Below are 114220 nucleotides of genomic sequence, written 5' to 3' on the forward strand. Positions count from 1 at the left end.
GGGCGGCGGCCGTACGCTGCGACGCCCACGAGCGGGCGGACATCGCGGCGTCGGGGGGGGCGCCGGCCCCGCCCCCCGGGGGGGGGGCGGCCCGGCGGGGCGCGCCCCCCCCCCCCCGCCGGCGGGGCCCCCCCCCGGGGGGCCCGCCGCCCCCGCCGATCCGTCGCATCCTCTGATCAGGGCGACCGGTCCGAGGCCGGCGGACGGAAGGGGCGCGTCGTGGCCGTGAAGGACAAGAAGGCCGGGAAGCGGCCGGAACCGGCGCCCCGCCTCCGTGAGCTGCTGCGCGTCCCCGAGGGCGGCGCCGTCGACCTCGCCGCGTACGACACACGGTCGACCCCCGGCGGTCCGCGGGACAAGGCCGCGGGACAGGCGGCCGTGAGCGCCCTCGCCGGACGCCTGGCCGGGCTCCAGGAGCGCCTGTACGCGTCCTCCACCGCGGGCGACCGGCGCCGTCTGCTGCTGGTCCTCCAGGGCATGGACACCAGCGGCAAGGGCGGCACCGTCAAGCATGTGATCGGACTGTTCAACCCGTCGGGCTGCCGGATCAGAGCGTTCAAGGAGCCGACACGGGAGGAGCGGAGCCACCCGTTCCTCTGGCGGATCCGGCGGGCGCTCCCCCAGCCGGGCGAGATCGGCATCTTCGACCGTTCGCACTACGAGGACGTCCTGATCGCCCGCGTCCGCGGGCTGGCCTCCGGGCGGACCCTCGGCGCCCGCTACGGGCAGATCAACCGCTTCGAGCGGGGGCTGGCCGACGACGGGGTGACGCTCGTGAAGGTCTTCCTCCACATCGGGTACGAGGAGCAGCGCGACCGGCTGCTGGCCCGGCTCGACAACCCGGACAAGCACTGGAAGTTCCAGCCGTCCGACATCGCGGACCGCGCGCTGTGGCCCGCGTACCAGGAAGCGTACGAACTGGCGCTGCGGCGCTGCTCCACGGAGGCCGCGCCCTGGTTCCTCGTCCCGTCGGACCGCAAGTGGTACCGCAACTGGGCGATCAGTACGCTGCTGCTCGAACACCTGGACGCGCTGGACCCGGCGTATCCGCCGGGCGGCTTCGACGTCGAGGAGAGCCGCAGGCTGCTGCTGGCCACGGACCCGCCGGGCTGAGCCCGGGCCGGGTTACCTGGTCGGGCCGGGTACCTGGTTGGGGCGGGGTCCTGGCCGGGCCGGGGTTGCGCGCCGCGCACCGATTCCAGGTAGATCATCATATATTTTCCGCGTGTGACCAGATATGCACACATGCGAACCACTGTCGGTGCGCTCGGGGCGCTCGGCCTGCTCGCCGTCGCCCTGTCCGGGTGCGCGGGCGCCGGCCGGGCACCCGCCGGGACCACCCCCGCCACCGCCTCCTCCCCCCACACCACGACGCCCGGCCCCGCCGTGGCGAAAGGGCCGCCGACCACGGCCCCGGGGCGCGACGGGCTGACGCCGGTCTTCCAGCGCGGCACCCCCGCCGCCGGCAGGACCGTGGCCCTCACCTTCGACGCCGACATGACGGCGGACCAGGGACCGCGGGCCGCGGGCGGCGAGCGCTTCGACAACCCGTCGCTGATCGCCCTGCTGCGCCGGCTCGAAGTGCCGTCGACCGTGTTCATGACGGGGCGCTGGGCCGAGGAGTACCCGACCCAGGCGAAGTCGATCGGCACGGATCCGCTCTTCGAGATCGCCAACCACTCGTACAGCCACTACGCCTTCACGGCCGACTGCTACGGGCTGCCGGTCATCGGCAAGGAGCGGATGGCCGACGACGTACGGCGGGCGTTCGCGGCGTTCCGTACGGCGGGGGCGCGCAATGTGGTGCCGTACTTCCGCTTCCCCGGCGGCTGTTACGACAAGGAGTCGCTGCGCGCGCTCGCCCCGGAGAAGGTGACGGCCGTCCAGTGGGACGTCGTCAGCGGTGACGCCTTCGCCACGGACCCGGACGCCGTCGCGGACCAGGTGCTGGCGGAGGTGAAGCCGGGCTCCCTGGTGGTGATGCACTGCACGCGCAGCGCGGCGCCGGTGACGGAGGAGGCGGTGCGGCGGATCGTGCCGGAGCTGCGGGAGCGCGGCTACCGCTTCGTCCGGGTGTCCGAGCTGATGGCGCACTGAGCACGGCCCGACAACGGCCCGGGGGAAGGCCCCGCGGAGGGCACCGCTCGCGCCCGTCAGCCCGAGCACGCCGTCCGCTGGGCCTCCTGCCACTCGCAGACGGGACAGAGCGTCACGCCCCTGACCGTCTCCGGGTGCTCGGTCGGCTTCCGGCAGAGCACGCACTCCGCGTACGCGATCGCTTCCGTCGCTTCCGCTGCCTCCGCTGCTTCCGGGCGTTGCGTGCGTGCCGCGGGCCCGGCCGTCTGCTCGCTCATACGGCCGAGCGTACTCAGTCGTCCGCCGTGTCGTCCCGCAGGGCGCCCAGCACGCACGCCACCGCCGCCGCGGCGCCCGCCACCAGCACCGCGGCCACCAGCGTCAGCCCCGGCGTCCTGACCTCCCCGGTGAGCGATCCGGTCACCAGGTCGCCGACCGCGTACCGCGCCGGGGAGCCGCTGGTCACCAGCGCCGCGAGCGAGACCAGTACCGTGGCCGCGATCGACCAGCCCCGGGCGCGCAGCAGCGGCCTGTTGCACACCGCGCCGACCGCGGCGCCGAGGAGCAGGCAGACCACCGCGGCGAGCAGCCCCGCCGTGCCCGCGGACACCGTGTCCACCTCGACCGTGAAGTTCGCGTTCTTCGGTTCGCTGATCAGCGCGACGATCAGCGTGCCCGCCACGGCCATCGCGCCCGCGCAGACCACGCCGGCCAGCAGCGCGGCGAGATGGGCACGGCGCGTCCCGCTCACCGCGCCGACGACGGCGCGGGAGGCCGCCGGTTCCTGGGTGACACAGATCCGGACCAGCCAGGCGGTGACGGGCAGCAGCGCCGCGGCCGCGTACCCGAGCGAGTCCAGGATCGGCTGTCCCACCTGCACCCCGACGACCAGGAAGATCCCGTACAGCAGGAGCGGCGGCAGCCAGCGCTGCGAGCGCAGCAGCAGGGCGATCTGATAGCTGAGCAGTGCGGTCATGAGGAGAGGTGCTCCGTCTCCGTGGCGGCGGAACCGGACACGGCCGGCCGGGCGGACCTGGGTGCGGGGACGGACCGGCCGGCCGGGGCCGCCGGGGCGGGCCCGTCGGCCTCGCCCACCTCCCTGATGTGCCAGGGCGGGCTGGCGGTGAGCAGCGCGCGCAGCAGCGCGTCGGAGTGCGCCGCGGGCGCCGTCAGCAGGACGGCGCCGTCCTCGGCGCGTACGTCGCAGGCCGGCGCCCCGGGCAGTCCCGCGGGCAGCCCGGCGGGCAGCCCGGCGGGGCGTCCGTCCGCTCCGGCGCCGTCGAGCACGGAGCCCGCCGGTCCCTCGGCCAGGATCCGGACCACCGGACCGTCCTCCGCCCCGGCCGGGGCCGGGCTCTCGGTACGGGGCACCAGGCCGCCGTCCACGACCCCGTACACCGCGTCCGACTCCCCGGCCAGCCGCCGCGGGTCGTGGTCGACGAAGACGACCGTGCCGCCCGCCGCGAGGCGCTCGGCGACCGCCCGGTCCAGTTCCGTCCGGGCCGGCGCGTCCAGCCCCGTCCACGCCTCGTCGAGGACCAGCAGCTCGGGCTCGGCCAGCAGCGCCTGCGCGGCGGCCACCTTCTGGCTGGTGCCCTTGGACAGCTCGGCCATCGGCGTACGGGCGTACTCCTCCGCCCCGAACCGCTCCAGCCACTCGACCGCGCAGGCCGCCGCCACACCGCGCCGCAGCCCGTGGATCCGGCCGAGGTGCATCAGGTAACCCGCGGCCGTGAACGGCAGGGCGACGGGGAAGCGCTCGGGGACGTACGCCGTGCGGGGCCGGTCACGGAGGCGGCCCTCGGTCGGCACGTCGATGCCCGCGATCAGCCTCAACAGGGTCGATTTTCCGCTGCCGTTCACGCCCTCGACCCGGACCAGGGCGCCCGCGGGGAGATCGAGATCGATCCCGCGCAGCACCCAAGGTCCGCCGAGGCCGTAACGGCGGCCCACACCTTGGAGGTTCATCGGGGCATGATCTCAGCTCGCGTCAGTGCGCGGTGGGCTTCTGCGGAGTCGCCTCGCTCGGCCTGACTATCACGAACCCCTCTCCCTGGAGCATCAGTTGGACGGCCTCGCCCGATCCGCCGCGGATCATCGAGCCCACGGACTGGGAGCGGTGCAGGGATGTGCCGAGCTGTGCGCTCCAGCCGACGACGGCGTCCGTGTCGACATATACGGGCGCCTGCGCCGTGACGGGAATCACGATGGGATTGCCCTCACAGATGACGCCGAGCTTGCCGTATCCGCTGAAGACACTGTTGAAGAGCCCCCCGCCGGTCATGCCCGCGCCCTTCACCGTCCTGATCTCGTAGCCGAGGGTCGGGTCGAAGCAGAGCACGTTGCGGCCGTTGATGGTGAGCGCGTCGCCCTGGTCGATGTCGACGATGAAGCAGTTGGCGGCCTCCTGCGCGAGCCACACCTCGCCCTGGCCCTTCACCGTCATGAGCGGCAGCCCCTCGCCCGTGACGGCCCGCTTCAGCAGCCCGCCGAGACCCTGGCCCTTGCGCTCGAACTGGAGCGAGCCGCGGTAGGCGACCATCGCGCCCTGCCGCGCGTACATCTCGCCGTTGACGGCGTACTTGATCGACTTGGCGTTCTGGAGGGTCATTCCGGGCGCGGTGGCCAGCTGCGCCATGTGCTCCGTGGAGAAGAGGTCGCTTTTCATACCGCGCATCGTCGCCCGGACCGGTACGTTCCGCCAAGAAAGGTTCGGCCAAGAAATCCGCGCGCGGGCAGGTCAGGAAATCCGCCTGCGGGCAGGTGCCGGGCGGCTGGCAGACTGGGGCCGTGAGCAGCGACAGCAGCGTGAGCGCCCCGGCCGAGGGCCCCTTCCGTCTTGAACCGGCCGCCCGTGACGAGGCCCCGCAGTACGTACTGCCGCTGGTGGTCCACATCGAGAAGGCCGCGCCGCCGGCCCGTACCGACGCCCTGGAGACGGCGGCCCGCGCGGTGCTCACGCTGCTCTCCGACGAACGGGCCCTGGGCGAGGGCGAGTACGAGGGCGAATGGGCCCGGGCCGTACGGAACTGGGAGGACGCCCGGATCCGCAAGGTGGTGCGGCGGGCGCGCGGCGCGGAGTGGCGGCGCGCCTGCGCGCTGCCCGGGATCACGGTGACGGGCCGCGGCCCGGACTCCGCGCTCTCCGCGAGCGGCGCCGCTCCGCCCGTCGCCGAGGTGCGGGTCTTCCCGCCCGTCCCGCTCGACGGCTGGCCCAAGGAGCTGGCCAGGCTCCAGGTCTCCGGCACCGAGTTGGACGACCCCGCGCCGCCGCCCCCGGCCGACCCGGCGCACCCGGTGCTGTGGCTGAACCCCGGCCTCGCCCTGTCGGCGGGCAAGGCCATGGCCCAGGTGGGGCACGGCGCCCAACTCGCCTGGTGGGAGCTGTCGGAAAGGGACCGCGAGGCCTGGCGCGCGGCGGGCTTCCCGCTCTCCGTGCGCACCGCGGACGCCGCGCACTGGCGGGAACTCACCACCGCCGGGCTGCCGGTGGTCCACGACGCGGGCTTCACCGAGATCGCCCCCGGGATGACCGTGGCCGTCGAGGGAGGCCACCGTGCCGGCGCGCCGGGGGGCCCACGGCAACCGTGACAGGACGGTGTCAGGATGTGAAAATATTCCGCATGCCCCCTCACTTAATGGGCACACCTTCCTGGCATGAGCGTCACGAACACGCCGGTCTTCATTCCCGGCCTGGAACTCTCCCGCCGTTTCTACACCGAAGCGGTACGCCCTCTGCTGGAAGAGGTCTCCCCGGCGATCCCGCACTCCGCCGCACGCCTGGGCAGCGGCTCCGAGGTGCTCGGCTTCGACACTCCGCGCTCCGCCGACCACGAATGGGGGCCGCGCCTCCAGCTCTTCCTCCGCCACCAGGACGTGTCCCGGCACGGAGGACGCGTCAGACGCCTCCTCTCCGAGCACCTCCCGAAGACCTTCCACGGCTATCCCACCCACTTCGCCCCCACCGGCGACCGCGACATCCGCGTCATGCGGGCCACCGACCGCCCCGTGCACCACCGGGTCGAAGTCACCCACCTCACCGCCTGGTTCCACGACACGCTCGGCTTCTACCCCTCGTCCCCCATCACCGCGGAGGACTGGCTCGCCACCCCCACCCAACTGCTCGCCGAAGTCACCGGCGGCGCCGTCTTCCACGACGGGCTCGGCGAACTCGCCCCGTTACGGGCGGCCCTGCGCTGGTACCCGCACGACGTCTGGCTCCATGTGATGGCCGGTCAGTGGCAGCGCATATCCCAGGAGGAGGCCTTCGTCGGCCGCTGCGGCGAGGTCGGCGACGAGCTCGGATCCGCCGTGGTCGCCGCCCGCCTCGTACGCGACCTGATGCGCCTGTGCCTCCTGATGGACCGCCGCTATCCGCCCTACGGCAAGTGGCTCGGCAGCACCTTCGCCCGCACCTCCCTGGGCCCTCGCCTCACCCCCGACCTCACCGCCGTCCTCGCCGCGACCGACTGGCGCACGCGCGAGCGGCATCTCTCGCACGTGTACGAGTCGGTCGCGGGCCACCACAACGAACTGCGCCTGACGGACCGTGTCGACCCCGCCGTCCGCCCCTACCACTCCAGGCCCTTCCAGGTCCTGCGCGCCGACCGCTTCACCAGGGCCCTCACGGCCCGGATCACGGACCCGGCCCTGCGCGATCCGCCACCGGTCGGCTCCGTCGACCAGTACCTCGACAGCGCCGACGTCCTGAGCAGCCCGGAACTCACCCGCACCGCGAGCCGCATCATGCTTCATTCCAGGCGGAGTTGACCCGACCGGCGCCGCTCCCGCGCGGTGGTCGCCGCCCGACCGCCGCCGCGCGGGCGCACCGCGTCCGTGCCGCCGGACATCGTTCGCTGCCCGATTGAACACTCCCTACGCGCCGTACGTACTCTTCGATACCGCCAAGCGGGTGGAACTGCCGCGCTCCCCGCGGTGGATCCAGCGGTGTCAGTTTTCGGTTCGGGAGGCAGCACATTGTTGCGACGCATCAACGGTTCGGCAATCATCATCGTGGGGCTGGTCGCCACAGTGGCAGCACTGGCCTTCCCCGTGTGGTCGTACGCCGATCGTTCCGGGACAGGGCAGGCCAATATCGCCGCGTCGACCGTCTCCACGCAGTGGGGACCGCTGACGGCCACCGACCGTGACTTCCTGGTCAAGGTCAGGCTCGCGGGGCTCTGGGAGCTGCCCGCCGGGCAGCAGGCCATCGAGCGCGCGCCGACCCAGGCGATCAGGGACACCGGTGACCACCTCGTCGTGGGCCACACCGACCTCGACAAGCGCGCCCGGGACGTGGCGGCGAAGCTCGGCGTGGAACTGCCGAACCAGCCCAACGAGGCGCAGCAGGGCTGGCTCAGGGAGCTGTCCGCGGCCACGGGTCCGGAGTACGAGCAGAAATTCGCCAACCTGCTGCGCGACGCCCACGGCAAGGTCTTCGCCCTGATCGCGCAGGTGCGGCACACCACCAGGAACACCCTGATCCGCCAGCTCGCCAGTGACGCCAACGTCACCGTCCTCGACCACATCACCATGCTGGAGTCCACCGGCAAGGTCGACTTCGACAAGATCGCCGACGAGGCCGCCGGACTCGCCACCGCCAGCCCGACCGGCCCGCCGCCGCCCAACGGCAACCTGCCCCCGGCCTCGACCCCGCTGGAGCCGGGCGCGAACGGGGAGTTGACCTCGAAGCCCTCGCCCGGCGAGCCGGGCACGGTCAACACCGACCGGCCGGACCCGGGCGAGCCGGCGGCGCCCGGAGCGCCGGGGGCCGTCACGCCGGCTCCCGCCCAGAACTGATCCACCGCGCTTCCGCCGCCCGGCGGCACGGTGCCTCCTCCCCCGTACGTACGGTACGTACGGCAGGAGGAGGCACCGTTCTCCGGCAGCGGGGGCGGAACCTCAAATCAACCTCTGAACGTCCTCCCTCAAGGATTCACCGAGGCGTTCCCGGGGCCATGACCCCTGCAACCGCGAGCGACGTCGCGCACGGAGGAGTCCGCGACAGGGGGAGACCATGAACGAGACACCACGTCTGGGCATCGGTATCGGCTGGCGCCCGGAGATTGCCGGCGCGGTGGAGGAGCTGCCCGGGGTCGACTGGGTCGAGGCCGTCGCGGAGAACCTCTGCTCCGGTCATCTCCCCGAGTCGCTGGTCCGGCTGCGCGAGCGCGGCGTCACCGTCGTCCCGCACGGGGTCTCGCTCGGACTCGGCGGCGCGGACCGCCCCGACCCGCGGCGGCTGGCGGATCTCGCGGAGCGCGCCGAGGCGCTGGGGTCCCCCCTGGTCACCGAGCACATCGCGTTCGTACGGGCGGGCGGGGAGCGCACCGCGTCCCCCGCGCTCGAAGCGGGCCATCTGCTGCCGGTGCCGCGCACCCGGGACGCGCTGCGCGTGCTCTGCGAGAACGTACGGATCGCCCAGGACGCGCTGCCCGTGCCGCTCGCCGTGGAGAACATCGCCGCCCTGGTCTCCTGGCCGGACGAGGAGATGAGCGAGGGGCGGTTCCTCGCCGAGCTGGTCGAACGCACCGGGGTCCGGCTGCTGATCGATGTCGCCAACCTCCACACCAACCACGTGAACCGCGGTGAGGACCCGGCGAAAGCACTCGACGAACTGCCGGTCGAGGCCATCGCGTACGTCCATGTCGCGGGCGGGATCGAACGCGACGGCGTCTGGCACGACACGCACTCCCATCCGGTCACCCGGCCCGTGCTCGATGTCCTCGCGGAGCTGCGCTCCCGGGTGGCGCCGCCGGGCGTGCTGCTGGAGCGCGACGACGACTTCCCGCCCGCGGCGGAGCTGGCCGGCGAACTGACCCTGATCCGCGAGACGCTGCGGGCCGCGGGCCCGGCGCCGGTACGGGACTCCGCCACCGTACGGCCATCCACCGTACGGTCCCCCGCCCCGGCGGCGACCGCTCCCGTACGGTCCGCCCCGACGGCGGCGGAGGAGGCCTCCGGCGCCACCGAGGCGGCGCGGGAGCGGCTGGCGCTCGCCGAGACCGCGCTGCTCTCCGCGCTGGTCGCGGGCACCCCCGCACCGGAAGGGTTCGACCGGCGCCGCCTCGGCGTGCAGAGCCGCGCCCTCGCCGCCAAGCGCGCCGGTGTCGTCGCCAAGGTGGCGCCCGAACTGCCCGGCATCCTCGGCGACGGCTTCCGCCCCGCGTTCCTCGCGTACGCCGCGCGCCGTCCGATGCGCGGCGGATACCGCAGGGACGCGCTGGACTTCGCCGAGGCGCTGCTCACCGAGGGGCGCCCCGGGGACCCTGCGGCCCGGCGGCGGCTGGCCCTGTGGTGGCGGGAGCGCGCGGCCGCGCGCCCGCCGCGCCGGCCGGTACGGCTGGCCAGGGCGGCCCGCGCCGCGCTGGCCCAGGGCCTGACCCGCGTTGCACACTCCCGCTCGTTCCGCACGCCGGACGGCGCCCGCGAGTGGCCCCGGGGCGCATCGGGGTCATAGCCCGCCGACACCGATCACCGGTCCTTGCCACGCTCCGGCCCTCTGCGACCCTCGTCGTGCCGTCGCTCCCCCGTCCTCCGGGAGCGCCGCGGTCCGCTCGCCAGCACGCACGAAGGGAACGCGATGAGAGCAGTAGCGAAGTACGGGGCTCTGACGACCCTCGGCTCCCTGGTCCTGTCGGCCCTCGTCGCCGTCCCGGCGGACGGCGCGTCCGCGGCCGGCGCCCCGGCCGCCGCCGGCTCCGGTTCCAGTTCCGCCGCCGGCTCCGGCTCCGGCTCCGCCGAGGCCCGCGGGGTGGCCCGCGCGGCGGCGCGCGCCGCGGCCGCCGGGATCGCGTTCGGCGCCTGCCCCAAGACCGAGATGCTGCCCGCGCCCGTCACCTGCGGCTTCGTCAAGGTCCCCCTCGACTACGCCGAGCCCGACGGTCCGGCGATCAGCCTCACCGTCAGCCGGGTCGCCGCGAGCGGTCCCGCCGACCGCCGGCAGGGGGCGCTCGTCTTCAACCCCGGTGGCCCCGGCGCCTCCAGCATGTACTTCCCGCTCGCCGCCGAGGTGGCCCAGTGGCGGCGGATCGCCGCCGCGTACGACCTCGTCGGCTACGCGCCGCGCGGCGTCGGCCGCTCCGCGCCGCTCTCCTGCAAGGACCCGGCGGACCACGCGAAGGCCCCGACCCAGGCGCCCACGCACCCCTCGGAGTCGTACAAGCGGGAGCGGATCGCCGAGGCGAAGGCGTACGCCCGGGGCTGTGCCGAGCGCGCGGGCACCGCGCTGCGCCACTACCACTCCCTCAACAACGCCCGCGACCTCGATGTCCTGCGCGCCGCGCTCGGTGAACGGAAGCTGACGTTCATGGGCGCCTCGTACGGGACGTACTTCGGTGCCCTCTACGCGGCGCTCTTCCCCACGCACGTACGGCGGATGGTCTTCGACTCCGCCGTCAACCCGGACCCGCAGCGGATCTGGTACCGCAACAACCTCGACCAGTCCGCCGCGTTCGAGCGGCGCTGGGAGGACTTCCGGGTCTGGGTGGCCAAGCACGACGCGACGTACCACCTGGGCACCGACGCCGCACAGGTGCAGCGGAGTTACGAGCAGGTGCGCGCCGGGGTCGCGGACCAGCCGGCGGGCGGCACGGTCGGTCCCGGGCAGCTCCAGGCGGCGATGCTCGGCGTGGGCTACTACGACGACTACTGGGCGAGCCGCGCCTCGGCGCTCTCCGAGTACGTCAAGGGCAACCCGGAGCCGCTGATCTCGCAGGCCGCGCCCCGCCCGGAGGCCGCCGAGGGCGGCGAGAACGGCGGCGCGGTCTACACGGCCGTCGAGTGCAACGACGCGCCGTGGCCGACCCGGTGGGAGGTGTGGGACCGCGACAACACGGAGCTCGCCCGGAGCGCACCGTTCGAGACGTGGGACAACGCCTTCATGAACCTGCCGTGCGCCTACTGGCCCGCGCCCCGCCAGGAGCCCGTCGACGTCCGCACCCGCCCGGGGCAGCTCCCGCCGACCCTGATCCTGGCGGCGGAACGGGACGCGGCCACCCCGTACGAAGGGGCGCTGGAGCTCCAGCGCCGACTGGCGGGCTCGGCGCTGGTGACCGAGCGGGACGCCGGTACGCACGGGGTCTCGGGCGGCGACAACCCGTGTGTGAACGCGTACGTGGAGAACTACCTGCTGAAGGGCGAGACACCCCGGCGCAACGCCGCGTGCGCGCCGCACCCCGAGCCGGCCCCGGGGTCACCCGAATCGACCAAACGACTTTTCGACCGGCAAGGAAGGCTCGATCCTGCTCCTCGTCCCCGCATGCTCGGGAGCACGGTGTGAACGGCGGGGCGAGTGTCTCCAGCCGTGGCGCACGCGTATGAATGACCGGGCGTCAGCGGCCTGACCTCCTCCTCGGCTCTCCGTGCGGCACCTGGGCCGACCGGCCCGGGTGCCACGGCACTCCTCCGCCGCCGGGTCGGCACGGTCATCACCCGGGCCTCGGCGGGCGCACATACGAAGCCGCTACCCGACATGCACCGCGTTACGTCGTTCGGCCGACCGCGGTCGCTGGTGGTCAACAGTCGCGATGTCATGACAGTGCGACACGAAGCGTCACCACCACGGGCAGGGCAAACGGGACCATATGCTGCGGTGGGGTCGAAATGGAACGGAGTCCGCGATGGCGCGTCCCTGGCTGAACGTGCTGGCACAGGTGTTGCCCGTTCCGCTCGGGTTACTGTTCAGCGGTGTTCTGGTCTGGGGTGCCACCAACGCCGACTGGAGCGGAACCAGCAGCAACAGCGGCAACACATGGACCTCCGGCTCGCTGGGGCTGGCCAACGACAGCACTGTGCCCATGTTCCGCGTCGACAACATGCGCCCCGGTGACACAGGCGCCAACTGCATCAGGATCAAGTCGAACGCCGGCTTCCCCACAGCGCTGAAGCTGTACGGCAACTCTCCGAACTGGCCCAGCAACTTCCAATCCTTCATCAACCTCCACATCGAGGTAGGCAGCGGTGGCGCCTCCGGAAACTGCAAAGGCTTCACCGCCCACAGGACGGCGTTCAACGGCACTCTGGACGAGTTCATGGCCCTGTACACCGACTACCGCACCGGCCTGGGCCCCTGGATCCTGGCCGGCAAGCCACTCAGTTCGCTGGGCTTCCGCGTCGCGTGGAAGTTCAGTCCGAGCGCGCCCAACGGCTCGCAGAGCGTGGCCACGAACGAGGCGGCCTTCACCTGGGAAGCGCGGGAACAGGGGTGACCCTCCCCGGTGACCTGGCCGTCGGCGTGCTCCCCCACCCCACGGCCAAGGATGTCCCGCACCCGATCCGCGTGGCCACGACGCTCATTTCACGAACCGTGCTCGGCTCGATGCTCGGGCTGCTGGTATGGGCACATGTGCCCGTGATGGCGCTGGGCTGGACAGCGGGCGTGGTGCAGTCCGGCTCCATGCGTCCCGCCCTCATGCCGGGCGACGTCGTTCTCTACCAGCCACCGCCACCCGGCCGGACACCGGCGGTGGGCCACATCGTGCTGACCCAGGACTCCACTCGCCCCAGCCGTCTTCTCACCCACCGGGTCCACCAGGTACTTCCCAACAAGTACCTGATCACCAAAGGTGACGCCAACTCCACACCGGACTCCACACCGGTGGGCCCCACGGCGCTCCAAGGCGTAGCACGATTGCGCGTGCCCTGGATCGGGCTGCCGGTCCAGCTCTGGCGCGCCGGGCAACCCGTGCCCGAGGCGATCATGCTGTTCGGACTCGCCACTCTGCTCGCGCTTGCCGCCCTGCCACTGCACAGCCCCGGCCGACACACGTAGCGCCGGTGGCTTGCTGACGAACGCGACGTACGCCGCGGCGCGTGCCCGCACACGCCGGCCCGCGTGGCAGGCCCGGTCCGGCGTCGCGTCCCGGAGTGCCCGTGAGCGCCCCTGCTATGTGAGGGGGGCCTGACGCTCGACCGCCCGGCTGAGGCTGTCCTCGATGCCGGCCAGCACGCGGATCATGGTGTCCTGTTCGTCCGGGTCCAGGCCGGCGGCGACGCTGTCCTCCAGTTCCGCCCAGACCTGTTCGACTTCCTTGCGCAGGGCGAGGCTGGCGGCGGTGGGTTCGATGATGGTGGCGCGCCGGTCGGTCTCGCTGGGCCGCCGGCGGACGAAGCCCGCGTTCTCCAGCCGCTTGACCGTGCGGGTCATGGTGGCCGCGTCCGAGCCGAGCAGCCGTACGAGGTCGGTCTGACGCTGCGGGCCGAGGTCCCACAGCTGCATCATGACGAGCTCCTGCCCGGGGTGCAGCCCCACGCGGCGCAGGAGCTGCCCGGCGAGCATCCGGTGCAGGCGCGCCACGCGGAAGATCGCGTGGCTCATGACCCCGGCCCGGACCGACGGCGGCATCAGGGGGCGGGCCACGTCCACGGTGGAGCCCTCGGTCGGTACGGAGCCCTCGGTCGGTACGTCGTCTGGATCCCTCGACACGTCGCTCACAACCCTTCGCGCAGATCGTTGCCCGGACAGGAACACTCTATCGCCGCCTCTCCCCGGCCACGCCGGGCCGCACTGGCAGCGCTGACAGCACCCGAATACACAGGAGTGATACAGGTCACGCTCCTCAGGGAATGAGCCAGGGCTATTTACTTGTTCGGACAGGCAATGGCACCGTGCGGTGTCACCACAACCGAACCGGACAGGAACCCGATCATGACGACGGCCTTCGCCCCGTACGACCTCGGCGGTATCCGCCTCTCCAACCGCATCGTGATGGCCCCGATGACCCGCAGCCGCGCCTACGGCCGCGGACAGACCCCCACCGAGCTGATGGCGACCTACTACGCGCAGCGGGCGAGCGCCGGTCTGGTCGTCACCGAGGGCACGCAGCCGTCGGCGGTCGGCCAGGGCTACCCGGACACCCCCGGTATCCACTCCGCCGAACAGATCGCGGCCTGGCGCGAGGTCACCGACGCGGTGCACGCCGAGGGCGGCGCAATCTTCCTGCAGATCATGCACACCGGACGGGTCGGTCACCCGAGCCTCACGGGCCTCGCTCCGGTCGGCCCCTCCGCGGTCACCGCCCAGGGCCAGGTCTACACGCACGAGGGGCCGCAGGACTTCGTCACGCCGCACGAGCTGACCGAGGCGGAGATCGCGGAAACCATCGCCGACTTCACCACCGCGGCGCGCAACGCCGTCGAGGCGGGCTTCGACGGCGTGGAACTGCACGGCGCCAACGGCTATCTGATCCACCAGTTCCTGGCCCCGAACTCCAACCGGCGCACCGACGCCTGGGGCGGCAGCCCCGAGCGGCGGATCCGCTTCGCCGTGGAGACCGCCAGGGCCGTGGCCGAGGCCATCGGCGGGGACAAGGTCGGCTTCCGCCTCTCGCCCGGCAACCCCTACAACGACATCGACGAGAGCGACCGGACGGACGTCGAGGCCACCTACACCGCGCTGGTGGACGCGCTCGCCCCGCTCGGCCTGGCCTACCTGCACCAGATGGAGGCGCCAGGCGTCCGCGACCTGGTCGTACGGCTGCGCAAGGCATGGCCGGGCACCTTCGTCCTCAACCCCTTCACCGGCATGGAGCCCACCGGCCCCGACGAGCTGACGCTCGTCGAGGACGGCACCGCCGACCTGATCGCCTACGGGGGCCTCTTCCTCGCCAACCCCGACCTGCCGGCCCGCCTCGCCGCCGGGGGCCCCTTCAACTCCCCCGACCGCGCGACCTCCTTCGGGGGCGACCACCGCGGCTACACCGACTACCCCGCCCTCGGCTGACAGCGGCCCCGGGCGGGCATCCGGCGACCGGCACCAGCGGTCGTCAGGGGAAGAGGGGCCCGTCGAGCTGTTCGGCCCCGGGGCGCAGCGCCCACAGGTCGCCGCCCGGCGGCGGTTGCAGACGCCGGACCGCCGCGCGGGCCCCCGGGTCGCCCGCGTCCGCCGCCGCGTGGACGACGTCCGTCGCCGCGTAGCGGTAGAACTCCAGCTCGGGGTGGGGCCAGGGGGCGGCGCCGGTGGCCGCCGGCAGCAGTTGGCGGACGGCCTTGCGCAGGTTCTGGCCCTGGGGCCCCTCGTACCTCCAGAGGTCCACGCCGACCTGCCGGCCGGTGGCGGCCAGCCGCGCGTACGCGACCAGGTTGAAGGTCGAGTAGTGCCAGCTGCGGGTGCGGGCGAGTTCCTGGGGCTGGCTGCCGTCCGGGGCGATCTGCACGTCGATCCGCTTCGTCAGGGCGTCGAGGACGGTCCGGCGCGCGAGGGCCCGGTCGCCGGTGGCGAGGGCGAGGGCGGCGACCTGCATGTCCATGAAGGTGCCGTGGTTGTTCTCGGCGGCGGACTCCTCCTTCCCGAAGGGGGAGTTGACCAGCCAGTCCAGGAACTCCACGTTCCAGGCGCGCATTCCGGCGCGGTCGCTCCTGGTCCACCCCGGGGCCCCGGTGTCGAGGAGGGCGAGGGCGTCCAGCACGCTGGTGTACTGCTGGGAGAAGTCGATGATGCCGATGGAACGGCCTTCGTACATGCACGGGATGAACTGCCCGTGGTTCAGGTTCGGGTTCATCCGGGTGGCGGGATCCAGGAACCAGGTGCGCAGGATCCGGGCGGCGTGCTCCGCGTACCGCTGCCGGCCGGTGTAGTACCACGCGAGGCTGAGCGTGGTGGCGGAGCCGACCACCTTGCTCAGCTCGGGCCGGTCGGTGCCTGTGTCGATCTCCGGGTTGCGTTCGCCGTCGCGCTGGACGTACGGACAGCCCCAGGGGTTGTCCGCGGTCTTCGGCTGTGAGGGCCACCAGTACGGAGCCTGGCTCAGGTAGTCGTGCGGGTCGCCGCCGGGGGCCGGCCTCGGCTTGTCGGTGACGGTCCACGGCCCCTTCCCGAGCCAGGAATCCGCCTGCGCGGTCAGGGAGGTGACGGCCTTGCGGAGCGCGGGGTCACCGCGGTCGAGGGCGGCGCGGGCCTGCCGCATCCGCTTGCCGTCGATCACCACGGTCGCCGGGGCGGCGCGCGTCCCGCTCTCCGTGGCGGCGGCGGACGCGGTCGGGGCGAGCACCGCGGCGAGGGTGGTGAGGGCGACGATCATCGAGGACAACACGGCTGCCGGACGCGACTGAGGAGTTCCGTTCATCGAACACTCCCATCATGTATGTGAACACGATTCACGAACAAGACCGTGCGAGCGTAGAGGCGACGGGGAGTGCTGACAACAGGCGTGCAGAACAAGGAAGTTGTCCGCCCGGCCGCAGGCCCGGCCTGACGCCCGGCCGTGGGGCGCGTCATGGGCGGAGGGGGCCGCGTTCAAGGGGCGGAACACCGACCCGGGTTCCATCGGCCGCGACCGGGGCGGAACGGGCGGGGACGGGGAAGAACAGGATTCTTCCCCGTCCACCGCGTTTCCGCAGGCCGGCGGCCGATGGGAACCCGGAGCCGAACCCGGTGTCGCTGGACGGGCCGTGCGCGCAGCAGGAGACTGCCGCCGGCCGTCTGATCTTCCGGGTGGGGCGGCCCGGTCCGTACGGTCACGGACCCGGCCACCACGTCATACCGTCACGCCAACCCTGCCACGAGATCCGCGACCGACTTGCGGCGGCCCGTGTAGAACGGGACCTCTTCCCGCACGTACAGCCGCGCCTCGGACGCGCGCAGATGACGCATCAGGTCGACGATGCGGTACAGCTCGTCGGCCTCGAAGGCCAGGACCCACTCGTAGTCGCCGAGCGAGAAGGACGCCACGGTGTTGGCGCGTACGTCAGGGTAGCCGCGCGCCATCTTGCCGTGGTCCGCGAGCATCCTACGGCGGTCCTCGTCGGGCAGCAGGTACCAGTCGTAGCTGCGGACGAAGGGGTAGACGCTCACGTAGTCGCGGGGCGTCTCGTCGGCCAGGAAGGCCGGCACGTGCGACTTGTTGAACTCGGCGGGGCGGTGCAGCGCCATGTTCGACCAGACCGGCTCCAGCGCGCGGCCGAGCCGGGTGCGCCGGAAGCGGTTGTACGCGTCCTGCAGTGCGTCCGAGGTCTCGGCGTGCCACCAGATCATGACGTCGGCGTCGGCACGCAGCCCGGACACGTCGTACGCGCCCCGTACGGTGACGTCCTCCGTCCCGAGCTGGTCGAACAGCTCCTGGACCTCGTCCGCGTAACCGGTGCGGTCCTCCGGCAGGACATCGCGCAGCCTGAAGACGGACCACAGGGTGTAGCGGATGACCTCGTTGAGGTCCTTGGCCTTCTTGCCCGCGTTCGGGGCCTTCTCGGGAGAAGCAGTCATGGGGCTATTCTCCCGCGCCCCGATCGGTGCCCGGCGCCAGGGTCGACGTGGCGATGATCTCGTCGGCGGCGCGCCGGGCGCTCGCGACGCAGGCGGGGATCCCGACGCCGTCGTACGCCGCGCCGCACACGCGCAGCCCGGGGAGCTTGGCGAGGGCGTCGCGGACGCGGGCGACCCTGGCCTGGTGGCCCACCGGGTACTGGGGCAGTCCGGCGGTCCAGCGGGTCACTTCGTGGGCGACGGGACGGGCCGTGAGACCGGTCGCCTCGCGGAGGTCGCGCAGGGAGACGTCGAGGAGTTCGGAGTCCTCGCGCTGGAGCTGCTCCTCCTCGCCGTACCGCCCGATCGAGGTGCGCAGCAGGAACAGGCCGGGCGCGGCCCGGTCGACCCATCCCCACTTGCGGGTGGAGAAGGTCGACGCCTTGATGGTGTGGCCGTCGACGGGCGGGACGAGAAAGCCGCTGCGGTCGGGCAGGGCGGCGGTGTCGGCGCGCCGGAAGGCCATCGTCACCAGGGCCATCGACGCGTACTCGACGGTGGCGAGTTCGGCGGAGGCGGCCGGTGACTCGTCGGCGAGCAGGGCGGCGGCGGACCACGCGGGGGTGGCGAGGACCACGCCGTCGGCGGCCAGGGTCTCCCGGTCGGTACGGATATGCCAGCCCTCCGCCGTCCGGACCAGCGCGAGGACGGGGGTCTCCGTCCTGATCTCGCCGCCCCCGGCCCGTACGGCGTCCGCGACGGCGCCCGGGAGGCGGCCCACGCCGCCCTCGATGCCCGCGAAGACGGCGCCGCCGGGCCGCGTTCCCGCGGCGGCCCGCTCCTGGATGTCGCGGACGCCGGCCAGCAGCGACGCGTGGCTCCGAATGGCGTCGAAGAGCTGCGGGACGGCCGCCTTCATGGAGATGCGGTACGCGTCGCCCGCGTAGACCCCGCCGAGCAGCGGTTCGACCAGCCGGTCGACGACCTCGCGGCCGAGCCGCTCCGCCACGTACGCGCCGATCGCCACGTCGTCGCCGACCTCGGTGGGGGGCAGCTCCGGTTCGCGGGCGAGCCGGGCGAGCCCCTCGTCGGAGAGGAGTCCGGAGAGGGCGGCGGGGTCGCCGGGCACGCCCATCACATGGCCCTTGGGCATGGGCCGCAGCGCGCCCCGTGTCCAGACGGAGGCGGTGGTGGCGGTGGGCGGCTGGAGCAGCGCGCCGAGCCCGACCTCCTCGGCGAGGCCGACGCCCTCGGGTCTGCGGGCGAGCATGGACTCGGCGCCGAGGTCGACGGGGGCGCCCTCGATCTCGCCCGTGCGCAGCTTGCCGCCGAGCCGGCCGGTGGCCTCCAGCAGGGTGACCCGGACGCCGGCGCCCAGCAGCCGGTGGGCGGCGGCGAGACCGGCGATGCCGCCCCCGATGACGACGACATGGCCGGTGTGCGTGTCCACGTGCTGCGCGCTCGACTCCATGTCTCCACTCTCTCAAACGTGTTCCCTCGGCCCGTCACGTGTCCCGTCCTGAACGAGTCCTGACCGTGACCGCTTCGAGGCCGTGGAAGAGCAACCCGCACAGGCGCCCCACACGTCGAACCCGCGACGACAAACGAATCCCTGGGGGGACCATGCGTACGATGCCCGCACTCGCGGCGGCACTGCTCACCGCTTCGCTCGCGCTCGCCGGATGCAGCGCGGGCGGTACGCAGGACACGGCCTCGAAGGCCGTCTCCCGGCCCGCCGGCGAGCGGGGCGGCCAGGCGGACGGGGCCGGCACGGAGGCCGGTGACGCGGCTGCGCCCGGCGGGACGGCGGCCCCCGGCGCCCAGGGCGAGGACGGGAGGAGCGGCACGCCCGCCGGGGTCCATGTGATCCGCACCGCCGAGCTGACCGTACGGGTCGAGGACGCGCGCAAGGCGCTCGCCACGGCGCGGACGGCGGCCGGGAACGCCGGGGGGCTGGTGCAGGACGAGGTCACGGAGCGGGACGAGGACAGCGGGGTGACCTCGCGGATCGTGCTCCGGGTCCCGGGGGCGTCCTACGACGCGGTGCTGTCCGAACTGGCGGGCACCGGAACGCTGCTGGCGCGCAAGGCGAAGGCCGAGGACGTCACCGACCAGGTCGTGGACGTGGAGAGCCGGATCGCCTCGCAGCGGGTGAGCGTGGCGCGCGTACGGGAGTTGATGGACCGGGCCACGAAGCTGAGCGATGTGGTGGCGCTGGAAGGGGAGTTGAGCAGCCGTCAGTCGGCGCTGGAGGCACTCCTCGCCCAGCAGGCGTCGCTCAAGGACCGCACCACTCTGGCCACGATCACGCTGGAGCTCTTCGAGAACCAGCCCGTGGAGAAGGAGAGGAAGGCGGAGGATCCGGGGTTCCTGGACGCGCTGGGCGGCGGCTGGGACGCGCTCCTCGCGACGCTGCGGTGGATCGGGGTGGTCCTCGGCGCGGTGCTGCCGTTCGCCGCCGTGCTCGGCGCGCTCTTCCTGCTCTGGCGCCTGGTGCGCCGGCTGCTGCCCGCGGCGGCGCCGGCGGCCGGGCCCGCGGACCCGGCGCACGCCGCCGAATCCGCCGAGCGGGGACGCGAGGAGGACTGACCGGACCCGCCCGCGTAGCGTTCCCTCCCGGCAGGACCGCGCGAACGACGCGCACACCGACCGGAGGGACGCGCAATGGCGGCGCAGCGCATGGTGGTCATCGGGGGCGACGCGGCGGGCATGTCCGCCGCGTCGGCGGCCCGCAGGGGCCGGGGCCCGGACGAGCTGGAGATCGTCGCGTTCGAGCGCGGCCATTTCACCTCGTACTCCGCGTGCGGCATCCCGTACTGGGTGGGCGGCGATGTCACGGACCGGGACGCGCTGATCGCCCGGACGCCCGAGGAGCACCGGGCCCGGGACATCGGGCTGCGGACCCGCACGGAGGCCGTGGAGATCGACCTGGCGGGGCAGCGGGTACGCACCCGCGACCTGGACGCCGGGACCGAGGACTGGACCGGCTTCGACCAGCTGGTCGTCGCGACGGGCGCCCGCCCCGTACGCCCCGCGCTGCCCGGGATCGACGCGCCGGGCGTGCACGGGGTGCAGACCCTCGACGACGGCCAGGCGCTGCTGGACACCCTCGCCGCGACGACGGGCGGGCACGCGGTCGTCGTCGGCGCCGGGTACATCGGCGTGGAGATGGCCGAGGCGCTGCTGAAGCGGGGGTACGAGGTCACCGTTCTGCACCGGGACGAGCAGCCGATGGCGACCCTCGACCCGGACATGGGGCGGCTGGTCCACGGGGCGATGGACGGGCTGGGCATCACCACCGTGGCCGGCGCGGAGGTGACCGCGATCCGCACCGGCGCGGACGGCCGGGTGCGGGCGGTGGCCACGGCGGACGCCGAGTATCCGGCGGACGTCGTCGTCCTGGGCATCGGGGTCGAGCCGGAGACCACCCTCGCCCGCGCCGCCGGGCTGCCCGTCGGACCGCACGGCGGGCTGCTCACCGACCTGTCGATGCGGGTGCGCGGCCACGAGAACGTCTGGGCGGGCGGTGACTGCGTGGAGGTCCTCGACCTGGTCTCCGGCGCCACCCGCCACATCGCGCTGGGCACGCACGCGAACAAGCACGGCCAGATCATCGGGGCGAACGTGAGCGGCGGCTACGCCGTCTTCCCCGGCGTGGTGGGCACGGCCGTCAGCAAGGTCTGCGACCTGGAGATCGCGCGGACGGGGCTGCGCGAGAAGGACGCCCGCAGGGCGGGGCTCCAGTTCGTGAGTGCGACGATCGAGTCGACCCACAGCGCGGGCTACTACCCGGGCGCGGCGCTGATGACGGTGAAGATGCTCGCGGAGCGCCGTACCGGGCGGCTGCTGGGGGTGCAGATCGTCGGCCGGGAGGGGGCGGCGAAGCGCGTCGACATCGCGGCGGTGGCGCTGACCGCCGGGATGACGGTGGAGCGGATGACCACGCTGGACCTGGGGTACGCACCGCCCTTCTCGCCCGTCTGGGACCCCATCCTCGTCGCCGCGCGCAAGGCGACGACGGCGGTCCGGGCGGCGGGCTGGTGAACCACCGACGGCGGCGGGGGCGCCGAGCGGGACGAATCACCCCCGCCCGGGGGCGATTCGTCCCCGCGTCACCAGCGGGTTTCGGCCAATCAGCGAGCGGTCTGCGTGTGCACGTAGTCGACGAGCCTGGTCAGTGAGTCCGGGTCCATGCTCGGCAGCACGCCGTGGCCCAGGTTGAAGACATGGCCTTCGAGCCCGGCCGCCGCGTCGAGCACCTCGCGGGCCTTGGTCTCCACCGCCGGGGTGGGGGCGAAGAGGACGGCCGGGTCGAGGTTGCCCTGGAGCGCCTTGCCGGGGCCGACGCGGCGGGCCGCCTCGTCCAGCGGGACGCGCCAGTCCACGCCCACGACGTCGGCGCCGGCCTCGCCCATCAGGCCGAGCAGTTCGCCCGTACCGACACCGAAGTGGATGCGGGGCACGCCGTACGACGCGACGGCGTCGAAGACCTTCGCGGAGGCGGGCAGCACGGAGCGGCGGTAGTCGGCGGGGGCCAGGGCGCCCACCCACGAGTCGAAGAGCTGGACGGCGCTCGCGCCCGCCTCGATCTGCACCTTGAGGAAGGCCGCGGTGATCTCGGCGAGCCGGTCCAGCAGGTCGGCCCAGAGCTCCGGGTCGCCGTACATCATGGCCTTGGTGTGCTCGTGGTTGCGGGACGGACCGCCCTCCACGAGATAGCTGGCGAGCGTGAAGGGCGCCCCGGCGAACCCGATGAGCGGGGTGGATCCCAGCTCCCCCGTGAGCATCCCGATGGCCTCGGTGACGTAGGCGACGTCGTCGGGCGTGAGGTCGCGCAGCCGGGCCAGGTCGCCGCGGGTGCGGATCGGCTCGGCGACGACGGGGCCGACGCCCGGCTTGATGTCCAGGTCGAGGCCGATGGCCTTGAGGGGGACGACGATGTCGCTGAAGTAGATCGCGGCGTCGACCTTGTGGCGCCGTACCGGCTGCAGCGTGATCTCGGTGACCAACTCGGGCCGCATGCACGATTCCAGCATCGGGATGCCCTCGCGGACCTTCAGGTACTCGGGCAGCGAACGCCCCGCCTGGCGCATGAACCAGACCGGTGTGTGCGGCACCGGCTCCCGTCGGCATGCCTTCAGGAAGGCCGATTCGTACGTCTTCGTCTGCTGGCCCGGGGGGCGTTCGTTGGCGCTCACGTACAGAATCTTCCCATGTACGGGGAAGCCGCCGGCCCGGGCCGGGTGTCCCTCCCTGCGCGAGACGCGCGTTCCGCCTACTCTTCCCCGCATGGCTGCGGCTCAGGGACAGTTTTCCGATCATTCCAACGGCACCGGGGGAACGGACGGCGGGGAGGACGATTGCGTCCCGTCCGCGTTCCGTTCCGCGGTCGACGCGCTGCGGACGGCGCGACCGCGCCCCGGCGTCGAGATCGACCCGACACCGCCGCCGAAGCGGCTCGCGCCGTACGCGTACGCCCTGGAGGCGGCGGCGGTCGACGGCGACGACGATCTGGCCGACGGCCGGCTGATCCTGCTCCACGACCCGGCCGGGCACGACGCCTGGCAGGGCACCTTCCGGCTGGTCACGCTCGTACGGGCGGAGCTGGAGCCGGAGATGGCCGCCGACCCGCTGCTCCCCGAGGTGTGCTGGTCGTGGCTGACGGGGGCGCTGGAGGCGCGCGGTCTGTCGTACGAGGAGGCGAGCGGCACGGTCACCCGGGCCGGGTCGCACTACTTCGGGGGGCTCGCGGAGCGCAGGCCGGCGACGCAGATCGAGATCCGGGCGTCCTGGACCCCGCGCGAGAGCCTCGGCGGGCCCGACGCGGCGGCGCACCTGGGCGCGTGGTGCGATCTGCTCTGCCAGGTCGCGGGTCTGCCGCCGGGCGCGGGCGGGCCGCAGAACGCGGGGACCACGGGGAGCACAGGAGACACGATGGGGGCGGGCGTGGTGTCGCTGCCCCAGCGACGGGGCCCCCAGGTCTCCTGACGCCCCCTCACACCCCGTCGCGCCCCCACTTCACCCCCCTCCCCCTGACCGCACCGCCCGGCCACCCCGGCGACGGCACCGCGCGCCCGCCTCCGCGCTCCCGTCGCACGCCGCGTCTCCGTGCCCCCACCTCCGCGCTCCCTCCGCACGCGCCTTCACCACTCCGCCACACCACGTCCCCCGCGCTCCCCCGTCCGGGGGACCACTCGTAGGATGATCGATCACGCATCCGAATTGCCCGAATTGTTACTCACTAATTCGTGATCATTCTCTAAAGGCGAGCGGGATTGCTGCCGAAGAGGTCAATGACCCTTCACACACGGTTCGCCCCGGCTTCACCCCCCGCAGCCGGCCCCGTCCCGCACCTTCCCCAGGAGGCCTGGTGTCCGTTCTCCTTGAGCAGCCCGCAAGCCTGGTCGCCTACCGCCCGAACAAGCCGACGGCCATGGTCGTCGTGGCCGACCCACGCGTCCGCTCCACCGTCACCCGCCACCTGTGGGCCCTTGGAGTACGTGACGTCATCGAGGCGTCGTCCATCGCGGAGGCCCGCCCCCGCGTCGGCAACCCGCGCGACATCTGCGTTGCCGACGTCCACCTGCCCGACGGATCCGGGCTGACCCTGCTGTCCGAGACCCGGGCGGCGGGCTGGCCCAACGGCCTCGCCCTCTCCGCCGCCGACGACATCGGCGCGGTGCGCAACGCCCTCGCGGGCGGCGTCAAGGGCTATGTCGTCACCGGCACCCGTACGAACATCGGCCACCCCGGCCGCCCCGGCGTCGCCCCGCTGGGCGCCGGGCAGCGGATGCACCGCCGCCCCCCGGGCGCCCCGAACCACCCCGGTGGCTACCGGGAGCTGTCGGGCCGCGAGGTCGAGGTCCTCAGGCTGGTCGCCGAAGGCCAGTCCAACAAGGCCATCGGCGTCTCCATGGGCCTGTCCGCGCTCACCGTCAAGAGCCACCTCGCCCGCATCGCGCGCAAGCTCGGCACGGGTGACCGGGCGGGGATGGTCGCCGTGGCCCTCCGTACCGGAATCATCCACTGAACCCGGCACGCGACCGGACAGGAGCACTGACCGCTTCTCGCCCCCACCGCCCGTCGACGGAACGTTCCGTCGACGGGCGCCGTCCGTTCACAGATACCCTTGACAGGTGACCGACGCCCAAGAGACCGCAGCAGAGCCAGCACTGCGAACCACCGGGGGCCCGCGGCGACAGTCGCTGGTGTCGCTGCCCCCGGACGACGTCGAATCGGCGCCGATCCCCTTGCTGGAGCCCCGCGAGGGCATTCCACCGGTGGTCGCCACCGACGCGGCGCTCGCCGAGGTGACCGCCGCCTTCGCCGCGGGCACCGGACCCGTCGCCGTCGACGCGGAGCGCGCCTCCGGCTACCGCTACGGTCAGCGCGCCTATCTCGTCCAGCTCCGCCGCGAGGGCGCGGGCACGGCGCTGATCGACCCGGTCGGCTGCCCCGACCTCTCCGGACTCGGCGACGCACTCTCCGGTACGGAGTGGATCCTGCACGCGGCGACCCAGGACCTGCCCTGCCTGCGGGAAATAGGCATGATCCCCACCCGGCTCTTCGACACCGAGCTGGCGGGCCGCCTCGCGGGCTTCCCGCGGGTCGGCCTCGGCGCCATGGTCGAGAACGTCCTCGGGTACGCGCTGGAGAAGGGCCACTCCGCCGTCGACTGGTCGACCCGCCCGCTCCCCGAGCCCTGGCTGCGGTACGCCGCGCTCGACGTGGAACTCCTCGTCGATCTGCGGGACGCCCTGGAGAAGGAGCTGGAACGGCAGGGCAAGCTCGACTGGGCGCACCAGGAGTTCGAGGCGATCGCCGCGGCCCCGCCCGCGCCGCCGCGCAAGGACCCGTGGCGCCGCACGTCGGGCATGCACAAGGTGCGGCGCCGCCGGCAGATGGCGGTCGTACGGGAACTGTGGACGACCCGCGACCGGGTCGCGCAGCGGCGCGATGTCTCCCCCGGCAAGGTGCTCAGCGACACCGCGATCGTCGAGGCGTCGCTCTCGCTGCCCGCGACCGTGCAGGCGCTGACGGCCCTTCCCGGGTTCGGGCACCGGATGGGCAGACGCCAGCTCGAACAGTGGCAGGCGGCGGTGGACCGGGCGAAGGCCCTGCCCGACACGGAGCTGCCCCAGCCCGGCCAGCCCCTCACGGGCCCCCCGCCGCCGCGCTCCTGGGCCGACAAGGACCCGGAGGCCGCGGCGCGGCTCTCGGCGGCGCGCGCGGCGGTCTCGGAACTGGCGGAGCGGATCACCATGCCTCAGGAGAACCTGATCACACCGGACACGGTCCGCCGGGTCTGCTGGGAACCGCCGAAGGAGCCGACGGTGGAGAACGTGGCGGCGGCCCTGACCGCCCACGGCGCCCGCCGGTGGCAGGTGGAACTGGTGGCCCCCCTCCTGGCGAAAGCGCTGGTCGCGGCTTAGGAGCGCGGTCGGAAGGACAACGGGGCTGGGCAACTTGGTTACCGGTAAGTAGCATGGGGGTGGAAGCACGCCTTTCGGCGTGCCCCGCAGTGCCATCCCGCACCCTGGAGGAGAGCCATCGTGCCTCGTACCGTCAGGGATGTCGTCTTCGTCGACGGCGTCCGCACCCCGTTCGGCAAGGCGGGCCCGAAGGGCATGTACCACGAGACCCGGGCCGACGATCTCGTCGTCAAGTCGATCCGGGAGCTGCTGCGCCGCAACCCGGACCTCGACCCGGCGCGGATCGACGAGGTGGCCGTCGCCGCGACCACGCAGATCGGTGACCAGGGCCTGACGCTCGGGCGGACCGCGGGGATCCTCGCGGGGCTGCCGCAGTCGGTGCCCGGTTATTCGGTCGACCGGATGTGCGCGGGCGCGCTGACCGCCGTGACCACCACCGCGGGCTCCATCGCCTTCGGCGCGTACGACGTCGTCGTGGCGGGCGGGGTCGAGCACATGGGCCGGCACCCGATGGGCGAGGGCGTCGACCCGAACCCGCGGTTCGTCTCCGAGAAGCTCGTCGACGACTCCGCGCTGTTCATGGGCATGACGGCGGAGAACCTGCACGACCGCTTCCCGCACCTGACCAAGGCGCGCGCGGACGAGTACGCGGTGCGGTCGCAGGAGAAGGCGGCCAAGGCCTACGCGAACGGCTCGATCCAGCAGGACCTGGTGCCGATCTCGGTCCGCCGGACGAACCCGGAGACCGGCGAGACCGGCTGGGGCCTGGCCACCGCCGACGAGCCGATGCGGCCGGGTACGACGCTGGAGATGCTCGCCGGTCTGAAGACTCCGTTCCGGCCGCACGGCCGGGTCACCGCGGGCAACGCGGCGGGGCTGAACGACGGCGCCACCGCCTCGCTGATCGCCGCCGAGGACTTCGCCCGCGAGCAGGGGCTGCCGGTCCGGATGCGGCTCGTGTCGTACGCCTTCGCCGGGGTCGAGCCCGAAGTGATGGGGTACGGCCCGATCCCGTCGACCGAGAAGGCCCTCGCCAAGGCGGGTCTCTCCATCTCCGACATCGGTCTCTTCGAGATCAACGAGGCGTTCGCGGTGCAGGTGCTCGCGTTCCTCGACCACTACGGCATCGCGGACGACGACGAGCGCGTCAACCAGTACGGCGGCGCGATCGCCTTCGGCCATCCGCTGGCCTCCTCCGGGGTGCGGCTGATGACCCAGCTGGCCCGGCAGTTCGAGGCGCGGCCGGACGTCCGGTACGGCCTGACCACGATGTGCGTCGGCTTCGGCATGGGCGCGTCGGTCATCTGGGAGAACCCGCACTTCGACGGAGGCACCAAGTGAGCACCGCTGAACTCCTGAAGGGCGCGGCCGAGCTGTTCCCCGGCGAGGTCGTCACCCAGGCGCACGTACGCCACTTCGAACTCCCGGCGGGGGCGGGGCGGTTCGCGCTCATCACGCTGGACAACGGCCTGGACCACACGAAGCCGACGACGTTCGGCCCGCAGTCGCTGGCGAACCTGGACGCCGCGCTCGACCAGGTCGGCGCGGAGGCGTCCGAGGGGTCGATCGTCGGGATCGGGATCACCGGGAAGCCGTTCATCTTCGCGGTCGGCGCCGACCTCAAGGGTGTGGAGCTGCTGAAGCGCCACGAGGACGCGCTCGCGATCGGCCGGGGCGGCCACGAGGTCTTCAAGCGGATCGCCGCACTGCCGGTGCCCACCTTCGCGTACTACAACGGCGCGGCGATGGGCGGCGGCGTCGAGATCGGGCTGCACTGCACGTACCGTACGGTCTCGGCGGCGCTGCCCGCGTTCTCGCTGCCCGAGGTCTTCCTCGGCCTGGTGCCCGGCTGGGGCGGCTGCACGCTGCTGCCGAACCTGATCGGCGCGGAGCGCGCGGTCTCGGTCGTCATCGAGAACTCCCTCAACCAGAACAGGCAGCTCAAGGGCGGCCAGGTCTACGACCTGGGGATCGCGGACGCGCTGTTCGACGGGGCGGACTTCCTGGAGCAGTCGCTGGTCTGGACGGCGTCGGTGCTCAAGGGCGAGGTGACCGTCGGGCGCCCCGAGATCGACCGGGGCGAGGCGTGGGACGCGGCCGTGGCGCACGGGCGCTCCGTCGCCGACTCCAAGGTGCACGGGGCGGCCCCCGCCGCGTACCGGGCGCTGGACATCATCGCGGCGGCGAAGGACGGCGACCTCCAGGCCGGCTTCGACGCGGAGGACCAGGCCCTCGCCGACCTGATCATGGGCGGCGAACTGCGGTCGGGGATCTACGCGTTCAACCTGGTGCAGAAGCGCGCCAAGCGGCCGGCCGGCGCACCGGACAAGTCGCTGGCCCGCCCGGTCACCAAGGTGGGTGTCGTGGGCGCGGGGCTGATGGCCTCGCAGCTGGCGCTGCTGTTCCTGCGCCGTCTGGAGGTGCCGGTCGTGCTGACCGACATCGACCAGGACCGGATCGACAAGGGCGTGGGCTATGTCCACGGCGAGATCGACAAGCTGCTGCTGAAGTCCCGGATCAACCAGGACAAGGCCAACCGGCTCAAGGGCCTGGTCTCCGGTGTGCTGGACAAGACCGAGGGGTTCGCGGACGCGGACTTCGTCATCGAGGCCGTGTTCGAGGAGATGAGCGTCAAGCAGCAGGTGTTCGCGGAGGTCGAGGCGGTCGCCCCGGCGCACGCGATCCTCGCCACGAACACGTCGTCGCTGTCGGTCACCGAGATGGCCTCGAAGCTGAAGAACCCGGAGCGGGTCGTCGGCTTCCACTTCTTCAACCCGGTCGCGATCCTGCCGCTGCTGGAGATCGTGCGCGGCGAGCGGACCGACGACGCGTCGCTGGCCACCGCGTTCGGGGTGGCGAAGAAGCTGAAGAAGACGGCGGTGCTGGTGAAGGACGCGCCCGCGTTCGTCGTCAACCGGATCCTCACCCGCTTCATGGGCGAGATCCAGAACGTCATCGACGAGGGCACGCCGGTCGAGGTGGCGGAGCGCGCGGTGGAGCCGCTGGGGCTGCCGATGTCGCCGCTGGTCCTGCTGGAGCTGGTCGGCCCGGCGATCGGCCTGCATGTCTCCGAGACGCTGCACGGCGCGTTCCCGGACCGGTTCACGGTCTCCGAGAACCTGGCCGCGGTGGTCAAGGCCGGGAAGCGCGGCTTCTACGTGTACGACTCCGGGGTACCGGAGCTGGACCCGGAGGTCGCGGCGCTGCTGCAGCAGGGCGACACCGTGCTGACGGAGGATCAGACGCGCGAGCGGGTCCTGGACGCGGTGGCGCAGGAGATCGGGCTGATGCTGGCCGAGGGCGTCGTCGCCGAGGCGCAGGACATCGACCTGTGTCTGATCACGGGCGCGGGCTGGCCCTTCCACCTGGGCGGTGTCACTCCGTACCTGGACCGCGCGGGCGTCTCGGAGCGGGTGAACGGCAAGCCGTTCCTGGCGCCGGGCGTGGCGAGCGTGCCCGCGTGACGCGGTGATCTGATCCGGCTCGGGCCGAACGGGCCGTACGGGAGTCTCCGTACGGCCCGTTCGGCTCGTTGTGTCCGGAAACGGACGGGCTCCCGGGGGCCGGTGGCGTCAGATCGTCCGCCAGGCCTCCAGCGCCAGGCCCGTCTCGTCCTTCTGCCGGGTGACGCGCAGGGCCCCGTCGAGTCCGCGGCAGGCCAGGACCACCCGGCCCGTGCCGTCCAGGGCGAGCGCCGGGGCGCCCGCGCAGGGTTCGCCGGTGGGGGTCCAGTTCAGGCCCGCGTCCTCGTCCTCGGTGGGGTACGCGGCGACCCGGAGGCGGCCGTCGGGGCCGCGGCCGGCCAGGATCGTGCAGTCGTACCCGTCGACGGGCGTACGGAGCAGGGCGAGCGGGCCGGTGCCGGGGCCGCCGAGGGTGACGGGGGCGATCCCGGGGCGCCAGGCGCGGACGGTGCCGTCGTCGGCGTCGCGCCAGAAGCGGGTGAGCCGTCCGGCGCCGGTGGACTCGGCGGTGACCGTGCCGGGCGCGACGGACGCCGTGGGTTCGTCCTCGGCGCGCGCCAGTTTCGCGTCGGGCGTCCCGCGGAGCCAGCGCACCGTGCCGCCCCCGGCGGGGACGAGGATGTCGATGGCCCCAGCGTCGGTCACGGCGGCGGAGGTCTCGCCGGTCAGGGTCGTGTCCGCGGCGTTGGCGCCGCCCCACGGCTGCCAGCGGCCGGTGGGCGACTGGTGCTTGGCGGAGAGGCCGCCGTTGGCGTTGCGTACGAACAGGTGCATCGAACCCGTCGTGTCCAGGACGGCGGAGGGCATGCCGATACGGGCGCCCTTCTCGCGGTCCTTGCCGTGCGGATTGCCCACGGACTGCCAGTCCCGCAGCGGCCGGCCCGTCTGGAACTGGACGGCGTGGACGAGGTCGCGCTCGACGGCTCCGCCGGCGCCCGGCCGGTCCCGTACCCCCAGCAGATGGACGAAGCCGTCGGCGCCCTGCGCGACCGCCGTGTACGGCAGGAGCCCGGCGAGGGGCAGCGACTCGGGCCCCGACCACTCCGGGCCGCCGGTCCTGGTCTCGGTCCAGCGGAGGACTCCGCCCGGGGTGGGCGCGTACGCCGTCAGCCTGCCGTCCTTGCCGCGCAGCAGCCAGCCGGTGACCGGAGGGAGCGCGGAGTCCGCGGGCGGCTCGGCCGGGGTGCGGTGCGGTCCCATGGCCTGCCGCCACCTCCCCGAGTGCGAGAAATCCCGGACAACGATAGTACGCGGGGGTATGCGGCGGAGGTTCGGGGAGTCACCCGGGGCGCCCGGCGGCTGACGGGCGGGTGACTGTGGCACGCTGCGAAGGTGCTGAACAAGCTGATCGTCGACGCGGCGAACGTGGTCGGTTCCGTGCCCGACGGGTGGTGGCGCGACCGGCGCGGGGCCACCGAGCGGCTGCGCGACTCCCTGGTGCCGTTGGCGGCGGACGGGGTGGCCGGGCAGCCGGGCCCCGTCGAGGTCGTCCTCGTCGTGGAGGGCGCGGCCCGGGGCGTGGAGTCGGTGCCGGGCGTACGGGTCGAGCCGGCGGCCGGCAGCGGGGACGACCGGATCGTGGAGCTGGCGGCGGGGGCGGCGCGGGACGGGGTCGACTGCCTCGTGGTCACCGCCGACCGGGAACTGCGGCTGCGCGTCGCGGCGTACGGTGCGCGCTGCGCGGGGCCGAGGACCGTACGGGAGCCGCCGGACGAGCCCGCGTAGCGTCCGCGGGCCCACCGGGGCGGGCCCGCGGGCGCCCGGCGGGGTCAGCGGGGCGTGTTGATGCGGCTGTGCGTCCGGCCGTACACGAAGTAGACGACGCAGCCGATGACCATCCAGATGCCGAAGCGCAGCCAGGTCTCGGCGGGCAGGTTGAGCATCAGCCACAGGGAGGCCAGTACGGACGCGATCGGCACCCAGGGCACCAGCGGGGCGCGGAAGGCGCGCGGCAGGTCGGGGCGCGTACGGCGCAGGATGATGACGCCGAGCGCGACCACGATGAAGGCGAACAGGGTGCCGATGTTGACGAGTTCGGCCAGCTCCTCGATGGAGGTGAAGCCCGCGACGATCGCGACGAGCACCCCGAGGAGGAGGGTGGAGCGGTAGGGCGTGCCGAACTTCGGGTGGACGTGGGAGAAGGTCCTCGGCAGCAGTCCGTCCCGGCTCATCGCGAAGAACACCCGGGTCTGGCCGAGCAGCAGGATCATGCAGACCGAGGTGAGTCCGACCGCCGCGCCGAAGCTGATCAGGCCGGCCCAGAAGGGGTGGCCGACGGACTTGAAGGCGTCGGCGAGCGGGGCGTCCACGGAGAGTTGGGTGTAGTGCTGCATGCCGGTGACGACGAGGGACACGGCGACGTAGAGCACGGTGCAGATGAAGAGCGAGCCGAGGATGCCGCGGGGCACGTCGCGCTGCGGGTTGCGGGTCTCCTCGGCGGCGGTGGCGACGATGTCGAAGCCGATGAAGGCGAAGAAGACGACGGCCGCCGCGGTGAAGATCCCCATGACGCCGAAGTTGGTGGGCGTGTACCCGGCCATGAGCTGGATGATCGGCGCCGCGAGACCGCTGCCGGCGGAGGTCTCCTCGGCCGGCGGGATGAACGGCTTGTAGTTGGAGCCGGTGATGAAGAAGGCGCCGACGACGATCACGATCAGGACGACGGTGACCTTGACGGCGACGATGATGCCGGTGATCCGCGAGGAGAGCTTCACCCCGGCGACGAGGATCGCGGTCAGGGCGAGAACGAGCAGGAAGGCCAGGAGGTCGAAGCCGAATTTCCCGTTCTGGGTGCCGGAGAGGTAGTCGGGCAGGCTCGCCCCGGCGTTGCCGAGCAGGGAGCGTACGTATCCGGACCAGCCGACGGCGACGACCGCGCAGCCGAGGGCGAGTTCGAGGACGAGGTCCCAGCCGATGATCCAGGCGGGGAGTTCACCGAGGGAGGCGTACGAGAAGGTGTACGCGGATCCGGCGACCGGCACGGTCGAGGCGAACTCGGCGTAGCAGAGCGCGGCCAGGGCGCAGACGATGCCCGCGACGACGAAGCCGAGGGCGGTGGCGGGGCCGGCGGTCTGCCGGGCGACGACGCCCGTCAGGACGAAGATGCCGGTGCCGATGATCACTCCGACGCCGAAGACCGTCAGGTCGAGCGCGGAGAGGGTCTTCCTGAGCGCGTACTCGGGTTCTTCGGTGTCGCGGATCGACTGCTCTACGTTCTTTGTACGGAAAAGACCGCTTTGGACCGGTCCCGGATCCTGTTGCGTACTCACCGGCGTACCTCCGTGTGCGCGTTCATCCGGCAATAATCGAGAGGTTGCGGGCCCCGAATACCCGGTATCGGCACAATTCACACAGATGGGCCGTTCCGACCGCCCTGGACGGGTGGTCGGAACGGCCCATCCGCGCCATCCGGCGCGGTCGGATCCGGTCGCTGGAGGGAACGTCAGTCGCGGGCGACCTCGGCGGACGCGCCGGCCAGCCGCCCGTCGAGCTTCGCCACCAGACCGGTGACCTGACGGGCGATGTCCGGCGCGGTCAGCCCGATCTCGGCCATGACCTCCTTGCGGGAGGCGTGGTCGAGGAAGCGCGGCGGAATGCCGAAGTCGCGCAGCGGTACGTCGACCCCGGCGTCCCGCAGCGCCTGCGCGACGGCCGAGCCGACGCCGCCGACGCGGCCGTTGTCCTCGACGGTGACGACGACGCGGTGCTGCTCGGCGAGCGGGGCGAGGGCCTCGTCCACCGGCTTGACCCAGCGGGGGTCGACGACCGTCGTGGTGATGCCCTGCCGGTCGAGCAGGCCCGCGATCTCCAGGCACATCGGGGCGAGCGCGCCGACGGAGACGAGCAGCACGTCGGCCGGCCCCTCCTCGGGCCTGCGCAGCACGTCCATGCCGCCGATCCGGCCGAGGGCCGCGACGGCCGGGCCGACGGCGCCCTTGGAGTAGCGGACCACGGTCGGGGCGTCCTCGACCGCGACGGCCTCGCGGAGCTGGGCGCGTACCTGGTCGGCGTCGCGCGGGGCGGCGATCCGCAGGCCCGGCACGCACTGGAGCATCGACATGTCCCACATGCCGTTGTGCGAGGCGCCGTCGGTGCCGGTGACGCCGGCCCGGTCGAGAACAAACGTCACTCCACAGCGGTGCAGGGCGACGTCCATCAGGACCTGGTCGAAGGCGCGGTTGAGGAAGGTCGCGTAGAGGGCGAACACCGGGTGCACCCCGCCGGTGGCGAGGCCCGCCGCGGAGACCGCGCCGTGCTGCTCGGCGATGCCGACGTCGTAGACGCGGTCGGGGAACGCCTTCGCGAACTTCTCCAGGCCGACCGGCTGGAGCATGGCCGCGGTGATCGCGACGATGTCCTCGCGCTCGTGGCCGAGCTTGACCATCTCCTCGCCGAAGACCGAGGTCCAGTCCATGCCGCCGGCGGCGATGGGCAGCCCGGTGTCGGGGTGGATGGGGCCGATGCCGTGGAAGTGGTCGGCCTCGTCCTGCTCGGCCGGCTCGTAACCGCGGCCCTTCTCCGTGATGCAGTGCACGATGACCGGGCCGCCGAAGCGCTTGGCGCGCACCAGCGCGGACTCCAGGGCCTCGATGTCGTGGCCGTCGATCGGGCCGACGTACTTGAGGCCGAGGTCCTCGAACATGCCCTGCGGGGCGATGAAGTCCTTGAGGCCCTTCTTGGCGCCGTGCAGCGTGTCGTACAGGGGGCGGCCGACGACCGGGGTGCGCTCCAGGAGGTCCTTGCCCCGGGCCAGGAAGCGCTCGTAGCCGTCGGTGGTGCGCAGGGTCGCCAGGTGGTTGGCGAGGCCGCCGATGGTCGGCGCGTACGACCGCTCGTTGTCGTTGACGACGATGACGAGCGGGCGGTCCTTGGCGGCGGCGATGTTGTTGAGCGCCTCCCAGGCCATGCCGCCGGTGAGGGCGCCGTCCCCGATCACGGCGACGACGTGGTCGTCCTTCTTCAGGACCTCGTTGGCCTTGGCGAGGCCGTCGGCCCAGCCGAGGACGGTGGAGGCGTGGGAGTTCTCGATGATGTCGTGGTCGGACTCGGCGCGGGACGGGTAGCCGGAGAGGCCGTCCTTGCTCCGCAGCTTCGAGAAGTCCTGACGTCCCGTGAGCAGTTTGTGCACGTACGACTGGTGGCCCGTGTCGAACAGGACCTTGTCCTGCGGGGAGTCGTAGACACGGTGCAGGGCGATGGTCAGCTCGACGACCCCGAGGTTGGGGCCGAGGTGGCCGCCGGTCTTGGAGACCGCGTCCACGAGAAAGGACCGGATCTCGCCGGCCAGCTCCTGGAGCTGCTCCGGGCCGAGCCGGTCCAGATCGCGCGGTCCCCTGATGCGGGTCAGCATCGCCACCCGTGCCTCCTTGCGTGTATGAGCCGTCGAGCCCTGCCGATCAGCCGAGTCTAATGTTCCACTCGGGCGGGTGGACGCCGGGCGGTGCGTTGTGCGTCACCCGTTCGGCCGTAGGCATGTCATATCAGTGTGCCCTTGAGAGGCCCCTGATACGCCAGTGGTTCCGGCGTGACACGACGCGGCCCGGCACCCGGTGGTTCACCGGGTGCCGGGCCGCGTCATGCGCGGGGCGGGGGCTCAGGCGCGGCCCGCGGTTTTCTGGGTCTTGCGGGTGACGGCGTCGATGACCACGGTCGCCAGCAGGACGGCGCCGGTGATCATGAACTGGATCGCCGAGGCGATGCCCTGGAGGGCCAGCCCGTACTGGATGGAGACGATCACCAGCACACCGAGCAGCGCGTTCCAGGTGCGGCCCCGGCCGCCGAAGAGGCTGGTGCCGCCGATGACGGCCGCCGCGATGGCGTTCATCAGCAGGTCGCCGCTGCCCGCGCCCTGGTTGGCCGAGGCGATCTTGGAGGCGATGAAGAGGCCGCCGACCGCCGCGAACGTACCGGCGATCGAGAAGACCGAGATCCGGATCAGCGTGACGTTGATACCGGCGCGGCGGGACGCCTCGACGCTGCCGCCGAGGGCGAAGATCTTCCGGCCGTACGCGGTGCGGCGCAGCACGAAGTCGGTGACGACGAGCACCAGAAGGAAGATCACGACCGCCAGCGGCAGGCCCTTGTACTGGTTGTAGAGGATCGCCACGCCGAAGGAGAGGACGGCGAGCAGCCCGGTGCGCAGCAGGATCTCGCTCAGCGGGCGGGACGGGACTCCGGCCGCCTCGCGCCGGCGGTTGTCGAGGAACGCCGTGAGGAAGTACGCGGCGACCGCGACGACGGCGAGGCCGTAGGCCGCCGCGACATCGGTGAAGTAGTAGCTGGTGAGCTGGGTGATCACACCGTCGGGGGTGAGGTTGATCGTGCCGTTGCTGCCGAGGATCTGGAGCATGAAGCCGGACCAGAAGAGCAGTCCGGCCAGGGTGACGGCGAAGGCGGGGGCGCCGACGCGGGCGAAGAAGAAGCCGTGGACCGCGCCGATGGCCGCGCCGCTGACGATGGCGACGACCAGGGCCAGCCATTCGTTCATGCCGTGCGTGACGCTCAGCACGGCGACGATGGCGCCGGACACCCCGCTGACCGAGCCGACCGAGAGGTCGATCTCGCCGAGCAGCAGGACGAAGACGATACCGACGGCGATCATCCCGGTGCCGACCATGGCGACGGAGATGTCGGAGAGGTTGCCCGCGGTGAGGAAGTTCGAGTTGAGGCTCTGGAAGATGGCCCAGATGACGACGAGTCCGATGACGACGGGTATGGAGCCCAGGTCACCCGCGCGTATCCGCCGCTTGAACTCGGTCAGGTATCCGGCGAAGCCCTGTTCGCGCACGAGCAGCCGGGGGTCGACCGCGGTGACCGCGCCGTCCGCGGCGGGCGGGGCGTCCACCGGAGCCGGGACCCCGGCGTCGGCGGTCCCGGCGTCGGTGCTCTTGGCGTCGGTGCTCTTGGCGAGCGACGGGGAGGTCTTGTCCGTACTCACTTCTGAACCTCCACGTTGCGCGAGGCGCGGCGGGTCACCGCGTTGTCCGTGGCGCCGGTGATGGCGGCGATGATCTCCTCCTGGGAGGTGCTCGCGACATCGAAGACACCGTTGTTGCTGCCGAGCCTGAGCACGGCGACCCGGTCGGCGACGGCCTTGACGTCCGCCATGTTGTGACTGATGAGGAGGACGGCGAGGCCGCGCTCCCGGAGCCGCTCGACGAGGTCGAGGACCTGGGCGGTCTGCTCGACACCGAGGGCCGCGGTCGGCTCGTCGAGGATGACGAGCTTGGGCTCGCCGAGCATGGAGCGGGCGATGGCCACGGTCTGGCGCTGGCCGCCGGAGAGCGAGGCGATCGGGATACGGACGCTGGGGATCCGGATGGACAGCGTTGTCAGCAGCTCGCGCGAGCGGCGCTCCATCTCGACCTCGTCGAGCACACCCCAACTGCGCAGCTCGCGGCCGAGGTAGAGGTTTCCGACGACATCGATGTTGTCGCAGAGCGCGAGGTCCTGGTAGACGGTCGCGATGCCCAGGTTCTGGGCGTCGTGCGGCCGGCCGATCGAGACGGGCCTGCCCTCCCACTCGATGACGCCGTCATCGACCGGGTGGACGCCGGCGATGGTCTTCACCAGCGTGGATTTCCCGGCGCCGTTGTCGCCCACGAGGGCGACCACTTCACCGGAGTGGACCTCAAGCTCTACGTCGGTGAGCGCCTGGACGGCACCGAACCGCTTGGAGACCCCTCGCAACGCCAGCACGGGCGTAGCGGTCACATGAACCATCTCCTTCGCCGCCTGACCGGCGGGGATGCCGCGCCAGGGGGAAGGCGCGGTGGTCGAGCACAGAACGGGGGGGGGAAGCCGGCCGCGCGGAGATCGGGGGCGCGGCAGGCGGGGCGACCCGCGACGGCAGCCGGGGACGACGGCCGTCGCGGGTCCGTCCGGCGCCTGGTGCCACCACCGGCGATGTGTGCCGGTGGTGGCACCAGCCCTGGCTGCGGGGCGTTGACGGGCGGGGCGCCGGACAGGCTTGCGGGTTGCCTGGACCTACTTGAGGCCGATCGCGTCGCAGCCGGCCTTGTACTTGGCGGTGCAGATCTCGGCGACCGTGTAGATGCCGTCCTTGATCACGGTGTCGTTGATGTTGTCCTTGGTCAGCGAGACGACCGGGACGATCACCGACGGGACGCCCTTGGTGGTGGGGCTGTCCACGGTGGACTTGGCGATGGAGTCGAGCTTCTCGCCCTTGGCGAGCGCGACGGCCAGCTCGGCCGCGACCTCGGCCTCCTGCGGGTAGGACTTGTAGACGCTCATGAACTGCTCACCGGCGACGATGCGCTGCACGCCGTTGAGCTCGGCGTCCTGTCCGGTGACCGGGGGGAGCTTGCTGAAGCCCGCGCCCTTGAGGGCGGTGATGATGCCGCCCGCCATGCCGTCGTTGGCGGAGTAGACCCCGATGATCTTGTCCTTGCCCAGCGCGGTGATGGCGCCTTCCATGTTGGCGTTGGCGTTCTCCGGCTTCCACTCCTTGGTGTCGTACGACTTGCCGATGTTCACCTTGCCGTCGAGGACGGAGAGCGCGCCCTTCTTGAAGAAGGCGGCGTTGGGGTCGGTGACGGCGCCGTTCATCATGACGATGTCGCCGGACTTGGCCTTGTCGCCCAGCTCGTCCAGGAGCGCCTGGCCCTGGACCCTGCCGACCTCTTCGTTGTCGAAGGAGGTGTACGCGTCGATCGGGCCCTCGGCGAGCCGGTCGTACGCCACGACCGGTATGCCGGCGTCCTTGGCCTTCTTGACCGAGCTGGCGATGGCCTTCGAGTCGACGGCGTCCACGACCAGCACGCTCACCTTGTTGGTGATCATGGTCTCGACCTGCTGGCTCTGCGTCGTCGCGTCCTGCTTGGCGTTGGCGTAGACGACCTTGCCGGTGCCGTCGGTCAGCTCGCTGACCTTCTTCTCGATCAGCGGCTTGTCGAACTTCTCGTACCGGGCGGTCTGGTTCTCCGGCAGGAGCAGCCCGACGGTGATCGGGCCCTTCTTGTCCGACGTGGACGCTTCGGCCTTGTCTCCGGACTCCTTGGCGCTGCCGCAGGCGGCGAGGGAGACGGCCATCGCGGTGGCGACGGTGGCCACGGCGGCGCGACGCATCTTTGCGTTCACTTCAAAAACCTCCCTGACGAGGCCGCGTCGTTGCGGCCGAGGTGGCTGAAAGTCAACTCGCGTCCGTAGTCGGCGTCAAGGAGTAAATCCTTAACGAGATGACAACGGTGCCATTCATTATCTAAGTGAAGGCGGGAGCGGAGACGGCCGAGGCGGCGGGCGTGGCGGCGGGAAGCCCGCTCTCCAGCAGGGTCGAATCGCCCATCTCGCTCAGTACGAGCGCCAGCGCCCCGAGCACCTCTGCCCGGCCCCCGAGCGCCCCGGGGAGCACCGAGAGCTGCCGCGCGGCGCTCGGGATGGCGTACCGGGAGACGGACTCCCGTATCGGTCCGAGCACCAGTTCCCCGGCCTCCGCCAGGTCCCCGCCGAGCACCACGCGGCTGGGGTTCAGGAGGTTGCAGAGGTTGGCGACGCCGCTGCCGACATGGCGGCCGACGTCCGCGATCACCCGGCGGCAGCCGGGGTCGCCCTCGCGGGCGAGCTGGACGACGCGCTCCATGGTCAGGCCGGCACCGTGGCTGGACCGGAGCAGGGGCAGTACGTAGCGGGTCGCCGCGAAGGTCTCCAGGCAGCCGCGGTTGCCGCAGCGGCAGACGGGGCCCGACTCGTCCAGCGTGATGTGCCCGATCTCGCCCGCCGTGCCACCGGGGCCGCGGTAGATCTGGCCCTCGATGACCAGCCCCGCGCCGACGCCGCTGCCGACCTTGATGTACGCCAGGTCGCTGACCCCGCGCCCGCTCCCCCAGACCAGTTCGCCGAGGGCGCCGAGGTTGGCGTCGTTGTCGACGTACACCGGGACGCCGAGGCGCCCGGCCAGTTCGTCGCCGGGGTTGATGCCGGTCCAGCCCGGCAGGATCGAGGTGGAGCCGAGCGTGCCCGATTCGACGTCGATGGGGCCCGGCACCCCGAGCCCCACACCGATCACCTTCTGACGGCTGACGCCGGTGGCCACGATCAGCCGCTCGACCAGTTCCTCGGCGCGGCCGAAGCCATGCGCCGAGGAGGCGTCCACGTCGAGGGGTTCCGCTTCCTCGGCGAGCACCTGGTGGGCGAGGTTGCCGACCGCCACGCGCAGATGCGTATGGCCGAAGTCGACGCCGACGACGATGCCCGCGTCCCCGCTGAGCGAGACGCTGCGGGCCCGCCGGCCGCCGGCCGAGGTGGGGGTGACCTGGACCGTTCCGCCGTCCTTCAGCTCACGGACGATGTTGGAGACCGTGGCCGCCGACAGACCCGTGCTCCGTGCGATCTCCGCCTGGGTCAGTGAACCGGCCATGCGCACCGCGCGTACGACCCGTTCGAGGTTGGCCCGGTGCAGAGACGACTGCGACCCTGGAGTCTCCACGACTCATCCACTCCTGCCCTTGACGGACGGCTCGACCACCGCCGCCGGCCGGGGCCGCGCCGATGAGACCCCGACGTATCTCCAACTTGTGAACCCTAAGCTCAGCTTTCGGGCCCGCCTCCGTCAAGACCTTGAGCAAGGTGAACGCGCCGAACCGCCCGTCGGAGTGCCTGGACGGGCGGTTGGACCGTACCTTCTGCGCCCGTACGGGCAGGGTGGCGCCGTACGGGGCGCCGTCCTACTTGAGCGCTCCCGCCGTCAGTCCCGCGACGACCTGCCGCTGGAAGATGATGTACGCGGCGAGCACCGGCAGCATCGCCATCACCAGCCCGGCGAAGAGCCCCGACCAGTCGCCCTTGTACCCCTGGCTGACCGCGAGCTGCACCAGCCCCTGGGAGAGGACCTTGCGGTCCGGGTCGGTGTTGAGCACCGTGGGCAGCAGGTACTGGTTCCACTGCCCGAGGAAGTTGAAGATGCCGACGCTGATCAGTCCGGGCTTGGCCATCGGCAGCATCACCTGGAAGAACGTCCGGGTGTGCGAGGCGCCGTCGATGAGCGCGGCTTCCGCGACCGAGGTGGGCAGCGTTCTGAAGAAGGAGGTCAGAAAGAAGACCGTGAACGGCAGCGAGTAGGCGATGTAGACCAGGATCAGGCCGTGGATGGAGTTGAGCAGGCCCAGATTGTTCATGACGTAGAACAACGGGACCAGCGCCAGGATGATCGGGAAGCTCATCCCCCCGATGAACAGGTAGTAGATGAACCGGTTCCCGGGGAACTCGAAGCGGGCCAGGACGTACGCGGCCATCGAGCCGAAGAGCAGCGTGCCGGCCAGCGAACCGGCCACCACCAGGATCGTGTTGAGGAAGTAGTCGCTCATGTGCGCCTGGGTCCAGGCGCGCGACCAGTTCTCGAAGTGCAGCCGGTCCGGCAGTGCCCAGGGGCTGGTGAAGATGGACCTGTCGTCCTTGAAGGACGTCATGACCGCCCAGAGCAGCGGCATGGCGACCAGGAACGCCCAGATGACGAGCACGCCGTGCGAGAAGACGTTGAGGACGCCGCCGGTCGCGCTCCCCTTCGGCGCGGGCGCGGCGGTCTTGGTCACGGCGGTCCGGGCCACGGGGTCAGCCGCAGGGGGCAGATCGGCCGGCGGAGGGGTGTCGGTGGTCTTCATCAGTACTCCAGCCGCTCACGTCGGCCCAGCCGCATCACGAGGGCGGAGAAGGCCAGCGTGACGATGAGCAGGGCGACACCGATCGTGGTCGCATAGCCCGCCTGACCGTCACGGAACGCCTTCTGGTAGACGAGCAGGGTCAGGACATTGGTGGAATCCGCGGGCCCGCCGGGGCCCACGGTCATGATCTGGACGACCGCGAAGGACTCCGCGCCGAGCGCGAGGATCCCCATGTAGACCCAGCCGGACTGCACGGTGTCCCAGAGCAGCGGCAGGGTGATGCGGAAGAAGGTGGTGAACCGGCTGGCGCCGTCCAGCAGCGCCGCCTCGTAGAAGTCCTTCGGGATGGAGGCCATGCCCGCGGAGAAGAGGACCACGAAGAAGCCGGTCGTGCTCCAGACGAGGACGGCCATCACGCACCAGAGCGCGAGGTTCGGATCGCCGAGCCAGTCGGGCTTCAGGCTGTCCAGGCCGACCGCGGCGAACGCGGAGTTGATGGCGCCGCTGTTCGGGTTGTACGCGAACTGGAAGAGCAGCGCGACGATCGCGATCGAGAGCACCTGCGGGAAGAAGTACACGATCTTGTAGAAGGACGAGCCGCGGACCCCCGAGATCGCCGCCCCATTGCGGCTCCGCCCGCCGACGTTCAGCATGAACGCGAAGAACAGCGCGAGGCCGAGCACGACCACGGGCAGCAGCAGCGCGAAGGTCGCGCTGTGCTGGAGCGAGGACCAGAAGGTGCTGTCGTCGAGCATCCGGCTGTAGTTGTCGAAGCCGACCATCGCGAAGTCGGGGCTCAGACCGGTCCAGTCCGTGAACGAGTAGTAGATGGACTGGACGAACGGCCATACGACGAAGAGCGCGTAGAGCGCCAGGGGGAATACCAGAAACCCCACGATGAAACGGTACTTGCCGTGCTGCATGTCTCCCGACCCCGAATCTACGGCGGGTTGCGCCGTGCCGTTCTGGGGGCACGTACGACGGGCCGTGACCCGGAGGCCCTTGATACGCGGGGCCTCCGGACGTTACCGCTGCTGCGTGCCGCGCGCTACTGGTGCTTGTAGTGCTTGATGGAGGTGTCCTTGGCCGTGGCGTCCGCGAACTCCTGGCACTTCTTGACCGCCTCGGCCGGCGTCATGCGCCCGGCCATCAGCTCGCCGAGCACGCCCACCCCGATCTTCTGCTTCTCAAGCTCCACGTACCAGCCTTCCAGCCGCGGGTTGAGCACGTTGTCACCCGCCTTGGCCAGCGCGTCGACAGCGGACTGGAGGGCGGTGGAGAGAGTGAGCCCGTCGGTGCCGCCGTCGAAGGCGGTCAGGGACTTCACCTTCGAAGTGAAGTTCTTCGAGGACGCCTCGCTCAGCATGATGCGGAGCTGCTCCATGCCGCCGTCGGGGTTCTTGGCCTTCGCGGGCACGATGAACGGCTCACCACCGGAGGCCCAGATCGTGCCGAAGGGCAGCTTGTCCGAGCCATCCAGGCTGGAGGGCGCGGCCACCTTCATCTGGAAGTCCTTGGGCGTGGTCTTCGCCGCCTCGTTCTCCACCCAGGAGCCGTTGGGGATGAAGAGCGCCTTGCCCTCGGTCCACGCCGTCTGCGACTGGATGTGGTCGAGTCCGGGGGTGCCCTGGAGAATGTAGCCCTTCTTGAACAGCTCGAAGTACGCCTCGAACGCGGACTTCACGGCCGGGTGCTTCCAGGCGTTCGGCTCCAGGTTGTCGATGGCGTCCAGGACCTCACGGCCGCCGATCTTCGCGATGAACGGGTAGAGAGAGTAGGGGATGTAGTACGGGTGCTTGCCGGCGTACGTCCATCCCGCGATGCCCTTCTTCTTGGCCTTCTCGCAGAGGGCCAGCATCGCGTCCCAGTCCTCGGGGTACTCGGCGTCCAGCTTGTCGAGGGCAGTCTGCGAGTACCACACGCCGTACACCGTGTACGCGTAGTACATGATCCATACCGGGTCGCCGTCGAGTTGGCCCATCTCCAGGACGCCGGGCCGCAGCGTGTCGCGGACCTTCTTGGCCGGGTCGTCGTACGACGGGGCGTCCATCAGCGGCGTCAGATCGGTGAGCTGCTTCTTCCCGGCGAGGACACCCATGTCCATCTGCTCGGCACCGGAGTTGTCGATCAGGTCGGGCGGGGTGCCGCCGTTGAAGCGCGGCGACAGCTCGGACTGGATCTTCTCGGTGGAGCCGAACTTCACCTTCGCCTCGGGGAAGGCCGTCTCATACTGCTTGACGGCGTCCGTGGCGTACTCCGTGCCGAATCCACCGTTGAACAGGACGAAGTCGAGCGGCGCGCTCTCGTTCACCCCGAGCGGGTTCTTCTCGGACGTCTTGCCCTTGTCGACCTTCTTGTCGCTGCCGCTGTCGCTGCTCGCGCAGGAGGCGAGGAAGCTCATCGTCGGGACGGTGATCAGCCCGATCGCGGCGGACCGCTTGATCACATCACGACGGCCGAGGCCCGCGTTGTCGTTCCGAGCGGAGGTGGATCCCATGCTCAAGTCCTCGCCTTCTTCAGGACTCAGGCGGTGTACCGGTCGCCCGTCGCTTCTCGCCTGAGGAGAAGGGCTCCGCCACCGCGGTCGAATGAAGCTGGGTCGTGCAGGAATGTCGTGCTCGATCATGTTCGGCCATCAGGGGCGGACGCCGACAGGTATAGTCCATTTCCTGTCAACTGAGCAAGATCAAAAGCGAGTTTGGACGGCAGTCTTTCCCTAGTTGAGACCTCCCGGACACGCACGCCGGTTGCGTAAGGATGCGACGGCACCGGTGTTCGACCCGCGCCCGGTTCCGGACACACCATCCCCCCAACACCCTTGACACCACTGTGCACTTAGCCCCTACTGGACCCTGCCCGTCTGGTTTGACAACGTTGTCCAACTCGGTACGCAGGAGGAAAGCTCGGTATGCAGCTCAGACCCGGACTCCGCCCCGGACCATGGCATTCGGCCGCCCTGGTGGCGGCCGCCTCACTGCTCGTCGTCACGGCCCAGTCCGCCGTCGCCGCCCAGTCCGCCGGGCCGCGTCCGGCGGAAAGAGAATTCACGTCCTCGTTCGAACAGGAAGAACCCCAGCCGGACTGGCGTAACACCGTCGAGGTGGGACCCGACGGCGAGAAGCGGTCGTCCGGTGTTGACGGCGGCTTCACCAACGGGATTCCGGGCAATGTCACCGACCGGGTGGTGGACCTGCGCGCCAGCGGGGAGAACACCGGCTCCGGCGAGACCAAGGAGAACCTGGTCGACGTCCGGTCCGCCACGAAGTGGCTGGCGTTCACGCCCACCGCCTGGGTCGAGTTCGACCTCGACGAGCCGGTCAAGGTCGTCACGTACGCCCTGACCTCGGCCAACGACCACGCGGAGCGCGACCCCCGGGACTGGACGCTCCAGGGTTCCACCGACGGCAAGGAGTGGAAGGACCTGGACACCCGTAAGGACCAGGCCTTCCCGGAGCGCTTCGACACCGTCTCGTACGACATCGACGCGGCTGCCGCGGGCGCGTACCGGCACTACCGGCTGGACATCACACGGAACAACGGCGCGTCCGACGCTACCCAGTTGGCCGATGTGCAGTTCTCCGACGGCGGTACGGACGCCCCCGCGCCGCAGGACATGCGCACCCAGGTCGACCGGGGCCCGGCCGGCTCCCCCACCGCCAAGTCGGGCGCGGGCTTCACCGGGAAGAGGGCGCTGAAGTACGCGGGCACGCACCGCGCGGAGGGGCGCGCGTACTCGTACAACAAGATCTTCGACGTGAATGTGGCGGTACGGCGTGACACGGCGCTCTCGTACCGGATCTACCCGGCCATGGACGGGACGGACCTCAACTATCCGGCTACCAATGTGGCGGTGGACCTCGCCTTCACCGACGGCACCTACCTGAGCGAGCTGAACGCGTCCGACACCCACGGCGGGGCGCTGACCCCGCAGGGCCAGGGCGACGCCAAGCGGCTCTACGTCAACCAGTGGAACCAGGTGGACGCCGGAATCGGCCAGGTCGCCCGGGGCAAGACCGTCGACCGGATCCTGGTCGCATACGACTCCCGTACGGGCCCCGGGGAGTTCGAGGGATGGCTCGACGACATCACCCTGGCGCCCAAGGCGGCCGAGAAGCCGCTCGCCCGGCTCTCCGACTACGCGTCCACCACGCGGGGCACCAACTCCAGCGGCTCCTTCTCCCGCGGCAACAACTTCCCCGCGACCGCCGTGCCGAACGGGTTCAACTTCTGGACGCCGGTGACCAACGCCGGGTCGACGAGCTGGCTGTACGAGTACAGCCGCGGCAACAACGCCGACAACCTCCCCACCCTCCAGGCGTTCGCCGCGAGCCACCAGCCGAGCCCGTGGATGGGTGACCGGCAGACCTTCCAGCTCATGCCGTCGGTGGCGGAGGGCACCCCGAACGCCTCCCGCACCGCCCGCGCGCTGCCCTTCCGGCACGAGAACGAGACCGCGAAGCCGTACCGCTACGGGGTGACCTTCGAGAACGGTCTGAAGACCGAGATGGCCCCGACCGACCACGCGGCGATCGTGCGGACCACCTATCCGGGTGACAACGCGAGCATGATCTTCGACAACGTCTCCAACGCGGGCGGGCTCACCCTCGATCCGGCGACCAGTTCCTTCACCGGCTACTCCGACGTGCGCAGCGGCCTGTCGACCGGCGCGACCCGGCTCTTCGTCCACGGCGTCTTCGACGCGCCCGTGACGGCGAGCGGGAAACTGACCGGCGGCGGGGGCGCGGACGTCACCGGCTATCTGCGCTTCGACGCCGGCGCCGACCGCACCGTCACCCTGCGCCTGGCGACCTCGCTGATCAGCGTCGACCAGGCGAAGAAGAACCTCGCCGAGGAGATACCGGCGGGCACCCGCTTCGAGCGGGTCGAGGACCGGGCGCAGCGCGCCTGGGACGACATCCTGGGCCGGGTGCGCGTGGAGGGCGCGGACCACGACCAGCTCACCACGCTCTACTCCAGCCTCTACCGGCTCTACCTCTACCCCAACTCCGGTTTCGAGAACACCGGTTCGGCCGCCCGGCCGAGGCAGCAGTACGCCAGCCCCTTCTCCCCGAAGGCGGGCACGGACACCCCGACGCGGACGGGCGCGAAGATCGTCGACGGCGAGGTGTACGTCAACAACGGCTTCTGGGACACCTATCGCACCACATGGCCCGCGTACTCCTTCCTCACCCCGAAGAAGGCGGGGTCGCTGGTCGACGGCTTCGTCCAGCAGTACAAGGACGGCGGCTGGATCTCCCGCTGGTCCTCCCCCGGCTACGCGGACCTGATGACCGGCACCAGTTCGGACGTGGCCTTCGCGGACGCGTACGTCAAGGGCGTCCCCTTCGACGCGGAGGCAGCGTACGAGGCGGCTCTGAAGAACGCGACGGTGGCGCCGCCGAGCGCGGGCGTGGGCCGCAAGGGGACCGAGACCTCGCCGTTCCTCGGCTACGCCTCGACGGAGACCCACGAGGGCCTGTCCTGGTCGCTGGAGGGCTATCTCAACGACTACGGCATCGCCAAGATGGGCGAGGCGCTCTTCAAGAAGACGGGGAAGGCCCGTTACCAGGAGGAGTCGGCGTACTTCCTCAACCGCGCGCAGAACTACGTCTCGCTCTTCGACAAGGACGCCGGCTTCTTCCAGGGCCGGAACCTGAAGGGCGACTGGCGGCTCCCGTCGGCGTCGTACGACCCGAGGGTGTGGGGGTACGACTACACGGAGACGAACGGCTGGGGCTACGCGTTCACGGCCCCGCAGGACTCGCGGGGGCTGGCCAACCTGTACGGCGGGCGCGCGGGTCTGGCGGAGAAGCTGGACACGTACTTCGCGACGCCGGAGACGGCCGAGGCCGAGTTCAAGGGGTCGTACGGCGGCGTCATCCACGAGATGACGGAGGCGCGTGACGTACGGATGGGCATGTACGGCCACTCCAACCAGGTCGCCCACCACGTCACGTACATGTACGACGCGGCGGCGCAGCCGTGGAAGACGCAGGAGAAGGTCCGCGAGGTGCTGGGCCGGCTCTACGGCGGCAGCGAGATCGGCCAGGGCTACCACGGTGACGAGGACAACGGCGAGCAGTCGGGGTGGTTCCTCTTCTCGGCGCTCGGCTTCTATCCGCTGGTGATGGGCAGTGGGGAGTACGCGGTCGGCTCGCCGCTGTTCACGAAGGCGACGATACGGATGGACAACGGCCGCACCCTGGTCGTCAAGGCGCCGAAGAACAGCGCGAAGAACATCTACGTGCAGGGCCTGAAGGTCAACGGGAAGAGCTGGAACTCGACGGCGCTGCCGCACGAGGTGCTGGCGCGGGGCGGCACGGTGGAGTTCGCGATGGGTCCGAAGCCGTCGTCCTGGGGCACGGGCAAGGGCACTTCGGCCGGCGCGGGCGGCAAGGGCCGTGACACGGCGCCGGTCTCGATCACCCAGGACGACAAGGTGCCGTCGCCGCGCACCGACGCCCTGACGGGGCCGGGCGCGCTCTTCGACAACACCTCGCGGACGGAGGCGCCGGTCGAGTCGGTGGAGCTGCCGGTGGCGTCGTCCACCAAGGCGGTCCAGTACACGCTGACGTCGGCCACGGCGGCGGGAGCGCCGAAGGGGTGGGTGCTGCAGGGCTCCACGGACGGCACGACGTGGCGGACCGTGGACACCCGGTCCGGTGAGTCCTTCGCCTGGGACCGGCAGACCCGGGTCTTCACGGTGGCGAAGCCGGGCGCGTACCCGAAGTACCGCCTGGTGACCGACGCGCCGGCGACCCTGGCGGAGGTGGAGCTGCTGCGCTGACGCTCCGTCGTACGGGAGGGGCGGGTCACCGGAGAAGATCCGGTGACCCGCTTCTGTCTGCCGGTCACACGGGCCGGGCCGCCGCCAGATCGCGCTCGACGCGGTCGCGCAGGGCCGCCGCCCGGGGGTCGTCGTAGCCGTCGAGGAGCCGCAGCGCCTCCGTCCAGTGATTCACCGCCGTCGCCGGATCGTCGCCGAGCCGGGCGGCCGCGAGCCCGTCCAGGGCCTGCGCCTCGTCCCAGGTGTCGCCGAGCTCCCGGTGGGCCGTGGCGGCCAGCCGGTGGAAGTGCGCGGCCTCCTCGTCCCGGTCGAGGCTGCGGTAGGTGAGGGCCGCGCCGTGCCATGCCTGGGCTTCGCGGCTGCGGTTGCCGAGGCGGCGCTGGAGCGTGGCGGAGCGCTGGTACGACTCCAGGGCGTCCGCGAGCGCGCCGCTCGCGCGCTGGGCGTCGCCCAGGGGCAGCAGCCAGTACCCCTCCAGCCGGTGGTCGCGCAGCGCGAGGGCGATGTCGACGGCGGCCCGGGCGGAGCCGAGGGCCTGCTCCGTCTCGCCCTGCTCGCGCTCGATCTGGCTCAGGAGGCGCAGAATGTTGCCCTCGCCCCGCTGGTTCTCCAGGGAGCGATGGGCCGCCAGCGCCTGCCGGGTGACGGCGGCGGCCTCCGGGAGCCGCCCGGCCCGGTAGTGGGTGCTGGCGAGGTTGGAGAGCGTGGTGGCCGCCCAGTGGGCGGAGTCCTGTTCGTGGAAGACGGCGATTGCCTGCTCGAAGTGGTCGGCGGCCTGCGCCAGTTGGCGGTTGCGGAGATGGCAGAGACCGATCAGGTTGAGCGAATGGGCCTCGCCGAGGCGGTCCCCCAGCTCGCGCCGGATCAGCAGGGCGCGGCGGTGGCTCTCGTGGCTCTCGGCGAGGCGGTTGATCCGGGCGTAGCTCATGCCCATCTCGGTGAGCAGTCCGGCTTCCGCGTCGCGGTCACCCGTCCGGTGCGCCGCTTCAAGGCCGAGGCGGCCGACAGCCAGCCAGTCCGCGGCGGGAGCCGAGGGGAAATACGCGTTCGCCAGGACCGTGGAGAGCTGCAGGACCAGCCGGTCATGGCCGACGGCGGCGGCGGAGCGTACCGCCTGAAGCATGTTGCTGTGGTCCCGCTCCGCCCAGTCGACGGCCGCGTCGTAGTCCGCGAAGCCCAGGGGGCGTACCCCCTCCATCGGCGAGGCAAGAGCCAGATGGGTCGCTGCGGGGCTGATCCAGCTCTGCGCCGCGTCGGCGGTGTGCAGATACCAGTCCAGGACGCGGTGGAGCGCGGCTTCGCGCTCCGCCGGAGCCTCCTCGTGCTGAGCCTGGTCGGTGGCGTAGGCACGCAGCAGATCGTGGAACTGGTAACGGTCGGGCGCGGTCTGTTCGAGCAGATGAGCACCGACCAGCGAGTCCAGCAGCTGCCTGGTGCGGCCGGCCGTCAGGGCGGCGAGAGCGGCGGCGGCGTCCAGGCCGAACTCGGGGCCGGGGTGCAGGCCGAGTAACCGGAACAGCCGTGCGGCCTGGTCGGGCAGGGCGCGGTAGGACCACGCGAAGACCGTACGGACCGCTTCCGCCTCCTCGTCGTCGCCGGTGCTGAGGGCGTCCCACAGTGCGCTCTCGTCCCGCAGGTCGGCGATCAGGTCGTCCAGCCGCATGTGCGGGTGGCTCGCGGCGCGTTCGGCCGCGATACGCAAGGCCAACGGCAGCTGGGCGCAGAGCCCGGCCAGTTCGGTGAGCTTTCCGATGTCGTCCTGCGGCCGGTACCCGGCGGTGACGGTACGCAGCAGGGCGACGGCCTCCGGCTCAGGCAGGGTGCCGAGGGTCAGTCGGCGCGCTCCGTCCCTGACAGCCAGCCCGGCGAGCCAGCTCCGGCTGGTGACGACCACCAGACAGTCCTTGCTGCCGGGCAGCAGGGGACGGACCTGGGCGACCGTGGCAGCGTTGTCAAGGACGATCAGCATCCGGCGATCGGCCAGTAACGACCGGTACAGAGCGGCGGCGGCATCGGGGTCCTGGGGCAACGCTCCGGACGGCACCCCCAGGGCGGGAAGGAACCGGTGCAGTGTCTCCTGCGCGGTCACCGGCTCCCCGGGGTCGTAACCGCGCAGATTGACGTAAAGCTGCCCGTCGGGGAAGCGGTCCTGGACCTGATGGGCCCAGTGCAGCGCGAGCGAGGTCTTTCCCGCGCCGGCGGTACCCGCGATGACGCAGACCGAGATGACCAGCGGATGGCCTTCGTCGTCGGCCAGCACCGCGTTCAGCTGGTCGAGTTCGTCCGTGCGGTTGACGAATTGCCTGACGTCGGCGGGGAGTTGCCGTGGTGTGGGGTTCATGGGGCCTCCCTCGCCCTGCGGGCCGCGGCCATGGAAGTGAATTCCTCCGGTCACGTTTCCGGCTTGTACGACATCACGGGAGGTCCCGGACAGGTCGTTCCGGGACCTGCCCGAGTAGTTCTCGCCGTTACTGGACTCGTTGATCGCCTAATCCGCCTTCATCGTCGGAGGGGGCAAGTGGGCCACCTCGCGATCGAAGTAGCTCCTCACATCCTCGCCCACCCGGTAGAGTTCCCTGATGTAACTTTCCCAGCACCCGATGATGTCGGGGTCGGTATAGCGGATCGCGCCGTTCGGGACGCCCGCATCGGTGTAAAGAACCCGGTACAGCACGTCCCCGCCGAGGATGACCAACTCGGGAAGAAGACCGCCGCTCTCCGACGGGGCCACCACTCCGGCGTCGACCACGCGGACCCGCATTCCGCACTGCGCCTGCTGTCGCAGCGAGTTCAGTTCCCACTGCAGATACGGCGTCGGCGGCTGCTCGACCACCCGTACCCGGTGGAAGAGGGAGTTGCGACGCTCGTTCTCCCGGGCGGCGGCGAGAAGCTTCTCGCGCCGCTCTTCCATGAGCCGCAGCGATTCCGCCCAGTCCCCCCGCGAGAGCGCGTCACGGCTGGGGCTGCCCTGCTCCTCGAAGTGCTGCCGGCGCTCCAGCTTCCACGAGTCCCGGTCCCGGATCGCCGCGTCCCGCTCCCGGAATTCCCGCTTGTAAACCTCTCGTACGAGCCTCTCACCCAGTTCGGGGAGGAGAATCGGTGCACGCAGGTCAAGCATCGGCGATATCCGGCTTCGCCGCGCTGAGCATGTTCCCGGGGATGACGACCAGCCGCTCGTCCGCGGCCAGAGCCACACCCACCGGAAGTCGCCGAGCGTAATGGGAGGTGAGATCCCTGCCGATCACGGCGATGTCACCGTTGTCGAGCTGCCAGATGTCCGGGCATTCATCCGAACCATCGGAATTCCCCAGTTCTTTTGCCGACTTGCCCAGCCGGTGGGCGAATAAGGCGGACGGGTCGGCCTCCCAGGCACGTTCCACGCTTACCTCCGCGACGAATTGGTTGAGTGCGCAACTGCCATCTATTGTATATGCGGGCGGTTACGCAGAGCAACGTACGACGGGGTCAGGTTCTCGCCAACACTTCCTCCCCGCAACCGGAACACGGGGACGGCAACCGGAACGGAAGGGCGGCGGCATACGCACGGCGGCATACGCCGAGGGCCGTGCCCCGTACACGAACGTACGGGACACGGCCCTCGGCCGCGTGATCGGCGGGCGCCGTGAGCGCTACTTGCGGATCAGGCTGCGCAGCACGTACTGCATGATGCCGCCGTTGCGGTAGTAGTCCGCCTCACCCGGGGTGTCGATGCGGACCACCGCGTCGAACTCCACGCCCGTGTCCGTCGTCACCTTGACCGTGCGCGGGGTGGTGCCGTCGTTCAGCTCCGTGACGCCGGTGAAGGAGAAGGACTCCTCGCCCGTCAGGCCCAGGGACTGCGCCGAGGCGCCCTCCGGGTACTGGAGCGGGAGAACGCCCATGCCGATGAGGTTCGAGCGGTGGATGCGCTCGTACGACTCGGCGATGACGGCCTTCACGCCGAGCAGCGCGGTGCCCTTGGCGGCCCAGTCGCGGGACGAGCCGGAGCCGTACTCCTTGCCCGCGAGGACGACCAGCGGGATGCCCTGCTCGATGTAGTTGCGCGAGGCGTCGTAGATGAAGGAGACCGGGGCTCCTCCGTCACCTTCGGCGGCCCTCGTGAAGTCGCGGGTGTAGCCGCCCTCCGTGCCCGGCGCGATCTGGTTGCGCAGGCGGATGTTGGCGAACGTGCCGCGGATCATGACCTCGTGGTTGCCGCGCCGGGACCCGTACGAGTTGAAGTCGCGGCGCTCGACGCCGTGCTCCGTCAGGTACGTGCCGGCCGGGGTGTCGGCCTTGATCGCGCCCGCCGGGGAGATGTGGTCGGTGGTGACCGAGTCGCCCAGCTTGGCCAGGACCCGCGCGCCGCTGATGTCCGAGACCGGCGTGGTCTCCATCGTCATGCCCTCGAAGTACGGGGGCTTGCGGACGTAGGTGGACTGCGGGTCCCACTCGAAGGTGTTGCCGGTGGGGATCGACAGCGCCTGCCACTGCGCGTCGCCCGCGAACACGTCCTGGTAGGACTTGCTGAACATGTCCTCGCCGATGGCGTTGGCCACGACGTCGTTGACCTCGGCCTCGGTGGGCCAGATGTCCTGGAGGTAAACGGGCTTGCCGTCCTGGTCGGTGCCGAGGGCGTCCTTGGTGATGTCCACCTTCATGGAGCCCGCGATGGCGTACGCGACGACCAGCGGCGGGGACGCCAGGTAGTTCATCTTGACGTCGGGGTTGATCCGGCCCTCGAAGTTACGGTTGCCGGAGAGCACCGAGGTGACCGCCAGGTCGTGCTCGTTGACCGCCTTGGAGACCTCCTCGGGCAGCGGGCCCGAGTTGCCGATGCAGGTGGTGCAGCCGTAGCCGACGAGGTTGAAGCCGACCTTGTCGAGGTACGGGGTCAGGCCCGCCTTGTCGAAGTAGTCGGTGACGACCTTCGAGCCCGGGGCGAGGGTGGTCTTGACCCACGGCTTGCGGGTCAGGCCCTTCTCGACCGCCTTCTTCGCGACCAGCGCGGCGGCGACCATCACGTACGGGTTCGACGTGTTGGTGCAGGAGGTGATCGCGGCGACCGTGACGGCGCCGTGGTCGATCTCGTACGTCGAGCCGTCCGGGGCCGTGACCAGGGTCGGCCGCGTCGGCACGCCGTTGGCGGAGGCCGGGGCGTCGGAGGCCGGGAAGGACTCCTTGCCCGCCTCCTCGTCGTCGGAGACGTAGTTGCGCACGTCCTCGGCGAACTTCGCCTTGGCCTCGGCCAGGATGATGCGGTCCTGCGGGCGCTTCGGGCCGGCGATGGAGGGGACGACCGTGGAGAGGTCCAGCTCCAGCTTCTCCGAGAAGTCGGGCTCGGCGGCCGGGTCGAGCCAGAGGCCCTGCTCCTTCGCGTACGCCTCGACGAGGGCGACCTGCTGCTCGTCACGGCCGGTCAGGCGCAGGTACTTCAGCGTCTCGTCGTCGATCGGGAAGATCGCGGCGGTGGAGCCGAACTCCGGCGACATGTTGCCGATGGTGGCGCGGTTGGCCAGGGACGTCGCGGCGACGCCCTCGCCGTAGAACTCGACGAACTTGCCGACGACGCCGTGCTTGCGCAGCATCTCGGTGATCGTGAGGACCAGGTCGGTGGCGGTGGTGCCGGCCGGCAGCTCACCGGTCAGCTTGAAGCCGACGACGCGCGGGATGAGCATCGACACGGGCTGGCCGAGCATCGCGGCCTCGGCCTCGATGCCGCCGACGCCCCAGCCCAGCACGCCCAGGCCGTTGACCATGGTGGTGTGCGAGTCGGTGCCGACGAGGGTGTCGGGGTACGCCTGGCCGTTACGGACCATGACCGTGCGGGCCAGGTGCTCGATGTTGACCTGGTGCACGATGCCGGTGCCCGGCGGGACGACCTTGAACTCGTCGAAGGCGGTCTGGCCCCAGCGCAGGAACTGGTAGCGCTCGCGGTTGCGGCCGTACTCCAGCTCGACGTTCTGCGCGAACGCCTCGTGCGTGCCGAACTTGTCGGCGATCACGGAGTGGTCGATGACCATCTCGGCCGGGGCCAGCGGGTTGATCTTCGCCGGGTCGCCGCCCAGCTCCTTCACGGCCTCACGCATGGTGGCGAGATCCACCACACAGGGCACACCGGTGAAGTCCTGCATGATCACGCGGGCCGGCGTGAACTGGATCTCCTGGCTCGGCTGCGCCTGGGAGTCCCAGGAACCGACGGAACGGATGTGGTCGGCGGTGATGTTCGCGCCGTCCTCGGTGCGGAGCAGGTTCTCCAGCAGCACCTTCAGGCTGTAAGGGAGGCGCGCGGAGCCCTCGACCTTGTCCAGCCGGAAGATCTCGTACGACTCGTCACCCACGCGCAGCGTGCTGCGGGCGTCGAAGCTGTTCGCCGACACGACAGTCTCCTTCATCAATGTGCACGTACTACGTCATGCTGCCGCCACGGCTCCTCACCGATCCGCTAAGGTAAGACTTAGTTAGGTAACCCTTACCAACTGGGCGGCCGCGGTACGCCTTGGGCAGATATCTCGATGTCGAGATAACTCTAGTACATGACCGCTGTCCGGTCATGCCCCGGTCCGGTCGCGCCCCCGCGACCGCGCTCCGGCTCGCCCCCACACACCCCCATGGCGCGCCGGCACGACGACCCGTACGGCCGCGCCCGGGTGGCCGCTCCGCCGGGCCGGGTGCACGATGGGCCGGCGACGACCGGAGGGTGCGACACCCCGAGGCACGAGGCCGCGACACCCCGAGGCCGCAGGGTCACGACACCCCGACAGCCCACCCCAGCAAGCCACTTATCTCACATGTGAGATAACCTGCCGCCATGGCAGACGATTACCTCGTACGCATCGGCAAGCTCATCCGTGACGCCCGGCAACACCGAGGATGGACACAGAGCCAACTCGCCGACGCATTGGCCACGAGCCAGAGCGCCGTGAATCGCATCGAGCGCGGCAACCAGAACATCAGCCTTGAGATGATCGCGCGCATCGGCGAGGCGCTCGACAGCGAGATCGTCTCGCTCGGGTACGCCGGACCGATGCATCTGCGGGTCGTCGGCGGGCGCCGGCTCTCCGGGGCCATCGACGTCAAGACGAGCAAGAACGCGTGCGTGGCGCTGCTCTGCGGCTCGCTGCTCAACAAGGGGCGTACGGTGCTGCGCCGCGTGGCGCGCATCGAGGAGGTCTTCCGGCTGCTGGAGGTGCTGAACTCCATCGGCGTCCGCACCCGCTGGATCAACGGGGGCGTGGACCTGGAGATCGTGCCGCCCGCCGAGCTGGACCTGGAGGCCATCGACGCGGAGGCGGCTCGCCGCACCCGCTCCATCATCATGTTCCTCGGGCCGCTGCTGCACCGGATGGACACCTTCCGGCTGCCGTACGCGGGCGGTTGCGACCTCGGCACGCGCACCATCGAGCCGCACATGATCGCGCTGCGCCGCTTCGGCCTCGACATCGCGGCGACCGAGGGCCTCTACCACGCCCAGGTCGACCACTCCGTGTCGCCGGACCGGCCGATCGTGCTGACCGAGCGCGGGGACACCGTCACCGAGAACGCCCTGCTGGCCGCGGCCCGGCACGACGGCGCGACCGTCATCCGCAACGCCTCGTCCAACTACATGGTCCAGGACCTCTGTTTCTTCCTGGAGGCACTGGGCGTACGGATCGACGGCATCGGCACGACCACACTGACCGTCCACGGCGTGCCCTCCATCGACGTGGACGTGGACTACTCGCCCTCCGAGGACCCGGTCGAGGCGATGAGCCTGATCGCCGCCGCCGTCGTCACCGAGTCCCAGCTCACGATCCGGCGCGTCCCGATCGAGTTCCTGGAGATCGAGTTGGCGGTGCTGGAGGAGATGGGCCTCGACCACGACCGCTCGGCCGAGTACTGCGCCGACAACGCCCGTACACGGCTGGTGGATCTGACCGTACGGCCGTCGAAGCTGGAGGCGCCGATCGACAAAATCCACCCGATGCCGTTCCCCGGCCTGAACATCGACAACGTGCCGTTCTTCGCGGCGATCGCGGCGGTCGCCCAGGGCCAGACGCTGATCCACGACTGGGTCTACGACAACCGCGCCATCTACCTCACGGACCTCAACCGCCTCGGGGGCCGTCTCCAACTCCTCGACCCCCACCGCGTCCTGGTGGAGGGCCCGACCCGCTGGCGCGCCGCCGAGATGATGTGCCCGCCCGCGCTGCGGCCGGCGGTGGTCGTGCTGCTGGCGATGATGGCGGCGGAGGGCACGTCCGTACTGCGCAACGTCTATGTCATCAACCGGGGGTACGAGGACCTGGCGGAGCGGCTCAACTCGGTGGGCGCGCAGATCGAGATCTTCCGGGACATCTGAAAACCTGTGGAAACACGTCACATTCCGCAAGACGTGGATAAGCCCACGGCCAGGCGCCACACCGCAGCCCTTCAGAGCGGTCGCAAGGGGCTGAGGGCGTCAAACGAGTGAGTGAGCAGGGAGGGGAGCCGCCGTATTTCCGGCGACTCCCCCCCTTCGCTGTTTCCGTCCTTACCGCCTTGCGCTACGCATCGTCCTACTCCGCCAGAAATTCGAGCAGAAGGGAGAACAGGCAGTCGACGGCGCGCCGTTCCTGCTTCTTGTCCAGTGAGCCCCAGTGCCGGATCTCGGCATCCGGAAATGTCTCCTCCAGGACGAGTGCAGTCCAGTTGAGGCTGGTCTCTTCACCCTTCCTCGTGACCAGCCACTCGGTGAACCCACTGAGCATGCCGTCGGAGCGGCCCAGGTCGAACCCGACGAGGAACATGACGGTCGGGTAGTAGGCCTTCCAGGCCGAAAAGTCCTGGTCTGGCACGGACCTGTTCGATGAACTCTCTGTCGTTCACAGGTCTCCTCAGAAACCGAAGTTGATCGGGGGCTCAGAGGGGTCTCCCGGCCCGCGAGTGCATCAGGGTTGACCGCGGCACACCGCGCCGTAAGAACTTGGTGACCGCGACGACTACGCCCGGATCCGCACCTCGCCGCTCTTCCGCGAGAAGTGACGACTCGCGGCGGCCGAGAGATTCGCTCAGGGCGAGGCGAGCCGGTTCTTGCGAACGGTGTACCGGACCATCGCGCCTGTTCCCGTCAAGAACGCCATGGATGCCACCAGGCTGCCGCTGTCATAGGGAAACTCGACCGGCACCCCGAGAGGGCTGAAGAGGAAGACGGCGCAGGCCGTCAGCAGAGCGGCGAGAAAAAGCCCGCCGCGCGAGCGGGCCATCGCCATGGCCGCGGGGAAAGCGAGGACCAAGGGGCCGAAGAAGAAGAGCAGGCGCAGCGGATCGGCCCGTGCTTCGGCTGATGTGTACGGCCCGGTGGCTGCTTCGAACACGGTGACCGACCCCACCAGGAGAGGTACCCCCAGAGCCAGCGCGATCAGTGCCATGGTCCGGCGGGCTCCGGCTGCCGTGGGGGGCAGGTCGGGCGGGGTGGCCAGTACCAGGAGAGCGGCCAGAGCCAGGCCGATGAGCGTCGCGCGGTTCTGCTCCTGCCCTTCCGCGGTGGCGGTCCAACTGGCCAGGGGGAGGGACAGGAGAGCACTCCCCAGTGCGCCCAAGGCGGCAATCCGGGTGGCTGTCCAACGGCCGGCGAGTGCGCAGATGAGGACGACGGGCCAAGCCGCGTAGGCCAGTGGGGCGTACGCGCGCCGGCCGTCCCAGGGCAGAGGCGGAATCGCCCAGACGACCAGCAACGTCAGGGACAGGACGGATGCGACCGGAATGACCAGTGGCGCCAGCCTCGCCAGCAGCCGACCGGCGGGCTGCGCGGATCCCGTACCGGTGCGCAGGCGCAGCGCGTGGCCGAGAACGGCAGTCTGCTCAAGGATGCCCGCTCGTTGCCCTTCGTCGGCGCGTACCTGGGAGATCAGGCCGGTGATCTCGTCGCCGTACTCGCGGCGGTAGGCGGGCGGGTACAGGCGGATTGTCCAGTGCTGTTTCCGAGGCGTGCTCACGCGGTGACTCCGTCGGCTCCTGAGGGGTTGGCCGAGAGACGCCGCACCGCCTCGTCCGCCGTGGCGCGCAGCCGCTCGGCCTCATCGGCCAGAAGACCGGCACCAGCGTTGGTGAGGGCGTACGTCCGTCGCATCCGGCTGTCGACGATCTCCTCGCGCTCGACGCGGACGAGCCCCTGCTTGAGCAATCGGTCCAGCGCGCCGTACAGGGTCCCCGCCCGCATGCGAACGCGTCCGCGGGAGACCTTCTCGATCTCCTTCATCAGGGCGTAGCCGTGCCGAGGTGCGTCGGCGAGCGCGGTCAGAAGCAGGAGCGTGGGCTCCCGCAGTGGTTGCTCCGTCATGCAACTGAATATACCGCCTACCGATATATGCAAGTAGAGGGATCCTCGACGCGCTTGGCCTCGGCGGCCACATCCGCCTCGCTGCGGGCGCAGGTCGGGATGTTGCCCGGACAGTCCGTCAGGCTTGTCGCGTTCGCAGCAGCGCATGATGCGACCGGGGCCCATACAGGTGTCCGAGGCGGGCCAGGCCGTAGCGGGTCAGGAGGCGGTGGACGGTGGAGGGAACCAGATGAGCAGGTGGGCGATACGGACCAGCGCCCACCACCGCAGGACTCGTCGGACACCTCCCTCAACAGCACGACGCCCTGCCCCTCGCGGCCCCTGCTCACACGCCGCCTACAGCGCCCCCATCAGTGGCCACGCTGCCAATACGCAAGGAAAAGTGTCCCCGGAACAACCGGGGACACCTTGTGTCACGACCAGACGAGTCGGCCTTCGTCGATCTCGCAGACCGGATGGTTTCCATCGGCGATCTTCGTCAGCGTCTCCGCCACGGAGTCGAAATAGTGAGCCAGTGATTCGTACTCGCCCGTGATCGTGATCTCGCCCACGAACCACCTGCCGATACGCCCGTCCCGCGCGTCGATGAACTTTCCCGTCCAGCCGTCCTGGTCCGACAGGAACGGGATCCACTCATTGCGCCAGAACGGATTGTCCGGCTGGTCCGGAGGGTCGAATCCACCGGGCATGGAGCGGTTGGCGTAGAGCTTCGCCATCGCCCGGATGCCCAGAAAGAAGCTGCCTTCATCCGGGAAGCCGGCGAAGCCGCAACATGCCACATCGTCGTCCACGTCTTCTTCAGGAAGATCCAGATTGTTCTGCAGCAGCCACGCCCGCAGATCTCGAGGAAGGGGGATACCCATCCGTTCCTCGGCGGCAGCGAGCATCTGTTCCGTAGCGGGCCCAGGCAACTCCGCGTGTTCGGCCGGGGCATTCTGCTGAAGAAGGTTCATCACGCGGGACCAGCTCTCCAGCGCACTCATTCCCTTCCGCCTCCTCCGCACGGATGCTCCATACGACTGCGCCACTGCGGGGGTCACCACTCGAAGCGGCGATGCCGGGCGCCGTAGGCCCGAAGCGCGTCTGGACAGCCACGTTGGAGAGCGCCGACCGGCAAACCTCGCAGGGATAATACTCCGAGCAAGCCTCCTGCCCTCACGACCACCTGGCACCTTCGGCCCGAAGTGCAGGACCGGCCGCCCGGTGAGGCCGTCGAGTTGCAGACCGGACTGCCCTGATCCTGTGTTTCCCTGCCGAATTCCTCTCGGGCCACCCAGGCCAGCCGGCCAGAACCCGCATCAGCCCACACCGCATGGCGTCAATCGCCAAGGCCGTCCTCACCCCGGAGAGGCGAAGCTGAAAACGCTCCCGGATGCGTGGGGTCGGCCGCGGTCTCACCGGCACCGTCGAAGGCGCCTCGGCTTCAGATCTCCCTACAGGGCCGTGTAACCACCGTCGACGACTACAGCCGAACCCGTCATGAGGCGTGACTCGTCCGAGGCGAGAAAAACTGCCACATCAGCGACTTGCTCCGGAGTTCCCATGCCAAGGGGTTGATACTTTCGCTGCGCTTCCCTGTCCTCGAAGAATTCCTCGTCGAAGAAGCTCTCGACCATCGGAGTGCGCACCGCCCCCGGGCAGATGCAATTTGCCCGGATGTTGTCCTTGGCGAATTCGACCGCCACCGACTTCGTGAGCATCAGAACCGCGCCCTTGGTGGCCGTATACGCGGAGATTTCCGGTTCGGCAACCAGAGAATTGACCGAGCCCCAATTGACGATCGATCCTCCCCCGCTGCGCCGGAGGGCCGGCACCGCGAACTTGCATCCGTGGAAGACACCCTTGAGGTTGACGTTGATCATGCTGTCGAGCATCTCCTCCGTCGTGTCCAACAGAGGAGCCGCGCGGAGGTAGCCGGCGCAGTTGAGCATCACGTGCAGGGCACCGAATCGCTCCTCCGCCAGGGCTACCAGGGACTCCACCTCGTCCGCGCGAGCTACGTCGCAACGCTTGACGACGATCTCCCCCGCTGCGGATGTGAGCTGGGCAAGGCCGGTCTCGTTGATGTCCGCCGCCACGACGCGAGCGCCCTCGGCGGCCAGCGCGAGCGCCGTGGCCCTTCCCTGTCCGGAACCCGCTCCTGTGACGATCGCGACCTTGCCGGAAAGCCTGCCCATGGGAATCTCCTGTCCTGGGTGTGCCCGCATTCCTGGGGAGTTTCGGCCTGGAAGACCTGCGCCGGCACACTCTCGATTGAGGCTGAATAAGAAGTAAGGGACGGCCGGACGTCGGAGCCGTTTTCTACTGAGCGGTGTAGCCACCGTCGATCAGGAGGTCGGTGCCGGTGACGTAGCTGGCTTCCTCGCTGGCGAGGAAGAGGACGCCGTAGCTGACCTCTTCGGGGCGCGCGCCACGCCCCATCGGTGTGGCGGCGGCGAAAGCTCTGTTGGATTCCTCGCCCTCCTCCTCGGCCATGGGAGTCATCACCAGACCGGGAGAGACCGAGTTCACACGGATGTTGTCCTTGACGTACTCCAGTGCCGCGGCCCGGGTCATCATGCGTACGGCGCCCTTGGACGCCTGGTAGGAGAAGGAGCCGGGTGCTCCGACCGATCCGTTGATGGAACAGGTGTTGACGATGGCACCGCCGCCGCCTCGGCGCATCGCCGGAACCACGTGCTTGATGCCCAGGAAGACACCCTGCTGGTTGATCGCGGTGATCTTCGTCCAGGCCTCGACGTCTTCCTCGTCGGCGGCCTTCATCGTGCCGACGATGCCGGCGTTGTTGACCAGGATGTCGATACGGCCCCAGCGGCGTTCGGCTTCCTCGACCGTGGCGACCCAATCGGCTTCGGAGGTGACGTCGGTGTGCCGGTAGTGCACGTCGTACCCGGCGTCGCGCAACTCCTCGGCCACGGTCTCACCGGCGTCGTCGAGGACATCGGTCATGAGGACTCCGGCGCCCTCCGCGGCGAGGAGCCGGCTGTGTGCCTCGCCCTGGCCCCGGGCGGCACCGGTGACGATCGCGACCTTGCCTCGAACTCGATCCATCGTTTCCCCATATCTCCTCGCGGCCGGAGCCGCCCGTCACGGTTCTGGGCAAGATTACGGTCGCCTTTGCGCCGTTTCTGTGCCACTTCGGGACACCCCGGGCCTGTGCCAACTCAGGACAGTTCGTGATGCACCGGCCTGCGTACGTTCTCACCGCCACGGTGGTTGCCACCGGAATCCGACCGTCCCCCGTGAAGGATGTTGAGCGTCGATGGCTCTTGAGACGAAGACCGATGTACCGGACGTACCGGACAGCGATCCACATGTACGCAGGGGGCGGCGGGGCTTTCCCCTACTGCCCGGCGGGTACGGCCGCGACGCCTATCACACCGGCGCCGTGCCGACATATGCCCTTCGCGGCGCGGGATACCGGCTCTGGGACGACCAGGGGCGCGAGCTGATCGACGCGAACAACAACTTCACCACGCTCGTGCACGGCAACGCGCACCCGCAGATCGTCGAGGCCGCGACCCGGGCGATGGGCTCCGGCTCGTGCTGGGGCATTCCCAATCCCGGCGAATGGGAGCTGGCCGACCTCCTCCTACGGCGCCTGCCCGGCCTGGACCAGGTGCGGTTCACCAACTCGGGTACCGAGGCGGTGATGTCGGCCGTCCGTATCGCCCGTGAGGTGACCGGACGTGCCGGTGTGCTCATGACGCGAGGCGGTTACCACGGCTCGTCCGACGTCGCGCTGTGTGCCGGTGGCGAGCAGTCCGCACGGGGCGTTCCGGAGTCCACCGTGCGTGAGGTCTCCCTGGTCCCCCTCAACGACATCGACTTGCTCCGGCAGGTGATCGAGGAGCAGCCGCACCACCATGCGGCCATCGTCCTCGACCTGTTGCCGAACCGGGCCGGTCTGATTCCGGTGACCGCCGAGTTCCTGTCGGCAGCACGCGACCTGGCGGACCAGCACGGCATTCTCCTCGTCATCGACGAGGTGATCAGTCTGCGGCTCGGTGCGGGCGGGCTGAGTGGGGAGTACGGGATCGTGCCCGATCTGCTGACCACGGGCAAGCTCATCGGCGGTGGTTTCCCCGTCGGAGCGGTCGCGGGGCGGGAGGAGGTCATGCGCGTACTCGACCCGCGGCGCAAGGGCAGTATCCCGCACTCGGGCACTTTCTCGGGAAACCCCGTGAGCATGGCAGCCGGCGCGGAGGCGCTGCGGCTGCTCTCCTCCGACGCCGTGGCCCGGCTGAACCGGCTCGGCGACCGGGCTCGCAGTGTGGTGTCGGCGCGTATCGAGCCGCTCGGGTGGGAGGTTCGCGGCTCCGGGTCCTTGCTGCGCGTGTTCCCCGCCGGCAGGACCGGTGTCGATCGGGACACGCAGCACCGCCTGTGGTGGGCCGCCTACCACCGCGGCCTGCTGCTGTCGTCGGCCAACCTGGCCGCGCTGACGACCCCGATGACGACCGAGGTGGTGGACGATCTCGCCGACCGGCTGGCGGACGCCGTGGCCGAGGTCGCCGGAACGACCGCCTGATGAGCCGGCTCGGCATGATGACGGGACGCGCGCACCCCGTGGCGCTGTACCAGATTGGCACGATTTCCAGCGACCGCCGCGCAGCACTGTAGGCGGTATGAAGACTCACACCACGTCCCTCGTTTCCGTTCCCGACCAGCCCGCGTCCGCAGAGCTGGTCCAGCAGGTGAAGCAGGCTCACCGGTCTTTTCCCTCGGGGGTGACGGTCGTGACCGCTCAGGTCGACGGACGGCCCGTCGGACTGGTCGTCAACGCGTTCAGCAGCGTCTCGATGGCTCCTCTGCTGGTTCTGGTCTGCATCAACTCCTCCGCGCGGTCGCATGCGGCGCTCTGCACGGCTCAGCACCTGGGCATCAGCATCCTGAGCAACACCCAGTCGACGGTCGCGACCACGTTCGCCATGTCGGGCGGGGACAAGTTCCAGGGCGTCGACTGGCACGAGGGCGGGCAGGGCGCACCCCTGCTGGACGACGCTTCGGCGACGTTCGAGGTACAGGTCGTCTCACGGGTGGAGGCCGGAACTCATTCGGTGTTCTTCGGACGCATCGTCGGAGTCGAGACCAGCGACCTGCCGCCCCTCGTGTACTCGGCGGGCGACTTCTTCGACGGGGGCCGGCTGCTCGCCGTCTGAGCCCCCTCTCTCACACCACGTGTCGGCGGTTCCGTTCGGACGGACCGCCGCGAAGAGGAGAACACGATGAGACTCGTCTCTTACTGGCTGGACGACGACGGCTGGCGGGCCGGCGCGCTGCTCGACGCGGCGGTGTACGACGTGGACGTCGCACTGCTCGCGAGCGGGATGGCGGGGCTGGGCCCGCAGGCCACCACGAGAGAACTGCTGCGCCGCCATGGCCGGTCGCTCGGACAGGTCGCCGCGGCCGTACAGCGGGCGGCGGCCGAGCGGTCGTCCGCGCGCGTCGCCCCGGCCGCGGACCTCCGCCTGGGGCCGCCGGTCACCGACCCCGGGAAGGTGCTGTGCATCGGCCTGAACTACCACGACCATGTGACCGAGACCGGCAGGGCACTGCCGGCGCACCCCGATGTGTTCGCGAAGTTCGCCAGCACGCTCATCGGCCCGGCGGACGACATCCGCTGCTCACACGTCACCGGCAAACTCGACTACGAGGGTGAGCTGGCGGTCGTCATCGGCCGGGAAGGCCGCGGCGTGAAGCCGCACGAGGCCCTTGACCTGGTCGCCGGTGTCATGGTGCTCAACGACGTCACCGCCCGGGACCTGCAGTACCACGGAACGCAATGGCTGGCCGGAAAAGCGGTCGACGCCTCGACGCCCTGCGGTCCCGCGCTGGTGACACTCGACGAAGTGGGCGACGTACAGAGTCTGGGCCTCACCACACGGGTGAACGGTGTGCAGGTGCAGGGCTCCAACACCCAGCACATGATCTTTCCCGTCGCCGAGTTGATCGCCTACATCAGCCAGTTCCTGGCGCTCTCCCCTGGCGACATCATCTCGACCGGTACGCCGGAAGGCATCGGCAGCAAGCGTAATCCTCCGTCGTGGCTGAGGCCCGGAGACGTCGTCGAGGTCGACATCGAGCGCGTCGGCACGCTGCGCAGCCCCGTGCGATGACACCACCTGAGCTGCGCCTTCCGGTGCCTCAAGGTGGCACAGTCGCGCCGCCGTCGCGGGCGTGAGACTGCGAGCAGGACCACAACGATCAGACCGAATGATCGCGTACACATTGGAGAACGAGCATGGATATCGGGCTGTTCCTCGTACCGTTCCGCCTTCCGGAGACCGGCCTGCACGAGGGTTTCCAGTGGGACATGCAGGTCATCGACTGGGCCGACGAGTTCGGTCTGTCCGAAGTATGGATCGCCGAGCACAGCACCATGAGGTGGGAGCCGGTGTGCAGCCCTGAGCTGTACATCGCGGCCGCGCTGCGGCAGACGAAGCAGATCAGGTTCGGCACCGGCGCGAACGTTCCGGGCAACCACAACCCGATGGCTCTGGCTCACCGGCTGATGCAACTCGACCACATGTCGAACGGCCGCCTGATGGTCGGTCTCGGAGCGGGCGCCTACCCCACGGACCACCTGATCCACGGCAACACCGACCCCGGCGGGAAGATGGCAGAGGCCGTCGAGATCATGCGCGCCATCTGGGAGAAGAAGGGCCCGTTCCGTCACGAAGGAAAGCACTGGCAGTTCGAGATCCCCGCGTACGACGAGATCCAGCAGGGCCCGTTCATGGAGCCGCTGCAGAAGCCGCATCCGCCGCTGCTCATGGCCGGCCTCAGCCCCGCCTCCCGCACCATGACGCAGGCCGGCGAGCTCGGCTATCTGCCCATGAGCTTCAACGTGGGCCGCGAGTATCTCGCCGGCCACTGGTACCGGTACATGCAGGGCGCGGAGCGCTCCGGCTTCACCGCGAACCGCAACGAGTGGCGTGTCGCCCACAACATCCTGGTCGCCGACACCGACGAGGAGGCGATGGACCTCGCCGTGAACGGGGCCATGGGGCGGACCTACCGTGAGTGGATGCTGCCCGGCTACGCCCGTGGCGGCATGCTGCCGGCCATGGTGCCCGAGCTGAACGTCACCGACCCGGACGACGTGCCGATCGAGTACCTCGCCGAGGAGAAGTGGCTCGTCGGATCCCCCGACACCGTGATCAAGAAGCTGCGGCGGGACCTGGATGCCTCCGGCGGCTTCGGCAAGATCATCAGCTTCACCTTCGACTACCTCGACCAGCCCGAGCGCTACCGGCGCCACTTCGAACTGCTGGGTACGGAGGTCATCCCGCGAATCAAGGACATCGTGCACCCCACCGAGTCGCTGGCCGCTCTCCAACGACCCGCCGGAATCGAGGACTGACCCGCCCGGGCCACGAGCCCGGACGAGAACGAACCAAGGGGCGCCCCTGAGGAAGGCGGCGCCCCAGCGATGAAAGGAATGTCGCATGACTGCTGCTGACCACCACGACCACCAGGCATTCACCGCCGAGATCGCCGAGCGGCGCACGGGCGACCCCGTCGTCGTTCCGCATGTCGTCGGCGGCGCGGAACGCTTCGACGGCGAGCTGATCAACAGGGAGGACCCCGGCCACCCGTCCCTGACCGTCAGCGCCTGCCACGACGCGCCCGCCGAACTCGTTCAGCTCGCCGTCGCGACCAGCCGGGCGGCACAGCGGGAATGGGCGAAGGTCCCTCTGCGTACGCGGATCGAACACGTGCGACGTGCCATAGACCACGTCGCGAACGCGGCGCCGGAGTGGGCCGTGCGCGTGGCACTGGAGGTCGGCAAGTCCTATGCGGGAGCACAGGCCGAGGGTCTCGAAGTCCGTGACATCCTGCGCTACTACACCGAGTACGCGGAACGGCCGGGAGCCTTCGAGGACGAGCGGGCGGCCGATCCGGCCGGCTTCGCCAACGATTCCGTGCTGCGGCCGTACGGTGTCTTCGGCGTTATCACCCCGTTCAACTATCCGATCGTGCAAGCCGCCGGTCCCACCATCGGCGCGCTCATCGCCGGCAACGGCGTGGTCGTGAAGACCTCCCACCAAGGTCCCTGGTCCGGCCAGGCGGTGTACGAGATGTGCCAGGCGATGGACCTGCCCACCGGGCTGGTCAATATCGTCCACGGCGCGGACGAACCCGGCAAGGCGCTCGCCGCCTCCGACATCGACGGCATCTCCTTCACGGGTTCGGTCGCCGTCGGCCGGTCCATCATGAAGTCGTTCACCAACGGACCCTATGCGCGGCCGGTCATCGCCGAGATGGGCGGGAAGAATCCTGTCATCGTCACCGACACCGCCGATCTGGAGGCGGCCGCCGACGGCATCGTGTTCTCCGCCTTCGACCTGGGCGGGCAGAAGTGCAGCGCGCTCTCCCGTGTGCTGGTGACGCCCGGTGCACACGACCGGCTCGTCGAACTGGTTGCCGAGCGTACCGGCCGTGTCGTCGTGGCCGACCCCACCGACGCCGACGCGTTCGCCGGTCCCGTGGTGTCCGCCGAGGCGCTCGCGCGGTTCGAGCGAATAGTCGGGCAGGCACGTGAAGAGCACTTGACCGTGTCGGGCGGCGAGAGGCTCGACGGTGACGGCTATTTCGTTCGTCCTGCCGTCGTGTCCTCCGTACCCGCCGATCACACACTGTCGACCACCGAACACTTCCTGCCGTTCCTCACGATCAGCCAGGTACCCTCCTTCGAGGAAGCACTCAGCGCGGCCAACGCCACCCCGATGGGACTGACCGCCGGCATCTACACCGGCGACATCGACGAGGCCCGCGCGTTCCTGGACGGCATCGAGGCCGGGTGCGTCGACGTGAATGTGCCGGGGCATGCGACCACCGGCTGGTGGCCCGGTCCCCAGACGTTCGGAGGCTGGAAGGCCAGCGGCTCGACCGGCGTACAGACACTGGGCAAGTGGTACACACAACAGTTCGCCCGGCAGCAGGCACGTAAGCTGCCCGCACAACTCGAGCATCTCCTGACCTACTGAGCTCGAGAAACGCGTTCCCGCGGCGTATCGAGGAGGTCCGATGACCACACCCTTCGAGGAGACCCCCCGCGCCCACCCGGTGCGCCTGGGAGCGGTCGGCAGTGCCGAGCTGGTCTCTCTCCGCGAGCGTTTCGTCGCCGACCCCACGACGACCGATCTGAGCAGGCTGCGTCCCGTGATCGCACGATCATGGCGGCGCAGCCTGGCCTGCAACGTGCGGCCCGGCTCGAACGTCTTCACGGAGGCTGGGCAGCCACACGTCGATGATCAGCTCCTCGCCTGCGCGGAACCGGTCCTGACCGAGCTGGAACGTCTCTGCGCGGACACCCAGGGCGCCGTGTGCCTCACCGATGCCCAGGGAACCCTGGCCGTCTTCCGCGGGGACACCGCGGCCGTCCGACAGGCGGACCGAGCCTTCCCGGTCTACGGCGGACGCATGGCAGAGGACCTGATCGGCACCAACTCCGACGGCACCGCCCTGGAGGAGGGCACAGCGGTCCAGGTGTGGGGCGGCGAGCACTTCGCCGAGACACTGCAGGGAAGCTGCTGCACCTCGGTCCCGATCCGTGACCCGCTGCGCCGCTCCATCCGCGGTGTCCTCAGTCTGATGCTGCCCGAGAATCTCGCCCGCCAGATCGATCCACGGTCCATTCTGCTGATCGTCCAGGGCGCCGCGGCGGAAGTGACCAGAACGCTTGCGACCAGGCTCGCCGCTCGGGAGCAGACCCTGATGGCCGCCTATCTGCGGGAAGTGCGCAAGCGGGGCGCCGACGCCGTCGTCGCGATGGACGAGCGCACGACCATCGCGAGCCGCGGAGCACTCGCGCTCCTCGGGCAGAGCGACTACTCCGTCCTCGCAGCGTACAGCCGCGAGGCGGAGCGTCTCGAACGGACCGTGGAACGCGACCTCACGATCGGCGCCGACACGGTCCTGCGGCTTCACGCGAGCCCCATCCTTCTGGGCGGCGAGACAGCGGGCGGTACGGTGATGCGTCTGCGTCGCAAGGAGTCGGGCAGGGTTTCCTCCGCACCGGCTGTCGACCCGGCACCTCGGCGGAGCCCGTTCGACGGCATCGTCGGCGACAGTCTCGCCGTCCGACGCACGCTGGAAGCCGCGACCACGGCCTGTACGCGTCGCACGCCCGCATACATCGTCGGTGAGCCGGGCACGGGCAAGCGTCACCTCGCGCAGGTCATGGCGTCCCGGTTCGCCGAGCGCGCCGTCATCTTCAACTGCCGGCCGGGCGCCGCGGACCAGCCGCGGGGAATCGACGAGATCGACGCGGAACTCGCGGCCGGCTCCACGGTCGTCCTGCACCGGGTCGACGAGTGCGACGCCTCACTGCGCGCGAGTCTCACCGATCTGCTGGACCTGTTGGAACAACCGCGGGTCGTTCTCACCCTCGCGCGACTGGACGACGAGCTGTTGCCGCTGATCAGCAGCCTCAACGGCATCGAGGTCCAGATGCCGTCGCTTCGCATGCGCCGCGAGGACATTCCCGCCCTGGCATCCCACTTCCTCACTCTCGGCGACAGCCCGGCCACACAGGTGTCACCGCGTCTGCTGGACGCACTTGTCGCCGCGGACTGGCCGGGAAACGTCCGCCAACTGCGGAACGTCATCGAGACCGCCGCATCACACTGCCGAACGCAGGAGCTGCGCGTGGACGATCTGGCACAGGCACACCGCCGCGGCCTCGCGCGGAGCAAACTCACGCGCCTGGAGGAAGCGGAGCTCTACCAGATCCGCGAAGCGCTCGCCGAGGCCGGCGGCAACCGATTGCGCGCCGCAGCGATCCTGGGAATCGGCCGGTCCACCCTCTACCGGAAGATCGACAGCTACACCAACCGAGGATTCGAGCTGGAACTGCGGCCCCACGAATAGCCCTGGGCAGGCCGCCGGACCGCCGGCCTCCGGCACGCGGTCACCACCGACCGCTACTGCCCCAAGGTGGGACAGTCTCAGCGATGGCCGAAACTCCATGCTTGGTCGCCAACAGCGGATGCAGCGGTCTCCCCCAGGGCCCCGTCCCCGCCGGCTTTCGCCCTCCCGGCGAAGCTCTGCCTTCAGCCGAAGCCGGGCAAGCCCTCGCGCACCCGCCCGGCCAACAAGGAAGACCCCGCGCATGGACACTCACTCCTCGACCGTCCGATGTTCTTCCGCATCACCCACCACGGACGCCAAGGCCCCTTCCCCGACCGTCACGCTCAAAGGCGAGATGGGCACGTTCGGCCTGCTCTTCACCGTGCTCGCCTTCACCGCGCCGCTCGGCGTCGTCTTCGGGTTCCTGTCCGTCAACATCAGCTTCGGGATCGCCGTACCGATCGCCTTCGTCGGCGTCATGCTGCTGATGACGCTCTTCGCCCTCGGCTTCACCAGCATGAGCCGGCAGATCCCCAGGCCAGGCGCCTTCTACACCTACATAGGTGAGGGTCTGGGGCGCCCGGCGGGCCTCGGCGGCTCGTTCCTCGCCCTGTCGACCTACGGCTTCAACATCATCGCGGCGCTCGTCTTCTCGGGGATCGGCGTGAACAACCTCTTCACCAGTTTTACCGGTGGAGCGGGAGCACCATGGTGGATCTGGTCGCTGGTCATGCTCGGCGCCGTGTGGACCCTGAGCTACTTCAACGTGGAACTCTCGGCCAAGGTCCTTTCGGTGCTGCTGGCGGTCGAAGTGTGCGCCATCCTCATCTTCGACATCGTCATGATCACGAACGGCGGCCCGGAAGGCCATTCCCTCACACCCTGGAACCCCGTCCACCTGGTCACGCCCTCGATCGGGGTCCTGCTCCTGTTCAGCATCGGAGTCTTCAACGGCTTCGAGGCCACCGCGATCTACCGGGACGAAGTGCGCGATCCGAGCGTCACCATCCCTCGCGCCACGTACTTGACGATCATCTTCCTCGGCGTCTTCTACGCGATCTCGTCCTACTCGCTGATCCTTTCCTCGGGAGCCTCCCGAGCCGTCGCGGACGCGGCAGCCGGCCCGGCCGAGATGATGCCGCACGCCCTGCTCACCTACATCGGCGCCTTCGCGAACCAGGTGATCGCCGTTCTCCTGGTGACCAGCATGTTCGCCTCGACCCTCTCCCTGCAGAACATCCTGTCCCGCTACACCCACTCGCTCAGCGTTGACGGCGTCTTCCCGGGACGGCTGGCCGCCGTCCACCGGCGGCACGGATCACCCCACGTCGCGGCCGTCACCGTGGGCGCCGCACTTCTTGTGATCATGGTCGGCCTGATCGCCTCGGGCATCCCCGAATCCGAGTTGTACGGCGCGACGTCCGGTGTGGCGTTCTACGGAATGCTGCTCCTGCTGTTCCTCACCTGTGTCGCCGTCATCGTCTACTTCCGGCGCCACAGGAAGGGCGTCTCCCGGTGGAAGACCTTCGTCGCTCCCGCCATCTCCGCACTGGCCATCGGCTTCGCCCTGCTGACGGCGTCGCTGAACATGGACCTGCTCATCGTCGCGCCTAGCGCGGTCGTAGCCGCTCTCCTCGCTATCGGCTACCTCATGGTCGCCGTCGGCGTGATCACGGCTCTGGTCCTGAAACGACGCGGGTCACCGACGTACGAGCGCATCGGGCGACGCGCGGGTTAGAGACGCGTCTCAGCAGGAGGACGGGTGCGACTTGCGCTCCCTCGACCTTGTCGCACCCAGTGCCTCACTTTGACACATTCGCCCACGTCCGTCCGCTCTAGGCTCACGGGTGATCCTGGCTCCCAGCACCACACCTTAAGAGCGCAAAGGAAACGTCCGATGACGAAAACTCCCACCCCCGGCTGCATTTTGGTGGCGCCTCACCAGTTCCCCCACCTGGACCGGGAACAGGCACTGGCCAAGGAGTTCGGCCTCGACCTCGTCGCCGCAACCGACCAGTCCTCCTTCAGCTCAGCGATGCCGGATGCCCGGATCGTCATGGTCACCCCCTATGCGAAGGTCACCGCAGATGACTTCGCCTCCCTGCACGCCTGCAGGGCCGTCGTGCGCTACGGCATGGGCTACGACAACATCGACGTCACGGCAGCCGCCGCGGCCGACATCCCGGTCTCCATCGTTCCGGACGCATCGACGGACGAAGTGGCATCCCACGCCTTTGCCTTGGGCCTGGCGCTGAGCAGGCGTCTGCCTCAAGGGCACGCGGCGATCCGCGACGGTGGCTGGGCCGGCCGCATCGCCTACGACGCGCCCAAGCTGACCGACCTCGTCATCGGCATCGTCGGGCTGGGCCGGATCGGCCGGATCGTGGCCGAGTCCTGGTCTGCCGTGGGCGCTCAGGTGCACGCCTACGACCCTTACACCTCCCTCCCGGACATACCCGCGGCAGACCTCACCCGGGTACTGGAAGAGTCGGACGTGGTCTCCCTTCACCTCCCCCTCACCGACGAGACGCATCACCTGGTGTCCAGCGACGTTCTGCGCCGCATGCGGCCCGGCGCCGCGGTGGTCAACGTGTCGCGGGGCGGTCTGGTCGATGAGCAGGCGCTCGCCGACGCGCTGCACTCGGGTCATCTCTCGGGCGCGGCCCTCGATGTCTTCGCGCATGAGCCGCTCCCGGCGGACCATGCCCTTCGGGACGCCCCCCACCTCATCCTCACCCCACACATCGCCTGGCGTTCGACGACATCGCTCGGCGCCCTTCAGGACGGCGCCGTCTCCCGTGCGCGGCGTGCCCTCACCGGAGAACCCCTCATCGACCTCGTCTGACCGAAGGCCCGCATCAGAACAGGAGAAGGATGTGATCTACCAGGCCCCCCACAAGGATGCCGACGAGGCGACGGTCGTGACCGGCGTCGTCAGGGTCGGCGACCGGCGAGGACGCGGACTGGGCTTCCCCACTGCCAACATCCACGAGGCCGGCACGGTGTGCCGGGACGGCGTATACGCGGCCACGGTCGCCCTGGAGCCGGACGAGGTGACATTTGCAGCGGTCGTTTCGGTGGGCCACCGCCCGACGTACTACGGCCCTGAAGGAACGCGCCTGCTGGAAGCTCATCTGCTGGGATTCAGAGGCGACCTCTACGGCCGCAGCGTACGCGTGACGCTGCGGCACCGAATACGGCCACAACGCCGATTCGACACCTCGCCCGCTCTCGTCCGTCAACTACAGCAGGACGTCAACGAGACCGCGAGGTGGGCGGCTCTGAACAACCTCGACCACCTGGTCACCGAACCTCCCAGGACCGAGAGGAGCAAGGGCCGCTGGGGAGCAGACCAACGCCATCTCCCGCGCGACAGGTGCCGCCCGACGCTACGAGCACTCGAACGGACCGAAGCCATCGCCGAGGCCGCGCGCCACGTACCCGCCGACGCCGACCCGCACCACTGGGTCGCCGCACGGACGGGATACCCCGTAGCTGACATCGCGTGGCGCCTCGCTCAATTCAGAACTCCGTAGCCCGGCCGGGCCGCCCCCTGTGCAGCGGTGGGAGTGGGGAGAGGCGGTTCCGGAAGCCACGGCGGTCGGCGTCCGAGGGTCGCCTTCCCGGATCTGGCCGAGCCAGGCGCGTACGGCGTGGGGAAGCGCCAGGAGACCGGGCAAGAAGATGCCGGCCCCTCGTACGCAGACGGTGACGTCGGTCAGCCGATGTGTCGGCTTTCCGCGTCGGGGCGTGCGGTGATGGGGTCGTGGGGCGGTGCAGGGGAATCTTGGTGGAGCTGTGGGTCGATTTGTTGGGACCAACCCCGCTCGCGGGCGCTCACAGGCTTGTCCTCGACACGGATCACAAGCGCAGGAGGACATGATGTCGCTGACCCTCGGCACCTACCGGCTGCTGGGCCGCTCAGGGCTTCGGGTCTCACCGCTGGCGCTGGGCGCGGCGACCTTCGGCACCGATGGGGGCTGGGGAGCCGGGCAGGACGAAGCGCGCAAGCTGTTCGACCTCTACATCGAGCGCGGCGGCAACTTCATCGACACCACCAGCACCTGCACCAACGGCAGCTCCGAGCGCCTGCTGGGCGAATTCACCCGCGACAACCGTGAAAGCCTGGTGCCGGCAACGAAATACACGACGCTGCGCCGACCCGGCGACCCGAATTCCGGAGGCTCTCACCGCAAGAGTCTGTTCGCCTCGGCGGAAGCCGGCCTGCGACAGCTGAATACGGACTACATCGATCTGCTCCACCTGCACGTGTGGGACTTCACGACACCGGTCGAGGAGATCCTGCGCGGCATGGACGATCTGGTCCGGCAGGGCAAGATCCTTTACTTGGCGATCTCCAACGCCCAGGCCTGGCAGGTGTCGCGCATGCAGACGATCGCCGATCTGCGCGGCTGGTCGCCGCTGGGGGTGATCCCGTATTCACCCCTGACCGGCGGGGTGCTCACCGGCAAGTACAGCCGCGACGAACGTCGCGTCCGGCGACGGCACCCGCAAGAGCTTCAACCTTGCCTTGGGCACACTCACCGAACGTAACCTTGCCCTTGCTCATGTCGTGAAGGAGGTCGCCACGGAGCTGGGCCGCACACCCGCTCAGGTCGGGCCGGCCTGGGCCTTGCAGAACCCGGGCGTGACGGCATCGATCATCGGCGCCCGTACCCCCGCGCGGCTGGAGGACAACCTGGGCGCCCTGGAGGTCGGCTTCACCCCCGCCCAGCCGGCCCGCCTGGGCGAGTCCAGCGCGATCGGACCCGGATTCCCGCACGACATGCTCGCCGGTGACCACATCCGCAAGGTGACCGCAGGCGACCTGAGGATAGGACCAGGCGAAACGCCGGTTCGAAAGGGTCGGCGGCATCTGTGGGCCTCCCCCGGCTCCGCGCTTCCGGGGTGAATAGCTCCACTTTGCGGCTACTTGTCCGCCTCTTTGGGCGGGATTACGCTGATTTATGAAGGTGTACTGCGCGCACGGTCCCGCGAGGAATCGGCCGCTGGACGAAGAGCCGAAAGGACGGCGAGCCAGGATGAGCGGAGGAAACAAGGCAGTCGCATACATCAAGCCGGGTGAGGTGGAGATAAGGACCACCGATTACCCCACGCTCGAACTTCAGGACGGGCCAGGTGTGGCCAAGGAGAACGTGGGCCGCGTATGCCGGCACGGGGTCATCCTCAAGGTGCTCGCCAGCAATATCTGCGGGAGCGATCAGCACATGGTGCGTGGCCGTACGACGGCTCCCGAGGGCCTGGTTCTGGGGCACGAGATCACCGGAGAGGTCATCGAACGCGGACCTGACGTCGAGTTCATCGACGTCGGCGACGTGGTGTCGGTGCCCTTCAACATCGCGTGCGGCCGGTGCCGCAACTGCAAGGAGCGCAACACGGGCATCTGTCTGAACGTCAACCCCGCCCGCCCCGGGGCGGCATACGGATATGTCGACATGGGTGGTTGGGTCGGCGGCCAGGCGCAGTACGTGATGGTGCCGTACGCGGACTTCAATCTGCTCCGCTTCCCCGACCGGGACGCGGCTCGCGAGAAGCTCCTCGACCTCACGATGCTGTCCGACATCTTCCCGACGGGCTTCCACGGCGCGGTGACCGCGGGCACGGAGGTCGGCTCCACGGTGTACGTGGCGGGGGCGGGACCCGTGGGTCTGGCGGCCGCGGCCTCGGCGCAGCTGCTCGGCTCCGCCGTCGTCATCGTCGGCGACCTCAACGCCGAACGGCTCGCCCAGGCCCGCAGCTTCGGCTGTGAGACCGTCGATCTCACCCAGGGCTCGATGGAGGACCAGATCACCGAGATTCTCGGCGAGCCCGAGGTGGACGCGGCGATCGACGCGGTCGGCTTCGAAGCCCGCGCCCACGGCCGCGACTCCGAGGAGGCTCCCGCGACCGTCCTCAACTCCCTGATGGGCACGGTCAGGGCGGGCGGCGCGCTCGGTATTCCGGGGCTCTACGTCACGGAGGACCCGGGCGGCATCGACCAGGACGCCAGGACCGGCACGCTGAAGGTACGGCTGGGCCTCGGCTGGGCGAAGAGCCATCGGTTCACCACGGGACAGTGCCCGGTGATGCGGTACCACCGGGGTCTGGCCAAGGCGATCCTGCACGACCGCGTCCACATCGCCAAGGCGGTCAACGCCACGGTGATCCCGCTGGAGGACGCGCCGCGCGGCTACACGGAGTTCGACCACGGGGCGAGCCGGAAGTACGTGCTCAACCCGCATGGCGCGCTGGACCACGCCAAGGCGGCCTGAGCACGTCAAGGCGGCCTGACCGTGAAGGCGGCCTGACCTGCACCGGATCACGCGGGCGCGGGGGTCCGCGTGTTCCGCGTGTCCCGGTGCAGGGCTTGGCCCAGAAAGGCGCGCATCGCGCCCGCCACCGTGTCCAGGTGGCTTTCGAGGAGGAAGTGCCCGCCGCCCGGCACCAGTTGGATCCGGGCCTCCGGCAGGTCCCTGGCGAAGGCCCGGGCCCCGTCCGGGCCGAAGATCTCGTCCCCCTCGCCCCAGATGGCCAGCAGCGGCACCCGCGTGGCGCGGAAGTACGCGTGGACTTCGGGATAGAGGGGCAGGTTGGTGGCGTAGTCGCGGAAGAGGTCGAGCTGGATCCGGTCGAGGCCGGGGCGGGAGATCTCCCGGTGATCAGCGGCCCAGGTGTCCGGGTCGACCAGTTCCGGTTCGGCGACCCCGTTCAGATACTGCCACCGGATGGCTTCCTCGCTCAGGGCCCCGCGCACGGCGGCTTCCGTCGACGGGCCCGGCGACTGCGCGTACGCCCAGACGGGAGCCCAGAAGTCGGGGACGAATCCGTCGTCGTAGGCATTGCCGTTCTGCGTGACGATCGCGGTGACGGCGTGGGGGTGGCGCAGCGCGAGCCGCCACCCGATGGGGGCGCCGTAATCCTGCACGTAGAGCGCGTACCGCTCCAGTCGCAGGTGGGCGAGCAGCCCTTCGGTCACATCGGCCAGAGCGTCGAAACCGTAGGCGAACTCGTCGGCGGGCGGCGTGGCGGAGTGCCCGAACCCCAGGTGGTCGGGGGCGATGACATGGAACCGGTCGGCCAGCGCGGGAATCAGGTGCCGGAACATCCGGGAGCTGGTCGGAAATCCGTGCAGCAGGACGACGGCGGGCGCGTCGGCGGGGCCGGCTTCCCGGTAGAACACGCGGTGCCCGAGCACGGAGGCGTAGCGGTGTCGCACCTCAGTCATGAGTAACCCCTTACATGCGCGTATGCGGTTAGGTTCTCTCCAGGTTGACTCGCGAGCCTGTAACCTGTCAAGCGCGTCAAGATGGTTATGGGTGGTACGAGTGAAGGTGAGGCGGGATGTTCAGCGAGGAAGTGCTGCTCGAAGCGCTGAACAGCACACCCATGGCGGACGGAGTCCCGCGTGACCTGTGGCGGGACGACCCCGCGCTGAGCCGGTGGGCGGTACAGCGTGGTGGTGACGGCGGCCCCGGAGAGCGGGAGTGGCTCAGGAAGACCCGCGACGCGCTGCAGAGGGTGGTGCGCGGTGAGAGCGGGCCGGAGATCCTGACCGCGTTCCTCGCGGGCGCGCGCAAGGTGCCCCGGTTGAGCGGGGACGGCCTGGACTGGATCCTGGAGGTCGAGGCGGACCGGCGGCCGGCCGTCGAACTGATCCTCGCCTGGGACCGTGTCCGGAACGAACTGCCCGGCCGGCTCCGCCCGTGTGCGAACAGCGACTGCCGATTGTTTCTAGTGGACCACAGCCGTGCCAACACCGCGCGGTGGTGCTCGATGAGAACCTGCGGCAACCGGCTCAAGGCCCGTCGGCATCACGAGCGGCAACGTCATCAGGCCGCCGGGAGGACGGAGCCGGGTCGCCCTCACTGAACCGGGCGCGCTCACTGGTCCGGGCGCTCTGACCGGTCCAGTCGCGCTCACTGAGCAGGGCGCGCTCACTGAGCCGGGCGGAACGGGTTCGGAAGGGCTCGGGCGGGACCCGCCGTCGGTGATACTGGGTCCGTCATGCCCGAACGGACCGCCACCCATCGCTTCTCCGTGGCCGTGAGCGCCGTATGCGCCGCCGCCGTCACGGTGTTGAGCTGTGCGCTGGCGGCGGGGCTGCATCACGCGACCGCCGGGACGGCGGTCTCGCCGGCCGGTCTGGCGCAGGCGGCGGCCCTGCTGTTCTGCGGTGCGTTCCTGTCCTTCCGGTTCGGATCGCTCCGGACCGGGCCGGCCGTGCTGGCGGTGGCGCAGGCCGTACTGCCCGGCTGGCTCACGGCGACCGAGGCGGGTCCGGTCGTGCCGGGCGGGCATCAGGCGCTGCCGCCCGCCTGGCACCACAATCTCGCGGCGATGGCCGCCCTCAACCTGGCGGCCGCCCTGCTCTGCGCGTGGCTGCTGCGCGACGCGGGCGCCATGCCGTCCCGGGTCGTCCGGGCCTGCGCGGCCCCCGCCCGGCAGTGGGTGGCGAGGGTCGGCGTACTCCTTCGGGTGCGGCCCGCGCGGCACGAGGAGCCCGGTCGGCCGTGGCACCGCGTCCGGACGCCGGACGCGCTCGTTCCGCAGACCGCGCACGTGGCCCTGCGCCACCAGTTGGTGCCCTGCGGGCCGTAGCACGGCAACGCGATTCCACCCCTGCGCCACCCGCCCGCCGAGGCCGTGGCGTCCTTCGTCGTTGTCTGTTGCCGTTGTTTGTTGCCCGAGGGATGTGTTCCTGTGTTCCCGTACGTCACCGGCTACCGCGCGGTGGTCACCCCCGATGTCCATGTTCCGGCCGACTCCGACCCGGAGAACGCGCTCGTCACCTTCCTGTCGTCCGCCCAGAACCTGCTACTGATCGTCATAGTCGTGCTGGCTGTGGCACTGCTCGCGGGAACCCAGTGGGCGGACCGGCGACGGCGCTCCCGGGAGGCCGGCGGATCCGCGGGGACCCCCGCGAACCCGCCGGAGCCTCCGCGGCGTTGAGCGCTCAGCCGCCGGCCGCCCCGGTGAGCCGGTCCCTGATGCGTATGTCCTGCTCCACGGTGACCTGGTCGAGTTCGCTGGTACGCACGGACAGCTTCATGGTCCAGGTTCCGGCCAGCGGCAGGCGCAGGCTGTCCGTCCACCAGTAACCCTGCCGGTCGACCAGTTTCGCGTCGAGCGGGCCGATGCGTTCGGCGCGGTGGGTGAGCGTGAGCCGTAGTTCGGGGACCGCGGCGATGCCGCCGTCGGCCGCGAAGACCAGGGCCTCCACCACGTTCTCGCCGGGCCGCCCCGGATCGAAGGTGAGCTGGACCTTGCCGGTCCCGTTCGGCGTCCCGACGTCGAACGGGACCGTGGCCACGACCACCGGGGGCTCCTGGAGAAGGGCGGCCCCGGCCGTCGTCTCCACGGCCGCGCGGCTGGGCGGGGTGCCGGTGAGCACCGTGGTGATCGCCAGGACGACCGCGCCGAGAACCGCCTCGGCCACCACCGAGCGGCGCAGTGCGCGCCGGTGGGGGCCGGGCGGAGCGGAGGGCCGGGGTGCCGCGCCGTCCGTCGCCGGGGCCCCGGAGGTCCCTTTGCCGTCCGTTGCCGGGGCCTCGGACGCCTCCTTGCCGTCCGTGGCCGGCGGGCCCCCGGTCCACCGGCGGGAGTACGCCGCCGCGACCAGCAGGGCGAGTACGGCGACCACCTTGACGACGAGGGTCCTGCCGTACTCGGTGGAGGTGAGTGCCTGCCAGGAGCCGACCTGCCGCCAGGACTGGTAGACGCCGGTGACGACCAGTACGGCCACCGCGGTGAAGGCCAGCCGGGAGAAACGGGCGACCGCCGCCGCCGGGACGGGCGCGTCCGCCGGTGCGCGCCACAGGGCGGCGGCCAGCGCCACCAGCCCGCCCAGCCAGACGGCCATCGCGAGCAGATGCAGCACCGCGACGGGGATCGCCAGCGGGACCTGCGGACCGGCGGACGCGTGCTCGGCCGCCGCCCAGGTGACCGTGAGGGCCAGTGTGAGCACTCCCCCGGCCACGCGGAGCCGGGGGCCGACGATCGGCGCGGAGTCCGCCGTACGGAACCGGCGCCCGAGCAGCGCGAGGAGGACCCCCACCACCGCGAGGAGGAGGAGCCGCGCCCCCAGGGCCATTCCGGCCCGGCCGGTGAGGGTGCTGCCCAGCAGTTCGGGGTCGAGAGCCGTGCCCGCTCCGCCGCCCGTCTCGTACGGCCCGCGCAGCGCCAGCAGCACGGCGGTCGAGGCCAGCAGCGCCGCCCACCCGGCGACCAGGAGCCTGCGCAGCGACCGCAGGGCCGTGCCCGCGGGCCAGCAGTGGAGGAGGAACACCGCGACGCCGAGGAGCAGGGCGAAGCCGCCGTACGCGACGTAGCGGAAGCCGTCGTAGACCCTGGTCACAGCGGTGTCGTCGGGGGATTCCGCGGGCAACTCGGCGAGTGTCGCGGAGGGTTCGCCGACGGAGAAGACGAACGCGCCGGAGATCGGGTGGCCGTCCGCCGAGATGACCCGCCAGGACACCGTGTAGGTGCCCTCGGGCAGCTTCCCGCGCAGCCCGACCCGGATGGCGTCCGCCTTTCCGGCCACGTGCTCCGCCGGCTTCGGGTTCACCCGCTCGTTCGTCGGGGACAGCACCCGCACGGAGCCCTCGGCGAGGCGTACCGACTCGGTGAAGGTCAGGGTGACCCGCTCGGGCGCGGCGTCGAGGACCGCGGCGTCCTCAGGGTCCGACCCGCTCAGGGCGGCGTGCGCGGCAGCGGGTCCGGCCCCGGCGAGGAGGAGCGCGAGTACGGCGCCGACCAGCGCCAGGACGGTCAGCGGCCGCCTCACCCGGTGTGTCGGCGTACGCATGGACGGGCCTCCTCCGGCGCGCTCTGAGCGGTGGCGCGGCCGAAGCCCCGCCACCGCCGGGTCGTGACGGACGGATCCGTGACGGACGGATCCGTGACGGACGGATCGCGGGGGCCGGTTCGGCCTCGTGGTCGCGGCTGGGGCACGTCGCCTCTCCTTGTTCCGGTCTCGCGGCGCGAACGGACGGACGGGGCCGCTCCGTTACGGGCGCGCTCAGCGGGGATACGGTTGAGCACGGGCGACTGTTCACCGGATCGGCGCCGGTCCGCGCGTATCGCGGGCGCCCGGCGGAAGTGCGGCGGAGTTTAACCTTCCAGATGGTACAGTTACAGAATGCGACCGAGTTCGAGAAACCTCATCCTGGACGCGGCGATCCGCGTGACGGAGCGCGAGGGCATCACCGGCCTGACCCTGGAATCGGCGGCCGAGGAGGCCGGGGTGACCAAGGGCGGCCTGATGTACCACTTCCGCACCCGGGACGAGCTGCTGCTGGCGATCCAGCGCCATCTGACGGCGGCGTGGGAGGAGACGCTCTCCGCGGAGCTCGGCAAACCACGCGACGAGGCGACGGTACGGGAGACGATCGAGGCGTACGCCCGGGTCGGGGCACAGGGCGGCGCGAGCAAGGCGGATCTGGCGTTCATGATCGAGTCCGCCACGCAGCCGGAGCTCGCCACGGTGTGGGAGGAGATGATGGCGCGCTGGAGCCCGCTGCCCCGGTCGACCGATCCGGGTGAGATCGACCTGTTCCTGGCCCGACTGGCCGCCGACGGGTGGTGGTTGTTCCGGGCCACCAGCGGGGTCGATCTGCCCGCGCCGATCGAGAAGGCGCTGCAGGAGCGGCTGCTGGCCCTGACCGCGCCCGGGACGAGCGACACCGGTACCGGTACCGGCACCGCCGGCGACTGAAGCAGCGGGCCGTCCGCGTCGCCCGCCGGATCCGGGCCCGCCGGATCCACCGGGCCCGCGTCGCCACCTGGGAGACGCCGGGGGCCGGCCCGTCGGACGCCGCCCGGGAGCCGCCGCCCGTACCGTGTTCGGCGGGTCCAGGGGCTGTCGTTCCCGCCGTCGCAGGCGTCATGCTGGCCTGGGTACCGCCTCCACCGCCGCCACCGCCCGCCGCCCCATCTCGTACCGCCCCCGTACCACTTCCGCACCGCCCCCGTACCACTCCCGAAACCGCGTCTGACACACACCCGGAGTCCGTGGCGTGACACTCTGTCTGCTCCTGCTCATCACGGTCGGCCTCGCCGCGACCGTATTCGCACCCCGCGCCCTGCTCCGGGCCGGGTGGCCGGAGCGAGAGCCGGTCACCGCGCTGTGGGTGTGGCAGTGCCTGGTCGGCACCGTTCTGCTGAGCTGCCTGTCCGCGCTCCTCCTCGGGGCCGCGGCGCTCCTGGAGACCGTCCGCGCCCGCCTCTTCGCCCCGGCCCCGCCCGCGGTCGTCGACGCGTACGACCTCACGTCCGTACCGCCCTGGACGGCCCTGCTCACCCTGCTGCTGGCCTGCGGCGCCGCGTGGACCGGCGCCATGCTCGTACGGGAGCTGGTCAACGACCGGCGCCGCCGTCGGGTGCGCCGCGCCCACCTGAGGGAGCGCGCCCCCGATCTGCCCGCCGGCCTCGCCGTCCCCGACGGGCCGCTGCTGGTCCTGGAGGACGAGTACCCCGACGCCTGGCTGATGGCCGGCGCCACACCCCAGCTCGTCATCACCACGGGTGCGCTGCGGCGCCTCACCGACCGTCAGCTCGACGCGGTGCTCACCCACGAACTCGGTCACGCGCGGGCCCACCACGACTGGCTGCTGCACCTGTCGGGCGCGCTGGCGGCCGGCTTCCCCCGCGTTCCGCTCTTCGCCCACTTCGCCGACCAGACCCACCGTCTCGTCGAACTCGCCGCCGACGACACCGCCTCCCGGCGCTGCGGCCACCTCACCACCGCGCTCGCCCTCATCGAGCTCAACCAGCATCGTGGCGTGCTCAGTTGTGACAGTCCGCGCCGCCTCCTCCACGCCCGTGTGGAGCGCCTTCTCGACCCGCCGCCCCGGCTCGGGGCGACCCAGCGGGCCGCCACCGCGACGTTCGCCGCCCTCACCCCGCTGATCCCGCTGCTGATCACCCTGGCCCCCGGCCTGACCGCGTAGGGGCCGGGCACGACGGGCCCCCGGCCCGTGCAGGGGGTCGGTGGCGGTCGCGCGTGCCGCAAGTCTTGACGTGCATCCGACAACGGTGCATTGATGTGCCCAGGCCCCCGACAGGAAACGCCGACCACTCCGGCCGCGAGTGGGAGCGCTCCCACAACTGATCGCGGGCCCCTGTCCTCTCGCTCCGCATACACGAGAAGGGACCTTGGATATGCGGAATACGCGGAACAGCACAGCTTTACGGGCGCTCCTGTCCGCTCTCGCCCTCACCGCCGCCCTGCTCACCGCGGTGGTCGCGCACCCGGGCGCCACCGCCGCCGCGGCGGCCGACCCCGTACGGATCATGCCGCTCGGCGACTCGATCACCGGATCGCCCGGCTGCTGGCGGTCCGTGCTCTGGAACCGCCTGCAGGACTCCGGCTACACCTCGATCGACTTCGTCGGCACCCTCGGCCCGCAGGGGTGCGGGCAGCCGCACGACGGGGACAACGAGGGCCACGGCGGTTTCCTCGCGACCAATGTGGCCGCGCAGAACCAGCTTCCCGGCTGGCTGGACGCGACCCACCCGGACATCGTTGTCATGCACTTCGGCACCAACGACGTATGGAGCAACATCACGCCCGACCGGATCCTGGCCGCCTTCGACACGCTCGTCGGCCAGATGCGCGCCAACAATCCCGACATGAAGATTCTCGTCGCCCAGCTCATCCCGATGAACCCGAGCAGCTGCGCCGAGTGCGCCCAGCGCGTGGTGGATCTCAACAGCCGTATCCCCGCCTGGGCCGCCGGGCGGACCACCGCCCGCTCGCCGGTGATCGCCGTGGACCAGTGGACCGGCTTCAGCACGGCCGCCGACACCTACGACGGGGTGCATCCGAACAGCGCCGGTGACAACAAGATCGCGGCCCGCTGGTATCCGGCGCTGGCCTCGCTGCTGACACCCGGTTCCCCGGATCCGACGCCCACGCCGACCCCGACCGGTCCGGGCGGCGCCGGGTGCGGTGCGTCGGTCAGGACCGTCTCCACGTGGCAGGGCGGCTACCAGGCGGAGGTGACGGTGACGAACAACGGGGCCTCCGCGCTGCGCGGTTGGTCCGTCGGGCTGACGCTGCCGGACGGTGAGGCGATCACCCAGGTGTGGAACGGGGCGCTGACCACGACCACTGGTGGCGCGACGGTCGGCCATGTGTCCTGGAACGGCGCGCTCGCCTCCGGCGCCTCCACCGCCTTCGGCTTCATCGCCACCCGGCCAGGGACCGCCACCCCGGCCGCGCGGGTCACGGGCTGCACGGCGGCCGGCTGATTCCGGCGCCCGGCCCGTCACCGCGGCGCACGTCCGGCTGATCCGGCCGGGCCGATACGGCCGCGCCGTACGGCCGGTGCCTCCGCACATCCGGCCGTACGTAGGCCGGTACTTCCCACACGTCCGGCCGTACGGCGCGGCCGCGTACCCCCCGTACCGTCCACCTATCCGGGAGACCCCCATGAGACCGCGACCCCCCACCGGAACGTCCCGGGCCACACTCCTCGGCCTGCTCCTCTCCGTCCTCTCGCTCCTCGCCCTCGGCCTGGCCGCCTCGCCCGCGCAGTCGGCGGTCCGCGCCACCGGTCTGCACATCAGCGGCGGACGGCTGCTGGAGGGCAACGGCAACGACTTCGTCATGCGTGGTGTCAACCACGCCCACACCTGGTACCCGAGCCGTACCACGTCGGCGCTCAGGGACATCAAGGCGCTGGGCGCCAACACCGTCCGGGTGGTGCTCAGCACCGGCGACCAGTGGACCAGGAACGACGCCACCGACGTCGCGAACGTCATCGCGCAGTGCAAGCAGAACAAGCTGATCTGTGTGCTGGAGGCACATGACACCACCGGTTACGGCGAACAGAGCGCGGCGGTCTCCCTCTCCCGCGCCGCCGACTACTGGATCAGTGTGCAGAGCGCACTGACCGGCCAGGAGAACTACGTCGTCGTCAACATCGGCAACGAGCCCTACGGCAACACCAATTACGCGGGGTGGACAGCCGACACCAAGGCGGCGATCCAGCGGCTGCGGAACGCCGGTTTCGACCACACCCTGATGGTCGACGGGCCCAACTGGGGCCAGGACTGGGCCTTCACCATGCGGGACAACGCGGCGTCCGTCTTCGCCGCCGACCCCGACCGCAACACCATGTTCTCGATCCACATGTACGGCGTCTTCGACACGGCGGCCAAGGTCTCTTCGTATCTGAACAGCTTCGTCAGCGCCGGACTCCCCATCCTCGTCGGCGAGTTCGGCCAGCTGCACTCGGACGGCGACCCGGACGAGGACGCCATCATGTCCACCACCCAGTCCCTCGGGCTCGGCTATCTCGGCTGGTCGTGGAGTGGCAACAGCGGTGGTGTGGAGTATCTCGACATGGCGACCGGCTTCGACCCGAACGCGCTGAGCGCGTGGGGACAGCGCATCTTCCGGGGCGCCAACGGGATCGCCGCCACCGCCAAGCAGGCGACCGTCTACGGTGGTTCGTCCGGCGGGGACACCACGGCGCCCACCACTCCCGGGACGCCGGCCGCCTCGAACGTGACCGCCACCTCGGTCACCCTGTCCTGGGCCGCGTCCACCGACGCGGTGGGGGTGACCGCGTACGACGTGGTGCGTGTCGGCGGCTCGGCCGAGACGGCCGCGGCGACCTCCGCCACTCCCTCGGTGACCGTCACGGGGCTCTCCGCCGCGACGGCGTACGACTTCGCCGTCTACGCGCGGGACGCGGCGGGCAACCGGTCGGCGCGGTCGGCGACCGTACGGGTGACCACCGCGCCGGGCGGCGGGACGGCGGCTTCCTGCGCGGTCGCCTACACGGTCAGCGGCCAGTGGAGCGGTGGTTTCCAGGGGGAGATCGTGATCCGTAACACCGGAAGCTCCACCATCGACGGCTGGACGCTCGGCTGGGCCTTCCCGAACGGGCAGCGGATCACCAATCTGTGGGGCGGTACGGCGACGCAGAGCGGGTCGTCGGTCGGTGTCGCCGCCGCCTCGTACACGGCGGTGATCGCGCCGAACTCCTCGGTCGCCGTGGGGTTCACGGCCTCATGGACGGGGAGCAACGGGAAGCCCACCGCCTTCACGTTGAACGGGGCTCCCTGCACTCTGAGTTGACGGGGCCGCAGGGAGTGCGCGGCGGCCCGCCGCCTCGACCAGCAGCCAGCCGACGGCCGTCATGGCCACGGCGACCGGAGCGGTGACCGGGACCGCGACCAGCACCGCGGAGTGCCCCTCCAGCAGCCCGGCGAAACCGACGGCCGACAGCCCGAGCACCCCGAACAGGGTGAGTGTGACACCGAGGGCCGCGCCCGGGCCGCCCCACCGGGCGGTCCGGCCGGACCCGGCGGCGGCAGCGGGAACGCCCGCCGGGACCGGTGGGCGTTCCGCGGCGCGGAAGACGGCGACCAGCAGCGCGGTGAGCGCGGCCGCCGCGGCCAGCCGGACCGGGACCTGGGCCCACCAGGTCCCGGTTCCCGGGGCGGGGAAGGGCGCGCCCAGCCCGAGGGCGAGCGCGTACACCCCGAGCATCGCGGTGAGATGCCAGAGGAAGGCGGTCATGGCGATGCCGTTGGCGGCGACGACACCGCGCCACACGCGGGGGCGGGCCAGCAGCCGGGCGGCGGGGGCGCGGAGCAGTTCCACGGCGCCGACCAGCCAGAGGCCGTGGCAGAGGAGCGCGAAGGTGGGTGGGGCCATGTTGCTGATCTTCTCGCCCGGCATGCCCACCATGGAGAGCGGATACGGTCCGAGGGCGACCAGCGCGGTGGCGGCGGCCAGCCCGGACACGGCCAGCGCGGCCGGGAGCCGGGGCGTACGCAGCCGGCCGTCCGCGCGGAGGAAGCCGAGCTGGTGGACGGCGAGCCAGACGAACGCGAAGTTCAGGAACGGGACGTAGGGCACCCCGAGGGCGAAGCGCAGCAGGTCGACGGTGGCCGCGGCGGCGGTGAGCGCGCCGAACGCGGCCCAGCCGTACCGCTCGTGGAGCTTCAGCAGCGGCGGGGTGAGCGCCACCATCGCCAGGTAGATCCCGATGAACCAGAGCGGCTGGGCGACGAGCCGTGCCGCGATGTTCGCCAACTGGCTCTCGGGAGCGATGAGTTGCAGGGCGAGCGCAACCGCACCCCAGACCGTGACGAAGAGCATGACCGGCCGCAGCAGCCGGCGCAGCCGGACCCGCAGGAAGGCCGCGTACACGCCCCGGCCGTCGAGCCGGCGGTGCAGTGAGCGGTAGGACAGGGCGTGCGAGAAGCCGCCCACGAAGAAGAAGACGGGCATGATCTGGAGCAGCCAGGTCAGGATCTGCAGCGAGGGTACGACCGCCAGCAGGTTGCCGGCCTCCGCGCGGCCGTCCGCGTCGACGGTCACGGCCGCCATCAGCCAGTGGCCGAGCACGACGGTGCCCAGCGAGGCCACGCGCAGCAGGTCGATGTACCGGTCCCGTCCCGCGGGGGTCGCGGCGGCGAGAACCCGTGGGTCGGCAGACCTCGCGTCGCGGGCCCGGGGGCCGGGTACGCGTGTGTTCGGCTTCATGGTGTCAGCCTGGCGGCCGGGAGGCCGGACGGCCACGCGCCGGGTACTCAACTCCGGTGCCGGGTCGCTGAGTACGCGTACTCAGTGGCCGTGGCGGCAGGAGGCGGAGACGGAGCCAGGGACAGGGACGGAGACAGGGACGGAGACAGAGCCGCGGGGGGGGGGGGCGGGGGTCCTCCGCGCGCCCGCCCACCGCGCGAGCGCCTCGAAGTCCTGCCGGGTCAGCCCGATGCCGGGGTCGACGCGCAGCAGCAGGGCGGGGGCGAGGTGCTCCCGCTCCACCCACTCCCGGTCGTACGGCGTGATCTCGTCGTCGACCCAGGCGAACGGCCGCCCGGCCGCGTACTCCAGGACGTACCGCGTCTTCCAGAAGGTCCCGCGCGGGGTCGTCCCGTGTGTTTCGGGCCAGCTGATGTACGGCAGCTCCGGCAGCCCGAGGTGCGGCCCGATCCACTCGTTGGCGTCGCCCTCCCAGGTCGTGGCCCAGACCAGCTCGTAACGGTCGGCGAGCGCCAGCAGCTCCGTGCCGTGCTCCGGGTTGAGCAGCACGGTCAGCGGCTGCGGGTACGGCCAGGCCGAGGGGCGCATCACATGCCCGGTGTAGCCGTGCGGCGGCCGCGGTTCCGACAGGGCGACGTACGGATTGAGCGGACCGTCGACATCGATCAGCAGCAGTGGCTTCATCCACTCCACCTCTCCGGCTCTCTGGTAGATCATCGTATTGAATGAGACGTCGATGTCTCATTCGGGTTATGGTTGCCTCATGACGACCGACCGGGACCAGGTGCTGCGCACCGCCGCGGCCCTGCTCACCCGCAGACCGACCGCGACCATGGACGAGGTCGCGCGCGCCGCCGGTATCGGCCGGGCCACCCTCCACCGGCACTTCGCCGGGCGGGACGCGCTGATCAAGGCGCTGGAGGCGCGCGGTCTCCAGGAGCTGGAGGCGGCCCTGGACGGGGCCGGGCTCGGCGAGGGCCCCGCGGACGAGGCGCTGCGCCGGCTCGTCGCCCGGGTCGAACCCGTCGCCGGGCTCCTCGCCTTCCTCGTCACCGAGAACCAGCTCTTCGAGGGCGAGGTCAACGAGGGCTGGGACCGGATCGACGCCCGGTTCTCCGCGCTCTTCCGGCGCGGCCAGGAACAGGGCCACTTCCGGATCGACCTCAGCCCCGCCTGGCTGACCGAGGCGCTGTACGGACTCATCGGCGCCGGCGCCTGGGCGATCCACGACGGCAGGGTCGCCGCCAAGGACTTCCAGTACATGATCGTCGAGTTGCTGCTCGGCGGAGCACGACGGAGCGTGGACACATGACCAGCACCCACCCGGCGGTGACGGACGCCGAGTTCCGGCCCCGTCCCGGGCGCTGGATCGCGCTCGCCGTCCTGGTCCTCGCGGTGCTGCTGGTGGCCGTCGACGCCACCGTGCTCGGCCTCGCCACCCCCTTCCTCAGTGAGGACCTCAAACCCTCCGGCACACAGCTCCTGTGGATCGGCGACATCTACTCCTTCGTCATCGCGGGCCTGCTGGTCTCGATGGGCAGCCTCGGTGACCGCATCGGCCGCAAGAAGCTGCTGCTGACGGGCGCGGTCGCCTTCGGCGGTGTCTCCGTGCTGAACGCCTACGCGTCCACCCCGGAGATGATGATCGTGGCGCGGGCGCTGCTGGGGGTCGCGGGCGCGACCCTGATGCCGGCCACGCTCGCCCTGATCCGGAATCTCTTCCACGATCCCCGCGAGCGCAGTCTCGCCATCGGTATCTGGGGCGCGATGGCGTCGGCGGGCGCGGCGGTCGGCCCGGTCGTCGGCGGCTTCCTGCTGGAGCACTTCTGGTGGGGCTCGGTCTTCCTGATCAACCTGCCCGTGATGGCGGTGCTCGTCCTCGTCGGCATCCGTACGCTTCCCGAGTCGAAGAACCCGGCCCCGGGCCCGTGGGACCTGCTCAGCGTGGCGCTCTCGCTCGTCGGCATCGTCGGTGTGGTGTACGCGATCAAGGAGGCCGCCGCGCACGGGGCGGCCTGGGAGGTCGCGGTGGTCGGGGTGGCCGGCGTGGCCGCGCTCTACTGGTTCGTACGCCGCCAGCTCACCCTGCCCGCCCCGCTGCTGGACGTGCGCCTCTTCCACCACCGGGGGTTCTCCGGTGCCGTACTGGCCGATCTGCTGACGATCCTCGGCCTGTCCGGGCTGGTCTTCTTCCTCTCACAGTTCCTGCAACTGGTCCAGGGGCGCGGCCCGCTGGAGGCCGGCGTCGCCGAACTGCCCGCGGCGATCGGCGCGGTGGTGACCGGGCTGCTCGCGGGCCGCGCCGCGCGCCGGTTCTCCGTACGGGCGGTGGTGGCCGGCGGACTCGCGGCGATCGGGGTCCCGCTCGCCGTGATGACCGGGCTGAGCGCGTCCACCGGCTACCCGGTGCTGGGCGCGGTGCTGCTGCTCGTCGGGGCGGGCGCGGGCTTCTCGTTCACCGTCACCGCGGACGTGATCCTCTCCAGCGTCCCCAAGGAACAGGCGGGCTCGGCCTCCGCGGTCTCCGAGACGGCGTACGAACTGGGCGCGGCGCTCGGCATCGCGCTGCTCGGCTCCGTCGTCACCGGCGTCTACCGGGACTTCGCCACGCCGCCCGGCATCCCCGAGGCGACGGCCGTGCAGGCCCACCAGTCGCTGGGCGGCGCGGTGGACGCGGCGGCCACCCTGCCGGGCCCCGCGGGCGCGGAACTGCTCACCGCCGCCCAGGGCGCCTTCGTCGACGGCCTGCGCGTGGCGTCGGGCCTCGGCGCGGCGGTCCTGCTGGCGACGGCGGTGGCCGCCTGGTTCCTGCTGCGGGGCCAGAAGCTGGACGGCGGCGTAGCGCACTGAGGGCGGCTGCCGACGCCGTGCGTGGCTCCGGGGAAGGCCGGCGCGCTTACGCGGCCTTGGCCTTCGTGGCGTACATGTCCACGTACTCCTGGCCGGACAGCTCCATGACCTCGGTCATCACCGAGTCCGTCACCGCGCGCAGCACATAGCGGTCCCGGTCCATGCCCTCGTACCGGGAGAACTCCATCGGCTCCCCGAAGCGCACCGTCACCTTGCCGAAGCGCGGCATGCCGGAACCGCTCGGCTGGAGCTTGTCCGTGCCGATCATCGCGAACGGGACCACCGGCGCGCCGGTCATCAGCGTCAGCCGCGCGATGCCCGTACGCCCCCGGTACAGGCGGCCGTCGGGGGAGCGGGTGCCCTCCGGGTAGATGCCGAAGAGCTGGCCCTGCTCCAGCACCCGGCGGCCCGTCATCAGTGCCGCGACACCGCCCCGGCCGCCGTCCCGGTCCACCGGGATCATGCCGACGCCGGTGAAGAACCAGGCCATCAGCCGGCCCTTGAGCCCCTTGCCCGTGACGTACTCGTCCTTGCCGATGAAGAAGACCTGACGGTCGCAGACCAGCGGCAGGACCATCGAGTCGATGAAGGTGAGGTGGTTCCCGGCGAGGATGACGGGGCCGCTCCGCGGGATGTTCTCGGCGCCCTCCACCCTCGTACGGAACATCAGGCGCATGACCGGCCCGAGCACTGCCTTGATGAGGGCGAAGCGGGACAACGGGTCCTCCGGTGTCGTGGTGCGGTTGTTGGACGGCCGAGTAAATCCGTGCAGGTGAGTACGGTACTCGTGGCCCGGGGGCAGCGCACATCGGGTTCACGGAGTGGATACGCACTGTTGATCTGTGTTCCCACCACGTTCGCGCGATGGTCTCCCGTACGGAGGGGACGTCCGCCTACGCTCACCTCGATTCTCAGGCACGGGACCTCACATCGAAGGAGCGTTCATGACACAGGGTGCGCGGAACACGCCCGGGCGGCGGACCGTACTGGGCGCGGCGGTGCTCGGCTCGGCGGCCGTGGCGCTGCCCACCGCGGCGGTCGCCGCCGAGCGGGGACGGGGCGGCAACGGGCATGCGGAGCCGGCCCTCCCCGTGCCCACGGTCATCGGCCACCGGGGGGCCAGCGGCTACCGCCCCGAGCACACCCTCGGCTCGTACCAGCACGCCCTCGACCTCGGCGCGCACGTGATCGAGCAGGACCTGGTGCCCACCAAGGACGGCCATCTGGTGTGCCGTCACGAGAACGACATCACGGCCACCACCGATGTCGCGGACCACCCGGAGTTCGCCGACCGCAAGGCCACCAAGTCCATTGACGGGGTCAGCCTCACCGGCTGGTTCACCGAGGACTTCACCCTCGCCGAGCTGAAGACCCTGCGCGCCAAGGAGCGCATCCCGGGCGTGCGGCAGCACAACACGCTCTACGACGGCCGCTGGACGGTCCCCACCTTCGAGGAGGTGCTCCGCTGGGCCGACGAGCAGGGCCGCCGCCTCGGCCGCACCGTCTGGCTCTACACCGAGACCAAGCACCCCACCTACTTCCGCTCCATCGGCCTCGGCCTGGAGGAGCCCTTCGCGAAGCTGCTCCGGAAGTACCGCCGCGACCGCGCCGACTCCGCGATCTTCCTCCAGTCCTTCGAGCCGAGCAGCATGCGGCGGATGGCGAAGCTGGTCGACTCGCCGCGCGTCGTCCTGCTCGACGCGGCGGGCAGCCGCCCCTGGGACTTCACGGTGGCGGGCGACCCGCGGACGGTCGCCGATCTGGTGAAGCCCGAGGGGCTGAAGTGGATCGCGTCCTTCGCGCAGGGCATCGGCCCGACGCTCGACCTCGTCATCCCGAAGGACGCCGCGGGCAGGCTCGGGAAGCCCACCACGCTCGTACGGGACGCCCACGCCAAGGGGCTGGTCCTGCACCCGTACACGCTCCGCAACGAGAACGCCTTCCTGCCCGCCGACTTCCGGCGCGGCACGGACCCGAACGCGTACGGCGACGCCTTCGGCGCCCTGCGGGCCTACTTCGAGCAGGGCATCGACGGGATCTTCACCGACAACCCGGACACCGGTCTGCTCGCGCGGGCGGACTTCGTCAGCCGCTGAGCCGGCTTCCCCCGGTCGGGTGACTGCCCGGCCGGGGGGCAACCTTCCGCCACCGCCCGGACGTCCCGCCGGACATGACGCCAGCCCGTGCCACCCGGCCCCTCCGCGCACCCCGCCCGCCCCAGCCCGAGGCACACCGCCCGCCGGAACCCGGGCGCGCGCCGGGCTCCCCGGCGGCACCGCGCGACCCGGCGCCCGCGCCCGCGCCGGGGATCCTCGTCCGCGCGCTGCTGCCCCTGGTCCGGGCCGAGGCCGCCGCGGAGGCGCCGGCGGCCGGCGTCGAGGCCGGGGACCTCGAACAGGGTGCCTGGGTACGGCTGCTGGAGCGGCCGGTCCGCGCCGGGGCGCCCGGCGACCCGGCGCGCTGGGTGCGCGACGTCGTACGGGCGGAGGCGCGCCGCGCCCGGCGCACCGCCGCCAGGGAACGTACGTACCGCCACGAACCCCCCGCCGACCTCGAATCGGACCCCGAGCGGATCGTGCTGCGCACCGACCGGAACAGGGCGGTGCGCGCGGCGGTCGGTCGCACGCCCGGCCGCTGCCCGAGCGTGCTGACGGCGATGCTGTCCGCCAAGGACCTCACCTACCGGGAGATGGCCGGTGAGTTGGGTATGTCACAGGGCAGTTTGGGGCCCTTGCGGTCGAGATGCCTGGGATGCCTGCGCAGAATGCTGGCGGCGGAGGTTGCGGCTCCTGAACGCGGGGGAAAGGAGCGGTAGACACCGGCGGACCAAGTGAGCGGGAGGTATGCACACATGGGCATGAGCGTGACCATCTCAGCGGCGCGTGCGCAGGACGCGGAACAGATCCTGAAACTCCAGTACCTGTGCTACCAGAACGAGGCCGAGCTGTACGGCGACTACACCATCGAGCCGCTGACCCAGACGCTCGACGACCTCCGGGCCGAACTCGACAGCGGGCACGCCCTGGTGGCCCGCCTCGGCGACGAGGTGGTGGCCTCCGTGCGCGGCAGCGTCGACGAGACGGGCACCGCGCGGATCGCCAAACTCATCGTCCATCCGCGGCTGCGCAGGCACGGTCTCGGCGGACGGCTGCTTGACGCCATAGAGGTCCACTTCACGGCGGAGCCGGCCGCGCGGCGCTTCCAGCTCTTCACCGGCCACCGCAGCGAGGGCAATCTGCGGCTCTACCGCAGCCGTGGGTACGCGCCGGTGGCGACGGAGCAGGTCGGTCCCCGGCTGCGGCTCGTCACGCTGGAGAAGACGCCCGCCGACCGCGTGTACCTGGCCAGCGCCTGACGTGAGGGCGGAATCCTCCCCGTCCGCCGCGCACCGGCGGAGGCCGACCGGGGATTCCGCTTCTCGAACGTGTCCCGGTCGTCCCGGGCTCACGCGCGCGCCACGCCCCGCTTCCGCAGCCACAGGATGCCCGTGACCGGCAGCAGCACCGGGATGAAGAGATAGCCCCTGCCGTAGTCCGACCAGACGGTGGAGTCCGGGAAGGCGGACGGGTCCGCCAGCGCCCATGTCCCCACGGTCAGGACCCCGGCCAGTTCCACGGCGCAGCACACCAGGGCCGCCCGGCGCGCCGCCTCACCGCCGCGCACCAGGGTGTACGTGATGAACGCGTAGACGGCGGCCGCGACGGCGGAGAGCGAGTAGGCCAGCGGCGCGTGGTCGAACTCGGTGGCGATCTGATAGGCCGAGCGCGAGACGGCGCCCACGGACATCACCCCGTACAGCCAGACCAGCAGCAGCCCGGGTCCCTTGACCAGGGGGGCCGGCCGGGCGGGCGCGCCGCCCGGCGCCCCGGACGTCTCCGGTACCTCGGTGCTCATCGGGTCAGCCTCCCCAGATGTCGTGGAGCCGTACTTCCAGCACGGCCAGGACGACGGCCCCCGCGGAGACCGTCACCGAACCCCAGCGGGTCCGCTCGCCCAACGACAGGAAGCCCGCCGCGGGCACTGCCAGCAGGGCGCCCAGCAGGTACGAGACGAAGATGACCGAGCCCTCGTCGGCCTGCTCGCCGCGCGCGAGCCGCACGACCCCGACCACGAACTGGACCAGCGCCAGCAGGGTCACCACGGCCATGCCGATGAAGTGCCAGTCCTTGGTGGGCTGGTCGCGATAGGCGGCGTGACCGCACCAGGCGGCGAGGACGAGCGCGGCCACGGAGACCGTGACCGTCAGGGCGACAAGCATGGAGCTGAGAGTATTACGGCGTAATAGGCCCTCGGCGGGCGCCCCCGGCCGCCTCCGGCCGCCCGCGTTCGGGCCGCGTTCCGCCCGCGCGCGGCGAGCGGCGGGTGACCGTGGCCTTGACCACAGCCAACGCCGGTCCGCGACCGCCCCCGAAGGGCGCGCGGATCCGGCCACCGCAGCGGTCCGCTCCGTATCCGCGCAGGTCACGGCCGTGGCAGCGGCTGCGACCCGGGCCGGCCGAGGCGGCCGGACCGCTGTCGCCGCGCCTCCGGGCCCGTCCGTATGGTGCGACGTTTTGTTCCGCTATTCGGACACTCGCCCGGTGGGCGATCTGATGTCTGTTTTACTTGCCGCATGACCACGACGAGCTACCGCGCCCCCGCGACCGAGGCGATCACGACGCCCGGTGCTCGTTGTCTGTGTCGAATGTGCTCCTTCTGAGGGCCCCTGCCTGAGCCTCGCGCCCCCGAAGCGAGCCTGCCCCCCATACACACGCCCGCGCCCGGTCGGGCCTGTCCCGCACGCGCCGCGCCCCGGTCACCCGCCGCGCCGGCGTGCGCGCGGCCACGACGAATGCCCCGTGCCCGGCCCATCCCGCCGCGCACTCGACAGTGACGGAACCCCCCTGTGATCACTACTACGGGCCTGACCAAGGTCTACCGGTCCGCGCAGTCGCGCGGCCGTGAGGTCACCGCGCTCGACGGCGTCGACCTGCATGTCCGCGAGGGCGAGGTCTTCGGCGTCGTGGGCCGCAGCGGCGCCGGTAAATCCTCGCTGATCCGCTGCGTCAACCTCCTCGAACGCCCCACCGCCGGGACGGTCACCGTCGACGGTCAGGACCTCACCGCGCTCGCCGGCCGGGGCCGCCGGGCCGGGAAGGAGCTGCGCCGCGCGCGCAGCTCGATCGGCATGGTCTTCCAGCACTTCAACCTGCTGTCCTCCCGCACCGTCAAGGACAACATCGAACTCCCGCTGGAGATCCTCGGCGTCACCGGCGAGGAGCGCTCCCGCCGCGCCCTGGAACTCCTCGACCTCGTCGGACTCGCCGACAAGGCCAAGGCGTACCCCGCCCAGCTCTCCGGCGGCCAGAAGCAGCGCGTCGGCATCGCCCGCGCGCTCGCCGGCCGCCCGAAGGTGCTCCTCTCCGACGAGGCGACCAGCGCCCTCGACCCGGAGACCACCCGCTCCATCCTCCAGCTGCTGCGCGACCTCAACCAGCAGCTCGGCCTGACCGTCCTGCTCATCACCCACGAGATGGAGGTCGTGAAGACGATCTGCGACTCGGCGGCACTGATGAGCCGGGGCCGGATCGTCGAGTCCGGCACCGTCGGCGAACTCCTCGCCACCCCCGGCTCCCAGCTCGCCCAGGAGCTCTTCCCGGTCGGCGGGACGTCCTCGGGCCCCGGCCGTACGGTCATCGACGTCACCTTCCACGGCGAGGCGGCCACCCAGCCGGTGATCTCCCAGCTCGCCCGCACCTACAACATCGACATATCGATCCTGGGTGCCGCGATGGACACCGTCGGCGGACGCCAGATCGGCCGGATGCGCATCGAACTCCCCGGCGCGTACGAGGAGAACGTTGTCCCGATCGGCTTCCTGCGCGAACAGGGCCTCCAGGCGGAGGTCGTCGACGCCGACGAGACCGCCGCGCCCGTGACCGTCCCGGCCCAGGCCCCCGCGCCCGTGAAGGAAGATGCCAAGTGACCTGGTCGGAAATGCAGCCCCTGCTGACCCAGGGAACCATCGACACCCTCTACATGGTGCTGTGGTCCGCGCTCGTCACCGTCGCGGGCGGACTGCCCCTCGGCATCCTGCTGGTCCTCACCGACCAGGGCGGACTCCTTCAGAACACCCTGGTCAACAAGGTCGTCGGGGTGATCGTGAACATCGGCCGCTCGCTGCCGTTCATGATCCTGCTGATCGCGCTGATCCCCTTCACCACCCTGGTCGTCGGCACCTTCATCGGCCCCACCGCGATGATCGTGCCACTGGCGATCGGCGCCATCCCCTTCTTCGCGCGCCTCGTCGAGACGGCGGTCCGCGAGGTCGACCACGGGCTGGTCGAGGCCGTCCAGGCGATGGGCGGCTCGATCCCCACCATCGTCCGCAAGGTCCTGCTCCCGCAGGCCCTGCCCTCCCTGGTCTCCGCCGTCACCACCACCCTCATCGTGCTCATCGGCTACTCGGCGATGGCGGGCGCGGTGGGCGGTGAGGGGCTCGGCTCCAAGGCCGTCACCTACGGCTTCCAGCGCTTCGAGAACGGCTTCATGATCGCCACGGTCGTGGTGCTGATCGCGCTCGTCACCGTGATCCAGCTCCTCGGCGACGGCGCCGTACGCCTGCTGGCCCGCCGCGGCCGTACCGCCTCCTGACCTCCTCCCCAACCGCCCGCACTCCTTGTCCGGGCCACGTCACCCGCATCACCGGAAAGAGGCACTCTTCGTGCGTACCACCCTCAAGATCACCGCGACCGCCGCCGTCACCACGGCCCTCGCCCTCGGCCTCAGCGCCTGCGGCACCTCCTCCGACCCGGGCGCCGGCTCCACCGCCTCCGCCGACACCTCCAAGCCCCTCGTCGTCGCCGCGTCCCCGACACCGCACGCCGACATCCTGAACTTCGTCAAGAAGAACCTGGCGGAGAAGGCGGGCCTCAAGCTGGAGGTCAAGGAGTTCACGGACTACGTCCTGCCGAACACCGCCACCCAGAGCGGCGAGGTCGGCGCCAACTTCTTCCAGCACAAGCCCTACCTCGACGACTTCAACAAGAAGAAGGGCACCGACATCGTGCCCGTCGTCAACGTCGAGCTGGAGCCCCTCGGCCTCTACTCCAAGAAGGTCAAGGCGCTGACGGACCTCAAGGCCGGCCAGACCGTCGCCATCCCCAACGACACCACCAACGAGGGCCGCGCGCTCAAGCTGCTCGCCGACAACGGTGTGATCACACTGAAGGACGGCGTCGGCACCGACGCCAACCTCTCCTCCATCAAGGACGCGAAGGGCCTCACGTTCAAGGAACTGGAGGCCGCCACACTGCCCCGCGCCCTGAACGACGTGGACGCCGCCGTCATCAACGGCAACTACGCCATCGAGGCCAAGCTCAAGCCCGCCCAGGACGCCCTCGCCCTGGAGAAGGCCGACGGCAACCCGTACGCCAACTTCCTCGCCGTCAAGCGCGGCAACGAGAAGGACCCGCGCGTCGTGAAGCTCGCGCAGCTCCTCAACTCCGACGAGGTCAAGAAGTACATCGACGACACCTACGACGGCTCGGTCATCCCCTCCTTCGGCGCGGCCAAGTAGGCACACCGGTAGCGTTCCCGCCCGCGCGCGCCCCGCACACACCGATCGTGTGCGGGGCACACGCATCCGTACGGACCCGGCCATGCGCATCCCGCCAGGATGCTGCATGCTGTGCATTTACGACGGACTGAGGCATGGAGCTCGCATGACTACCACCTTTCCGGACGTCTCCATCAGCACGGAGCGGTTGGTGCTGCGCCCCTATGAACTCGCGGACATCCCGGCGCACATCGACATGATGAACGACGAGATGGTCACGGCCTGGACCTCCGTGCCCCATCCCTACACCCACAAGGACGCCGAGGTGTGGGTCCGAAGAATCGCCCCCAACGAACGCCGCACCGGACGCGGGATCGCCTTCGCCGTCCACGAGTTCCTGACCCAGCGGCTCGTCGGCGTCGTACGCCTGCGGAACACCAACTGGCACGCCCTCGCCACCGAGGCGTCGTACGTGACCGCCCCCTGGGCCCGCGGCGAGGGCTACGCCACCGAGGCGATGCAGGCGGTCGCCCAATGGCTCTTCCGCGACCAGAAGTTCGAACGCATCGAAGTACGCACCGCCGCCGACAACACCGCCGCCCAGCAGGTCGCGCAGAAGATCGGCTGCATCAGCGAGGGCGTCCTGCGCAACGCCTGGATAGCGCGCTCGCAGACCGAGGACGGCGGCTGGACCCGGATCCGCACCGACCTCATCGTCTGGAGCCTGCTCCCCGAGGACCTCGAAGGCATCGACGAACAACTGGCCGACGCCCGCGGCTACGCCTCCTTCCCCGACTGGCGCTGACCCCCGCACCGCCGCACTCCGACCCGCACCCTTCGCCTCCGACCGAGCCAGGTACTCTCACCGTGCCCGGCCCCAGGGGGGCCGTACGCAGCGCAGCCCCCACGCCCTCGCCCCACCCGCGACAACCTTCGGGAGACTGACGACGATGGCCGACCGCGTCACGGTGATCGGCTGGGACGGCTCGCCCCTCACCGCCGCCGCCAGGTCCGCGCTCTCGGCCGCCACGCTGGTGGCCGGGGCCGCCCACCATCTCGCGCTCCCCGAGGTGCCGGCCCGCGCCGAACGCATCCGGCTCGGCTCCATCGACCTGGCGGCCCGCAGGATCGTCGGCCACCGCGGCACCGCCGTCGTCCTCGCCGACGGCGACCCCGGTTTCTTCGGCGTCGTCCGCACCCTGCGCGCCCCCGCGCACGGCCTGGAGGTCGAGGTCGTCCCCGCGGTCTCCTCGGTGGCCGCCGCCTTCTCCCGGGCCGGCATGGCCTGGGACGACGCCCAGATCGTCGTCGCCCACCGCCGCACCCTGCGCCGCGCCGTCAACGTCGTCCGCGCCCACACCAAGGTCGCCGTCCTCACCTCCCCGGGCGCGGGACCCGCCGAACTCGCCCTGCTCCTCGACGGCGTCCACCGCACCTTCGTCATCTGCGAGGAACTGGGCACCGAGCGCGAACAGGTCACCGTCCTCACCTCCGACAAGGCCGCCGACCACGTCTGGCGCGACCCCAACGTCGTCATCGTCATCGGAGGCGTCGGCACCGCACCCGCCCCGTCCGGCGGCTGGATCGCCGGCCGCGACCCCGGCTACCCGCCGGAGCGCCGCGGCTGGGCGCTGCCCGGCGCGGAGTACGGCATCAACCTCGACGAGGGCGAGTCCACCTGGCTGCGCGCCGCCCAGCTCGCCCGGATCGGCGCCCGCACCGGCGATCTGATCTGGGACATCGGCTCCGGCAGCGGAGCCCTCGCCGCCGAGGCGGCCCGCTTCGGCGCGGCCGTGATCGCCGTCGACGAGGAACCCGGCGCCTGCGCCAGCACGGCCGCCGCCGCCCGCCGCGCGGGCGTCCAGCTCCAGGTCGTCCAGGGCCGCGCGCCCCATGTGCTGGAACGGCTCCCCGAACCCGATGTCGTACGGATCGGGGGCGGCGGCGTCGATGTCGTCATCGCCTGCGCCGACCGGCGGCCCGAGCGGATCGTCACCCACGCCGCCACGAGGGACGAGGCCGAAGCGGTCGGAACGGCCTTGGCCGGAGGGGGATATGAGGTGGAGTGCGCCCTTCTCCAGTCCGTCGAACTCGACACGGGAGGGTGGACCGAGCGCGAGCGCTCCGTCGTCTTCCTGGTCTCGGGACGGCGTCGAGGACTCCCCTCATGACCCTGCCGCGACCCTTCGCGAGGTAGGCTGGCCGATCGTTGTACTGCTGCCGGGCGTTCGTCGCTTCGTTCGTCAATGTCCGGAAAAGGGGCCCGTTTTGGGCCCTGATGTGATACAGCGGAGAACCGGGGGGACGCGCGACGTGGCGCAGTCCACAGCGGGCCGTGGCGTATCCCCGCCACGGCTGGGCAAGCCCGCGGGAAGCCGTGAGAATACGGGCGGACCGAGGGTCGATTCGTGCCGCGCGGCGCCCACGCTCGTTGTTCCTGACGGGCGCCGGACACACGCCGCGGATCGGGCGCCCCGGTGGAAGGGCCGAAGGAGCGGAAACAAATGGGCGAGGGGTACGCATGACTGACACCGGCCAGGTCCCGGGCGAGGGACTGCCGGAGAACGCAGGCATGGTGAAGCAGCCGGGCGTACCGGCTCCTGGCACGTACACCTACCTGACCCCCTCCGGGCCCGCCACCGAGGACGAAGACCTGCTGCTGATGCCGAGTTCACAGGGCGGCTGGAGCGACCCCCAGGTCGTCCCGGCGGACCCGCACGCCGCCTACGCCGTGCCCGAGGGGTACGCCGTCGACAGCTACGCGACGGCGCCCCAGCAGGCGTACGGGGTCCCCGAGGGCTACCCGGCCCCCGAGGCGTACGCCGCCCCCGCGCCCGAGGCGTACACACCCCCCGAGGCGTACGCACCCGACCCGTACGCCGCCCAGCAGGAGTACGCGGCCGCCGCGCCGGCGCCCGTCCCGCAGCAAGTGCCCCTCATAGAACAGCCGGCGCCGATGACGGAGCCGGTGTCACAGGCCCAGGTCCCGCCGCAGGCACCTGAGGCGTACGAAGTCCCCGCGGAGCAGGCCGTCCCCGCGGCGCCCGAGCCCGCCCCCGGACAGCCCGAACCGGCGGCGCCCGAGCCCCCGGCCGCGGTGGAAGCGCCCGCGCCGGAGGCCGCCGCGGCGCCGGAGCAGCCGGCCCCCGAGCCCGCCGCCACGCAGCCGGAGGAGCCCGCGGCCGAGCAGCCGCCGGCGCCGCACCAGCCGGGCGCCCACGAGACCGGTGGCCGGGATTCCGGCTCGGTCGACCTGAACGGCGTACGTGTCCCGCCGCCCGCCGCGGCCCCGGCGACCGCTTCGGCCCCGCCGCGCCGCCCGCTGCACATGGGTCCGCCGGTCCCCGACCCGACGGGCGGCGTGGTCCGCTCCCTCGCCGACCGCGGCCCGGCCGGCGCCCCGACCCAGGCCGTCCGGGTACGCCCCCGCCCCCAGACGCCGCCCGTGGCCCCCGAACCTCCCGAACCGCAGACGCCCCCCGCCGCCGAGACGGCCGCCCCTGAGCCCGCGCCCCAGGAACCCCGCCCCGAGCCCCCCGCGGAGACGGCCGCCCCCGAGCAGCCCGCGCCCCAGGAACCCCAGCCGGAGCCCGCGCCCGAACCGGTCGCGGTGACGGAGACCCCGGAAGCCCAGCACCCCCCCGCGCCCGAGCCGGTGGCGGCCGAGGAACCCCCGGCCCCGGAGCCGGAACCCGAACCGCAGGCCGCGCCCGACCCGGTGGCCGCCGCCCCCGAACCGGAACCCGCCCCCGAGCCGGTGGCCGAAACACCGGAGCCCCAGCCCGAACCGCAGCCGGCCCCCGAGCCGCTGGCGGAGCCGACCCCCGAGCCGGTGGCCGAGCAGACCCCTGAGCCCGAGCCCACCCCGGCCCCGGCCGCAGAGCCGGAGCCCGCACCGGAGCCCGAGCCGGTCGCGACAGCGGCCCCCGAGCCCGCCCCGGAGCCCGCGCCGCAACCCGAGCCCGCCCCGGAGCCCACCACGGCGGCGGCCCCCGAGCCGGAGCCCGTACCCGTCGCCGAGCCCGACCCGCAGCCCGTCCCGGCAGCGGCGGAAACGGCAGCTCCCGCCCCGGAGCCCGCCCCGACCCCGGACCGGACACCTGCCGCGGACCAGACACCGTCCCCGGCGCCGGACGAGGCCCAGGACCAGGCCCCGCTCCCCGCCGAAGACGAGACAGCAGCCGACGACCAGCCGGCAGCCCAGGACCAGCCGACAGCCAAGGACCAGCCGGCGGCCCAGGTCCAGACAGCAGCCCAGGTCCAGACAGCAACCCAGGTCCAGACAGCAGCCGACGACCAGCCGACTGCCCAGGACCAGCCGACTGCCCAGGAGCAGCAGGCTCCGCTCCCCGCCCCGGAGCCCGAGCCGCAGGAGGGCACGCCGGCCGCGTCCGGCTACGACGACGCCGAGCGCGACGCCGTGCTCCGTGTGATGCGCGAGCGCCGCGACATCCGCAACGGCTTCCGTTCCGATCCCATCCCGCACGAGGTGCTGCTCCGCGTCCTGGAAGCCGCACACACCGCGCCCAGCGTGGGCCACTCCCAGCCCTGGGACTTCGTCGTCATCCGCTCCGCAGAGACCCGGCGGTCCATGCTCGAACTGGCGCAGCGTCAGCGCGACGCCTACGCCAAGTCGCTGCCGAAGGGCCGGGCCAAGCAGTTCAAGGAACTGAAGATCGAGGCCATCCTCGACACCCCGGTGAACATCGTCGTCACCGCGGACCCGACCCGCGGCGGCCGCCACACCCTGGGCCGCCACACCCAGCCGCAGATGGCCCCGTACTCCTCCGCGCTCGCCGTGGAGAACCTCTGGCTCGCCGCCCGCGCCGAGGGCCTGGGCGTCGGCTGGGTCAGCTTCTTCGACGAGCGTGAGATGGTTCGCGCGCTGGGCCTGCCGGAGCATCTTGAGGTCGTGGCGTACCTGTGCGTCGGGTACGTCGACGAATTCCCCGAGGAGCCCGAACTGATGCAGGCGGGCTGGTCCAAGCGCCGCCCCCTGTCATGGGTCGTCCACGAGGAGACGTACGGTCGCCGCGCCCTGCCCGGCGAGGAGCCGCACGACCTGCTCCAGGAGACCATCACCGCGATCCGTCCGCTGGACGCCAAGGCGCTGGGGGAGGCGTGGGAGCGCCAGAAGCGGATGACGAAGCCGGCCGGCGCGCTCGGCATGCTGGAGATCATCTCCGCGCAGCTCAGCGGACTTTCCCGGCTCTGCCCGCCGCCGATCCCCGAGCCGGCCGCCGTCGCGATCTTCGCGGGCGACCACGGGGTGCACGCGCAGGGGGTCACCCCCTGGCCCCAGGAGGTCACCGGCCAGATGGTCGCGAACTTCCTGGCCGGGGGAGCGGTCTGCAACGCGTTCGCGACCCAGGTCGGCGCGGAGGTCTGCGTCGTGGACGTGGGCGTCGCGAGCGACCTCCCGACCAGCTCCGGCCTGCTGCCCCGCAAGGTCCGCGCCGGTACGAGCGACTTCACGACCGGCCCCGCGATGAGCCGCGAGGAGGTTTTCGCGGCGATCGAGGTGGGCATCGAAACGGCTCGCGATCTGGTGGCGGCGGGCAACAAGGCGCTGCTCACGGGCGAGATGGGTATCGCCAACACGACGGTGTCCGCCGCGCTGATCTGCGTCTACACCGGACAGGACCCGGCGGAGGTCACCGGCCGGGGCACCGGCATCAACGACGAGATGCACGCCCGAAAGGTCGATGTGGTCCGCCGCGGTCTCGACCTCCACCAGCCCGACCCGGCCGACCCGATCGGCGTCCTCGCGGCCATCGGCGGCCTGGAACACGCGGCACTGGTCGGCTTCCTCCTCGGCGGTGCGTCGATGCGTACGCCGGTGATCCTCGACGGCGTCAGCGCGGGCGCGGCGGCGCTGGTCGCCCGCGCGATCGCCCCGGAGGCCCTGGCGGCCTGCATCGCGGGCCACCGCAGCGCGGAACCGGGCCATGTGGCAGCCCTGAACAAGCTCGGCCTGCGCCCCCTGGTCGACCTGGACCTCCGCCTGGGTGAAGGCACGGGCGCGCTGCTGGCACTTCCGGTGATCCAGAGCGCGGCGCGAGCGATGCACGAGGTCGCGACGTTCGACTCGGCAGGAGTAACGGAGAAATAGGCGCGGCGCACACGGAGACGGCCCACCGGCGGGAGGGGGTCGGGGTCGGAGGAGGTGCGTGTCCGGACACCAAAGCGTGATGTGTGCCGCACAAGCGGCCCGCGCCCATGTGTTCACCCCGCACGCGGCGTCCGGGGGGCCGGGGGTGTCCCCCGGGAGAGCACAGCATGCCGTCCGGACATGTGCATCCGGAGGCCCCGGCCCCCGGCCCCCGCCCCCAGCCATGTACCCCGGCAGGGAACGGCCCCGCACCCCGGCCGAGGGAACGGCCCCCGCCGGGCCCGCACCCGAGCCGGGTGGCCCGCACCCCCGCCGGACGGCAACGCACCGGCCCCCGCCGGGAACCCCGCCCCCGCGTAAGCTGGAGCCCATCCCACCAGCACGTTCGTCATGTCCCCGCCGCCCGAGGAGCCCCCGCCCACATGGCCCAGCACGCCGACCACCCCGCGTACCCCGTCGGTCTCCGCCTCTCCGGCCGGCGCGTCGTTGTCGTCGGCGGAGGCCAGGTCGCGCAGCGCAGGCTGCCGTCGCTCATCGCCGCGGGCGCCGACATCGTGCTCGTCTCGCCCTCGGCGAAGCCGTCCGTGGAGGCCATGGCGGCGGCCGGCGAGATCCGCTGGGAGCGCCGGAAGTACGAGGAGGGCGACCTCGCCGATGCCTGGTACGCCCTCATCGCGTCGAGCGACCCGGAGGCCAACCGGACCGCCTCCGCCGAGGCCGAGCGCGGCCGGGTCTGGTGCGTACGCAGCGACGACGCGGAGGCCGCGACCGCCTGGACCCCGGCGACCGGCCGCAGCGAGGGCGTCACCGTGGCCGTGCTCACCGGGCGTGACCCGCGCCGTTCCGCCGCCGTACGCGACGCCATCGTCGAGGGGCTGCGCGAGGGCACCCTCGCCGCGCCGCACCACCGCACCCGTACCCCCGGTGTCGCCCTCGTCGGCGGCGGCCCCGGCGACCCCGACCTGATCACCGTGCGGGGCCGCAGGCTGCTCGCCGAGGCGGACGTCGTCATCGCCGACCGGCTGGGCCCGCGCGATCTGCTGGACGAACTGCCGCCGCACGTCGAGGTGATCGACGCCGCGAAGATCCCGTACGGCCGTTTCATGGCTCAGGAGGCCATCAACAGCGCGCTCATCGAGCATGCCAAGGCGGGCAAGGCCGTCGTGCGGCTCAAGGGCGGGGACCCGTTCGTCTTCGGCAGGGGTATGGAGGAGGCCCACGCGCTCGCCGCCGAGGGCATTCCGTGCACGGTCGTGCCCGGCATCTCCAGCTCGATCAGCGTGCCGGGGGCCGCCGGGATCCCCGTCACGCACCGCGGTGTCGCCCATGAGTTCACCGTCGTCAGCGGCCATGTCGCCCCGGACGACGAACGGTCGCTGGTCGACTGGTCCGCGCTCGCCCGCCTCCGCGGCACGCTCGTCCTGCTGATGGCCGTCGACAAGATCGGTTCCATCGCCCAGGCACTGGTCGAGCACGGCAAGGCCCCCGAAACCCCCGTCGCGCTGGTCCAGGAGGGCACGACCGCCGCCCAGCGGCGCGTGGACGCCACACTCGCGACGGTGGGAGAGGTCGTCCGGGCCGAAGAGGTACGGCCCCCCGCTGTCATCGTCATCGGTGACGTAGTGGCGCTGGGAGACGGCCACTGACGCACGACCCCACCCCACAACCCCCCCACCCCACCCACTCACCCCCACCCATACAGGACAGGTCAGTAGCACCCCGTGGCTGAACTCATCACCGTAGAGGACCCCGACGATCCGCGCCTGAGCGACTACACCGGGCTGACCGACGTCGAACTGCGGCGCCGGCGCGAGCCGGCCGAGGGGCTCTTCATCGCGGAGGGAGAGAAGGTCATCCGCCGGGCCGGCCAGGCCGGTTACGCGATGCGGTCGATGCTGCTCTCCGCCAAGTGGGTCGACGCCATGCGCGACGTCATCGACGCGGCGCGGGCGCCGGTGTACGTGGTCAGCCCGGAGCTCGCCGAGCGGGTCACCGGCTACCACGTGCACCGCGGCGCCCTCGCCTCCCTGGCGCGCAAGCCGCTGCCGACGGTGGCCGACGTGCTCCGTACGGCCCGCCGCGTCGCCGTCATGGAAGCGGTCAACGACCACACCAACATCGGCGCGATCTTCCGCAGCGCCGCCGCGCTCGGCATGGACGCCGTGCTGCTCTCGCCGGACTGCGCGGACCCGCTCTACCGACGCTCGGTGAAGGTGTCGATGGGGGCCGTGTTCTCCGTGCCGTACGCCCGTCTGGAGGGCTGGCCGAGGGCGCTGGACACGGTACGGGACGCGGGCTTCCGGCTGCTGGCGCTCACCCCGGACGAGCGGGCGGTCCCGATGGACGCCGCGGCTCCGCACCGGATGGAGCGGGTCGCGCTGATGCTCGGCGCCGAGGGCGACGGTCTGTCACGGCGGGCACTGGACTCCGCCGACGCCTGGGTCCGTATCCCGATGGCGCACGGCGTGGACTCGCTGAACGTGGGGGCCGCCGCGGCCGTCGCCTTCTACGCGGTCACGGCGGGCCGCCCCGAGCACTGACCCCGCCCCACCCGGCACACCACCACCGGGCACACCACCGCGCGGCGGATCCCGCGGCGTATCCCTCAGAGCTGCTGCGCCGCCGCGATCCCCAGCGCGACGATGAGCGTCACGACGACGAAGACGATCAGCCGCTGCCGCAGCAGCCGCGGGTTCGCGGGCCGCAGCTTGGACGACTTCGTCCGGGTACCCGACGCCGGGCGGCCGTTCGTCCGGGCCGATCCCCGGGCGGTGTCCCGGGGCCGCGGGGGCCGTCCGGACCCGGTACGCCCGCCGGCTGATCCCGTACGGCCGAAGGCTCCGCCGGTACGGGACGGGCCCGCGCCGCCGGTACGGGAGCCACCGCCCTGACGCGGCCCGGAGCCGTCCGGTGCCCCAGGAGCACCGGACGCCCCCATGCGGCTCTGCGGGCCGCGCGCGGCCTCCCGTTCCGTGTACCGCTCCGTCAGCCCGCCCGGCACCGGCTCCTGCCCGCCGCGCACCCGCTGCACCGGCGGCCGGCTGTCGATGAGCCCCTGTGCTTCCCGCGCGGCGATCTCCTTGAGCCGCATCGAGAGCTGGAGCGTGCTGGGACGTTCCTCCGGGTCCTTCGCCAGACAGGCCCGTACGAGCGGAGCGAGAGCGTCAGGCACCCCGTGGAGATGTGCCTCCTCGTGGACCACCCGGTAGAGCATCACCTCGGAGCTGCCGTGCCCGAACGGGGAGTCGGCGGTGGCCGCGTACGCCAGTGTGGCGCCCAGCGAGAAGACGTCCGTCGCGGGTGTGACGGCGGCTCCCCGGACCTGCTCGGGCGCGAGGAAGCCGGGCGACCCGACCGCCGTTCCGACATGGGTCAGCGTGCTGGCCCCGGTCGCCCAGGCGATGCCGAAGTCGATGATGCGCGGGCCCTTGGGGGAGAGCAGGATGTTCGAGGGCTTCAGGTCGCGGTGCACGACCCCGGCCTCGTGGACGGCGACCAGGCCCTCGGAGAGCGCGGCGCCCACCGAGGCGACCTCGGCCGCGAGCAGCGGGCCCTCCTCGTTGACCTTGTCGTGGAGCGAGGGGCCCGGGACGTACTGGGTGGCGAACCAGGGGCGGTCCGCGTCCAGGTCGGCGGCGACCAGCCGGGCCGTGCAGCCGCCGCGGATGCGCCGCGCGGCGGAGACCTCGCGGGCGAACCGCGACCGGAACTCCTGGTCCTCCGCCAGATCGGGCCGGATCACCTTCAGCGCGACCCGCTGACCGCGCCGGTCGGAACCGAGATAGACGACGCCCATCCCGCCCGCCCCGAGCCGTCGGTGGAGCCTGAACGAGCCGACGACACGCGGGTCCTCGCGCCGGAGCCGCATCATCGCCATGTCCATCCCCGCTGCCCGGTCGTCCGTGTGCCGTGGCACAGCTTACGTACCTGCGCCCGGGTGTGCTCATAGGCCGCGCCCTCGCACGCCGACCGATTGCCGGTGTGGAGCGGGAAACTTGAGGACAGGTCAGCGGCGGGACGGGTCCGGAGGCCTGGCCGGCGATGATCCCAAAGGTCGCGCGGGGAAGGGGGATTGAGGGGAACGGGCGTACGGAGGGCGTGGTGGTCCCCCGGGCGGAGGAGTGCGTGAGAGAAGTCACGAGAAGCGGATCAACGAGAGCCCGACGGGCGCCGGATCCGAGCCGACCGCAGCCGGACGGGCGGCCCGAGCAGTGGTTCTCCCGGGCGAGTGCGTCATCCTTCCGGGCGAGAGCCCGGTCCTCCGTAAGGCATTCCGGATCATCCCCTCCGGGAAGACCCCAACTCCGGGGGCGCGATCTCCACCCAGGGGAGTACACCACCGGTCCACGGCTCATCCTCCGGGAGGCCCGTCAATCGGTACGCGGGCATGACGCCCTGACGTCCGGGCGTCCCTAATCTTGAGATCAAGCGGCGGGTGCGGAACTCGTCCCCCGAGGTCGGACACTCGCCGCTGTCGAATCGGGACAGGAGAGGGACCATGGCGGACACGGCAACGCGGACAATGATCCGCACGCGAGGACGCAAGGCGTACGCCGCGTTCGGCGGGCGCCAGTCCGGTACGCGCCACCCCTTGGTGGCGACGGCCATGGTTCTTCCTCTGGCGGCCCTGCTCGTCGTCGTCTTCGGCGGCTGGGAAGCAGTGGTCACACAAGCGTCGTCCGTGGGCGTGATGCTGGGGCGCTGAGCGGCGCCCCGGACCCGGGAGAGCGGCCCGGGTCGGGGACATCCGGCCAAACAACCCCGTGGGGACGGGGGTGCGGCGGACGGCAGCGGTGGGCCGGTTAGCTGGGGAGCTGACCGGCCATCGCGTTTTTCCACCGCGTTCTGCCGCGCTCCACCGTGCTCCGTCGGGCCCGTGGTGCCTGCCCACCCTGACCGGAGAGCCGCGAGTAGGCTCCGCGCCGGAACACATCGCACCCGGGGGCCATCATGACCGCGTCCGTCGTCCGCGCGCTCGGCCGCGTCGCCCGCGAAGCGGCCCACGCCGCCCACTCCACCCATGCGGCCCACTTCCCCCACACTCCCGCCCCCCGCCGCGCCCGTGACCAAGGCGTCACCGTGCTCGCGGACCGGCCCGACGCGACCGTCGTACGGTACGGAGACGCGGTCGCCAAGGCGCACGCCGACGGTACGGACCCCATCGCCCACCGCGCCAGGCTCGCCGTCGCCGCGCATCCCCGGCTCGCCGGGATCCTGCTGCCGCCCCTCCCGACGGACGCCGGGGACGTGGCCGGCCGCCCGGTCACCGCCTGGCCCTACGGTGCCCCGGTCGACCCCGCCGACCCGGACTCGGCGCCCTGGGAGCAGGCGGGGACGCTGATCGCCCGGCTGCACGCCGTACCGCCCGACGCCCTGGCCGATGCCTTGGCCGACGCCCTGGCCGACGCGACGGGCGGAGCCCGGTCGGTGACCGGCGGTCTGCCCGCCGCGCGCGGCCCCGTCAAGGCGGCCCGCGCCCTCGCCCGGCTGCGCGCCGCCGGTCCGCACCCCGCGGCGGTACCCGTACGGCGCGCCTGGGAGCGGCTTCCGGCGTGGGCCCGCGGCGAGGCGCCGCAGCCCCGTCCGTACGCCCTCTGCCACGGCGATCTCCACCTCGGCCAGCTGGTACGCCACCCGGCCCCCGACGGCCCCTGGCTCCTCATCGACGTGGACGACCTCGGACTCGGCGACCCCGCCTGGGACTTGGCGCGCCCCGCCGCCTGGTACGCGGCCGGACTGCTGCCCGCGGAGCCCTGGCAGCGCTTCCTCGGCGCCTACCGCCGCGCGCACGGCCCCGCCGTGCCCGCGGACCCCGCCGCCGACCCGTGGCCCCGGCTGGACGTCGCGGCCCGCGCCCTCACCGTGCAGACCGCCGCGCTCGCCGTCGCCAAGTGCGTCGCGGAGGACCGGGAACCGGACGAGGTGGAGGTGCTGATGATCGACGCGTGTGCCCGGATCGCGGGACTCGCAACCGAGTTGGAGCCAGGGGCGTCCCCGTAGGGTGAACGGGCGGTCGCCGGGAGTGTGTTCCGGCGCCGCCGGACGAACGACGAGGAGCGTGCCGACCATGCAGTGTCCCAAGTGCCGTGCAGCGATGCAGACGTACAACCGCAACGGCGTCCAGATAGAACAGTGCAGCGGTTGCCGGGGGATCTTCCTCGACTACGGTGAGCTGGAGTCCCTGACCCGTCTGGAGGCGCAGTGGGCGCCGCAGGCGCCGCCCGTGCAGCAGGCCCCGCCGCCGCAGGCCTACCCGCCGGCCCCGGGCCCCGCCTGGGGCGCCCCGCAGCACGGCGGCCACTACGGAGGCCAGCACGGCGGGCACCACCGCCACAAGAGCTTCGGGCGGATGCTCTTCTCCTCCTGACGCGTCAGGAGCGAGCCCAATGACAGAACCCCCGGTCGTCGATACGACGACCGGGGGTTCTGGGCGGTGCGCGATACTGGGATTGAACCAGTGACCTCTTCCGTGTCAGGGAAGCGCTCTCCCGCTGAGCTAATCGCGCGGGCCGGACCTGGTTGTACTGCCTGCCAGGCCCCGTTCACACTGTGTGCTGTGTACTGCGTGCGCGATACTGGGATTGAACCAGTGACCTCTTCCGTGTCAGGGAAGCGCTCTCCCGCTGAGCTAATCGCGCGGGAATCCAGAAGGATTCAGTGGACGATACTGGGATTGAACCAGTGACCTCTTCCGTGTCAGGGAAGCGCTCTCCCGCTGAGCTAATCGTCCTTGGAGGTGGAGACGGGATTTGAACCCGTGTAGACGGCTTTGCAGGCCGTTGCCTCGCCTCTCGGCCACTCCACCAGGAGCGCGGGGGTCGGGAAACCCCTACACCATCGAGCGGACGACCAGGTTCGAACTGGCGACCTCAACCTTGGCAAGGTTGCGCTCTACCAACTGAGCTACGTCCGCGTGCCGTTTCCCGGGCCCATCGGTGCGGCCCGGCGACGTGTTGAACTCTAGCGGATTCCGGGGCCAGCACAAAAACGCGTTTCCGCAGCGTGATGCGGTACGTTCGCCGCGCGTTCGGCCCGGAGCGGCCCCGGGGAGCCTGTTCTAGACTCGCAACCGTGCACGACCTCGCTCCTCTGGCCCGCTTCGGCGGCCTCGTCGCCTCCGGTCTGCGGGACGTCACCCATGACCCGGGCGCGCTGGACTCCGCCGGGTTCTGGGCCGTCGCCGCGGACTTCGAAGGCCGTCTCACCTGCGCCCGTTTCGACGACGTACGGCACGAGCCCGTGCCCGCGCCGGTCCCCGGGCAGTGGCGGGGTCCCGCGGCCGGTGACTGGACGTCGTCCCTCGACCGCGCCGCGTACACGAAGGGCGTCCGCCGGATCCGCGAGTACATCGCGGCGGGCGATGTCTACCAGGCCAACCTCTGCCGCGTCCTCTCCGCCCCGCTGCCCGGGTCCGCCACGGCCGACCCCGCCTCGGCGGACGTCGACACGCTCACCGCCCTGCTCGCCCGCGACAACCCGGCGCCGTACGCGGGGACGATCCGGCTGCCCGCGCACGGCGTGGAGATCGCCACCGCCTCGCCCGAGCTGTATCTGCGCCGCGACGGCCGCACCGTCGAGTCCGGGCCGATCAAGGGCACCGGGCGGACCGCCGCGGACCTGCTGGAGAAGGACTACGCGGAGAACGTGATGATCGTGGACCTCGTCCGCAACGACCTGGGCCGCGTCTGCGCCACCGGATCCGTCACCGTCCCCGGCCTGTGCGCCCTCGAACCCCACCCCGGTCTGGTCCATCTCGTCTCGACCGTACGGGGGGAACTCACCGAGCGGGCCGGCTGGCCGGAGCTGCTGGCCGCCACGTTTCCGCCCGGTTCGGTCACCGGCGCCCCCAAGTCGAGCGCCCTGGCGATCATCGAGGAGCTGGAGACCGCTCCGCGCGGCCCCTACTGCGGCGGGATCGGCTGGGTCGACGCCGACCGGGGCACGGCCGCGCTGGCCGTCGGGATCCGTACGTTCTGGATCGACCGCGCCACCCACGCCCGCCCCGTCCTGTGCTTCGGCGCGGGCGCCGGGATCACCTGGGGCTCCGACCCGGAGGGGGAGTGGGCCGAGACGGAACTGAAGGCGTCCCGGCTGCTCGCGATAGCGTCGGGGACGTACGAACCCGGAGCCGACGGCTCCGGAACCGGAGCGACCGGGACCGCCGACGGAAGGACCGTGTCATGAGGATCTGGGTCAACGGGGAACTGCGTCCGGCCGACGCCGCCCAGGTGTCCGTGCTCGACCACGGGCTGACCGTCGGCGACGGCGTCTTCGAGACGGTCAAGGCCGTCCGGGGCCGCCCCTTCGCCCTCACCCGCCATCTGCGCCGGCTGGCCCGCTCCGCGCACGGCCTCGGCCTGCCGGAACCCGACCTGGACGAGGTGCGCCGCGCCTGTACGGCCGTCCTCGACGCCAATCCGGTGGAGCTGGGCCGGCTGCGCGTCACGTACACCGGGGGAGTCTCACCGCTCGGCTCGGACCGCGGCGACGCGGGCGCCACCCTGGTCGTCGCCCTCGGTGAGAGCCGGCGCCGCCCCGACACCACCGCCGTCGTCACCGTCCCCTGGACCCGCAACGAACGCGGCGCCCTGACCGGCCTCAAGACCACCTCGTACGGGGAGAACGTCGTCGCGCTCGCCCACGCGCGCGAGCGGGGCGCGAGCGAGGCGCTCTTCGCCAACACCACCGGCGCGCTCTGCGAGGGCACCGGCTCCAACGTGTTCGTCGTCCTCGACGGTGTGCTGCACACCCCGCCCCTCGCCTCCGGCTGCCTCGCCGGAATCACCCGCGAGCTGACCGCCGAGTGGTGCGGGGCCCGCGAGACGGAGCTGCCGCTGGACGCGCTGGAGCACGCGGAGGAGATCTTCCTGACCTCGACGCTCCGCGACGTCCAGGCAGTCCACCGCGTCGACGGCCGGTCCCTCGACGCCGCCGACGCCCCCGGGCCCGTGACCGCCAAGGCGATGCGCGTCTTCGAGGAGCGGTCCGGCGCCGATCTCGACCCGTGAGCCGATCCCTTAATCACGTGACGGGTACGCGTCCCCAGGGGTAGAACTCCCCTGATGACCACCACCCTGCGGCCCACCGGGCCGCTTCAGCAGGCCGACGACGGCACGAAGTCACGCTCCTACGAGGTCTGTGTGAACGGCCGCCCCGCCGGAGCGGTCGAGATCGCCACGGACCCCGGCTTCGCCCACCGGGCCGGCCTCCTCCGGTCCCTCCGGATCGACGAGCCCGACCGCCGCCGGGGCCGGGCCACCGTCGCCGTGCTCGCCGCCGAGGAGGTGCTGCGCGGCTGGGGCTGCGACCAGGCGCAGGCACTCGTACCGGCGGACGCCGAGGCCGCGCTGCGCCTGGTGGAGAGCCTCGGGTACACCGAACGCAGCCGCAACATGGACAAGGAACTCACCGCGGAGCCGCCCGCGCTCCCCGAGGGCCTCACGGGCCGCCCCATGACGGAGGCGGAGTACGAGGTGTGGCGCGCGCGTTCCATGGACGACTACGCGCGGAGCTGGATCGACCGCGGCGTATCCCCCGAGCAGGCCCGCGCCAAGTCCGAGGCGAGCCACCGGGACAACCTTCCCGAGGGACTGGCCACCCCGGGCAGCTCCTTCACCGTCCTCGTCCACGGGGGAGACGCCGTGGGCCATGTCTGGGTCGCCCCGCGCGAGGTCCGCCCCGGCTGGCCCGGTTCGTACGTGTACGACGTGGAGGTGGCCGAGGAGCAGCGCGGCAAGGGGTACGGCCGCGCCCTGATGCAGCTCGCCGAGCGGGTCGCCGCGGAGGCGGGCCCGCCCCTGCTGGGGCTGCACGTCTTCGCGGGCAACACCCCGGCGCTCCGGCTCTACGACTCCCTCGGATACCGGACGACGCAGCACAACTTCTTCCGGCCGCTCCTCTGAACCGGGCGGTACCGGCCAGGACGGGCGGAGCCTGGGCATCGGACACCCAGGCTCCGCGCCCCGGACGCCCGTAACCTGGCCGGGTGATGAACAACGACCTCGGTGAGTTCCTCCGGGCGCACCGCGCCCGGCTGCGCCCCGACGACGTGGGGCTGGCCTCGTACGGCCGGCGCCGCGTGCCGGGGCTGCGCCGGGAGGAGGTCGCCGTACTCGCCGGAATGAACTCCGACTACTACGCCCGTCTGGAACAGGGGCGCGAGCGCGGCCCCTCACCCCAGATCCTCGACGCGATCAGCGGCGCGCTGCGCCTGGACGACGGGGCGCGCGAACACCTGTACCGGCTGGCGGAGACGGCGCCGGACCGCAGGCCCGCGCCGGCGGAACACGCCGATGCCGATCTGCGGCGGCTCCTGGACGGCTACGCGCACACCCCGGCGTTCGTCCTCAACCCGGCCCTGGACTTCCTGACGGCCAACTCCCTGGCCGACGCGCTCTTCTCCCCGTTCGAGCGGGTCGACAACCTCGCCCGGATGATCTTCCTCGACCCGGCGGCCCGGCCCTTCCACGCCCGGTGGCACCGGGCGGCCGAGTCGGCGGTGGCCGCGCTGCGCGAGGCGTCCGGTCTCGCCCCGCACTACCCGCGGCTGCGGGACCTCGTGCGGAGGCTCACCGCGGCCAGCGACGAGTTCGCCGCACTCTGGTCCTCCCACACCGTCCAGGGCAAGACCCGCGACAGCAAGGAACTCGTCCATCCTCAGGTGGGGCCCCTGTCACTGACCTACCAGACCTTCGACGTACGCGGCGCCCCCGGCCAGCAACTCGTGATCTATCACGCGGAGCCGGGCAGCCCCGCCGCCCACGCGCTGGCCCTGCTCGGCACCCTGGACGCCACCCGGCGGGCGGCCGGCCGCACGGCCTGACCGCTGCCGGCGGGAGGGCCGCCGGCGGACAGGCAGCGCAGGCAGTGCAGGGGGCTCAGGGGCTCAGTCCGCGAGCAGCCGGTCGGCGATCGACTCGATCCGCTCCCGCAGCCCCTCCTGGCTCTTCCCGCCGTCGAGCCGCTCCCCGTCGATGACGTACGTGGGCGTACCGGTCACCCCGATCGCCTTGCCCTCGGCCTGGTCGGCGTCGACGGCCAGCAGATGACGGCCGTCGATCAGCGCGGTGTCGAACTCCTCGGCGTCCAGCCCCAGTTCACGGGCGACCTCCAGCAGGAACGGCTCGCCCCGCTGGGTCAGCTCCCGTGTCCCGGCCAGTACGGCCTCCACATACGGCCAGCCGCTGCCCTGGTCCGCGGCCTCCTCGGCGGCCTGCGCGGCGGCGTACGCGTGCCGGTGCTTCTCCAGCGGGAAGTGCCGCAGCCGCACCTCCAGCCGGTCGCCGTAGCGGGCGCGCAGCGCGCGGACGTCCGTCAGGGCGCGGTCGCAGTCGGGGCACTGGAGTTCGCACCAGACATCGAGGACGACAGGGCGCGGTGTGGTGGAGTCGGTCATGGGCCCAGTCTTCCAGCCGGCCGGGCCCGCCCGTGCCCCAGGGGATCCCGCCCGGGCCCAGGGGATCTCGTCCCCGGGGAGCCCGTGACCGGGACCTGGGGACGACACCGTCCCCGAGATCTCCCCCAGATCCGC

General features: G+C 71.3%; 94 protein-coding genes, 5 tRNA genes and 2 pseudogenes. 58 read left to right on the plus strand and 43 right to left on the minus strand.

The features are described 5' to 3' along the window. Positions 1–219: 219 nt before the first annotated feature. On the plus strand, positions 220–1113 hold the full coding sequence (locus ACFXKG_RS24445) for a PPK2 family polyphosphate kinase (protein ID WP_384842885.1): 894 nt from the start codon (positions 220–222) through the stop codon (positions 1111–1113). A 132-nt stretch (positions 1114–1245) separates the two neighbouring features. After that, positions 1246–2097, plus strand: coding sequence for a polysaccharide deacetylase family protein (locus ACFXKG_RS24450; protein ID WP_384842888.1), 852 nt, complete (start codon positions 1246–1248; stop codon positions 2095–2097). 56 nt (positions 2098–2153) lie between these two features. Here ACFXKG_RS24450 and ACFXKG_RS24455 read toward each other — a convergent pair whose 3' ends face one another. Genes ACFXKG_RS24455 through ACFXKG_RS24470 form a run of 4 tightly spaced genes read right to left on the minus strand, consistent with a single transcriptional unit; the run spans position 2154 to position 4744 of the window. Beyond that, complete coding sequence (locus ACFXKG_RS24455) at positions 2154–2354, minus strand: hypothetical protein (protein WP_384842891.1); 201 nt, start codon at positions 2352–2354, stop codon at positions 2154–2156. 14 nt (positions 2355–2368) lie between these two features. Then, complete coding sequence (locus ACFXKG_RS24460) at positions 2369–3052, minus strand: ABC transporter (protein ID WP_384842894.1); 684 nt, start codon at positions 3050–3052, stop codon at positions 2369–2371. Further along, the gene (locus tag ACFXKG_RS24465) at positions 3049–4044 is read right to left on the minus strand and encodes an ATP-binding cassette domain-containing protein (protein WP_384842896.1); all 996 of its coding nucleotides are present in this window, start codon (positions 4042–4044) and stop codon (positions 3049–3051) included. Before ACFXKG_RS24465 ends, ACFXKG_RS24460 begins: the two co-directional genes overlap by 4 nt. A 22-nt stretch (positions 4045–4066) precedes the next feature. After that, complete coding sequence (locus tag ACFXKG_RS24470; protein WP_384842899.1) at positions 4067–4744, minus strand: AIM24 family protein; 678 nt, start codon at positions 4742–4744, stop codon at positions 4067–4069. 122 nt (positions 4745–4866) lie between these two features. On the opposite strand from ACFXKG_RS24470, the gene ACFXKG_RS24475 reads away from it, so the two are divergent. The 7 genes from ACFXKG_RS24475 to ACFXKG_RS24505 all read left to right on the plus strand — a co-directional run bounded on the left by ACFXKG_RS24475 (position 4867) and on the right by ACFXKG_RS24505 (position 12847). Then, positions 4867–5667: a peptidyl-tRNA hydrolase gene (locus ACFXKG_RS24475; RefSeq protein WP_384842902.1), complete on the plus strand. Its 801-nt coding sequence runs from the start codon at positions 4867–4869 to the stop codon at positions 5665–5667. A gap of 66 nt (positions 5668–5733) precedes the next feature. After that, on the plus strand, positions 5734–6846 hold the full coding sequence (locus tag ACFXKG_RS24480; RefSeq protein WP_384842905.1) for a DUF4037 domain-containing protein: 1113 nt from the start codon (positions 5734–5736) through the stop codon (positions 6844–6846). Positions 6847–7056: 210 nt separating this feature from the next. Then, positions 7057–7875 (plus strand): DUF4142 domain-containing protein, encoded by an 819-nt coding sequence (locus ACFXKG_RS24485; protein ID WP_384842908.1) that lies wholly within the window; start codon positions 7057–7059, stop codon positions 7873–7875. Between the two features lie 217 nt (positions 7876–8092). Beyond that, entirely contained in the window at positions 8093–9535 is a 1443-nt protein-coding gene (locus ACFXKG_RS24490; RefSeq protein ID WP_384842911.1) for a DUF692 family multinuclear iron-containing protein, read from the plus strand. A gap of 123 nt (positions 9536–9658) precedes the next feature. After that, the gene (locus ACFXKG_RS24495) at positions 9659–11356 is read left to right on the plus strand and encodes an alpha/beta hydrolase (RefSeq protein WP_384842916.1); all 1698 of its coding nucleotides are present in this window, start codon (positions 9659–9661) and stop codon (positions 11354–11356) included. 340 nt (positions 11357–11696) lie between these two features. After that, on the plus strand, positions 11697–12284 hold the full coding sequence (locus ACFXKG_RS24500; protein ID WP_384842919.1) for a hypothetical protein: 588 nt from the start codon (positions 11697–11699) through the stop codon (positions 12282–12284). After that, positions 12281–12847, plus strand: a complete 567-nt coding sequence (locus ACFXKG_RS24505; protein WP_384842922.1) for a S26 family signal peptidase — start codon at positions 12281–12283, stop codon at positions 12845–12847. Before ACFXKG_RS24500 ends, ACFXKG_RS24505 begins: the two co-directional genes overlap by 4 nt. Before the next feature lie 114 nt (positions 12848–12961). Here ACFXKG_RS24505 and ACFXKG_RS24510 read toward each other — a convergent pair whose 3' ends face one another. Beyond that, on the minus strand, positions 12962–13420 hold the full coding sequence (locus ACFXKG_RS24510; RefSeq protein ID WP_384843210.1) for a MarR family winged helix-turn-helix transcriptional regulator: 459 nt from the start codon (positions 13418–13420) through the stop codon (positions 12962–12964). A gap of 303 nt (positions 13421–13723) precedes the next feature. Here ACFXKG_RS24510 and ACFXKG_RS24515 point away from each other — a divergent pair, with 303 nt between their 5' ends. Then, positions 13724–14797, plus strand: a complete 1074-nt coding sequence (locus ACFXKG_RS24515; RefSeq protein ID WP_384842925.1) for an alkene reductase — start codon at positions 13724–13726, stop codon at positions 14795–14797. Between the two features lie 43 nt (positions 14798–14840). Here ACFXKG_RS24515 and ACFXKG_RS24520 read toward each other — a convergent pair whose 3' ends face one another. The 3 genes from ACFXKG_RS24520 to hemG all read right to left on the minus strand — a co-directional run bounded on the left by ACFXKG_RS24520 (position 14841) and on the right by hemG (position 18725). Next, positions 14841–16139, minus strand: a complete 1299-nt coding sequence (locus ACFXKG_RS24520; RefSeq protein WP_384842928.1) for an alginate lyase family protein — start codon at positions 16137–16139, stop codon at positions 14841–14843. 419 nt (positions 16140–16558) lie between these two features. After that, positions 16559–17275 (minus strand): hydrogen peroxide-dependent heme synthase, encoded by a 717-nt coding sequence (gene hemQ, locus ACFXKG_RS24525; RefSeq protein ID WP_384842931.1) that lies wholly within the window; start codon positions 17273–17275, stop codon positions 16559–16561. Between the two features lie 4 nt (positions 17276–17279). Then, positions 17280–18725, minus strand: a complete 1446-nt coding sequence (hemG, locus tag ACFXKG_RS24530; protein WP_384842934.1) for a protoporphyrinogen oxidase — start codon at positions 18723–18725, stop codon at positions 17280–17282. Between the two features lie 161 nt (positions 18726–18886). Here hemG and ACFXKG_RS24535 point away from each other — a divergent pair, with 161 nt between their 5' ends. After that, on the plus strand, positions 18887–19843 hold the full coding sequence (locus ACFXKG_RS24535; RefSeq protein ID WP_384842937.1) for a DUF4349 domain-containing protein: 957 nt from the start codon (positions 18887–18889) through the stop codon (positions 19841–19843). Between the two features lie 75 nt (positions 19844–19918). Beyond that, entirely contained in the window at positions 19919–21298 is a 1380-nt protein-coding gene (locus ACFXKG_RS24540; RefSeq protein ID WP_384842939.1) for an FAD-dependent oxidoreductase, read from the plus strand. Between the two features lie 89 nt (positions 21299–21387). Here ACFXKG_RS24540 and hemE read toward each other — a convergent pair whose 3' ends face one another. Then, positions 21388–22452 carry a uroporphyrinogen decarboxylase gene (gene hemE, locus ACFXKG_RS24545; RefSeq protein WP_384842942.1) on the minus strand — a complete coding sequence of 355 codons (1065 nt, stop codon included), beginning with the start codon at positions 22450–22452 and terminating at the stop codon, positions 21388–21390. Between the two features lie 91 nt (positions 22453–22543). Here hemE and ACFXKG_RS24550 point away from each other — a divergent pair, with 91 nt between their 5' ends. The 5 genes from ACFXKG_RS24550 to ACFXKG_RS24570 all read left to right on the plus strand — a co-directional run bounded on the left by ACFXKG_RS24550 (position 22544) and on the right by ACFXKG_RS24570 (position 29150). Further along, positions 22544–23242 carry a DUF3000 domain-containing protein gene (locus ACFXKG_RS24550; protein WP_384842945.1) on the plus strand — a complete coding sequence of 233 codons (699 nt, stop codon included), beginning with the start codon at positions 22544–22546 and terminating at the stop codon, positions 23240–23242. Positions 23243–23624: 382 nt separating this feature from the next. After that, complete coding sequence (locus ACFXKG_RS24555; protein ID WP_329823583.1) at positions 23625–24284, plus strand: response regulator transcription factor; 660 nt, start codon at positions 23625–23627, stop codon at positions 24282–24284. A 106-nt stretch (positions 24285–24390) separates the two neighbouring features. Further along, positions 24391–25686 (plus strand): HRDC domain-containing protein, encoded by a 1296-nt coding sequence (locus ACFXKG_RS24560; protein ID WP_384842949.1) that lies wholly within the window; start codon positions 24391–24393, stop codon positions 25684–25686. A 120-nt stretch (positions 25687–25806) separates the two neighbouring features. Then, on the plus strand, positions 25807–27027 hold the full coding sequence (locus tag ACFXKG_RS24565) for a thiolase family protein (protein WP_384842952.1): 1221 nt from the start codon (positions 25807–25809) through the stop codon (positions 27025–27027). Next, positions 27024–29150: a 3-hydroxyacyl-CoA dehydrogenase NAD-binding domain-containing protein gene (locus tag ACFXKG_RS24570; protein ID WP_384842954.1), complete on the plus strand. Its 2127-nt coding sequence runs from the start codon at positions 27024–27026 to the stop codon at positions 29148–29150. The genes ACFXKG_RS24565 and ACFXKG_RS24570 overlap by 4 nt, the downstream gene beginning before the upstream one ends. 108 nt (positions 29151–29258) lie before the next feature. Here the strand turns inward: ACFXKG_RS24570 and ACFXKG_RS24575 are convergent, their stop codons facing one another. Then, positions 29259–30350: a hypothetical protein gene (locus ACFXKG_RS24575; protein WP_384842957.1), complete on the minus strand. Its 1092-nt coding sequence runs from the start codon at positions 30348–30350 to the stop codon at positions 29259–29261. 135 nt (positions 30351–30485) lie between these two features. On the opposite strand from ACFXKG_RS24575, the gene ACFXKG_RS24580 reads away from it, so the two are divergent. Beyond that, on the plus strand, positions 30486–30875 hold the full coding sequence (locus ACFXKG_RS24580; RefSeq protein ID WP_384843212.1) for an NTP pyrophosphohydrolase: 390 nt from the start codon (positions 30486–30488) through the stop codon (positions 30873–30875). A 44-nt stretch (positions 30876–30919) separates the two neighbouring features. Here the strand turns inward: ACFXKG_RS24580 and ACFXKG_RS24585 are convergent, their stop codons facing one another. The 9 genes from ACFXKG_RS24585 to ngcE form a co-directional block, all read right to left on the minus strand. Next, positions 30920–32419, minus strand: a complete 1500-nt coding sequence (locus tag ACFXKG_RS24585) for an amino acid permease (protein ID WP_384842960.1) — start codon at positions 32417–32419, stop codon at positions 30920–30922. Between the two features lie 173 nt (positions 32420–32592). After that, positions 32593–34500, minus strand: a complete 1908-nt coding sequence (dxs, locus tag ACFXKG_RS24590) for a 1-deoxy-D-xylulose-5-phosphate synthase (RefSeq protein ID WP_384843215.1) — start codon at positions 34498–34500, stop codon at positions 32593–32595. 243 nt (positions 34501–34743) lie between these two features. After that, entirely contained in the window at positions 34744–36087 is a 1344-nt protein-coding gene (locus tag ACFXKG_RS24595) for a sugar ABC transporter permease (RefSeq protein WP_384842963.1), read from the minus strand. Further along, a complete protein-coding gene (locus tag ACFXKG_RS24600) occupies positions 36084–36872 on the minus strand; it encodes an ATP-binding cassette domain-containing protein (protein WP_365813484.1) in 789 nt (262 codons plus the stop codon). Before ACFXKG_RS24600 ends, ACFXKG_RS24595 begins: the two co-directional genes overlap by 4 nt. 264 nt (positions 36873–37136) lie before the next feature. After that, a complete protein-coding gene (locus tag ACFXKG_RS24605) occupies positions 37137–38237 on the minus strand; it encodes a substrate-binding domain-containing protein (RefSeq protein ID WP_384843218.1) in 1101 nt (366 codons plus the stop codon). Positions 38238–38370: 133 nt separating this feature from the next. After that, entirely contained in the window at positions 38371–39594 is a 1224-nt protein-coding gene (locus ACFXKG_RS24610; RefSeq protein ID WP_384842967.1) for an ROK family protein, read from the minus strand. A gap of 238 nt (positions 39595–39832) precedes the next feature. Then, positions 39833–40765, minus strand: coding sequence for a carbohydrate ABC transporter permease (locus ACFXKG_RS24615; protein WP_384842970.1), 933 nt, complete (start codon positions 40763–40765; stop codon positions 39833–39835). Continuing rightward, a complete protein-coding gene (locus ACFXKG_RS24620; protein WP_384842974.1) occupies positions 40765–41688 on the minus strand; it encodes a carbohydrate ABC transporter permease in 924 nt (307 codons plus the stop codon). The genes ACFXKG_RS24615 and ACFXKG_RS24620 overlap by 1 nt, the downstream gene beginning before the upstream one ends. Positions 41689–41813: 125 nt before the next feature. After that, entirely contained in the window at positions 41814–43262 is a 1449-nt protein-coding gene (gene ngcE, locus ACFXKG_RS24625) for an N-acetylglucosamine/diacetylchitobiose ABC transporter substrate-binding protein (RefSeq protein WP_384842977.1), read from the minus strand. Positions 43263–43673: 411 nt separating this feature from the next. Between ngcE and ACFXKG_RS24630 the strand changes: the two genes are divergently transcribed. Next, positions 43674–47552: a GH92 family glycosyl hydrolase gene (locus ACFXKG_RS24630; RefSeq protein ID WP_384842980.1), complete on the plus strand. Its 3879-nt coding sequence runs from the start codon at positions 43674–43676 to the stop codon at positions 47550–47552. Positions 47553–47616: 64 nt separating this feature from the next. On the opposite strand, the gene ACFXKG_RS24635 is transcribed toward ACFXKG_RS24630, so the two are convergent. From ACFXKG_RS24635 to acnA, 4 genes are all read right to left on the minus strand, one after another. Further along, positions 47617–49893 carry an ATP-binding protein gene (locus ACFXKG_RS24635; RefSeq protein WP_384842983.1) on the minus strand — a complete coding sequence of 759 codons (2277 nt, stop codon included), beginning with the start codon at positions 49891–49893 and terminating at the stop codon, positions 47617–47619. 147 nt (positions 49894–50040) lie between these two features. Next, a complete protein-coding gene (locus ACFXKG_RS24640; RefSeq protein WP_384842986.1) occupies positions 50041–50670 on the minus strand; it encodes a DUF6879 family protein in 630 nt (209 codons plus the stop codon). Then, entirely contained in the window at positions 50663–50932 is a 270-nt protein-coding gene (locus tag ACFXKG_RS24645; protein WP_365813499.1) for a hypothetical protein, read from the minus strand. Before ACFXKG_RS24645 ends, ACFXKG_RS24640 begins: the two co-directional genes overlap by 8 nt. Before the next feature lie 249 nt (positions 50933–51181). Next, entirely contained in the window at positions 51182–53911 is a 2730-nt protein-coding gene (acnA, locus tag ACFXKG_RS24650; RefSeq protein WP_384842990.1) for an aconitate hydratase AcnA, read from the minus strand. A gap of 431 nt (positions 53912–54342) precedes the next feature. Here acnA and ACFXKG_RS24655 point away from each other — a divergent pair, with 431 nt between their 5' ends. Then, complete coding sequence (locus ACFXKG_RS24655) at positions 54343–55872, plus strand: helix-turn-helix domain-containing protein (RefSeq protein ID WP_382885286.1); 1530 nt, start codon at positions 54343–54345, stop codon at positions 55870–55872. Positions 55873–56068: 196 nt separating this feature from the next. Here the strand turns inward: ACFXKG_RS24655 and ACFXKG_RS24660 are convergent, their stop codons facing one another. The 6 genes from ACFXKG_RS24660 to ACFXKG_RS24685 form a co-directional block, all read right to left on the minus strand. Then, a complete protein-coding gene (locus tag ACFXKG_RS24660) occupies positions 56069–56347 on the minus strand; it encodes a hypothetical protein (protein WP_384842993.1) in 279 nt (92 codons plus the stop codon). 213 nt (positions 56348–56560) lie between these two features. After that, positions 56561–57487, minus strand: coding sequence for a hypothetical protein (locus ACFXKG_RS24665; RefSeq protein ID WP_384842997.1), 927 nt, complete (start codon positions 57485–57487; stop codon positions 56561–56563). Beyond that, the gene (locus tag ACFXKG_RS24670) at positions 57484–57831 is read right to left on the minus strand and encodes a PadR family transcriptional regulator (protein ID WP_384842999.1); all 348 of its coding nucleotides are present in this window, start codon (positions 57829–57831) and stop codon (positions 57484–57486) included. Before ACFXKG_RS24670 ends, ACFXKG_RS24665 begins: the two co-directional genes overlap by 4 nt. Before the next feature lie 413 nt (positions 57832–58244). Beyond that, positions 58245–58814 (minus strand): SMI1/KNR4 family protein, encoded by a 570-nt coding sequence (locus ACFXKG_RS24675; protein WP_384843002.1) that lies wholly within the window; start codon positions 58812–58814, stop codon positions 58245–58247. A gap of 450 nt (positions 58815–59264) precedes the next feature. After that, positions 59265–60008, minus strand: a complete 744-nt coding sequence (locus ACFXKG_RS24680; RefSeq protein ID WP_384843005.1) for an SDR family NAD(P)-dependent oxidoreductase — start codon at positions 60006–60008, stop codon at positions 59265–59267. A 124-nt stretch (positions 60009–60132) separates the two neighbouring features. Beyond that, positions 60133–60882, minus strand: coding sequence for an SDR family NAD(P)-dependent oxidoreductase (locus ACFXKG_RS24685; RefSeq protein WP_384843008.1), 750 nt, complete (start codon positions 60880–60882; stop codon positions 60133–60135). A gap of 211 nt (positions 60883–61093) precedes the next feature. On the opposite strand from ACFXKG_RS24685, the gene ACFXKG_RS24690 reads away from it, so the two are divergent. The 11 genes and pseudogenes from ACFXKG_RS24690 (at position 61094) to fdhA (ending at position 74960) form a co-directional block, all read left to right on the plus strand. Then, positions 61094–62362 carry an aspartate aminotransferase family protein gene (locus ACFXKG_RS24690; RefSeq protein WP_384843011.1) on the plus strand — a complete coding sequence of 423 codons (1269 nt, stop codon included), beginning with the start codon at positions 61094–61096 and terminating at the stop codon, positions 62360–62362. A 97-nt stretch (positions 62363–62459) separates the two neighbouring features. Further along, complete coding sequence (locus tag ACFXKG_RS24695; RefSeq protein WP_384843014.1) at positions 62460–62993, plus strand: flavin reductase family protein; 534 nt, start codon at positions 62460–62462, stop codon at positions 62991–62993. A 66-nt stretch (positions 62994–63059) separates the two neighbouring features. After that, positions 63060–63950, plus strand: a complete 891-nt coding sequence (locus tag ACFXKG_RS24700; RefSeq protein WP_384843017.1) for a fumarylacetoacetate hydrolase family protein — start codon at positions 63060–63062, stop codon at positions 63948–63950. 125 nt (positions 63951–64075) lie between these two features. Beyond that, positions 64076–65197, plus strand: coding sequence for an LLM class flavin-dependent oxidoreductase (locus ACFXKG_RS24705; protein ID WP_384843020.1), 1122 nt, complete (start codon positions 64076–64078; stop codon positions 65195–65197). 85 nt (positions 65198–65282) lie between these two features. Next, positions 65283–66824 (plus strand): aldehyde dehydrogenase family protein, encoded by a 1542-nt coding sequence (locus ACFXKG_RS24710; protein WP_384843023.1) that lies wholly within the window; start codon positions 65283–65285, stop codon positions 66822–66824. 40 nt (positions 66825–66864) lie between these two features. Further along, positions 66865–68709, plus strand: a complete 1845-nt coding sequence (locus ACFXKG_RS24715) for a sigma-54-dependent Fis family transcriptional regulator (protein ID WP_384843026.1) — start codon at positions 66865–66867, stop codon at positions 68707–68709. 241 nt (positions 68710–68950) lie between these two features. Then, positions 68951–70426, plus strand: a complete 1476-nt coding sequence (locus ACFXKG_RS24720; RefSeq protein WP_384843029.1) for an APC family permease — start codon at positions 68951–68953, stop codon at positions 70424–70426. A gap of 159 nt (positions 70427–70585) precedes the next feature. Beyond that, on the plus strand, positions 70586–71533 hold the full coding sequence (locus tag ACFXKG_RS24725) for a C-terminal binding protein (RefSeq protein WP_384843033.1): 948 nt from the start codon (positions 70586–70588) through the stop codon (positions 71531–71533). 31 nt (positions 71534–71564) lie between these two features. Further along, positions 71565–72224 (plus strand): riboflavin kinase, encoded by a 660-nt coding sequence (locus ACFXKG_RS24730; protein WP_384843036.1) that lies wholly within the window; start codon positions 71565–71567, stop codon positions 72222–72224. Positions 72225–72570: 346 nt separating this feature from the next. Continuing rightward, positions 72571–73525, plus strand: a pseudogene (locus ACFXKG_RS24735) (aldo/keto reductase); the annotation flags it as partial. A 205-nt stretch (positions 73526–73730) separates the two neighbouring features. Beyond that, positions 73731–74960: a formaldehyde dehydrogenase, glutathione-independent gene (gene fdhA / locus ACFXKG_RS24740; RefSeq protein ID WP_384843039.1), complete on the plus strand. Its 1230-nt coding sequence runs from the start codon at positions 73731–73733 to the stop codon at positions 74958–74960. Positions 74961–75007: 47 nt separating this feature from the next. Here the strand turns inward: fdhA and ACFXKG_RS24745 are convergent, their stop codons facing one another. Then, positions 75008–75913 carry an alpha/beta fold hydrolase gene (locus ACFXKG_RS24745; protein ID WP_384843042.1) on the minus strand — a complete coding sequence of 302 codons (906 nt, stop codon included), beginning with the start codon at positions 75911–75913 and terminating at the stop codon, positions 75008–75010. Positions 75914–76029: 116 nt separating this feature from the next. Between ACFXKG_RS24745 and ACFXKG_RS24750 the strand changes: the two genes are divergently transcribed. The 3 genes from ACFXKG_RS24750 to ACFXKG_RS24760 all read left to right on the plus strand — a co-directional run bounded on the left by ACFXKG_RS24750 (position 76030) and on the right by ACFXKG_RS24760 (position 77637). Beyond that, positions 76030–76557 (plus strand): CGNR zinc finger domain-containing protein, encoded by a 528-nt coding sequence (locus tag ACFXKG_RS24750; protein WP_384843045.1) that lies wholly within the window; start codon positions 76030–76032, stop codon positions 76555–76557. Between the two features lie 135 nt (positions 76558–76692). After that, complete coding sequence (locus tag ACFXKG_RS24755) at positions 76693–77286, plus strand: hypothetical protein (RefSeq protein WP_384843049.1); 594 nt, start codon at positions 76693–76695, stop codon at positions 77284–77286. A 102-nt stretch (positions 77287–77388) separates the two neighbouring features. Next, positions 77389–77637 (plus strand): hypothetical protein, encoded by a 249-nt coding sequence (locus tag ACFXKG_RS24760; protein ID WP_384843052.1) that lies wholly within the window; start codon positions 77389–77391, stop codon positions 77635–77637. A 4-nt stretch (positions 77638–77641) separates the two neighbouring features. On the opposite strand, the gene ACFXKG_RS24765 is transcribed toward ACFXKG_RS24760, so the two are convergent. Beyond that, positions 77642–79492, minus strand: coding sequence for a copper resistance CopC/CopD family protein (locus ACFXKG_RS24765; RefSeq protein ID WP_384843055.1), 1851 nt, complete (start codon positions 79490–79492; stop codon positions 77642–77644). A gap of 333 nt (positions 79493–79825) precedes the next feature. Here ACFXKG_RS24765 and ACFXKG_RS24770 point away from each other — a divergent pair, with 333 nt between their 5' ends. The 4 genes from ACFXKG_RS24770 (at position 79826) to ACFXKG_RS24785 (ending at position 84775) form a co-directional block, all read left to right on the plus strand. Next, positions 79826–80401, plus strand: coding sequence for a TetR/AcrR family transcriptional regulator (locus ACFXKG_RS24770; RefSeq protein WP_384843058.1), 576 nt, complete (start codon positions 79826–79828; stop codon positions 80399–80401). Positions 80402–80702: 301 nt separating this feature from the next. After that, positions 80703–81635 carry a M56 family metallopeptidase gene (locus ACFXKG_RS24775; protein ID WP_384843061.1) on the plus strand — a complete coding sequence of 311 codons (933 nt, stop codon included), beginning with the start codon at positions 80703–80705 and terminating at the stop codon, positions 81633–81635. A gap of 211 nt (positions 81636–81846) precedes the next feature. Continuing rightward, positions 81847–82938 (plus strand): cellulose binding domain-containing protein, encoded by a 1092-nt coding sequence (locus ACFXKG_RS24780; RefSeq protein ID WP_384843064.1) that lies wholly within the window; start codon positions 81847–81849, stop codon positions 82936–82938. A 181-nt stretch (positions 82939–83119) separates the two neighbouring features. Next, positions 83120–84775, plus strand: coding sequence for a cellulase family glycosylhydrolase (locus tag ACFXKG_RS24785; RefSeq protein ID WP_384843067.1), 1656 nt, complete (start codon positions 83120–83122; stop codon positions 84773–84775). Here the strand turns inward: ACFXKG_RS24785 and ACFXKG_RS24790 are convergent. Together ACFXKG_RS24790 and ACFXKG_RS24795 are read right to left on the minus strand one after the other, a co-directional pair. Beyond that, positions 84707–86191 carry an acyltransferase gene (locus ACFXKG_RS24790; RefSeq protein ID WP_384843069.1) on the minus strand — a complete coding sequence of 495 codons (1485 nt, stop codon included), beginning with the start codon at positions 86189–86191 and terminating at the stop codon, positions 84707–84709. The genes ACFXKG_RS24785 and ACFXKG_RS24790 overlap by 69 nt on opposite strands. Before the next feature lie 180 nt (positions 86192–86371). Continuing rightward, positions 86372–86875, minus strand: a pseudogene (locus ACFXKG_RS24795) (hypothetical protein); the annotation flags it as partial. A 79-nt stretch (positions 86876–86954) separates the two neighbouring features. Between ACFXKG_RS24795 and ACFXKG_RS24800 the strand changes: the two are divergent. Together ACFXKG_RS24800 and ACFXKG_RS24805 are read left to right on the plus strand one after the other, a co-directional pair. Continuing rightward, positions 86955–87503: a TetR/AcrR family transcriptional regulator gene (locus ACFXKG_RS24800; RefSeq protein ID WP_384843072.1), complete on the plus strand. Its 549-nt coding sequence runs from the start codon at positions 86955–86957 to the stop codon at positions 87501–87503. Beyond that, complete coding sequence (locus ACFXKG_RS24805; RefSeq protein WP_384843075.1) at positions 87500–89041, plus strand: MFS transporter; 1542 nt, start codon at positions 87500–87502, stop codon at positions 89039–89041. Before ACFXKG_RS24800 ends, ACFXKG_RS24805 begins: the two co-directional genes overlap by 4 nt. 46 nt (positions 89042–89087) lie before the next feature. On the opposite strand, the gene ACFXKG_RS24810 is transcribed toward ACFXKG_RS24805, so the two are convergent. Then, positions 89088–89717, minus strand: coding sequence for a lysophospholipid acyltransferase family protein (locus tag ACFXKG_RS24810; RefSeq protein WP_384843221.1), 630 nt, complete (start codon positions 89715–89717; stop codon positions 89088–89090). Positions 89718–89985: 268 nt separating this feature from the next. Between ACFXKG_RS24810 and ACFXKG_RS24815 the strand changes: the two genes are divergently transcribed. The 3 genes from ACFXKG_RS24815 to ACFXKG_RS24825 all read left to right on the plus strand — a co-directional run bounded on the left by ACFXKG_RS24815 (position 89986) and on the right by ACFXKG_RS24825 (position 92396). Beyond that, entirely contained in the window at positions 89986–91137 is a 1152-nt protein-coding gene (locus tag ACFXKG_RS24815) for a glycerophosphodiester phosphodiesterase (protein ID WP_384843078.1), read from the plus strand. A gap of 74 nt (positions 91138–91211) precedes the next feature. Then, positions 91212–91856 carry a sigma-70 family RNA polymerase sigma factor gene (locus ACFXKG_RS24820; protein WP_384843081.1) on the plus strand — a complete coding sequence of 215 codons (645 nt, stop codon included), beginning with the start codon at positions 91212–91214 and terminating at the stop codon, positions 91854–91856. Between the two features lie 36 nt (positions 91857–91892). Beyond that, positions 91893–92396 carry a GNAT family N-acetyltransferase gene (locus ACFXKG_RS24825; protein ID WP_384843084.1) on the plus strand — a complete coding sequence of 168 codons (504 nt, stop codon included), beginning with the start codon at positions 91893–91895 and terminating at the stop codon, positions 92394–92396. 89 nt (positions 92397–92485) lie between these two features. Here the strand turns inward: ACFXKG_RS24825 and ACFXKG_RS24830 are convergent, their stop codons facing one another. Both ACFXKG_RS24830 and ACFXKG_RS24835 read right to left on the minus strand, forming a co-directional pair. Then, the gene (locus tag ACFXKG_RS24830; RefSeq protein ID WP_384843087.1) at positions 92486–92935 is read right to left on the minus strand and encodes a hypothetical protein; all 450 of its coding nucleotides are present in this window, start codon (positions 92933–92935) and stop codon (positions 92486–92488) included. Between the two features lie 4 nt (positions 92936–92939). Next, positions 92940–93299, minus strand: a complete 360-nt coding sequence (locus tag ACFXKG_RS24835; RefSeq protein ID WP_384843090.1) for a hypothetical protein — start codon at positions 93297–93299, stop codon at positions 92940–92942. 627 nt (positions 93300–93926) lie between these two features. Between ACFXKG_RS24835 and ACFXKG_RS24840 the strand changes: the two genes are divergently transcribed. The 8 genes from ACFXKG_RS24840 (at position 93927) to ACFXKG_RS24875 (ending at position 105230) form a co-directional block, all read left to right on the plus strand. Continuing rightward, positions 93927–95006 carry a methionine ABC transporter ATP-binding protein gene (locus tag ACFXKG_RS24840; protein WP_384843093.1) on the plus strand — a complete coding sequence of 360 codons (1080 nt, stop codon included), beginning with the start codon at positions 93927–93929 and terminating at the stop codon, positions 95004–95006. Beyond that, positions 95003–95674, plus strand: a complete 672-nt coding sequence (locus ACFXKG_RS24845) for a methionine ABC transporter permease (protein ID WP_384843096.1) — start codon at positions 95003–95005, stop codon at positions 95672–95674. Before ACFXKG_RS24840 ends, ACFXKG_RS24845 begins: the two co-directional genes overlap by 4 nt. Positions 95675–95744: 70 nt before the next feature. Continuing rightward, positions 95745–96599, plus strand: a complete 855-nt coding sequence (locus ACFXKG_RS24850) for a MetQ/NlpA family ABC transporter substrate-binding protein (RefSeq protein WP_384843099.1) — start codon at positions 95745–95747, stop codon at positions 96597–96599. A 106-nt stretch (positions 96600–96705) separates the two neighbouring features. Beyond that, complete coding sequence (locus tag ACFXKG_RS24855; protein WP_382887238.1) at positions 96706–97383, plus strand: GNAT family N-acetyltransferase; 678 nt, start codon at positions 96706–96708, stop codon at positions 97381–97383. Positions 97384–97528: 145 nt separating this feature from the next. Continuing rightward, complete coding sequence (gene cbiE / locus ACFXKG_RS24860) at positions 97529–98749, plus strand: precorrin-6y C5,15-methyltransferase (decarboxylating) subunit CbiE (RefSeq protein WP_384843103.1); 1221 nt, start codon at positions 97529–97531, stop codon at positions 98747–98749. Between the two features lie 350 nt (positions 98750–99099). After that, positions 99100–102690, plus strand: coding sequence for a nicotinate-nucleotide--dimethylbenzimidazole phosphoribosyltransferase (gene cobT, locus ACFXKG_RS24865; RefSeq protein WP_384843106.1), 3591 nt, complete (start codon positions 99100–99102; stop codon positions 102688–102690). Positions 102691–103112: 422 nt separating this feature from the next. Further along, positions 103113–104336 (plus strand): uroporphyrinogen-III C-methyltransferase, encoded by a 1224-nt coding sequence (cobA, locus tag ACFXKG_RS24870; protein WP_384843109.1) that lies wholly within the window; start codon positions 103113–103115, stop codon positions 104334–104336. A gap of 75 nt (positions 104337–104411) precedes the next feature. Further along, entirely contained in the window at positions 104412–105230 is an 819-nt protein-coding gene (locus tag ACFXKG_RS24875) for a TrmH family RNA methyltransferase (protein ID WP_384843112.1), read from the plus strand. Positions 105231–105295: 65 nt separating this feature from the next. Here the strand turns inward: ACFXKG_RS24875 and ACFXKG_RS24880 are convergent, their stop codons facing one another. Then, positions 105296–106573 (minus strand): protein kinase, encoded by a 1278-nt coding sequence (locus tag ACFXKG_RS24880; protein WP_384843224.1) that lies wholly within the window; start codon positions 106571–106573, stop codon positions 105296–105298. A 615-nt stretch (positions 106574–107188) separates the two neighbouring features. Between ACFXKG_RS24880 and ACFXKG_RS24885 the strand changes: the two genes are divergently transcribed. The 3 genes from ACFXKG_RS24885 (at position 107189) to ACFXKG_RS24895 (ending at position 109057) form a co-directional block, all read left to right on the plus strand. After that, positions 107189–107395, plus strand: coding sequence for a hypothetical protein (locus ACFXKG_RS24885; protein WP_365813295.1), 207 nt, complete (start codon positions 107189–107191; stop codon positions 107393–107395). A 245-nt stretch (positions 107396–107640) separates the two neighbouring features. Further along, complete coding sequence (locus ACFXKG_RS24890) at positions 107641–108690, plus strand: phosphotransferase (RefSeq protein ID WP_384843116.1); 1050 nt, start codon at positions 107641–107643, stop codon at positions 108688–108690. A 67-nt stretch (positions 108691–108757) separates the two neighbouring features. Continuing rightward, positions 108758–109057: a zf-TFIIB domain-containing protein gene (locus tag ACFXKG_RS24895; RefSeq protein ID WP_384843119.1), complete on the plus strand. Its 300-nt coding sequence runs from the start codon at positions 108758–108760 to the stop codon at positions 109055–109057. A gap of 67 nt (positions 109058–109124) precedes the next feature. Here ACFXKG_RS24895 and ACFXKG_RS24900 read toward each other — a convergent pair. The 5 genes from ACFXKG_RS24900 to ACFXKG_RS24920 all read right to left on the minus strand — a co-directional run bounded on the left by ACFXKG_RS24900 (position 109125) and on the right by ACFXKG_RS24920 (position 109603). Then, positions 109125–109196, minus strand: a tRNA-Val gene (locus tag ACFXKG_RS24900). Between the two features lie 60 nt (positions 109197–109256). After that, positions 109257–109328: transfer RNA gene (locus ACFXKG_RS24905), tRNA-Val, on the minus strand. A gap of 20 nt (positions 109329–109348) precedes the next feature. Beyond that, a tRNA-Val gene (locus ACFXKG_RS24910) sits at positions 109349–109420 on the minus strand. Between the two features lies 1 nt (position 109421). Next, positions 109422–109495 (minus strand) — tRNA-Cys (locus tag ACFXKG_RS24915). 35 nt (positions 109496–109530) lie between these two features. Then, a tRNA-Gly gene (locus tag ACFXKG_RS24920) sits at positions 109531–109603 on the minus strand. A 158-nt stretch (positions 109604–109761) separates the two neighbouring features. Between ACFXKG_RS24920 and ACFXKG_RS24925 the strand changes: the two genes are divergently transcribed. The 4 genes from ACFXKG_RS24925 (at position 109762) to ACFXKG_RS24940 (ending at position 113512) form a co-directional block, all read left to right on the plus strand. After that, positions 109762–110874: a chorismate-binding protein gene (locus ACFXKG_RS24925; RefSeq protein ID WP_384843122.1), complete on the plus strand. Its 1113-nt coding sequence runs from the start codon at positions 109762–109764 to the stop codon at positions 110872–110874. Then, entirely contained in the window at positions 110871–111698 is an 828-nt protein-coding gene (locus ACFXKG_RS24930; RefSeq protein ID WP_384843125.1) for an aminotransferase class IV, read from the plus strand. Before ACFXKG_RS24925 ends, ACFXKG_RS24930 begins: the two co-directional genes overlap by 4 nt. Before the next feature lie 54 nt (positions 111699–111752). Next, complete coding sequence (locus tag ACFXKG_RS24935) at positions 111753–112592, plus strand: GNAT family N-acetyltransferase (protein ID WP_384843128.1); 840 nt, start codon at positions 111753–111755, stop codon at positions 112590–112592. 83 nt (positions 112593–112675) lie between these two features. Next, positions 112676–113512, plus strand: a complete 837-nt coding sequence (locus tag ACFXKG_RS24940; protein ID WP_384843131.1) for a helix-turn-helix domain-containing protein — start codon at positions 112676–112678, stop codon at positions 113510–113512. Positions 113513–113575: 63 nt separating this feature from the next. On the opposite strand, the gene ACFXKG_RS24945 is transcribed toward ACFXKG_RS24940, so the two are convergent. Beyond that, positions 113576–114085, minus strand: coding sequence for a DsbA family protein (locus ACFXKG_RS24945; protein ID WP_384843134.1), 510 nt, complete (start codon positions 114083–114085; stop codon positions 113576–113578). Positions 114086–114220: the final 135 nt, after the last annotated feature.

The sequence above is a fragment of the Streptomyces sp. NPDC059255 genome (genome assembly GCF_042752355.1).
Lineage (GTDB): Bacteria > Actinomycetota > Actinomycetes > Streptomycetales > Streptomycetaceae > Streptomyces.

Excerpts from the sequence above, each read along its gene's own strand:
- ACFXKG_RS24450 (WP_384842888.1), top strand. The coding sequence starts at position 1,246 with ATGCGAACCACTGTCGGTGCGCTCGGGGCGCTCGGCCTGCTCGCCGTC.
- ACFXKG_RS24455 (WP_384842891.1), bottom strand. The coding sequence starts at position 2,354 with ATGAGCGAGCAGACGGCCGGGCCCGCGGCACGCACGCAACGCCCGGAA.
- ACFXKG_RS24460 (WP_384842894.1), bottom strand. The coding sequence starts at position 3,052 with ATGACCGCACTGCTCAGCTATCAGATCGCCCTGCTGCTGCGCTCGCAG.
- ACFXKG_RS24465 (WP_384842896.1), bottom strand. The coding sequence starts at position 4,044 with ATGAACCTCCAAGGTGTGGGCCGCCGTTACGGCCTCGGCGGACCTTGG.
- ACFXKG_RS24470 (WP_384842899.1), bottom strand. The coding sequence starts at position 4,744 with ATGAAAAGCGACCTCTTCTCCACGGAGCACATGGCGCAGCTGGCCACC.
- ACFXKG_RS24480 (WP_384842905.1), top strand. The coding sequence starts at position 5,734 with ATGAGCGTCACGAACACGCCGGTCTTCATTCCCGGCCTGGAACTCTCC.
- ACFXKG_RS24490 (WP_384842911.1), top strand. The coding sequence starts at position 8,093 with ATGAACGAGACACCACGTCTGGGCATCGGTATCGGCTGGCGCCCGGAG.
- ACFXKG_RS24495 (WP_384842916.1), top strand. The coding sequence starts at position 9,659 with ATGAGAGCAGTAGCGAAGTACGGGGCTCTGACGACCCTCGGCTCCCTG.
- ACFXKG_RS24500 (WP_384842919.1), top strand. The coding sequence starts at position 11,697 with ATGGCGCGTCCCTGGCTGAACGTGCTGGCACAGGTGTTGCCCGTTCCG.
- ACFXKG_RS24510 (WP_384843210.1), bottom strand. The coding sequence starts at position 13,420 with ATGCCGCCGTCGGTCCGGGCCGGGGTCATGAGCCACGCGATCTTCCGC.
- ACFXKG_RS24515 (WP_384842925.1), top strand. The coding sequence starts at position 13,724 with ATGACGACGGCCTTCGCCCCGTACGACCTCGGCGGTATCCGCCTCTCC.
- ACFXKG_RS24520 (WP_384842928.1), bottom strand. The coding sequence starts at position 16,139 with ATGAACGGAACTCCTCAGTCGCGTCCGGCAGCCGTGTTGTCCTCGATG.
- hemQ (WP_384842931.1), bottom strand. The coding sequence starts at position 17,275 with ATGACTGCTTCTCCCGAGAAGGCCCCGAACGCGGGCAAGAAGGCCAAG.
- hemG (WP_384842934.1), bottom strand. The coding sequence starts at position 18,725 with ATGGAGTCGAGCGCGCAGCACGTGGACACGCACACCGGCCATGTCGTC.
- ACFXKG_RS24535 (WP_384842937.1), top strand. The coding sequence starts at position 18,887 with ATGCCCGCACTCGCGGCGGCACTGCTCACCGCTTCGCTCGCGCTCGCC.
- ACFXKG_RS24540 (WP_384842939.1), top strand. The coding sequence starts at position 19,919 with ATGGCGGCGCAGCGCATGGTGGTCATCGGGGGCGACGCGGCGGGCATG.
- ACFXKG_RS24550 (WP_384842945.1), top strand. The coding sequence starts at position 22,544 with ATGGCTGCGGCTCAGGGACAGTTTTCCGATCATTCCAACGGCACCGGG.
- ACFXKG_RS24575 (WP_384842957.1), bottom strand. The coding sequence starts at position 30,350 with ATGGGACCGCACCGCACCCCGGCCGAGCCGCCCGCGGACTCCGCGCTC.
- dxs (WP_384843215.1), bottom strand. The coding sequence starts at position 34,500 with ATGCTGACCCGCATCAGGGGACCGCGCGATCTGGACCGGCTCGGCCCG.
- ACFXKG_RS24600 (WP_365813484.1), bottom strand. The coding sequence starts at position 36,872 with ATGGTTCATGTGACCGCTACGCCCGTGCTGGCGTTGCGAGGGGTCTCC.
- ACFXKG_RS24605 (WP_384843218.1), bottom strand. The coding sequence starts at position 38,237 with ATGCGTCGCGCCGCCGTGGCCACCGTCGCCACCGCGATGGCCGTCTCC.
- ACFXKG_RS24615 (WP_384842970.1), bottom strand. The coding sequence starts at position 40,765 with ATGAAGACCACCGACACCCCTCCGCCGGCCGATCTGCCCCCTGCGGCT.
- ACFXKG_RS24620 (WP_384842974.1), bottom strand. The coding sequence starts at position 41,688 with ATGCAGCACGGCAAGTACCGTTTCATCGTGGGGTTTCTGGTATTCCCC.
- ngcE (WP_384842977.1), bottom strand. The coding sequence starts at position 43,262 with ATGGGATCCACCTCCGCTCGGAACGACAACGCGGGCCTCGGCCGTCGT.
- ACFXKG_RS24630 (WP_384842980.1), top strand. The coding sequence starts at position 43,674 with ATGCAGCTCAGACCCGGACTCCGCCCCGGACCATGGCATTCGGCCGCC.
- ACFXKG_RS24635 (WP_384842983.1), bottom strand. The coding sequence starts at position 49,893 with ATGAACCCCACACCACGGCAACTCCCCGCCGACGTCAGGCAATTCGTC.
- ACFXKG_RS24640 (WP_384842986.1), bottom strand. The coding sequence starts at position 50,670 with ATGCTTGACCTGCGTGCACCGATTCTCCTCCCCGAACTGGGTGAGAGG.
- ACFXKG_RS24655 (WP_382885286.1), top strand. The coding sequence starts at position 54,343 with ATGGCAGACGATTACCTCGTACGCATCGGCAAGCTCATCCGTGACGCC.
- ACFXKG_RS24670 (WP_384842999.1), bottom strand. The coding sequence starts at position 57,831 with ATGACGGAGCAACCACTGCGGGAGCCCACGCTCCTGCTTCTGACCGCG.
- ACFXKG_RS24675 (WP_384843002.1), bottom strand. The coding sequence starts at position 58,814 with ATGAGTGCGCTGGAGAGCTGGTCCCGCGTGATGAACCTTCTTCAGCAG.
- ACFXKG_RS24680 (WP_384843005.1), bottom strand. The coding sequence starts at position 60,008 with ATGGGCAGGCTTTCCGGCAAGGTCGCGATCGTCACAGGAGCGGGTTCC.
- ACFXKG_RS24685 (WP_384843008.1), bottom strand. The coding sequence starts at position 60,882 with ATGGATCGAGTTCGAGGCAAGGTCGCGATCGTCACCGGTGCCGCCCGG.
- ACFXKG_RS24690 (WP_384843011.1), top strand. The coding sequence starts at position 61,094 with ATGGCTCTTGAGACGAAGACCGATGTACCGGACGTACCGGACAGCGAT.
- ACFXKG_RS24695 (WP_384843014.1), top strand. The coding sequence starts at position 62,460 with ATGAAGACTCACACCACGTCCCTCGTTTCCGTTCCCGACCAGCCCGCG.
- ACFXKG_RS24700 (WP_384843017.1), top strand. The coding sequence starts at position 63,060 with ATGAGACTCGTCTCTTACTGGCTGGACGACGACGGCTGGCGGGCCGGC.
- ACFXKG_RS24705 (WP_384843020.1), top strand. The coding sequence starts at position 64,076 with ATGGATATCGGGCTGTTCCTCGTACCGTTCCGCCTTCCGGAGACCGGC.
- ACFXKG_RS24710 (WP_384843023.1), top strand. The coding sequence starts at position 65,283 with ATGACTGCTGCTGACCACCACGACCACCAGGCATTCACCGCCGAGATC.
- ACFXKG_RS24715 (WP_384843026.1), top strand. The coding sequence starts at position 66,865 with ATGACCACACCCTTCGAGGAGACCCCCCGCGCCCACCCGGTGCGCCTG.
- ACFXKG_RS24720 (WP_384843029.1), top strand. The coding sequence starts at position 68,951 with ATGGACACTCACTCCTCGACCGTCCGATGTTCTTCCGCATCACCCACC.
- ACFXKG_RS24725 (WP_384843033.1), top strand. The coding sequence starts at position 70,586 with ATGACGAAAACTCCCACCCCCGGCTGCATTTTGGTGGCGCCTCACCAG.
- fdhA (WP_384843039.1), top strand. The coding sequence starts at position 73,731 with ATGAGCGGAGGAAACAAGGCAGTCGCATACATCAAGCCGGGTGAGGTG.
- ACFXKG_RS24745 (WP_384843042.1), bottom strand. The coding sequence starts at position 75,913 with ATGACTGAGGTGCGACACCGCTACGCCTCCGTGCTCGGGCACCGCGTG.
- ACFXKG_RS24750 (WP_384843045.1), top strand. The coding sequence starts at position 76,030 with ATGTTCAGCGAGGAAGTGCTGCTCGAAGCGCTGAACAGCACACCCATG.
- ACFXKG_RS24755 (WP_384843049.1), top strand. The coding sequence starts at position 76,693 with ATGCCCGAACGGACCGCCACCCATCGCTTCTCCGTGGCCGTGAGCGCC.
- ACFXKG_RS24765 (WP_384843055.1), bottom strand. The coding sequence starts at position 79,492 with ATGCGTACGCCGACACACCGGGTGAGGCGGCCGCTGACCGTCCTGGCG.
- ACFXKG_RS24770 (WP_384843058.1), top strand. The coding sequence starts at position 79,826 with ATGCGACCGAGTTCGAGAAACCTCATCCTGGACGCGGCGATCCGCGTG.
- ACFXKG_RS24780 (WP_384843064.1), top strand. The coding sequence starts at position 81,847 with ATGCGGAATACGCGGAACAGCACAGCTTTACGGGCGCTCCTGTCCGCT.
- ACFXKG_RS24785 (WP_384843067.1), top strand. The coding sequence starts at position 83,120 with ATGAGACCGCGACCCCCCACCGGAACGTCCCGGGCCACACTCCTCGGC.
- ACFXKG_RS24790 (WP_384843069.1), bottom strand. The coding sequence starts at position 86,191 with ATGAAGCCGAACACACGCGTACCCGGCCCCCGGGCCCGCGACGCGAGG.
- ACFXKG_RS24800 (WP_384843072.1), top strand. The coding sequence starts at position 86,955 with ATGACGACCGACCGGGACCAGGTGCTGCGCACCGCCGCGGCCCTGCTC.
- ACFXKG_RS24805 (WP_384843075.1), top strand. The coding sequence starts at position 87,500 with ATGACCAGCACCCACCCGGCGGTGACGGACGCCGAGTTCCGGCCCCGT.
- ACFXKG_RS24810 (WP_384843221.1), bottom strand. The coding sequence starts at position 89,717 with ATGCGCCTGATGTTCCGTACGAGGGTGGAGGGCGCCGAGAACATCCCG.
- ACFXKG_RS24815 (WP_384843078.1), top strand. The coding sequence starts at position 89,986 with ATGACACAGGGTGCGCGGAACACGCCCGGGCGGCGGACCGTACTGGGC.
- ACFXKG_RS24820 (WP_384843081.1), top strand. The coding sequence starts at position 91,212 with ATGACGCCAGCCCGTGCCACCCGGCCCCTCCGCGCACCCCGCCCGCCC.
- ACFXKG_RS24825 (WP_384843084.1), top strand. The coding sequence starts at position 91,893 with ATGGGCATGAGCGTGACCATCTCAGCGGCGCGTGCGCAGGACGCGGAA.
- ACFXKG_RS24830 (WP_384843087.1), bottom strand. The coding sequence starts at position 92,935 with ATGAGCACCGAGGTACCGGAGACGTCCGGGGCGCCGGGCGGCGCGCCC.
- ACFXKG_RS24835 (WP_384843090.1), bottom strand. The coding sequence starts at position 93,299 with ATGCTTGTCGCCCTGACGGTCACGGTCTCCGTGGCCGCGCTCGTCCTC.
- ACFXKG_RS24855 (WP_382887238.1), top strand. The coding sequence starts at position 96,706 with ATGCTGTGCATTTACGACGGACTGAGGCATGGAGCTCGCATGACTACC.
- cbiE (WP_384843103.1), top strand. The coding sequence starts at position 97,529 with ATGGCCGACCGCGTCACGGTGATCGGCTGGGACGGCTCGCCCCTCACC.
- cobT (WP_384843106.1), top strand. The coding sequence starts at position 99,100 with ATGACTGACACCGGCCAGGTCCCGGGCGAGGGACTGCCGGAGAACGCA.
- cobA (WP_384843109.1), top strand. The coding sequence starts at position 103,113 with ATGGCCCAGCACGCCGACCACCCCGCGTACCCCGTCGGTCTCCGCCTC.
- ACFXKG_RS24880 (WP_384843224.1), bottom strand. The coding sequence starts at position 106,573 with ATGGACATGGCGATGATGCGGCTCCGGCGCGAGGACCCGCGTGTCGTC.
- ACFXKG_RS24885 (WP_365813295.1), top strand. The coding sequence starts at position 107,189 with ATGGCGGACACGGCAACGCGGACAATGATCCGCACGCGAGGACGCAAG.
- ACFXKG_RS24890 (WP_384843116.1), top strand. The coding sequence starts at position 107,641 with ATGACCGCGTCCGTCGTCCGCGCGCTCGGCCGCGTCGCCCGCGAAGCG.
- ACFXKG_RS24895 (WP_384843119.1), top strand. The coding sequence starts at position 108,758 with ATGCAGTGTCCCAAGTGCCGTGCAGCGATGCAGACGTACAACCGCAAC.
- ACFXKG_RS24930 (WP_384843125.1), top strand. The coding sequence starts at position 110,871 with ATGAGGATCTGGGTCAACGGGGAACTGCGTCCGGCCGACGCCGCCCAG.
- ACFXKG_RS24935 (WP_384843128.1), top strand. The coding sequence starts at position 111,753 with ATGACCACCACCCTGCGGCCCACCGGGCCGCTTCAGCAGGCCGACGAC.
- ACFXKG_RS24945 (WP_384843134.1), bottom strand. The coding sequence starts at position 114,085 with ATGACCGACTCCACCACACCGCGCCCTGTCGTCCTCGATGTCTGGTGC.